113 protein-coding genes and 2 tRNA genes are annotated in these 111,324 nt (G+C 60.0%); 66 read left to right on the plus strand and 49 right to left on the minus strand.

Features of this window, described 5'->3' with window-relative positions:
• Positions 1-8: 8 nt before the first annotated feature.
• The 9 genes from hflK to CPH57_RS22645 all read left to right on the plus strand — a co-directional run bounded on the left by hflK (position 9) and on the right by CPH57_RS22645 (position 10,124).
• Positions 9-1,259, plus strand: coding sequence for an FtsH protease activity modulator HflK (hflK, locus tag CPH57_RS22605; RefSeq protein ID WP_033641626.1), 1,251 nt, complete (start codon positions 9-11; stop codon positions 1,257-1,259).
• A gap of 3 nt (positions 1,260-1,262) precedes the next feature.
• Positions 1,263-2,267: a protease modulator HflC gene (gene hflC / locus CPH57_RS22610; protein WP_004933669.1), complete on the plus strand. Its 1,005-nt coding sequence runs from the start codon at positions 1,263-1,265 to the stop codon at positions 2,265-2,267.
• A 63-nt stretch (positions 2,268-2,330) separates the two neighbouring features.
• Positions 2,331-2,531 carry a DUF2065 domain-containing protein gene (locus tag CPH57_RS22615; RefSeq protein ID WP_004933666.1) on the plus strand — a complete coding sequence of 67 codons (201 nt, stop codon included), beginning with the start codon at positions 2,331-2,333 and terminating at the stop codon, positions 2,529-2,531.
• A 98-nt stretch (positions 2,532-2,629) separates the two neighbouring features.
• Entirely contained in the window at positions 2,630-3,928 is a 1,299-nt protein-coding gene (locus CPH57_RS22620; protein ID WP_025159583.1) for an adenylosuccinate synthase, read from the plus strand.
• Positions 3,929-4,161: 233 nt separating this feature from the next.
• On the plus strand, positions 4,162-4,587 hold the full coding sequence (gene nsrR / locus CPH57_RS22625; protein ID WP_015376391.1) for a nitric oxide-sensing transcriptional repressor NsrR: 426 nt from the start codon (positions 4,162-4,164) through the stop codon (positions 4,585-4,587).
• 59 nt (positions 4,588-4,646) lie between these two features.
• Positions 4,647-7,121: a ribonuclease R gene (gene rnr / locus CPH57_RS22630; RefSeq protein WP_033651494.1), complete on the plus strand. Its 2,475-nt coding sequence runs from the start codon at positions 4,647-4,649 to the stop codon at positions 7,119-7,121.
• Positions 7,122-7,182: 61 nt separating this feature from the next.
• Complete coding sequence (gene rlmB / locus CPH57_RS22635; RefSeq protein WP_004933653.1) at positions 7,183-7,914, plus strand: 23S rRNA (guanosine(2251)-2'-O)-methyltransferase RlmB; 732 nt, start codon at positions 7,183-7,185, stop codon at positions 7,912-7,914.
• Between the two features lie 116 nt (positions 7,915-8,030).
• Positions 8,031-9,659, plus strand: a complete 1,629-nt coding sequence (locus CPH57_RS22640) for an isovaleryl-CoA dehydrogenase (RefSeq protein WP_096242732.1) — start codon at positions 8,031-8,033, stop codon at positions 9,657-9,659.
• A 66-nt stretch (positions 9,660-9,725) separates the two neighbouring features.
• Positions 9,726-10,124, plus strand: a complete 399-nt coding sequence (locus CPH57_RS22645) for a DUF350 domain-containing protein (RefSeq protein WP_015376394.1) — start codon at positions 9,726-9,728, stop codon at positions 10,122-10,124.
• Here CPH57_RS22645 and CPH57_RS22650 read toward each other — a convergent pair.
• Complete coding sequence (locus tag CPH57_RS22650; RefSeq protein WP_025305027.1) at positions 10,121-10,396, minus strand: DUF1471 domain-containing protein; 276 nt, start codon at positions 10,394-10,396, stop codon at positions 10,121-10,123. The genes CPH57_RS22645 and CPH57_RS22650 overlap by 4 nt on opposite strands.
• Positions 10,397-10,519: 123 nt before the next feature.
• The gene (gene bsmA, locus CPH57_RS22655) at positions 10,520-10,828 is read right to left on the minus strand and encodes a biofilm peroxide resistance protein BsmA (protein ID WP_033651492.1); all 309 of its coding nucleotides are present in this window, start codon (positions 10,826-10,828) and stop codon (positions 10,520-10,522) included.
• A 127-nt stretch (positions 10,829-10,955) separates the two neighbouring features.
• On the opposite strand from bsmA, the gene yjfP reads away from it, so the two are divergent.
• Positions 10,956-11,708: an esterase gene (yjfP, locus tag CPH57_RS22660; RefSeq protein WP_096242733.1), complete on the plus strand. Its 753-nt coding sequence runs from the start codon at positions 10,956-10,958 to the stop codon at positions 11,706-11,708.
• 124 nt (positions 11,709-11,832) lie between these two features.
• Positions 11,833-12,207: a hypothetical protein gene (locus CPH57_RS22665; protein ID WP_033641632.1), complete on the plus strand. Its 375-nt coding sequence runs from the start codon at positions 11,833-11,835 to the stop codon at positions 12,205-12,207.
• A 99-nt stretch (positions 12,208-12,306) separates the two neighbouring features.
• On the opposite strand, the gene CPH57_RS22670 is transcribed toward CPH57_RS22665, so the two are convergent.
• Together CPH57_RS22670 and CPH57_RS24485 are read right to left on the minus strand one after the other, a co-directional pair.
• Positions 12,307-12,573, minus strand: a complete 267-nt coding sequence (locus tag CPH57_RS22670) for a DUF1471 domain-containing protein (protein WP_033638913.1) — start codon at positions 12,571-12,573, stop codon at positions 12,307-12,309.
• Positions 12,574-12,583: 10 nt separating this feature from the next.
• Positions 12,584-12,790: a hypothetical protein gene (locus tag CPH57_RS24485; protein ID WP_129993662.1), complete on the minus strand. Its 207-nt coding sequence runs from the start codon at positions 12,788-12,790 to the stop codon at positions 12,584-12,586.
• A gap of 236 nt (positions 12,791-13,026) precedes the next feature.
• Here CPH57_RS24485 and rpsF point away from each other — a divergent pair, with 236 nt between their 5' ends.
• The 5 genes from rpsF (at position 13,027) to CPH57_RS22695 (ending at position 14,941) form a co-directional block, all read left to right on the plus strand.
• Positions 13,027-13,425 (plus strand): 30S ribosomal protein S6, encoded by a 399-nt coding sequence (rpsF, locus tag CPH57_RS22675; protein WP_004933634.1) that lies wholly within the window; start codon positions 13,027-13,029, stop codon positions 13,423-13,425.
• 8 nt (positions 13,426-13,433) lie between these two features.
• Positions 13,434-13,751, plus strand: a complete 318-nt coding sequence (priB, locus tag CPH57_RS22680; RefSeq protein WP_049233092.1) for a primosomal replication protein N — start codon at positions 13,434-13,436, stop codon at positions 13,749-13,751.
• 4 nt (positions 13,752-13,755) lie between these two features.
• Positions 13,756-13,983 carry a 30S ribosomal protein S18 gene (gene rpsR / locus CPH57_RS22685; RefSeq protein ID WP_000135199.1) on the plus strand — a complete coding sequence of 76 codons (228 nt, stop codon included), beginning with the start codon at positions 13,756-13,758 and terminating at the stop codon, positions 13,981-13,983.
• 39 nt (positions 13,984-14,022) lie between these two features.
• Complete coding sequence (rplI, locus tag CPH57_RS22690; RefSeq protein ID WP_004933629.1) at positions 14,023-14,475, plus strand: 50S ribosomal protein L9; 453 nt, start codon at positions 14,023-14,025, stop codon at positions 14,473-14,475.
• A gap of 112 nt (positions 14,476-14,587) precedes the next feature.
• A complete protein-coding gene (locus CPH57_RS22695) occupies positions 14,588-14,941 on the plus strand; it encodes a DUF488 domain-containing protein (protein ID WP_033641634.1) in 354 nt (117 codons plus the stop codon).
• A 3-nt stretch (positions 14,942-14,944) separates the two neighbouring features.
• Here CPH57_RS22695 and CPH57_RS22700 read toward each other — a convergent pair whose 3' ends face one another.
• Entirely contained in the window at positions 14,945-15,619 is a 675-nt protein-coding gene (locus tag CPH57_RS22700) for an OapA family protein (protein ID WP_046688104.1), read from the minus strand.
• Between the two features lie 267 nt (positions 15,620-15,886).
• Between CPH57_RS22700 and fklB the strand changes: the two genes are divergently transcribed.
• A complete protein-coding gene (gene fklB, locus CPH57_RS22705; RefSeq protein WP_004933618.1) occupies positions 15,887-16,507 on the plus strand; it encodes an FKBP-type peptidyl-prolyl cis-trans isomerase in 621 nt (206 codons plus the stop codon).
• Positions 16,508-16,550: 43 nt separating this feature from the next.
• Here the strand turns inward: fklB and ytfE are convergent, their stop codons facing one another.
• Both ytfE and CPH57_RS22715 read right to left on the minus strand, forming a co-directional pair.
• A complete protein-coding gene (gene ytfE, locus CPH57_RS22710; RefSeq protein WP_033641636.1) occupies positions 16,551-17,216 on the minus strand; it encodes an iron-sulfur cluster repair protein YtfE in 666 nt (221 codons plus the stop codon).
• 113 nt (positions 17,217-17,329) lie between these two features.
• Entirely contained in the window at positions 17,330-19,282 is a 1,953-nt protein-coding gene (locus CPH57_RS22715; protein ID WP_096242734.1) for a bifunctional 2',3'-cyclic-nucleotide 2'-phosphodiesterase/3'-nucleotidase, read from the minus strand.
• 255 nt (positions 19,283-19,537) lie between these two features.
• On the opposite strand from CPH57_RS22715, the gene cysQ reads away from it, so the two are divergent.
• Positions 19,538-20,278, plus strand: coding sequence for a 3'(2'),5'-bisphosphate nucleotidase CysQ (cysQ, locus tag CPH57_RS22720; protein ID WP_168177224.1), 741 nt, complete (start codon positions 19,538-19,540; stop codon positions 20,276-20,278).
• Between the two features lies 1 nt (position 20,279).
• Here cysQ and CPH57_RS22725 read toward each other — a convergent pair whose 3' ends face one another.
• On the minus strand, positions 20,280-20,837 hold the full coding sequence (locus CPH57_RS22725; RefSeq protein WP_025159587.1) for a YtfJ family protein: 558 nt from the start codon (positions 20,835-20,837) through the stop codon (positions 20,280-20,282).
• Between the two features lie 330 nt (positions 20,838-21,167).
• Here CPH57_RS22725 and CPH57_RS22730 point away from each other — a divergent pair, with 330 nt between their 5' ends.
• Positions 21,168-21,374, plus strand: a complete 207-nt coding sequence (locus tag CPH57_RS22730; protein ID WP_033641639.1) for a DUF1107 domain-containing protein — start codon at positions 21,168-21,170, stop codon at positions 21,372-21,374.
• Positions 21,375-21,443: 69 nt separating this feature from the next.
• Here CPH57_RS22730 and CPH57_RS22735 read toward each other — a convergent pair whose 3' ends face one another.
• Both CPH57_RS22735 and msrA read right to left on the minus strand, forming a co-directional pair.
• The gene (locus tag CPH57_RS22735; protein WP_033641641.1) at positions 21,444-22,775 is read right to left on the minus strand and encodes a hemolysin family protein; all 1,332 of its coding nucleotides are present in this window, start codon (positions 22,773-22,775) and stop codon (positions 21,444-21,446) included.
• Between the two features lie 180 nt (positions 22,776-22,955).
• Entirely contained in the window at positions 22,956-23,594 is a 639-nt protein-coding gene (msrA, locus tag CPH57_RS22740; protein ID WP_089195519.1) for a peptide-methionine (S)-S-oxide reductase MsrA, read from the minus strand.
• A 304-nt stretch (positions 23,595-23,898) separates the two neighbouring features.
• Between msrA and CPH57_RS22745 the strand changes: the two genes are divergently transcribed.
• From CPH57_RS22745 to CPH57_RS22755, 3 genes are read left to right on the plus strand one after another with little or no spacing between them, the layout of a single operon-like run.
• Positions 23,899-25,617 carry an autotransporter assembly complex family protein gene (locus CPH57_RS22745; RefSeq protein WP_169539905.1) on the plus strand — a complete coding sequence of 573 codons (1,719 nt, stop codon included), beginning with the start codon at positions 23,899-23,901 and terminating at the stop codon, positions 25,615-25,617.
• Positions 25,614-29,432 (plus strand): translocation/assembly module TamB domain-containing protein, encoded by a 3,819-nt coding sequence (locus CPH57_RS22750; protein ID WP_033641644.1) that lies wholly within the window; start codon positions 25,614-25,616, stop codon positions 29,430-29,432. The genes CPH57_RS22745 and CPH57_RS22750 overlap by 4 nt, the downstream gene beginning before the upstream one ends.
• A gap of 2 nt (positions 29,433-29,434) precedes the next feature.
• Positions 29,435-29,782: a gamma-glutamylcyclotransferase gene (locus CPH57_RS22755; protein ID WP_025159589.1), complete on the plus strand. Its 348-nt coding sequence runs from the start codon at positions 29,435-29,437 to the stop codon at positions 29,780-29,782.
• Between the two features lie 53 nt (positions 29,783-29,835).
• Here CPH57_RS22755 and ppa read toward each other — a convergent pair whose 3' ends face one another.
• Positions 29,836-30,366: an inorganic diphosphatase gene (gene ppa / locus CPH57_RS22760; RefSeq protein ID WP_004933594.1), complete on the minus strand. Its 531-nt coding sequence runs from the start codon at positions 30,364-30,366 to the stop codon at positions 29,836-29,838.
• Positions 30,367-30,626: 260 nt separating this feature from the next.
• Here ppa and CPH57_RS22765 point away from each other — a divergent pair, with 260 nt between their 5' ends.
• Positions 30,627-32,180 (plus strand): methyl-accepting chemotaxis protein, encoded by a 1,554-nt coding sequence (locus tag CPH57_RS22765; protein WP_096242736.1) that lies wholly within the window; start codon positions 30,627-30,629, stop codon positions 32,178-32,180.
• A gap of 45 nt (positions 32,181-32,225) precedes the next feature.
• On the opposite strand, the gene fbp is transcribed toward CPH57_RS22765, so the two are convergent.
• Complete coding sequence (gene fbp / locus CPH57_RS22770; protein ID WP_004933587.1) at positions 32,226-33,230, minus strand: class 1 fructose-bisphosphatase; 1,005 nt, start codon at positions 33,228-33,230, stop codon at positions 32,226-32,228.
• A 169-nt stretch (positions 33,231-33,399) separates the two neighbouring features.
• Between fbp and mpl the strand changes: the two genes are divergently transcribed.
• Complete coding sequence (mpl, locus tag CPH57_RS22775; RefSeq protein ID WP_033651482.1) at positions 33,400-34,779, plus strand: UDP-N-acetylmuramate:L-alanyl-gamma-D-glutamyl-meso-diaminopimelate ligase; 1,380 nt, start codon at positions 33,400-33,402, stop codon at positions 34,777-34,779.
• Positions 34,780-34,976: 197 nt separating this feature from the next.
• On the opposite strand, the gene yhcN (CPH57_RS22780) is transcribed toward mpl, so the two are convergent.
• The 3 genes from yhcN (CPH57_RS22780) to argR all read right to left on the minus strand — a co-directional run bounded on the left by yhcN (CPH57_RS22780) (position 34,977) and on the right by argR (position 36,498).
• Positions 34,977-35,240 carry a peroxide/acid stress response protein YhcN gene (gene yhcN / locus CPH57_RS22780; protein ID WP_025305042.1) on the minus strand — a complete coding sequence of 88 codons (264 nt, stop codon included), beginning with the start codon at positions 35,238-35,240 and terminating at the stop codon, positions 34,977-34,979.
• Between the two features lie 120 nt (positions 35,241-35,360).
• Positions 35,361-35,624: a peroxide/acid stress response protein YhcN gene (gene yhcN, locus CPH57_RS22785; RefSeq protein ID WP_004933574.1), complete on the minus strand. Its 264-nt coding sequence runs from the start codon at positions 35,622-35,624 to the stop codon at positions 35,361-35,363.
• Between the two features lie 403 nt (positions 35,625-36,027).
• On the minus strand, positions 36,028-36,498 hold the full coding sequence (argR, locus tag CPH57_RS22790) for a transcriptional regulator ArgR (RefSeq protein WP_016929335.1): 471 nt from the start codon (positions 36,496-36,498) through the stop codon (positions 36,028-36,030).
• Positions 36,499-36,962: 464 nt separating this feature from the next.
• Here argR and mdh point away from each other — a divergent pair, with 464 nt between their 5' ends.
• A complete protein-coding gene (gene mdh, locus CPH57_RS22795) occupies positions 36,963-37,901 on the plus strand; it encodes a malate dehydrogenase (RefSeq protein ID WP_033636811.1) in 939 nt (312 codons plus the stop codon).
• A gap of 66 nt (positions 37,902-37,967) precedes the next feature.
• Here mdh and CPH57_RS22800 read toward each other — a convergent pair whose 3' ends face one another.
• Complete coding sequence (locus CPH57_RS22800) at positions 37,968-38,228, minus strand: helix-turn-helix transcriptional regulator (protein ID WP_004933567.1); 261 nt, start codon at positions 38,226-38,228, stop codon at positions 37,968-37,970.
• Positions 38,229-38,408: 180 nt separating this feature from the next.
• Between CPH57_RS22800 and CPH57_RS22805 the strand changes: the two genes are divergently transcribed.
• Positions 38,409-38,765 carry a DNA-binding protein gene (locus CPH57_RS22805; RefSeq protein ID WP_033651481.1) on the plus strand — a complete coding sequence of 119 codons (357 nt, stop codon included), beginning with the start codon at positions 38,409-38,411 and terminating at the stop codon, positions 38,763-38,765.
• Between the two features lie 50 nt (positions 38,766-38,815).
• Here the strand turns inward: CPH57_RS22805 and ispB are convergent, their stop codons facing one another.
• Entirely contained in the window at positions 38,816-39,787 is a 972-nt protein-coding gene (ispB, locus tag CPH57_RS22810) for an octaprenyl diphosphate synthase (RefSeq protein ID WP_033641648.1), read from the minus strand.
• A 270-nt stretch (positions 39,788-40,057) separates the two neighbouring features.
• Here ispB and rplU point away from each other — a divergent pair, with 270 nt between their 5' ends.
• From rplU to cgtA, 4 genes are all read left to right on the plus strand, one after another.
• Positions 40,058-40,369, plus strand: a complete 312-nt coding sequence (gene rplU / locus CPH57_RS22815; protein ID WP_004933561.1) for a 50S ribosomal protein L21 — start codon at positions 40,058-40,060, stop codon at positions 40,367-40,369.
• 17 nt (positions 40,370-40,386) lie between these two features.
• A complete protein-coding gene (gene rpmA / locus CPH57_RS22820) occupies positions 40,387-40,644 on the plus strand; it encodes a 50S ribosomal protein L27 (protein WP_004933559.1) in 258 nt (85 codons plus the stop codon).
• Positions 40,645-40,749: 105 nt separating this feature from the next.
• The gene (locus CPH57_RS22825) at positions 40,750-41,721 is read left to right on the plus strand and encodes a DMT family transporter (protein WP_033641649.1); all 972 of its coding nucleotides are present in this window, start codon (positions 40,750-40,752) and stop codon (positions 41,719-41,721) included.
• A 16-nt stretch (positions 41,722-41,737) separates the two neighbouring features.
• Positions 41,738-42,910: an Obg family GTPase CgtA gene (gene cgtA, locus CPH57_RS22830; protein WP_033641651.1), complete on the plus strand. Its 1,173-nt coding sequence runs from the start codon at positions 41,738-41,740 to the stop codon at positions 42,908-42,910.
• A gap of 36 nt (positions 42,911-42,946) precedes the next feature.
• On the opposite strand, the gene pmrB is transcribed toward cgtA, so the two are convergent.
• The 3 genes from pmrB to dacB are packed head-to-tail and all read right to left on the minus strand — an operon-like array spanning position 42,947 to position 46,109.
• A complete protein-coding gene (gene pmrB / locus CPH57_RS22835) occupies positions 42,947-44,008 on the minus strand; it encodes a two-component system sensor histidine kinase PmrB (protein ID WP_033641653.1) in 1,062 nt (353 codons plus the stop codon).
• On the minus strand, positions 44,005-44,667 hold the full coding sequence (gene pmrA / locus CPH57_RS22840; RefSeq protein ID WP_033641655.1) for a two-component system response regulator PmrA: 663 nt from the start codon (positions 44,665-44,667) through the stop codon (positions 44,005-44,007). Before pmrA ends, pmrB begins: the two co-directional genes overlap by 4 nt.
• An 8-nt stretch (positions 44,668-44,675) precedes the next feature.
• Positions 44,676-46,109, minus strand: coding sequence for a serine-type D-Ala-D-Ala carboxypeptidase (gene dacB / locus CPH57_RS22845; protein WP_096242737.1), 1,434 nt, complete (start codon positions 46,107-46,109; stop codon positions 44,676-44,678).
• 256 nt (positions 46,110-46,365) lie between these two features.
• On the opposite strand from dacB, the gene greA reads away from it, so the two are divergent.
• On the plus strand, positions 46,366-46,842 hold the full coding sequence (gene greA / locus CPH57_RS22850; protein ID WP_004933539.1) for a transcription elongation factor GreA: 477 nt from the start codon (positions 46,366-46,368) through the stop codon (positions 46,840-46,842).
• Between the two features lie 112 nt (positions 46,843-46,954).
• On the opposite strand, the gene yhbY is transcribed toward greA, so the two are convergent.
• Positions 46,955-47,248, minus strand: a complete 294-nt coding sequence (yhbY, locus tag CPH57_RS22855) for a ribosome assembly RNA-binding protein YhbY (RefSeq protein ID WP_004933536.1) — start codon at positions 47,246-47,248, stop codon at positions 46,955-46,957.
• Between the two features lie 143 nt (positions 47,249-47,391).
• On the opposite strand from yhbY, the gene rlmE reads away from it, so the two are divergent.
• The 19 genes from rlmE (at position 47,392) to yedF (ending at position 66,954) form a co-directional block, all read left to right on the plus strand.
• Positions 47,392-48,021, plus strand: coding sequence for a 23S rRNA (uridine(2552)-2'-O)-methyltransferase RlmE (gene rlmE / locus CPH57_RS22860; RefSeq protein WP_004933533.1), 630 nt, complete (start codon positions 47,392-47,394; stop codon positions 48,019-48,021).
• Between the two features lie 56 nt (positions 48,022-48,077).
• Positions 48,078-50,009 carry an ATP-dependent zinc metalloprotease FtsH gene (ftsH, locus tag CPH57_RS22865; RefSeq protein ID WP_004933529.1) on the plus strand — a complete coding sequence of 644 codons (1,932 nt, stop codon included), beginning with the start codon at positions 48,078-48,080 and terminating at the stop codon, positions 50,007-50,009.
• Between the two features lie 91 nt (positions 50,010-50,100).
• The gene (folP, locus tag CPH57_RS22870) at positions 50,101-50,937 is read left to right on the plus strand and encodes a dihydropteroate synthase (protein ID WP_096242738.1); all 837 of its coding nucleotides are present in this window, start codon (positions 50,101-50,103) and stop codon (positions 50,935-50,937) included.
• A 4-nt stretch (positions 50,938-50,941) separates the two neighbouring features.
• Positions 50,942-52,279: a phosphoglucosamine mutase gene (gene glmM, locus CPH57_RS22875; RefSeq protein WP_033648671.1), complete on the plus strand. Its 1,338-nt coding sequence runs from the start codon at positions 50,942-50,944 to the stop codon at positions 52,277-52,279.
• 220 nt (positions 52,280-52,499) lie between these two features.
• Positions 52,500-52,835 (plus strand): preprotein translocase subunit SecG, encoded by a 336-nt coding sequence (gene secG, locus CPH57_RS22880; RefSeq protein WP_004933519.1) that lies wholly within the window; start codon positions 52,500-52,502, stop codon positions 52,833-52,835.
• 70 nt (positions 52,836-52,905) lie between these two features.
• Positions 52,906-52,992 (plus strand) — tRNA-Leu (locus tag CPH57_RS22885).
• A 60-nt stretch (positions 52,993-53,052) separates the two neighbouring features.
• Positions 53,053-53,129, plus strand: a tRNA-Met gene (locus tag CPH57_RS22890).
• Positions 53,130-53,346: 217 nt separating this feature from the next.
• Complete coding sequence (gene rimP / locus CPH57_RS22895) at positions 53,347-53,799, plus strand: ribosome maturation factor RimP (RefSeq protein WP_033644179.1); 453 nt, start codon at positions 53,347-53,349, stop codon at positions 53,797-53,799.
• A gap of 21 nt (positions 53,800-53,820) precedes the next feature.
• A complete protein-coding gene (nusA, locus tag CPH57_RS22900; protein ID WP_004933514.1) occupies positions 53,821-55,329 on the plus strand; it encodes a transcription termination factor NusA in 1,509 nt (502 codons plus the stop codon).
• Positions 55,330-55,352: 23 nt separating this feature from the next.
• Positions 55,353-58,043 carry a translation initiation factor IF-2 gene (gene infB, locus CPH57_RS22905; protein ID WP_019453339.1) on the plus strand — a complete coding sequence of 897 codons (2,691 nt, stop codon included), beginning with the start codon at positions 55,353-55,355 and terminating at the stop codon, positions 58,041-58,043.
• 70 nt (positions 58,044-58,113) lie between these two features.
• On the plus strand, positions 58,114-58,524 hold the full coding sequence (gene rbfA / locus CPH57_RS22910; RefSeq protein ID WP_004933508.1) for a 30S ribosome-binding factor RbfA: 411 nt from the start codon (positions 58,114-58,116) through the stop codon (positions 58,522-58,524).
• Positions 58,524-59,468 (plus strand): tRNA pseudouridine(55) synthase TruB, encoded by a 945-nt coding sequence (truB, locus tag CPH57_RS22915; protein ID WP_033641660.1) that lies wholly within the window; start codon positions 58,524-58,526, stop codon positions 59,466-59,468. Before rbfA ends, truB begins: the two co-directional genes overlap by 1 nt.
• Before the next feature lie 124 nt (positions 59,469-59,592).
• Complete coding sequence (gene rpsO / locus CPH57_RS22920) at positions 59,593-59,862, plus strand: 30S ribosomal protein S15 (protein WP_004933502.1); 270 nt, start codon at positions 59,593-59,595, stop codon at positions 59,860-59,862.
• Between the two features lie 256 nt (positions 59,863-60,118).
• Positions 60,119-62,236, plus strand: coding sequence for a polyribonucleotide nucleotidyltransferase (gene pnp, locus CPH57_RS22925; protein WP_016929321.1), 2,118 nt, complete (start codon positions 60,119-60,121; stop codon positions 62,234-62,236).
• Between the two features lie 128 nt (positions 62,237-62,364).
• The gene (gene nlpI / locus CPH57_RS22930) at positions 62,365-63,249 is read left to right on the plus strand and encodes a lipoprotein NlpI (RefSeq protein ID WP_004933495.1); all 885 of its coding nucleotides are present in this window, start codon (positions 62,365-62,367) and stop codon (positions 63,247-63,249) included.
• Positions 63,250-63,371: 122 nt separating this feature from the next.
• A complete protein-coding gene (yrbN, locus tag CPH57_RS24870) occupies positions 63,372-63,446 on the plus strand; it encodes a protein YrbN (RefSeq protein WP_223182019.1) in 75 nt (24 codons plus the stop codon).
• Entirely contained in the window at positions 63,436-65,358 is a 1,923-nt protein-coding gene (locus tag CPH57_RS22935) for a DEAD/DEAH family ATP-dependent RNA helicase (RefSeq protein WP_033641661.1), read from the plus strand. The genes yrbN and CPH57_RS22935 overlap by 11 nt, the downstream gene beginning before the upstream one ends.
• Before the next feature lie 145 nt (positions 65,359-65,503).
• Positions 65,504-66,718: a selenium metabolism membrane protein YedE/FdhT gene (yedE, locus tag CPH57_RS22940; protein ID WP_016929320.1), complete on the plus strand. Its 1,215-nt coding sequence runs from the start codon at positions 65,504-65,506 to the stop codon at positions 66,716-66,718.
• A complete protein-coding gene (gene yedF, locus CPH57_RS22945; protein WP_033641662.1) occupies positions 66,715-66,954 on the plus strand; it encodes a sulfurtransferase-like selenium metabolism protein YedF in 240 nt (79 codons plus the stop codon). The genes yedE and yedF overlap by 4 nt, the downstream gene beginning before the upstream one ends.
• A gap of 37 nt (positions 66,955-66,991) precedes the next feature.
• Here the strand turns inward: yedF and CPH57_RS22950 are convergent, their stop codons facing one another.
• Positions 66,992-68,005, minus strand: a complete 1,014-nt coding sequence (locus CPH57_RS22950; protein WP_033633542.1) for an LLM class flavin-dependent oxidoreductase — start codon at positions 68,003-68,005, stop codon at positions 66,992-66,994.
• Between the two features lie 232 nt (positions 68,006-68,237).
• On the opposite strand from CPH57_RS22950, the gene CPH57_RS22955 reads away from it, so the two are divergent.
• The 5 genes from CPH57_RS22955 (at position 68,238) to CPH57_RS22975 (ending at position 73,395) form a co-directional block, all read left to right on the plus strand.
• Entirely contained in the window at positions 68,238-69,209 is a 972-nt protein-coding gene (locus CPH57_RS22955) for an HlyD family secretion protein (RefSeq protein ID WP_033638900.1), read from the plus strand.
• Complete coding sequence (locus CPH57_RS22960) at positions 69,191-70,345, plus strand: ABC transporter permease (RefSeq protein ID WP_028127576.1); 1,155 nt, start codon at positions 69,191-69,193, stop codon at positions 70,343-70,345. The genes CPH57_RS22955 and CPH57_RS22960 overlap by 19 nt, the downstream gene beginning before the upstream one ends.
• The gene (locus CPH57_RS22965; protein WP_016929316.1) at positions 70,342-71,481 is read left to right on the plus strand and encodes an ABC transporter permease; all 1,140 of its coding nucleotides are present in this window, start codon (positions 70,342-70,344) and stop codon (positions 71,479-71,481) included. The genes CPH57_RS22960 and CPH57_RS22965 overlap by 4 nt, the downstream gene beginning before the upstream one ends.
• Positions 71,482-72,050: 569 nt before the next feature.
• The gene (locus CPH57_RS22970; protein WP_047572968.1) at positions 72,051-72,839 is read left to right on the plus strand and encodes an alpha/beta hydrolase; all 789 of its coding nucleotides are present in this window, start codon (positions 72,051-72,053) and stop codon (positions 72,837-72,839) included.
• A 13-nt stretch (positions 72,840-72,852) separates the two neighbouring features.
• Positions 72,853-73,395: a chorismate mutase gene (locus CPH57_RS22975; RefSeq protein ID WP_033641664.1), complete on the plus strand. Its 543-nt coding sequence runs from the start codon at positions 72,853-72,855 to the stop codon at positions 73,393-73,395.
• A 128-nt stretch (positions 73,396-73,523) separates the two neighbouring features.
• Here the strand turns inward: CPH57_RS22975 and CPH57_RS22980 are convergent, their stop codons facing one another.
• Complete coding sequence (locus tag CPH57_RS22980) at positions 73,524-74,402, minus strand: U32 family peptidase (RefSeq protein WP_033641665.1); 879 nt, start codon at positions 74,400-74,402, stop codon at positions 73,524-73,526.
• An 11-nt stretch (positions 74,403-74,413) separates the two neighbouring features.
• Positions 74,414-75,409 carry a peptidase U32 family protein gene (locus CPH57_RS22985; RefSeq protein ID WP_033641666.1) on the minus strand — a complete coding sequence of 332 codons (996 nt, stop codon included), beginning with the start codon at positions 75,407-75,409 and terminating at the stop codon, positions 74,414-74,416.
• 252 nt (positions 75,410-75,661) lie between these two features.
• Between CPH57_RS22985 and CPH57_RS22990 the strand changes: the two genes are divergently transcribed.
• Complete coding sequence (locus tag CPH57_RS22990) at positions 75,662-76,189, plus strand: SCP2 domain-containing protein (protein ID WP_169539846.1); 528 nt, start codon at positions 75,662-75,664, stop codon at positions 76,187-76,189.
• Complete coding sequence (locus CPH57_RS22995; protein WP_021504238.1) at positions 76,183-76,686, plus strand: GNAT family N-acetyltransferase; 504 nt, start codon at positions 76,183-76,185, stop codon at positions 76,684-76,686. The genes CPH57_RS22990 and CPH57_RS22995 overlap by 7 nt, the downstream gene beginning before the upstream one ends.
• On the opposite strand, the gene CPH57_RS23000 is transcribed toward CPH57_RS22995, so the two are convergent.
• The 4 genes from CPH57_RS23000 to speFL all read right to left on the minus strand — a co-directional run bounded on the left by CPH57_RS23000 (position 76,673) and on the right by speFL (position 80,986).
• A complete protein-coding gene (locus CPH57_RS23000; protein ID WP_139120340.1) occupies positions 76,673-76,978 on the minus strand; it encodes a GIY-YIG nuclease family protein in 306 nt (101 codons plus the stop codon). The genes CPH57_RS22995 and CPH57_RS23000 overlap by 14 nt on opposite strands.
• An 86-nt stretch (positions 76,979-77,064) precedes the next feature.
• A complete protein-coding gene (gene potE, locus CPH57_RS23005) occupies positions 77,065-78,381 on the minus strand; it encodes a putrescine-ornithine antiporter (protein ID WP_096242864.1) in 1,317 nt (438 codons plus the stop codon).
• A gap of 62 nt (positions 78,382-78,443) precedes the next feature.
• Entirely contained in the window at positions 78,444-80,606 is a 2,163-nt protein-coding gene (gene speF / locus CPH57_RS23010) for an ornithine decarboxylase SpeF (protein ID WP_033651471.1), read from the minus strand.
• A 275-nt stretch (positions 80,607-80,881) separates the two neighbouring features.
• The gene (gene speFL / locus CPH57_RS23015) at positions 80,882-80,986 is read right to left on the minus strand and encodes a leader peptide SpeFL (protein ID WP_004933443.1); all 105 of its coding nucleotides are present in this window, start codon (positions 80,984-80,986) and stop codon (positions 80,882-80,884) included.
• A 433-nt stretch (positions 80,987-81,419) separates the two neighbouring features.
• Here speFL and CPH57_RS23020 point away from each other — a divergent pair, with 433 nt between their 5' ends.
• Together CPH57_RS23020 and CPH57_RS23025 are read left to right on the plus strand one after the other, a co-directional pair.
• Entirely contained in the window at positions 81,420-81,860 is a 441-nt protein-coding gene (locus tag CPH57_RS23020; RefSeq protein ID WP_015376428.1) for a YhbP family protein, read from the plus strand.
• Positions 81,861-81,890: 30 nt separating this feature from the next.
• Positions 81,891-82,523, plus strand: a complete 633-nt coding sequence (locus CPH57_RS23025) for an NAD(P)H-binding protein (RefSeq protein WP_033641670.1) — start codon at positions 81,891-81,893, stop codon at positions 82,521-82,523.
• On the opposite strand, the gene phnP is transcribed toward CPH57_RS23025, so the two are convergent.
• Genes phnP through phnF form a run of 11 tightly spaced genes read right to left on the minus strand, consistent with a single transcriptional unit; the run spans position 82,480 to position 90,784 of the window.
• The gene (phnP, locus tag CPH57_RS23030) at positions 82,480-83,262 is read right to left on the minus strand and encodes a phosphonate metabolism protein PhnP (protein WP_089195396.1); all 783 of its coding nucleotides are present in this window, start codon (positions 83,260-83,262) and stop codon (positions 82,480-82,482) included. The genes CPH57_RS23025 and phnP overlap by 44 nt on opposite strands.
• Positions 83,263-83,275: 13 nt before the next feature.
• Positions 83,276-83,878, minus strand: a complete 603-nt coding sequence (locus CPH57_RS23035) for a DapH/DapD/GlmU-related protein (RefSeq protein ID WP_015376431.1) — start codon at positions 83,876-83,878, stop codon at positions 83,276-83,278.
• Positions 83,875-84,444: a ribose 1,5-bisphosphokinase gene (phnN, locus tag CPH57_RS23040; protein ID WP_033641672.1), complete on the minus strand. Its 570-nt coding sequence runs from the start codon at positions 84,442-84,444 to the stop codon at positions 83,875-83,877. Before phnN ends, CPH57_RS23035 begins: the two co-directional genes overlap by 4 nt.
• Positions 84,444-85,580 (minus strand): alpha-D-ribose 1-methylphosphonate 5-triphosphate diphosphatase, encoded by a 1,137-nt coding sequence (phnM, locus tag CPH57_RS23045; RefSeq protein WP_060660027.1) that lies wholly within the window; start codon positions 85,578-85,580, stop codon positions 84,444-84,446. The genes phnN and phnM overlap by 1 nt, the downstream gene beginning before the upstream one ends.
• A complete protein-coding gene (phnL, locus tag CPH57_RS23050) occupies positions 85,580-86,284 on the minus strand; it encodes a phosphonate C-P lyase system protein PhnL (RefSeq protein WP_033641673.1) in 705 nt (234 codons plus the stop codon). The genes phnM and phnL overlap by 1 nt, the downstream gene beginning before the upstream one ends.
• A gap of 16 nt (positions 86,285-86,300) precedes the next feature.
• The gene (gene phnK, locus CPH57_RS23055; RefSeq protein ID WP_033641674.1) at positions 86,301-87,089 is read right to left on the minus strand and encodes a phosphonate C-P lyase system protein PhnK; all 789 of its coding nucleotides are present in this window, start codon (positions 87,087-87,089) and stop codon (positions 86,301-86,303) included.
• The gene (locus CPH57_RS23060; protein WP_004933420.1) at positions 87,089-87,949 is read right to left on the minus strand and encodes an alpha-D-ribose 1-methylphosphonate 5-phosphate C-P-lyase PhnJ; all 861 of its coding nucleotides are present in this window, start codon (positions 87,947-87,949) and stop codon (positions 87,089-87,091) included. The genes phnK and CPH57_RS23060 overlap by 1 nt, the downstream gene beginning before the upstream one ends.
• Positions 87,942-89,027 carry a carbon-phosphorus lyase complex subunit PhnI gene (locus tag CPH57_RS23065; protein WP_033641675.1) on the minus strand — a complete coding sequence of 362 codons (1,086 nt, stop codon included), beginning with the start codon at positions 89,025-89,027 and terminating at the stop codon, positions 87,942-87,944. The genes CPH57_RS23060 and CPH57_RS23065 overlap by 8 nt, the downstream gene beginning before the upstream one ends.
• Positions 89,027-89,608, minus strand: a complete 582-nt coding sequence (phnH, locus tag CPH57_RS23070) for a phosphonate C-P lyase system protein PhnH (RefSeq protein ID WP_096242739.1) — start codon at positions 89,606-89,608, stop codon at positions 89,027-89,029. The genes CPH57_RS23065 and phnH overlap by 1 nt, the downstream gene beginning before the upstream one ends.
• A 3-nt stretch (positions 89,609-89,611) precedes the next feature.
• The gene (gene phnG / locus CPH57_RS23075) at positions 89,612-90,055 is read right to left on the minus strand and encodes a phosphonate C-P lyase system protein PhnG (RefSeq protein ID WP_019453314.1); all 444 of its coding nucleotides are present in this window, start codon (positions 90,053-90,055) and stop codon (positions 89,612-89,614) included.
• Entirely contained in the window at positions 90,056-90,784 is a 729-nt protein-coding gene (gene phnF / locus CPH57_RS23080) for a phosphonate metabolism transcriptional regulator PhnF (RefSeq protein WP_015376439.1), read from the minus strand.
• Positions 90,785-91,011: 227 nt separating this feature from the next.
• Here phnF and CPH57_RS23085 point away from each other — a divergent pair, with 227 nt between their 5' ends.
• Positions 91,012-92,067, plus strand: a complete 1,056-nt coding sequence (locus tag CPH57_RS23085) for a permease (protein ID WP_096242740.1) — start codon at positions 91,012-91,014, stop codon at positions 92,065-92,067.
• 231 nt (positions 92,068-92,298) lie between these two features.
• Positions 92,299-92,742 (plus strand): acetyltransferase, encoded by a 444-nt coding sequence (locus CPH57_RS23090; RefSeq protein ID WP_096242741.1) that lies wholly within the window; start codon positions 92,299-92,301, stop codon positions 92,740-92,742.
• Positions 92,743-92,761: 19 nt separating this feature from the next.
• On the opposite strand, the gene CPH57_RS23095 is transcribed toward CPH57_RS23090, so the two are convergent.
• The 4 genes from CPH57_RS23095 to CPH57_RS23110 all read right to left on the minus strand — a co-directional run bounded on the left by CPH57_RS23095 (position 92,762) and on the right by CPH57_RS23110 (position 97,527).
• Complete coding sequence (locus tag CPH57_RS23095; protein ID WP_043139204.1) at positions 92,762-93,346, minus strand: helix-turn-helix domain-containing protein; 585 nt, start codon at positions 93,344-93,346, stop codon at positions 92,762-92,764.
• Positions 93,347-93,597: 251 nt separating this feature from the next.
• Positions 93,598-94,062 carry an anaerobic ribonucleoside-triphosphate reductase-activating protein gene (gene nrdG, locus CPH57_RS23100; protein WP_096242742.1) on the minus strand — a complete coding sequence of 155 codons (465 nt, stop codon included), beginning with the start codon at positions 94,060-94,062 and terminating at the stop codon, positions 93,598-93,600.
• 167 nt (positions 94,063-94,229) lie between these two features.
• On the minus strand, positions 94,230-96,368 hold the full coding sequence (gene nrdD / locus CPH57_RS23105; RefSeq protein ID WP_096242743.1) for an anaerobic ribonucleoside-triphosphate reductase: 2,139 nt from the start codon (positions 96,366-96,368) through the stop codon (positions 94,230-94,232).
• A 244-nt stretch (positions 96,369-96,612) separates the two neighbouring features.
• Positions 96,613-97,527, minus strand: a complete 915-nt coding sequence (locus tag CPH57_RS23110) for a LysR family transcriptional regulator (RefSeq protein WP_033651455.1) — start codon at positions 97,525-97,527, stop codon at positions 96,613-96,615.
• A gap of 104 nt (positions 97,528-97,631) precedes the next feature.
• Between CPH57_RS23110 and CPH57_RS23115 the strand changes: the two genes are divergently transcribed.
• On the plus strand, positions 97,632-98,156 hold the full coding sequence (locus tag CPH57_RS23115) for an NAD(P)H-dependent oxidoreductase (protein WP_042783555.1): 525 nt from the start codon (positions 97,632-97,634) through the stop codon (positions 98,154-98,156).
• 28 nt (positions 98,157-98,184) lie between these two features.
• On the opposite strand, the gene treC is transcribed toward CPH57_RS23115, so the two are convergent.
• The 3 genes from treC to treR all read right to left on the minus strand — a co-directional run bounded on the left by treC (position 98,185) and on the right by treR (position 102,409).
• Positions 98,185-99,849 (minus strand): alpha,alpha-phosphotrehalase, encoded by a 1,665-nt coding sequence (gene treC, locus CPH57_RS23120; protein ID WP_096242744.1) that lies wholly within the window; start codon positions 99,847-99,849, stop codon positions 98,185-98,187.
• A 67-nt stretch (positions 99,850-99,916) separates the two neighbouring features.
• Positions 99,917-101,332 (minus strand): PTS trehalose transporter subunit IIBC, encoded by a 1,416-nt coding sequence (treB, locus tag CPH57_RS23125; RefSeq protein ID WP_033651452.1) that lies wholly within the window; start codon positions 101,330-101,332, stop codon positions 99,917-99,919.
• Between the two features lie 129 nt (positions 101,333-101,461).
• The gene (gene treR / locus CPH57_RS23130; protein ID WP_042783558.1) at positions 101,462-102,409 is read right to left on the minus strand and encodes a trehalose operon repressor TreR; all 948 of its coding nucleotides are present in this window, start codon (positions 102,407-102,409) and stop codon (positions 101,462-101,464) included.
• A 424-nt stretch (positions 102,410-102,833) separates the two neighbouring features.
• Here treR and mgtA point away from each other — a divergent pair, with 424 nt between their 5' ends.
• From mgtA to CPH57_RS23150, 4 genes are all read left to right on the plus strand, one after another.
• Entirely contained in the window at positions 102,834-105,542 is a 2,709-nt protein-coding gene (mgtA, locus tag CPH57_RS23135) for a magnesium-translocating P-type ATPase (RefSeq protein ID WP_096242745.1), read from the plus strand.
• A 211-nt stretch (positions 105,543-105,753) separates the two neighbouring features.
• Positions 105,754-108,147, plus strand: coding sequence for a beta-N-acetylhexosaminidase (locus CPH57_RS23140; protein WP_096242746.1), 2,394 nt, complete (start codon positions 105,754-105,756; stop codon positions 108,145-108,147).
• A gap of 141 nt (positions 108,148-108,288) precedes the next feature.
• Positions 108,289-108,867 carry a hypothetical protein gene (locus tag CPH57_RS23145; RefSeq protein ID WP_047025118.1) on the plus strand — a complete coding sequence of 193 codons (579 nt, stop codon included), beginning with the start codon at positions 108,289-108,291 and terminating at the stop codon, positions 108,865-108,867.
• Between the two features lie 62 nt (positions 108,868-108,929).
• Entirely contained in the window at positions 108,930-109,196 is a 267-nt protein-coding gene (locus tag CPH57_RS23150) for a hypothetical protein (protein ID WP_096242747.1), read from the plus strand.
• Positions 109,197-109,243: 47 nt separating this feature from the next.
• Here the strand turns inward: CPH57_RS23150 and ridA are convergent, their stop codons facing one another.
• From ridA to pyrB, 3 genes are all read right to left on the minus strand, one after another.
• Positions 109,244-109,630, minus strand: a complete 387-nt coding sequence (gene ridA, locus CPH57_RS23155) for a 2-iminobutanoate/2-iminopropanoate deaminase (RefSeq protein WP_004933379.1) — start codon at positions 109,628-109,630, stop codon at positions 109,244-109,246.
• Positions 109,631-109,789: 159 nt separating this feature from the next.
• The gene (gene pyrI, locus CPH57_RS23160; protein WP_033641690.1) at positions 109,790-110,254 is read right to left on the minus strand and encodes an aspartate carbamoyltransferase regulatory subunit; all 465 of its coding nucleotides are present in this window, start codon (positions 110,252-110,254) and stop codon (positions 109,790-109,792) included.
• A gap of 12 nt (positions 110,255-110,266) precedes the next feature.
• On the minus strand, positions 110,267-111,202 hold the full coding sequence (pyrB, locus tag CPH57_RS23165) for an aspartate carbamoyltransferase (RefSeq protein WP_033641691.1): 936 nt from the start codon (positions 111,200-111,202) through the stop codon (positions 110,267-110,269).
• Positions 111,203-111,324: the final 122 nt, after the last annotated feature.

Raw genomic sequence — 111,324 nt, forward strand, 5'->3', positions numbered from 1 at the left:
GCTAAAACATGGCGTGGAATCAGCCCGGTAATAACGGACAGGACCGCGACCCGTGGGGGAGCAGCAATAACAATGGCGGCAACTCTGGCGGTAACAACAAAGGCGGTCGTGATCAAGGGCCACCTGATTTGGATGATATCTTCCGCAAACTGAGCAAGAAATTGAGCGGTTTTGGCGGAGGCAAAGGCTCCAACAGCAATAGCGGCGGCACCGGGGCCTCCGGCCCGGGCTTCAGCGGCCGCATTATCGGTATCGCGGCGGTTGCCGTGGTGGTGATCTGGGCCGCCAGCGGCTTCTACACCATCAAGGAAGCCGAGCGCGGCGTCGTGACGCGTTTCGGTAAGTTCAGCCACCTGGTGCAGCCGGGCCTGAACTGGAAGCCGACCTTCATCGACGACGTGCGTCCGGTGAACGTGGAATCCGTGCGTGAGCTGGCGGCGTCCGGCGTGATGCTGACCTCCGATGAAAACGTGGTGCGCGTGGAAATGAACGTGCAGTACCGCGTGACCAATCCGGAAGCGTACCTGTTCAGCGTCGTCAATGCCGACGACAGCCTGAGCCAGGCGACCGATAGCGCCCTGCGCGGCGTGATCGGCAAATACTCGATGGATCGCATCCTGACCGAAGGCCGTACCGTGGTGCGTAACGATACGCAGCGCATGCTGGAAGAGACCATTCGTCCTTACAACATGGGCATCACGCTGCTGGACGTCAACTTCCAGGCGGCGCGTCCGCCGGAAGAGGTGAAGGCGTCGTTCGACGATGCGATCGCCGCGCGTGAGAACGAGCAGCAATACATCCGTGAAGCGGAAGCTTACGCCAACGAAGTTCAGCCGCGTGCGAACGGCCAGGCGCAGCGTCTGCTGGAAGACTCCAAGGCTTATAAAGACCGCACCGTCCTGGAAGCTCAGGGTGAGGTGGCGCGCTTTGCCAAGCTGTTGCCGGAATACAAGTCCGCCCCGCAGATCACCCGCGAGCGTCTGTATATCGAAACCATGGAAAAAGTGCTGGGCCATACCCGTAAGGTGTTGGTGAGCGACAAAGGCAACAACCTGATGGTGCTGCCGCTGGATCAGATGCTGCGCGGCCAAGGCGCGGCGACGGAGAGCGGCAACAAGGATACCAGCCTGATTCGCCTCAATCCGAATCCAGCACCGGCTGCCAACAGCAGCACCCCGCGCACCAGCAGCGGATCGGTTATGGATCAGCGCCGGGCGAATGCGCAGCGTGACGACACCACTCGCGTAGGGAGAGAGTAATCAATGCGTAAGTCTTTTGTAGTTATTGTCCTCGCGGTGCTGGTGGTGCTGTACGCTTCGCTGTTCGTGGTGCAGGAAGGCCAGCGCGGCATTGTGCTGCGCTTCGGCAAAGTGCTGCGCGACGGCGAAAACAAGCCGCTGGTGTATGCGCCGGGTCTGCACCTCAAGATCCCGTTCATTGAGACCGTGAAGAACCTGGATGCGCGTATCCAGACCATGGACAACCAGGCCGATCGCTTCGTGACCAGCGAGAAGAAAGACCTGATCGTTGACTCCTATCTGAAGTGGCGCATCAGCGACTTCAGCCGCTACTATCTGGCGACCGGCGGCGGCGACGTCTCCCAGGCCGAAGTGCTGCTGAAGCGTAAGTTCAGCGACCGTCTGCGTTCCGAAATCGGCCGCCTGGACGTGAAAGACATCGTGACCGACTCGCGCGGCAAGTTGATGTCTGACGTGCGTGACGCGCTGAACACCGGCACCGTGGGTGACGGCGAAGAAGTGGCGACCACCGAAGCCGATGACGCTATCGCCTCTGCGGCGGCGCGCGTTGAGCGGGAAACCACCGGCAAACAGCCGCAGGTGAACCCGAACAGCATGGCGGCGTTGGGCATCGAAGTGATCGACGTGCGTATCAAGCAGATCAACCTGCCGGCCGAAGTCTCCGACGCCATCTACCAGCGTATGCGCGCCGAGCGTGAAGCGGTAGCCCGTCGCCTGCGCTCGCAGGGCCAGGAAGAAGCCGAGAAACTGCGCGCCAGCGCGGACTACGAAGTGACCCGTACCCTGGCGGAAGCCGAGCGTCAGGCGCGTATCACCCGTGGTGAAGGCGATGCTGAAGCAGCCAAGCTGTTCGCCAACGCGTTCAGCCAGGATCCGGACTTCTATGCCTTTATCCGCAGCCTGCGTGCCTATGAAGCCAGCTTCAAGGACAACCAGGACGTGCTGGTACTGAGCCCGGACAGTGATTTCTTCCGCTACATGAAGTCGCCTGATACCCTGCGCAAATAAGCGCGGCAGGCAATCTGATCGAGGGCCCGTTTTCGCGGGCCCTTTCTCGTTTTTGGGGGATGCATGAACTCAACGATTTGGCTGGCGCTCGGGCTGGTCCTGGTGCTGGAAGGACTGGGGCCGATGCTGTTTCCGCAGGCCTGGCGCAAAATGATTGTGGCGATGTCGCAATTGCCGGACGCGACGCTGCGGCGATTTGGCGGTGGAATAGTGGTTGCGGGCTGCGTGATCTACTACATGTTGAGCGGCCGCACGGGTCTTTAAAGTCTAGCCCAAAATTTATGCAATCGTATGCTAAAAGTGCTGAAAATCGAAAATTACGGTGGTAGAATCCATTTTTAAGCAATCGGTGATTTTGAAAAATGGGTAAGAACGTCGTCGTACTGGGCACCCAATGGGGTGACGAAGGTAAAGGCAAGGTTGTAGACCTGCTGACTGAACGGGCTCAATATGTTGTGCGCTACCAAGGTGGCCATAACGCTGGCCACACTCTGGTAATCAACGGTGAAAAAACCGTTCTTCATTTAATTCCTTCAGGCATTCTGCGTGAAAACGTCACCAGCATCATCGGCAACGGTGTTGTTCTGGCGCCGGACGCGTTGATGAAAGAAATGGGTGAACTCGAAGCGCGTGGCATCCCGGTACGCGAACGTCTGTTACTCTCTGAAGCTTGCCCGTTGATCCTGCCTTACCACGTTGCGTTGGATAACGCGCGTGAGAAAGCGCGCGGCGCGAAAGCGATCGGCACCACCGGTCGCGGCATCGGCCCGGCTTACGAAGATAAAGTGGCTCGTCGCGGTCTGCGCGTCGGCGATCTGTTCAACAAAGAAACCTTCGCCGTTAAGCTGAAAGAGATCGTCGATTACCACAACTTCCAACTGGTCAACTACTACAAAGTTGAAGCCGTCGATTATCAGGCGACGCTGGACTACGTGCTGTCTATCGCCGATATCCTGACCGCGATGGTGGTTGACGTTTCCGAACTGCTGGACGGCGCGCGCAAGCGTGGCGATCTGATCATGTTCGAAGGCGCTCAGGGCACCCTGCTGGATATCGACCACGGTACTTACCCGTACGTGACCTCTTCCAACACCACCGCCGGCGGCGTGGCTACCGGTTCCGGCATCGGCCCGCGTTATGTGGACTACGTGCTGGGCATCGTGAAAGCCTACTCCACTCGCGTGGGTGCAGGCCCGTTCCCAACCGAACTGTTCGATGAAACCGGCGAGTACCTGTGCAAGCAGGGTAACGAGTTCGGCGCCACCACCGGCCGTCGTCGTCGTACCGGCTGGCTGGACGCGGTAGCGGTGCGTCGCGCGGTGCAGATCAACTCCCTGTCCGGCTTCTGCCTGACCAAACTGGACGTCCTGGACGGCCTGAAAGAAGTGAAGATCTGCGTGGGTTACCGCATGCCGGACGGCCGTGAAGTGGACACCACTCCGCTGGCGGCTGAAGGCTGGGAAGGCATTGAGCCTATCTACGAAACCATGCCGGGCTGGAGCGAAACCACCTTTGGCGTGAAAGAGCACAGCAAGCTGCCTCAGGCTGCGCTGAACTACATCAAGCGCATCGAAGAAGTGACCGGCGTACCGGTAGACATCATCTCTACCGGCCCGGATCGCAGCGAAACCATGATCCTGCGCGACCCGTTCGACGCATAATCAGGCTTTGCGGCATTAAACAAACCGGGCGCGTCCCGGTTTGTTTTTATCCTGACTCCCTCCGATTGCGGTTTCACGTCAAAAAATCCTTTCATAAACCCGCCTTAGGGCGCGGGATTCGCTAAATAATTAGCGACGAACTCTCCGGCTGGTTTATTATCCAATGAGTAATCTTTTGAATAGCGCCGAAAAGCGGCGTATCAGACGGGTAAAGTCATACCCAGAGGTAAGATGTGCAGTTAACAAGTTTTACTGATTATGGTCTGCGGGCGTTGATCTACATGGCCTCGTTGCCGCAGGACAAGATGACCAGTATCTCGGAAGTGACCGAGGTGTATGGCGTGTCTCGCAACCATATGGTGAAGATCATCAATCAGTTGAGCCGGGTCGGTTTTGTCACGGCGGTGCGCGGCAAGCATGGCGGCATCCGTTTGGGCAAACCGGCCGAGAGCATTCGCCTCGGCGATGTCGTGCGGGCGCTGGAGCCGCTTGCGCTGGTTAACTGCAGCAGCGAGTTTTGCCACATCACCCCTGCCTGCCGATTGAAGCAGGTGCTCCAACAGGGCGTACAGAATTTCCTTGAAGAGCTGGATAAGCATACGTTGGCCGACATGGTCGAAGACAATCCGCCGCTCTACAAGCTATTGCTTGTCGAATAAAACGACGTTGAGAAGACAAGGCTCAACGTCATCCTGCTGATGACAACGGAGGAACCGCAATGTCACAAGATCCATTCCTGGAACGAGAAGCAGAAAAATACGAATCTCCCATCCCCAGCCGTGAATATATCCTGGCCCATTTGGCGAAACGAGAAACGCCGGCCAGCCGCGAAGAACTGGGCAACGAATTGGGCCTCAGCGGTGAAGAGCAGCTGGAAGCGCTGCGCCGCCGCCTGCGCGCCATGGAGCGCGATGGCCAGTTAGTGTTTACCCGCCGCCAGTGCTACGCGCTGCCGGAACGTTTGGACCTGCTGCGCGGCACGGTGATTGGCCACCGCGACGGCTACGGCTTCCTGCGCGTTGAAGGCAGCAAAGACGATCTGTACCTGTCCGCCGAACAGATGAAAATGGCGATCCACGGTGACGTGGTGCTGGCGCAGGCGCTGGGCGCGGATCGCAAAGGGCGTCGCGAAGCGCGCATTGTGCGCGTGCTGGTGCCGAAAACCAGCCAGATCGTCGGCCGCTTCTTCATGGATGCCGGTACCGGCTTCGTAGTACCGGACGACAGCCGTCTGAGCTTCGATATTCTGATCCCGGCGGACAGCGTCAGCGGTGCGCGCATGGGCTACATGGTGGTGGTGGAGCTGACTCAGCGCCCAACCCGCCGCACCAAAGCGGTCGGCAAGATCGTCGAGATCCTCGGCGACAAAATGGGCACCAGCATGGCGGTGGATATCGCGCTGCGCACCCATGAGATCCCGCATACCTGGCCACCGCAGGTGGAAAAGCAGGTGGCCGATCTCAGCGAACAGGTGCCGGAAGCGGCCAAGAAGGGCCGCGTCGATCTGCGCAAGCTGCCGTTGGTCACCATCGACGGTGAAGACGCGCGCGACTTCGATGATGCCGTGTACTGCGAGAAAAAACGCGGCGGCGGCTGGCGCCTGTGGGTCGCGATCGCCGACGTCAGCTACTATGTGCGTCCACGCACCGCGCTGGACGACGAAGCGCGCAGCCGCGGCAACTCGGTGTATTTCCCGTCGCAGGTGATCCCGATGCTGCCGGAAGTGCTGTCCAACGGGCTGTGCTCCCTGAACCCGCAGGTCGATCGCCTGTGCATGGTGTGCGAGATGACCATCTCCGCCCAAGGGCGCCTGTCCACGGCCAAGTTCTACGAGGCGGTGATGAGCTCCCACGCCCGCCTGACCTACAACAAGGTGTGGCACATTCTGCAGGGCGATCAGGAGCTGCGCGAGCATTACCACCCGCTGGTCAAGCACCTGGAAGAGCTGCACGCCATGTACAAGGTGCTGGATAAGGCGCGCGCCGAGCGCGGCGGCATCGCGTTTGAAACCGAAGAAGCCAAATTCATCTTCAACGCCGAACGCCGCATCGAGCGCGTGGAGCCGACGGTGCGCAACGACGCCCACAAGCTGATCGAAGAGTGCATGATCATGGCCAACGTGGCGGCCGCGCGCTTCGTCGAGAAACGCAACGAGCCGGCGCTGTACCGCGTGCACGATCGTCCGAGCGATGACCACATCTCCGCGCTGCGCAGCGTGCTGAGCGAGCTGGGGCTGACGCTGGGCGGCGGCAACAAGCCGCAGCCGAAGGACTATGCGGTGCTGATGGATGAAGTGTCCGAGCGCCCTGACCACGAAATGCTGCAAACCATGTTGCTGCGCTCGATGAAGCAGGCGATTTACGATCCGGAAAACCGCGGCCACTTCGGCCTGGCGCTGGCCTCTTACGGCCACTTCACCTCGCCGATCCGCCGTTATCCGGATCTGGCGTTGCACCGCGCGATCAAATACCAGTTGGCCAAAGAGCATGGCGAGCCGAAAGAGCGCTGGACGCCGACCGGCGGCTGGCACAGCGAATTCGAAGAGATGCTGCAGCTGGGCGAACACTGTTCGATGACCGAGCGCCGCGCGGACGAAGCGACGCGCAACGTCGCCGACTGGCTGAAGTGCGACTTCATGCAGGATCACGTCGGTGAAGTGTTCAGCGGCATCATCTCCAGCGTGACCGGCTTCGGCTTCTTCGTGCGCCTGAACGATCTGTTCATCGACGGGCTGGTGCACGTATCAACGCTGGATAATGATTACTATCGCTACGATAATATCGGCCAGCGCCTGATCGGCGAGTCTTCCGGCACGGTCTATCGCCTGGGGGATACGGTGGAGATCCGCGTGGATGCGGTGCATATGGACGAGCGCAAGATCGACTTCGCGCTGGTGTCCAGCACCCGCAAAGCGCGCGGTGAAGGCAAAACCGAGCGCGATCGCGCCAAGAAGGGCGGCCAGCGCACGCTGCGCGACAGCGGCAATGCGGGGCGCGGCAAGCGCCGCGGCGGCAAACCGCCGGCCAACTTCGAGCCGGACAGCGCCTTCCGTAAGCAGGATGACGCCAAGCCCGCGGACAACGTGAAGAAGGCGAAAAAGAAAGCCAAGAAAGCGTCCGACAAAACGCGGAAAATCGCGGCGGCGACCAAAGCCAAACGCGCAGCCAAGAAGAAAGGTGCCGAGCAGGCTTAACCTGCCGCACATCGTTACCATCGGCCGGTTATCGCCGGCCGCACGAATTTAAAAGAGCATCATGAGCGAAATTATTTACGGCATCCACGCCGTCAAAGCCCTGTTAGAGCGCGATCCGCAACGCTTCCTGGAAGTGTTTATCCTGAAAGGCCGCGAAGATCGCCGCCTGCAGCCGCTGATCGCCGAGCTGGAAGCGACCGGCATCGTGATCCAGGTGGCGAACCGCCAATGGCTGGATGACAAGGTTGAAGGCGCGGTGCACCAGGGGATCATCGCCCGGGTGCGCGAAGGGCGTCAGTATCAGGAGAACGATCTGCCGGGCTTGTTGGAGAGCGTGGAAACGCCATTCCTGCTGGTGCTGGACGGCGTGACCGACCCGCATAACCTCGGCGCCTGCCTGCGCAGCGCCGATGCGGCCGGCGTGCACGCGGTGATCGTGCCCCGCGATCGTTCCGCCCAGTTGAACGCCACTGCCAAGAAAGTGGCCTGCGGCGCCGCCGAAAACGTGCCGTTGATCCGCGTGACCAATCTGGCGCGCACGCTGCGTCTGCTGCAAGAGATGAATGTCTGGGTCGTCGGCACCGCCGGCGAAGCCGACCATACGCTGTATCAAAGCAAAATGACCGGCCCGATGGCGCTGGTGATGGGCGCGGAAGGCGAAGGCATGCGCCGCCTGACCCGCGAACACTGCGATGAGCTGATCAGCATCCCGATGGCCGGTACCGTCTCTTCACTGAACGTGTCGGTCGCCACCGGCATCTGCCTGTTCGAAGCGGTGCGCCAGCGCGGCTGATTCTTCTGACGGGGGCGCCGTGCTCCCGTTAATTCCCCCTCTTGTGATCCCGCCTGCGGCAGAAATCTCTGCGCCGACCATACTTACCCCTGACGCTTTTTTCAGGGAGCACTCTCATGGTCTGGACTACGCACACCGTTTTTAACCAACCCAAGCCGCTGGGCAACAGCAACCTGTTTCTCTCCGATACGCCGCTGCGCGAAGCGTTGCAGCGCGAGCAAGGCGGTTGGGACGCCGAGGTATTGGCTTCGCTGGGCCAGCAGCTCGGCACGCAGGAGTCGCTGGAACTGGGGCGGCTGGCCAACGCCAACCCGCCGGAGCTGCTGCGCTACGACGCCACCGGCCAGCGGCTGGACGACGTTCGCTTTCACCCGGCCTGGCATATCCTGATGCAGGGGCTGATCGCCAACCGGGTGCACAACCTGCCCTGGCAGGAGGATGCGCGCATCGGTTCCTTCGTGGCGCGCGCCGCGCGTTTTATGCTGCATGCGCAGGTCGAGGCCGGCACGCTCTGCCCGGTGACCATGACCTTCGGCGCCACGCCGCTGCTGCTGCAGGCGTTACCGGCCGAGTTTCGCGCCTGGCTGACGCCGCTGCTGTCGGATCGTTATGACGCTCATCTGCTGCCGGGCGGGCAAAAGCGCGGCCTGCTGATCGGCATGGGCATGACGGAGAAGCAGGGCGGCTCCGATGTCTTGAGCAATACCACCACCGCCACGCCGCTCGGCGCGCGCGGGCCGGGCGAAGCCTACCGGCTGATGGGGCACAAGTGGTTCTTCTCGGTGCCGCAAAGCGATGCGCACCTGGTGCTGGCGCAGGCCGAAGGCGGGCTGTCCTGTTTCTTCCTGCCGCGCATTTTGCCGGACGGCAGCCGCAACGCCATTCGCCTTGAGCGGTTGAAAGACAAGCTGGGCAACCGCTCCAACGCCAGCAGCGAGGTGGAGTTTCAGGACGCCACTGCCTGGCTGCTGGGCGATGAGGGCGACGGGGTGCGGCATATCCTGAAGATGGGCGGCCTGACCCGTTTCGACTGTTCGCTGGGCAGCCACGGCCTGATGCGCCGCGGGCTGTCGGTGGCGCTGTATCATGCGCTGCAGCGGCAGGTGTTCGGCAAGTTGTTGATAGAACAACCGCTGATGCGCCAGGTCTTGGCGCGCATGGCGCTGCGGCTGGAAGGGCATACCGCGTTGCTGTTCCGGCTGGCCCGCGCCTGGGAGAGCCGCAGCAATGAAGGCGAACTGATCTACAGCCGGCTGCTGACCCCGGCGGCCAAATACAGCATTTGCCGTCAGGGCATGCCGTTCATCGCCGAGGCGATGGAGGTGCTGGGCGGCATCGGTTACTGCGAGGAGAGCGAGCTGCCGCGCCTGTACCGTGAAATGCCGGTGAACAGCATCTGGGAGGGCTCTGGCAACATCATGTGTCTGGACGTGTTGCGCAGTCTGCATAAACTGCCGGGCGCGCTCGAGATGTTGCAGTTCGAGCTGCAGCCGGTGCGCGGCCAGAATCGGTTGTTCGATCACGCCTGGCGGCAGTGGCAGCAGCGTGCCCGGCAACCGAGCGAGGAGATGGGGCGGCTGCTGACTCAACAGCTGTTCGACCTGTGCTGCGCCGCGCAGCTGCTGCAGCACGCCAGCCCGCAGATCGCCGACGCCTGGTGTCATCTGACGCTGGATCACCGCGGCGATAGCCTGCTGTCGGCCGAGGCGTGCGAACTGCTGCTGAACCGCGCCATCGGCGGTTAGGGAAAAGGGTGGCGCCCGGCGGCGAAAACCTTTTTAATTCAGCCTCACTCTGACAGGAAAATGCACATGGATATTCTCAGCGCGTTGGCGGCGTTCGCCTCTTACTTCTTCAGCGGCTTCGCCATGATTTTGGTGTTTCTGTTCGTCTATACCCGCATCACCCCGCACGACGAATGGGCGCTGATCAAGGCCGATAATCAATCCGCCGCCTTCGCTTTTATCGGCGCTTGCCTGGGATATGTGATCCCGCTGGCCAGCGCGGCGATCAACTCGATCAGCCTGCTGGATTACCTGCTGTGGGGCGTGGTGGCGCTGGTGGTGCAACTGCTGCTGTTCGCCGCCGTGAAGATCTACATGCCGCGCATCAGCGACAAGATAGAAGCGAATCACCTGGCCGCCGGGATTTTCCTGGGGGGCGTCTCCGTCAGCGGCGGGGTGTTGAATGCGGCTTGCATGAGCTACTAAAGGTATAAGATGGCCGAGGCGCGCCAGCCAAGCGGGTGCGCCTGCTCTTCCATCCGCAGGATGCGGTAATAGCTGGCGCCGTGTTGGTCGGCGGTGCGGGCGATGGCCAGTTCCGCCTCCTGCGGTGAGCCGGGCAAATCGTTGAAGGTGATCTCGGCGATTTCACTGAGCGGCGTCACGCGATCGGCGGGCGCCAGCTCGGCGGACTGTGCGCCGGTGCTGAGCAATCCCATGGAAAGCAAGAGGGAGGTGAGTGCGGTGGAGCGTTTCATGGCGTTCCCCTTCGTCAGATCCTGAATCGACACCCGCAACATGCGGCATGCTGTCCCTCAGTGTGCAACACCCTTCTTCAGCCAGTGCAAAGCCAGTGTAAAGCTGCTTAAAAAATCCCCGCCTTAACGATACAGGATCGCCTGGGAATACCATTGGCCCGGCACGACGGTTTCGCTGTTCATGATGATCACGTAATAACGGGCGCCGGCGGCGGTGGCCTTGCGTTGGATCTCCGCTTCCACGTCCATCGGGCTGCCGCGCACCACGGCGGTGACGGTGCCCATTTTCACCAGCTCGGCGGTCTGCGCGCGGACGATCTCCTGCGCCTGAGCGGTGGGGGGCGGCGGCGGTTTCGGCGTGGTGGTCATGATGCCGCAGGCGGAAAGCTGTGCGGCCAGCGTCAGGGTAATGAGTGTGCGGGCAATCGTCATGGTGACCTCGTAAGCGCCGGTGCGATGGCTTCAGTGTAACGCAATATAAGCTGTAACAGATTGAGCTAACGCTGCTTCGCGCAAGTTTGTCATGATGAATGCCAACAGGTGAGTTGAGGATGAACGGATGATCGAAATTCATGACGAGCGGGTTGGCGATATCGCGGTGATCCATGCGGTGCCGGCGGGGCAGTATCATCGGCCGCTGCCGACGGTGTTCTTCTGCCATGGCTATACCTCGTCGAAAGAGGTGTACGCTTATTTCGCCTATGCGCTGGCGCGCGCCGGTTTTCGGGTGGTGTTGCCGGATGCCGATCGGCACGGCGAGCGATTCGACGGCGATGAGGCGCGGCGCCTGGCGTCATTCTGGGAGATCCTGCGCAGCAATATCGATGAACTGCCGCAGATCAACGCGCATTTTGAGCGGCTTGGCCTGATCGCCGACGGCCGCATCGGCGTCGCCGGCGTCTCAATGGGCGGCATGACCGCGCTTGGCGCCTTCGCGCGCTTTCCGTGGATCCGTGCGGCCGCCAGCCTGATGGGTTCCGGCTATTACCGTGCGCTGGCGCAAACGCTGTATCCGCCGTTGGGCGAGACGGGCGAGGCGCTCTCGCCGACGGCGTTTGCGGCGCGCACCGCCGTGCTGGCGGAGTATGAGCTGGAAGGACGTTTGGCGCAGATTGCAGGGCGGCCGCTGCTGCTGTGGCACGGCGAGACGGACGACGTGGTGCCGGCGGCGGACAGCCTGCGTTTGGCGGCTGAACTGCGGCAGCAAGGTGCGGACGGCCGTTTGACATCGCTCGTCGAGCCGGGCGTGAAGCATCGCATCACGCCGCTGGCGCTGTCCGCCACCACCGATTTCTTTCGCCGCGAATTGTAATGTGCCTCCGGGCGCGATGCGTGGAATTGCGGTGCTCTCTGCAGGCTGTTTCGGTCATTGTTTGACGCATGGCGGAGGAGAATGTCAGCGTGAATTCTTTCAGGGGCGGCAAGGAGCGGAGAGCATGATAAAGGGTATCAGCAATACGGCCGAGACAGCGCGCGGGCTGGCGGGAACGATGAAAGCGCGCGCCGATCTTAACTCAATGGCCTTCAGTGAGATGCTGGGGGCAGCCGACGGCAAGGCGCGGCAAAACAAGGCGAATCCGCTGTCGCGCATCACCGCGCATACGGTGCAAAACATGACGGCGCTGTTCGCCTCCGCGCCGAAAGCGGCGGCCGCGCAAACCGCGAAGGCCGGCTCGCTCTCCTTCGAGCAGCGGGCGACGCTGGAGGAAAGCGCCGAACTGCTGCAGGCACGGACAAACTATCTGCGGATGGCGCTGCAATTGCACAATCCGGGCAAGGCGTTCAGCGCGCCGACGTTGCTCAAACTGTGATGGGTGAGGAAGTGGAGCGCCCGACAGGCGGCGCTCCGGTGCGGACTGAACGGGCTTTCTGATGAAGCCCTGGGGATTTCCCTGGCGTGGCGCGTCTTTTTAACGGTACAGCTCGGCGCTGACGTGCATCGTGCTGTTGTCGCCCGGTTCGTGCAGGGCGATGATGCGATAAGAGCTTGCACCGCGTTGATCGGCGATTTTACTGACCTGGCTGCTGGCGTCATCCGGCGAGACCACGTTCTGGTTCAGGGTGACGAAGCCAACGCTCTGGCGTTGATCGGCCTGGTGCGAGGAGATCTCCGTCGCGGCCATCACGTTGGCGGAGAACAGGGCGGCAAGCGCCGTCGCGAGAATGATGCGTTTCATAGTGCCTCTCTTACTTTTTGCCGTTACGGCCTGACAGCGAGTGTCGCTGCGGCAAAAAGTCATTTATCTGCATTGAATAACCTGGAATCTTTTTCGTCGCGCTGTCTGCGGCGGATAAGGTTAATTTTAGTCGGTTGCGGCGGATTAAAAAGCGGGGCGTTTTGATGGCCTTTTTCAAAAAAAATGAAATAGATTTGTGACTCAGCGCTGATTTCATTGAAAGATTTTTGAAACTGATGGATTGGCGTACATAGGTTTCCCCGCCAGCAAATCGTGCTATTTCCCATACCCCCTCTCAATAACGCGAATAAAACCCACGCAGTCCTTGAGTTTCCCGCCCTGCGTCAGTATGATTACGCGTCATTTTTCAGCCGCACACTAAACACGTTCCTTGCTTCCATGGGCCGCGGTTGACCCTGACAGGAGGCTGAATAATCCGTAAGGAGCAATTCGATGCGTCATTACGAAATCGTTTTTATGGTCCATCCTGACCAAAGCGAACAGGTTCCGGGCATGATCGAGCGTTACAGTGCTACCATCACTAACGCGCAAGGTCAGATTCACCGTCTGGAAGACTGGGGCCGCCGTCAGCTGGCTTATCCGATCAACAAACTGCACAAGGCTCACTACGTTCTGCTGAACGTTGAAGCGCCGCAGGAAGCGATCGATGAGCTGGAAACTAACTTCCGCTTCAACGACGCCGTTATCCGCAGCATGGTTATGCGCGTTAAGCACGCGGTAACTGAAGCATCTCCGATGGTTAAAGCGAAAGACGAACGTCGTGGCGATCGCCGCGAAGACTTCGCTAACGAAACCGCAGATGATGCAGATGCTGGGGATTCTGAAGAGTAATTGCCGCCGTGACGGCTAATCGTCTGGTTTTGTCGGGCACTGTGTGCAAGGCGCCGGTTCGAAAAGTGAGTCCTTCCGGGATACCGCACTGCCAATTTGTGCTAGAGCACCGTTCGCAGCAGATGGAAGCCGGATTCAGCAGACAAGCATGGTGCCGAATGCCCGTGGTTGTCAGCGGACAACAGTCACAAGCACTAACTCAAAGATTAACGGTCGGCAGTCAGATTACCGTGCAAGGCTTTGTAAGCTGCCATCAAGGGCGCAACGGGCTGAGCAAATTGGTTCTGCATGCCGAGCAGATTGAATTGATAGATTCTGGAGACTAGCCAAATGGCACGTTATTTCCGTCGTCGCAAGTTCTGCCGTTTCACCGCGGAAGGCGTTCAAGAGATTGACTATAAAGACATCGCTACGCTGAAAAACTACATCACCGAAAGTGGTAAAATTGTACCGAGCCGTATCACCGGTACTCGTGCAAAATATCAGCGCCAGCTGGCCCGTGCTATCAAGCGCGCGCGCTACCTGTCTTTGTTGCCGTACACTGATCGTCATCAGTAATCGGCCACTGTCCATTAACGACTTTGAGAGGATAAGGTAATGCAAGTTATTCTGCTTGATAAAGTAGCAAACCTGGGCAGCCTGGGTGATCAAGTTAACGTTAAAGCGGGCTACGCTCGTAACTTCCTGGTACCACAGGGCAAAGCTGTTCCTGCTACCAAGAAAAACGTTGAGTTCTTCGAAGCACGCCGTGCTGAACTGGAAGCCAAACTGGCTGACGTTCTGGCTGCTGCTGAAGCTCGCGCAACCAAGATCAACGAACTGGGTTCAGTGACCATCGCTTCCAAATCTGGCGACGAAGGTAAACTGTTCGGCTCTATCGGCACCCGCGACATCGCTGACGCAGTGACTGCGGCAGGCGTTGAAGTTGCCAAGAGCGAAGTTCGTCTGCCGAACGGCGTTCTGCGTACCACTGGCGAGCACGAAGTGCACTTCCAGGTACACAGCGACGTGTTCGCACAGCTGAATGTAGTTGTGGTTGCAGAAGCGTAATTTACGCTGCTGTTAACCCGGTTAAAACGCCAGCCTCGCGCTGGCGTTTTGCTTTTCTGCGCCCGGCAAAACGCGCTACGCTTGAAGACGGGATGAAAAGGGAGAGCGTGCGATGGCAACGATTACGCTACAGCGGGTTTACGACTTCAGCGCGCCGGCGCCGGCGCATTGCTATCTGATAGACAGGCTATGGCCGCGCGGCATCAGCAAGGAGAGGCTGGCGGGCGTGCAGTGGTTGAAACAGGTGGCGCCGGATGACGAGCTGCGCAAGTGGTTCCATCAGCATACCGACCAGTGGGAAGCCTTCGAGGCGCGTTACCGCCAACAGCTGGCGGCCAACGACGCCTGGCAGCCGCTGGTGGCGCTGTTGCGGCAGGGGGAGGCGCTGACGCTGCTGTATGGCAGCAAAGATACCGCGCACAACCAGGGCGTAGTGCTGCGCGAGTTTCTGCTGGCGCAGCTTTAGCGATTAACGTTCCCGGCGGTAGCTGCCGTCGGCCTGGCGGCGGAACAGCGCCTGGCTGTTGTCCACGGTGGTGACCGACAGCGCGTTAATCACGCCGTTGGCGTCGCGTTCGATGCGCACTTCCTGACCGGCTTTCATGTTGCTCAGCGGCTTGTCACCGCCTTCCACCTGCGCCATGGCGAACACCTCATTCACCGGCAGATTGTTGTCGCGAAACAGCTGGGCCAGCGTCTGGCCGGGCTGGATCTGATAACGCTGCCAGTTGCCCGCCGGCGTCGGTTCGTTGGCCGGCGTGGCGGCGCCACCGCCGTTTTGCAGCTCAGCCTGCAGCGGCACGCTGGTTTCCTGCTGAGAGACCGGGAACGGCTGTCTTTCGGGCGAGTAGGGCCACAGCAACGCCAGCAGCAGAATGATGCCGAAGATCAGCACCCAGCGGCGGTGAAAGTAGGGCAGTGGTTCCATCCAATGGAAACCGTCCGGCAGATGCCAGACTTTGGCCAGCAGCGCTTTGACCCGCTGCATCTTGTCGTTGGCCGACGGCGGTTCCGATGGCGACTCCGCGTCTTCCTGCGTGGGTGCGGCGCCGGGTTTCAGGCGCTGGCTGATGTTCAGCCAGGTGCGCAGCAGCGGCTGGTAGATGCGGGTGGTTTTCCTTTTCCTGGGCGCGATTCTGCCCATGGTGACCTCTCTTCGACGGCGTAATAATAAGCGCGGCGCGGCAAGCGCGTCGCCTGCCCGATATCCTGCTTTCAGTATAGTCCGCTAACTGATTGAAGTGAAAGGCGGCTGAGCGGCAGGGCCGGGGTTTGCGGCTGCGGGCGTTAACAGAAGGTTATTGTTTCTTTTTCTACGACAAAAGTCATCATTCTCCACACAAGATTTTACCCGGCATTGACGCGCTGTTATGCTGCGCTTTCGACTTTTTACAGACTTAAGGAAAACCCCATGACAACCCCTTCTTTTGACAGCGTTGAAGCGCAAGCAAGTTACGGGATTGGTTTACAGGTCGGCCAGCAGCTGCAAGAGTCCGGGCTGGAAGGTTTGCAACCGGAAGCTTTGCTGGCGGGTCTGCGCGACGCGCTGGAAGGGAATGCCCCGGCGGTTCCGGTAGACGTGGTGCACCGTGCGCTGCGTGAAATCCACGAGCGTGCGGATGCGGTGCGCCGCGAGCGCCAGCAGGCGATGGCCGTTGAAGGCCAGAAATTCCTGGACGACAACGCCAAGCGCGACGACGTGACGCTGACCGAGTCAGGCCTGCAGTTCTCCGTACTGGAGCAGGGCAACGGCCCAATCCCGTCCCGTCAGGATCGCGTTCGTGTGCACTACACCGGTCGTCTGATCAACGGTGACGTGTTCGACAGCTCGGTCGAGCGCGGCCAGCCGGCAGAATTCCCGGTCAGCGGCGTGATCCCAGGCTGGATCGAAGCGCTGACCCTGATGCCGGTCGGTTCCAAATGGCAGCTGTATATCCCGCACAACCTGGCCTACGGCGAACGTGGCGCAGGCGCGTCCATCCCGCCGTTCAGCGCGCTGGTGTTCGACGTCGAGCTGCTGGAAATCCTGTAATCCTACCGAGGATTGCTCTGGGCGCCTTTATGGCGCCCTTGTTTTATGCGCCGCTCAGCGCGCGCGGGAACAGCAGATTGTTTTCCAGGCTGATGTGCTCCATCAGATCGCCGATGAACTCATCGATGCCGTTATACAGCGCTCGCCAGGTGGTACAGGCGCCCTCCGGCGGCGTCACGTTATCGGTGAGGAATTTCACCACCTCCAATTGCTCACCCGCCTCGTCATGCTCGTGTTCCATCACCGAGATCGGTCCGGCGGCCTGCGGCCCCATGCCCTGTTTGATCAGCGGGAACAGGATCTGCTCCTCTTTCATCATGTGATCCTCCAGATCCAGACGGATCAGGTTCAGCTGCTTCGCCAGTCCGCGCGGGCAGGTGGGTTTGTCGCCATGCACGCGTTCGACTTTTTCCGCCATTAGCACCAGTTCGGACAACTGCTCGCGGTGCCGCTGATGAAAGCGCGGCAGAATGTAATCGATCACCTCACCGAGCGGCGCCGTGCGCCAGTCCCGACTGTGCGCCGGCGTGGCGGCCAGGGCGGCCAGTTCGTTTTCCAGTCTGTCGATATCCAGCCCTTTGCGCTCGGCGGCGCGTGCCAGCGATTGCCTGCCGCCGCAGCAGAAATCCAGCTGATGCTGGCGAAACAGGCGGGATGCCCGGGGAATGGCGATAGCGAGCGCGCCAAGGGATTGATTGCGGTAATCCATGGTAGTGCCTCTTTAAACGAAGGAATTTTATAACATGCATTTTAAATGCAATTTAATGGGCGCGCCAGCGGGAAAATAGAGGAGATGGCCGGGGGATTGCCCCGGCCTGGCGATTATTTCGCGCTTAAATCGATGCGATAAACCGCGAAGCCGATGCTGTCGCTGTCTGCGGCGCTCATCGGGTATTGGGCGTGCTCCTTGATAAACGCCGTCGCTTTGTCCGATGGCGAGGTCTCGAAGCGGATATCCAGCGGCTGCTTGCTGCTGAAGTTAGCCAAACGCCAATTGTTGTCCGCCTGCGGGCGCACCGCGCCATGCCGCTGGGTTTCGGCGGTGATGTAGGCCGCCAGCACCGAGCGGTTTTCATCCGGCGAAGCGAAGGCGATATGTTTGTCGCCGGTGCCGGCAAACTTGCCGCCGTAGGCGCGGTAGTTGTTGGTGGCAACCAGGAAGGTGGCGTTCGGATCGATCGGCTTGCCGTTGAAGGTCAGCTGCTTGATGCGCTCCGCCTTAGCGTTGATCAGCTGGCATTCGCCGTCGTAGCGCGCCGGTTGGCTGACGTCGATCTGGTAGTTGACGCCGTCGATCACGTCGAAGTTATAGGTGCGGAAGCCGTCCCAGTTGATCAAGCCTTGCGGCTTGGCGCTGTTGACGTCGATCTGGTTGAACTGGCCGGCGGAGCACTCCAGCCACTCTTTCACCTCTTTGCCGCTGGCCTTCACCACTACCAGCGTATTGGGATAGAGATAGAGATCGGCGGCGTTGCGGAAGGTGAGCTGGCCTTTTTCCACTTCGACGAAGCTGGCGGGGTCGTTCTTGCGGCCGCCGACCTTGAACGGGGCCGCCGCGGACAGCACCGGCAGATCGGCCAGGTCCGGGTCGCCCTGGATGTAATGTTCGACGTAGGCCTTCTGCGCATTGTTGACGATCTGCACCGTCGGATCGTCCTGCACCAGCGCCAGGTAGCTGTACATGTTGCCGTCGGATTTACCGATCGGCTGGCTGACGAACTCGCGCGTGCCTTTGTGATCGTCCGCCAACACCTTCACCAGCGCGGCATCTTCCGCCGCCAGCGATTTCTTGTTCTCTTTGTCGTAGATCGGCCGCGCTTCCGCTTTGGCGGCGGTCACTTTCCAGCTACCGCCATCGTTGTTGAGCTGCAGATCGACCACGCCGAGATGGTCGCCCCATTGGCCCGGCATCACCGCCGGTACGCCATTCAGCAGGCCTTTGTCGATATCCGCGCCTTTGATGTTGGCGAAGTCCTTGCTCGGGAACACCGCGTGGGCGTGGCCGAACATGATGGCGTCGATGCCGGGCACCTGGCTGAGGTAATAGACCGAGTTTTCCGCCATCGCCTTGTAAGGCTCGCTGGACAACCCGGAATGCGGGATTGCCACCACCAGATCGGCGCCCTGTTTACGCATCTGCGGCACGTAGCGCTTGGCGGTGGCGGTGATGTCGTCCACCGTCACTTTGCCCTGCAGGTTGGCTTTGTCCCACACCAGGATCTGCGGCGGCACGAAGCCGATGTAGCCGATGCGCAGCGTATGCGCCTTGCCATCGCGATCCTTCACCGGGGTATCGACGATGATGTATGGCGTGAACAGCGGTTTTTGCGTTTTGGCGTCGATGACGTTGGCGTTGATGTACGGGAATTTGGCGCCGGCGATGGCGTTCTTCAGGTAGTCCAGCCCGTAGTTGAACTCATGGTTGCCGATGTTGCCGACCACATAGTCCAGCGTGTTCATCGCCTTATAGACCGGGTGCACGTCGCCCGGTTTCAGCCCCTTGGCCGCCATGTAATCGCCGAGCGGGCTGCCCTGAATGATGTCGCCGTTATCCACCAACACCGCGTTGGCGGCCTGCTGGCGCGCCTGTTGGATCAGGCTGGCGGTGCGCACCAGGCCGAACTTGTCGGTCGGCGTGTCCTTGTAGTAATCGAAGTCCATCATGTTGCTGTGCAGATCGGTGGTTTCCAGCACGCGCAGATCGACGGTGGCCGCCTGCGCCGAGGCGCATACCAGCAGCGCAAGCGCGGACAGCGTTAGTGGATGCTTCATCATTTGGGGTTCTCTCCATTCCATTATTCGAGTGTTATCGCAGAGGGAAATGTAATTAACACTGCTTGCCACAGTAAACTGTGAAGTGTGGCAGAAAACGGCGGCGGGTAACGCGGGGAAGTTCACAGTTGTGCCCAACAAGATCTGAGGAATTCCCGTAGCTTAGCCGGTTGAGATGGATATTCGGCGTAAAAAAAACTAGTCTGCTAGCAGAGACAGAGGGAAATTTCCCACGGAGATGCAGAGTTGAGGTGCATGATGTTAGAGCGAATTTGCCAACTGTCCCGCGAGGCGGGGGCGGCGATCATGGCGGTGTACGACGGTGAACAACCGCTTGATGTCGCAAAGAAAAAAGATGACTCACCGGTGACGGCGGCCGATCTGGCGGCGCATCACATCATCAAGCGCGGCCTGGCGGCGTTGACGCCGGAGGTGCCGCTGCTGTCGGAAGAGGATCCGCCGGCGTGGGAAGAGCGCCGCAACTGGACGCGCTACTGGCTGGTCGATCCGCTGGACGGCACCAAAGAGTTCTTGCATCGCAATGGCGAGTTCACGGTCAATATCGCCCTGATTGAAGACGGGCAGGCGGTGATGGGCGTGGTGTACGCCCCGGCGATCGACGTGTTGTATCTGGCGGAGCGCGGCAAGGCCTGGAAAGAAGAGAAGGGCGTGCGGCAGGCGATCGGCGTCAGCAACGCGCATCCGCCGCTGGTGGTGGTGAGCCGCTCGCATATCGACGACGAATTGAAAGACTATCTGCAGCAGCTGGGCGAGCACCAGACCGTGTCCGTCGGTTCCTCACTGAAGTTCTGCCTGGTGGCGGAAGGCAAGGCGCAGCTCTATCCGCGCTTCGGGCCAACCAATATTTGGGATACCGCCGCAGGACACGCGGTGGCGGTGGCCGCCGGGGCGCAAATTCACGATTGGCAGGGCAAGCCGTTGCTCTATACCCCGCGTGAATCTTTCCTCAACCCCGGCTTCCGGGTTTCGCTGTTCTGAGTCAGTTCGCCAACAGCTGGTGCAGCTTGGACATCACCTGCTGCACCTCTTCCGGCGTCAGCGCGCCGTCTTTGGCGAACTGAATGCGCCCTTGCTTATCCAGCACCACGATGGCGGAACCTTTCGGCTGCAGATCCCAGGCTTTGCGCACGTTGCCGTCGCTGTCGACGATAAACTGCGACCACGGGAACTCTTTCTTGCTGTCTTCGATGCTGCTGCGCACGAACATGGCGGTGCCCATCAGGGCATCGTCGGTGTTGACGATTGTCGTCGTTTGGTAACGATCGTGTGGTAGTTTCGCCTTCTTAATCGCTTCAATCAGTGGGTCGTTCATGTCTTTGGCGGAGCTGCGACCGGCAATGTGCTGTATCACCCGCACTTTTCCACTGAGCTGCGCGCTGTTCCAATTCTGGTAGCTAAAATTACCGTCAGCGTAATTGAGCTCTCCTTTATCGCTGACGCCAACCGGCGCCACGCGCTGCTGGAGCTGGAAGTTGTGCGCGGAAGCGAAAAGCGGGGCGAGCAGCAGGGATACCATCAGCATGCGACTTGTTTTCATGCTTTCTCCTTGTAAATGGGGGAATTTGTGCGACAGCACTTCGACAGCCTAAAGCATAGGATGTGATAAGAGGTCTGTCCTGTTAACCGGATCGCAGTTTTTCCCTTGGTTCGCTAATCATCAGATTTTGAAGGGATATCCTGAAAACGTTATAAATCATCATATACAATTCTGTCAAAAAGTGTAAATCCAGTGCAGATCACCGGGCGGAAGTGAACGATCTGGTCTTTACTGGGTCTACTACATGCAATCAAGTTGCGTTCTGAATTTCGAGGCTGCCACCTTTGGCGGCTCGCTGAGCGCATGGATCAACGGGAGGAGCGTAAAAGAATGAGAATCTTCCAGCGTTATAACCCTTTGAAAGTGGCGAAGTACGTTAAGACCCTGTTTCGCGGAAGGCTGTATATCAAGGACGTGGGCGCATTTGAATTCGACGAGGGGAAAATCCTGCCGCCGAAGATTCGCGACAAGCGCCATTTCAGCGTGATGTCCGAAGTGAACCGCCAGGTGCTGCTGCTGCAGGCCGAGGTCGGCTGAACACGGCGCTGACAGCGGTAAAAAAATGCGGCCCCGATGGGGCCGCTGATGTTTTTGTCCTTCGCGCCGTCAGGCCGCAGGCGTGTCGTCCGGCGCTTTCGGCAGCACCGCCGCCGGTTTGTCGCTCAGTCGGGTGACCAGCAGCTGATCTATCTTGTAGCTGTCGATATCCACCACTTCGAACTTGTAGCCGGCGTATTTGACGAAGTCGGTGCGTTTCGGGATCTTGCGCAGCATGTACATCATAAAGCCGCCAATGGTTTCGTAGTTGCCCGCCTGCGGGAACTCGTCGATATCCAGCACGCGCATCACGTCGTCGATCGGCGTGCCGCCTTCAATCAGCCATGAGCTTTCGTCGCGCGCCACGATCTGCTCTTCCTGGCCCTGGCCGACCAGATCGCCCATCAGCGTGGTCATCACGTCGTTAAGGGTGATGATGCCCACCACCAACGCATATTCATTGAGGATCACCGCGAAGTCTTCGCCGGCAGTTTTGAAGCTTTCCAGCGCTTCGGACAGCGTCAACGTGTCCGGCACGATCAGCGCCGAGCGGATCTGCACGCCGCTGCTCAGCACCAGGCTCTGGTTGCCCAGCACGCGGTTCAGCAGGTCTTTGGAATCGACGTAACCCACCACCTGATCGATATGGCCGTCGCACACCAGGAACTTGGAGTGCGGATGGGTCGAGACCTTTTCCTTGATGCTCTCTTCGCTTTCGCGCAGATCGAAGTACACCACGCTTTCGCGCGAGGTCATCGAAGACGGCACGGTGCGCGACTCCAGTTCGAACACGTTTTCAATCAGCTCGTGCTCCTGCTTGCGCAGCACGCCCGCCAGGGCGCCGGCTTCCACCACCGCGTAGATGTCATCGGAGGTGATGTCGTCTTTACGCACCATCGGCAGCTTGAACATGCGGAAGATCAGGTTGGCCATGCCGTTGAAGAACCACACCAGCGGGCGGAAGATCATGATGGAGAAACGCATCGGGTTGATGATCCGGACGGCGACCGTCTCTGGTGCAATCATACCGATGCGCTTCGGGGTCAAATCGGCGAACAGGATAAACAGGCTGGTCACCAGCACGAAGGAGCAGATGAAGCTGACCTGTTCCGCCAGTTCGGGCGACAGGAAGCGAATAAAGAACTGTTGGAAGGTGCCGGAAAACGCCGCGTCGCCGACGATACCGCCGAGGATGGCCACGGCGTTCAGGCCGATCTGCACCACGGTGAAGAAGATGCCAGGGGTTTCTTGCAGTTTAAGCACTCTGGCGGCGTTGATGTTGCCTTCGTCCGCCATCAGCTTCAGTTTGATCTTGCGCGAGGCGGCCAGAGAGATTTCCGACAGTGAGAAAAACGCACTCACCGCGATCAGAAAAAGAATCAGTAAAATACTGTTTAACATAATCTATCCATACGTGCCGACGGGATGCCGGCGCTCTTGAGGAAGGGTAGTACATAGTAAAAAAAGCAGCGATAACAACCAGAAGGGAAGCTATCGGGCCGCAGAAGCGGCCCCTACAGTATAGCAGTTGCCCCACAGGGGCCGCCAGCGGTTAAAAAAGTGCCGCCGGCCGGCATCGGATCAGCCCTGCGGCGGCAGGCAAACGCCGATGCCGCCCAGCCCGCAGTAACCTTCCGGGTTTTTGAACAGGTACTGCTGGTGATCGTCTTCCGCATAATAGAACGGCAGCGCCGGCGCGATCTCGGTGGTGATGACGCGCTTGTCGCCCGCCGCCGCCATCGCCTGCTGGAAGCGTTGCAGGCTGCTTTCCGCCTCGGCCTGCTGCTCTGGGCTCAGCGTGTAAATCGCCGAGCGGTACTGCGTGCCGACGTCGCCGCCCTGGCGCATGCCCTGCGCCGGATCGTGATTTTCCCAGAACACCTGCAGCAGCTGCTTGTAGCTGACGACCTGCGGATCGAACACCACGCGCACCACTTCGGCGTGGCCGGTCTGGCCGCTGCACACTTCGCGGTAGGTCGGGTTCGGCGTGTAGCCGCCGCTGTAGCCGGCGGCGGTGCTGTAGACGCCCGGCTGTTGCCAGAACAGACGCTCAACGCCCCAGAAACAGCCCATGGCGAAGATCGCCACTTCCATGCCGGCCGGCACCTGAGTCATCGAGTGTTCGGTGACGACGTTGAGCGTTGCGACAGGCATTGGCGTGGTGCGGCCAGGCAGCGCGCTTGCCTTATCGACGGTTTGTGATTTATCAAAAAATGGCACCACGGTTGACTCCTGTTGTCACAGTAAGAATTGACCCTACATGGCGGCGGTTCGGTTGTATCTCACCGCGTCTTTGCCCACAATAAGCGGCAAGTGGGATTTTGTATAAGCTTAACGCAGTATTTTGAGCGCCAAAAGTGAAGAATTCGCCTGTTGCGCGGCGGCAAAGCGCAGCGGGCGGCGTCCGGAAGAAGGTTGAAGAGGGCTGCCGTCATGATAGCGCGGAGTCTGCCCTGGCCCCGGAGCGAACACCATAACAGGAAAGTAAAATCAATAAGGAGAACACGTGCCAAAGTACCCGGTCATGTGCTTGATATCTGTGTTGCTTGCGGCACCTGCAGCCTATGCGGCCAACGTGCGGCTGCAGGTGGAGGGGTTAAGCGGAGAGTTGGAAAAAAACGTCCGGGTGCGGCTGTCGTCGATCACGCCTGAAGAGGTCGGCACCGACGGTCGCTTCCGCGCACGGGTGGATGAGGCGGTGCGCCAGGGGCTGCGCGCGCTCGGTTATTACCAGCCGACCATCGAGTTTACGCTGGACGATCGGCCGGGGATGTCGCGTCCGGTGCTGCATGCCAAGGTCAATCCGGGCGAACCGGTGCGCATCGCCGGCGCCAACATCGTGCTGGAAGGCGGCGCGAAGACCGATGAGGACTACCTGGCGCTGGTAAAGAAGGATCGGCCGACCATCGGCGAGATCCTCAACCACGGCAAGTATGACAGTTTCAAAGGCTCGCTGACCGGCCTGGCGCTGCGCAAAGGCTACTTCGACGCCGACATGACCAAAAGCCAACTCGGCGTGGCAGAAGATCTGCACAAGGCGTTTTGGGATATCGATTTCAACAGCGGCGAACGTTACCGCTTCGGCAAGGTGAAATTCACCGGTTCGCAAATCCGCGAAGACTATCTGCAAAATCTGGTGCCCTTTCATCAGGGGGATTACTACAGTTCGGAGGATTTGGCCGAGCTGAACCGCCGTTTGTCCGCCACCAACTGGTTCAACTCGGTGGTGGTGTCCCCTGATTTCAACGATGCCAAAGAGAACAAGATTTTGCCGTTGGACGCGCTGGTAACGCCGCGTACGCGCAATACCATCGAAACCGGTATCGGTTACTCCACCGACGTCGGCCCGCGGGTGAAAGGCACCTGGAAAAAGCCCTGGCTCAACGATCGCGGCCACAGCCTGGAAACCAGTGCCAGCGTGTCGGCGCCGGAGCAGCAGCTGGATCTGACCTATAAGATCCCGCTGTTGAAGAATCCGCTGGAGCAGTATTACCTGCTGCAGGGCGGGCTCAAGAACGTCGACCTTAACGACACCAAATCCGTGACCTCCAAAGTGGTGGCTTCGCGCAACTGGGATCTCTCCAGCGGCTGGCAGCGGGCGATCAACCTGACCTGGCGCTGGGATAACTTTACCCAGGGCAACGTCAGCAACACCACCATGCTGCTGTACCCCGGCGTCAGCTTCAACCGCACCCGCTCGCGCGGCGGCCTGATGCCGACCTGGGGCGACAGCCAGCGCTACTCCATCGACGTATCCGACACCACCTGGGGCTCGGGCGTGGACTTCGCGCTGATGCAGGCGCAGAACGTCTGGATCCGCACGCTCGCCGACAAGCATCGTTTCGTGGCGCGCGGGCAGGTGGGATGGATAGAAACCAACGACTTCGACAAGGTGCCGCCGGATTTGCGCTTCTTCGCCGGCGGTGACCGCAGCATTCGCGGCTACAAGTACAAAGACATTTCTCCGCGCGGCGACGACGGCAAGCTGACCGGCGCCTCCAAGATGCTGACCGGCTCGCTGGAGTATCAATACAACGTGACCGGCAAATGGTGGGGGGCGATGTTCGTCGATTCCGGTGAAGCGGTGAACGATATCAAGCAGAGCAACTTCAAGACCGGCGCCGGCGTAGGCGTGCGCTGGCAGTCGCCGGTGGGGCCGGTGAAGCTGGATATCGCCGCGCCCGTGGGAGACAAGGACACTCACGGGATGCAGTTCTACATCGGTTTGGGGCCTGAACTATGAGCCTGGTTAAAAAGATTTGTCTCGGATTTCTGGTCGTTCTGCTGCTGCTGATCGGCGGACTGGCCTTTCTGGTGGGGACCACCACCGGTTTGCACATGGTCATCAACGGCGCGGCGCGCTGGGTGCCGGGGCTGGAGATCGCCGGCGTCAGCGGCGGCTGGCGCGATCTGACGCTGAAGGGCGTGAAGTATCAGATGCCGGGCGTGACGGTCAACGCCGGGCAATTCCATCTGTCCCTCGATCTCTCCTGCTTTAAACGCAGCTCGCTGTGCGTCAACGCCTTGACTGCTCAGGACGTGGACGTGGCGGTGAACACCAAAGAGATGGCGCCCTCCGCGCCGGTGGAGGAGAGCAGCGAGCCGACCACCAATCTCAGTACGCCTTATCCGATCACCCTGCGCCTGTTGGCGCTGAACAACGTCAAGGTCACCGTCGACGACACCGCCATTTCTCTGGCCGAGTTCCGCACCGGCGCACAGTGGCAAGAGCGTGCGCTGACGCTGATGCCGACCAAGATCGGCTCGTTGCTGATCGCCTTGCCGAAAACGCCGCAAAATCCGTTGCCGGAAGCGGTGCAACCGGCGGTCGAGGTGGCGAAAAAGGTCGGTGAGCAGGTTACCGACGCGGCGAAACCGGCGCCGCAGCCGGAAGAGAAGCCGCTTGGCGAAACGCTGAAGGAACTGTTCGCCAAACCGCTGTTGCCGGATCTGCCGGACATCCGCCTGCCGCTGGATATCACCGTGAAAGAGATCAGCGGTGAACAGCTGCGCTTGACCGGCGATACCGACGTGCTGATCACGAGTCTGTTGCTGCAGGCCAGCACGCAGGATCAGCATATCCAGCTGGACAACTTCGACGTGAAGTCGCCGCAGGGTACGCTGTCGGTGCAGGGGCAGGCGACCCTGACCGGCGATTGGCCGGTGGCCCTGACCGCCAACAGCGCGTTGAACATCGACCCGTTGAAGGGCGAGAAGGTGAAGCTGAACATCGGCGGCGGGTTGCGTGATGAGCTGAAGGTGGCGCTGAACCTGTCCGGCCCGGTCGGCGCCCAGCTCGATGTGCAAACCCGGCTGGCCGAAGCCGGCCTGCCGCTGGCGCTGACGCTGCAGAGCAAACAGCTGAAATGGCCGCTGAGCGGCGAGGCGCAGTACCAGGTTAACGATTTCCGCCTGCGCTTTAACGGCAAGGCGACCGACTATGCGTTGTCGACGCGCGCTAATCTGAAAGGTCAGGATCTGCCGCCGGCGGTGCTGACGCTGGACGGCAAAGGCAACGTCGAGCAGTTCAAGCTGGAGCGCCTGCGGCTGGCGGCGCTGCAGGGTAATACCGATCTCACCGCGCTGGTGGACTGGAGCAAGGCCATCAGCTGGAACTCGCAATTGACGCTGAGCGGCATCAATACCGCCAAGCAGTGGCCGGAATGGCCGGCGAAGCTGGATGGCAAGATCACCACGCGCGGCAGCCTGCACGGCGGCAGCTGGCAGTTGCAGGTGCCGGTGCTGCAGCTGGACGGCAACGTGAAGCAGAATAAGGTCACGGCGCGCGGCACGCTGAGCGGTAACGCCGCCGGGCAGTGGAAAATCCCCGGCATCGATCTGACGTTGGGGCGCAACCAGCTGAACGTCAAAGGGCAGCTGGACGAGAAGAGCTGGAATCTGGACGCCAACATCGACGCGCCGCGTCTGGACGGCGCGCTGCCGGGCCTCGGCGGCACCGCCAAAGGGCTGTTGAAACTGCGCGGCAATCTGCAGGCGCCGCAGCTGCTGGCGGATTTGACCGCTTCCGGCTTGCAGTGGCAGGCGCTGCGCATCAACCGGGTGAAGATCGACGGTGACGTGCGCTCCACGGATCAGATCCAGGGGCAGTTGGCGGTTCGCGTCGAGCAACTGAAGCAGGACGCGCTGGAAGTCAGCCTGCTGACCCTCGACGCCAAAGGCAGCGAGAAGCAGCATCAGCTGCAGTTGAAGATCGACGGTAAGCCGGTCTCCGGCCAGCTGGCGCTGCAGGGCAGCTTCGATCGTCAGCAGCAGCGCTGGCGCGGCAATCTGAACAATACCCGCTTCGATACGCCGGTGGGGGAGTGGCGCCTGACGCGCGCCATCGCGCTGGACTACCTGAACACCGCGCAGAAAATCAGCATCGGGCCGCACTGTTGGCAGAACCCGAACGCCGAGCTGTGCGTGCCGAAGACCATCGAAGCCGGCCAGAGCGGCCAGGCCAGCGTGGTGCTCAACCGGTTCGATCTGGCGATGATCAAGCCGTTCCTCGGCCCGGAGACCGCCCTGAGCGGCGTGTTCACCGGCCGGGCCGACGTCAGCTGGAAACCGGGCGGCGCGCTGCCGGAGGCGAAGGTCACGTTGGCCGGCAACGGCGTCAAGGTGGTGCAGCAGGTGCAGGGCAACGCGCTGCCGATCGCCTTCGATACGCTGACCCTCAACGCCGGTCTGAACAACGGCCGCGCGCAGGCCGACTGGCGGATCAAACTGACCAACAACGGCCAGTTCGACGGCAATATCCAGGTGGCGGATCCGCAGGTGCGGCGCACCATCAGCGGCAACGTCAATATCACCAACATTTCGTTGGCGCTGATTAACCCGGCGCTGATGAAGGGCGAAAGCGCGGCGGGCATGCTGAACGCCAACCTGCGTCTGGGCGGCAGCGCGCAGAAGCCGCTGGTGTTCGGGCGTCTGGCGTTGGATCGGGCGAAGGTGCAGGGCCACTGGATGCCGTTCGATATGACCGACGCGCGGCTGGCGGTGAATTTCAATGGCATGACCTCGACGCTGGAAGGGCTGCTCAGCACCACGCGCGGCCAGCTGAATCTGGCGGGCGATGCCGACTGGCGTGACATCAACGCCTGGCGTGCGCGCATTGCCGCCAAGGGCGACAAACTGCGGGTGACGGTGCCGCCGATGATCCGCATCGACGTGTCGCCGGATCTGGTGTTCGAAGCCACGCCGCAGCTGTTCTCGCTCAACGGCAAGGTCGACATCCCTTGGGCGCGCATCACGGTGCAGGAGCTGCCGGAAAGCGCGGTGGGCGTCTCTTCCGACGAAGTGATGCTGGACGACCAGCTGAAGCCGATTCAACCGAAGACCGCCTCGATTCCGATCAACAGCAACCTGATGATCCACGTCGGCAATGACGTGCGGCTGGACGCCTTCGGCCTCAAAGCCCGCCTGAAGGGTGATTTGAAAGTGGTGCAGGACAAGAAAGGGCTGGGCCTCAATGGCCAGATTGACATCCCTTCCGGTCGCTTCCATGCTTATGGTCAGGATTTGATCGTGCGTAAAGGGCAGCTGATGTTCTCCGGCCCGCCGGATCAGCCGCTGCTCAATATCGAAGCGATCCGCAACCCGGAATCCACCGAGGACGACGTGACCGCCGGCGTGCGCGTGACCGGCCTGGCGGATGCGCCGAAGCTGGAAGTGTTCTCCGATCCGGCCAAATCGCAACAGGAAGCCCTGTCTTATCTGCTGCGCGGCCAGGGCTTGAACAGCTCAGGCGCCGACGGCAACGCCATGACGTCGATGTTAATCGGCATGGGGGTTGCACAAAGTGGTCAACTTGTGGGTAAAATCGGCGAGGCATTCGGCGTGAGTAATTTGGCTCTGGACACTCAAGGGGTTGGCGACAATTCCCAGGTTGTCGTGAGCGGCTATGTCCTCCCAGGCTTACAAGTAAAATATGGGGTGGGCATTTTCGACTCGCTGGCCACGCTGACGTTGCGTTATCGCCTGATGCCTAAGTTGTATCTTGAAGCGGTGTCTGGTCTCGACCAGGCATTAGATTTGCTCTATCAGTTTGAGTTTTAGCGATGCGAATAATTGTCTACGGCAGTTTACGACGCAAACAGGGAAACAGCCATTGGATGACCAACGCCCAATGGCTCGGCGAGCACGAGCTCGAAGGCTATCAGATTTACAATCTGGGCCATTACCCGGCGGCGATCCCTGGAGAGGGCACGATACATTGCGAGGTGTATCGTATTAACTCATCGATTCTGGCAGAGCTGGACGAACTGAAAAGCAACACCAAGGACTATAAGCGCGAGCTGATTCAGACGCCTTATGGGAGTGCGTGGATCTACCTGTACAAACACAGCGTGGACGGTTACCCGCGAATTACCAGCGGTGACTGGCTGAAGCGTCTCGAAGAACAGTAAGAAAAAAAACACCGCTCAATGAGCGGTGTTTTTTCATCGGACGGCGGCTGGAATTACTTCTTGGCAGCGCGTTCGAAGGAGGCGATGATTTCCGCTTTAGCCGCGGCAGCGTCTGCCCAGCCTTCCACTTTCACCCATTTGCCTTTTTCCAGATCTTTGTAGTGCTCGAAGAAGTGAGCGATCTGGGCTTTCAGCAGTTCCGGCAGGTCGTTCACGTCTTTCACGTGATCGTACTCTTTGGTCAGCTTGCTGTGCGGCACCGCAACCAGCTTGGCGTCTTCACCGGCTTCGTCGGTCATTTTCAGCACGCCAACCGGACGGCAGCGGATCACGGAGCCCGGCTGCAGCGGGTATGGGGTTGGAACCAGCACGTCAACCGGGTCACCGTCCAGAGAGAGGGTGTGGTTGATGTAGCCGTAGTTGCACGGGTAGAACATCGCGGTGGACATGAAACGGTCAACGAACAGCGCGCCGGTTTCTTTGTCGATTTCGTATTTGATTGGATCGGCGTTGGCCGGGATTTCGATTACTACGTAGATGTCTTCCGGCAGGTCTTTGCCAGCAGGGACCAGATTCAAGCTCATGTCGGTTTCCTTTAATCATCAAACCAGAAATGGAGTGGCGGCTATTATAGCGGACTCTTTTGCGATTTCCTGCCCTTTTCATCGTCGAAAACCCCGCGCGCCGACGCAGGGATAATTTCCAGATTAATCCCGCCACGGCATGAAGTTTTGCCTCCGCCTGCCGATAACTTCAACAAACAATAATGAGCCGGCAAAGCTGGCTCCGCGTTTTGCCACCCCTACTACGTCTGATCTCACTATTCTGAAGCCGGGAAGAACTCATGCTAAAAAAGATTACGGTGAAGGCTGGGCTGATCGCCCTGCTGAGCCTGATGACCATGCTGCTGATCATGGTCAGCGTTATTGGCGTCAACGCGATTAACGAAGGATCGCGCTCGATCCATACCTTAAACCAGATCCTCGGCGAAGAGCTGGGCTCGCTGGCCAACAGCTCCAACCTGACGCTGCGCGCCCGAACCGCCGCCTCGCTGGCGGTGCGCCAACGGGAGATCGGCCAGACTGATGTCTCCGACGCCACCGTGGGCCGCATCTACGGCTACCTCGAGCAGTCGAACAAGGAAATGGCGCGCTTTGTCGGCGTCGGCACCGTGACCGAGCGCGGCCGCGAACTCTCCAGCCGCCTGCAAAACAGCTATCGCGCCTATCTGGAGCAGGGCGTGAAGCCGATGGCCGCCGCCATCAAGGCCGGCAAGATCGATGAGTATTACCATATCCAGGAGACGCGCATTTCCGCCTTGAGCATCGCGTTTGAAAAGGATCTCACCGATTTCCGCAGCTTCGCCATGAAGCTCGGCGAGAAGCAGGTGTATGAGGCGGAAAGCAACGCCAGCACCAAGATCTCGCTGATCGTGGTGGCGGGCCTGCTCAGCGTGCTGTTGGCGGTGCTGGCCTGGTTCGCGCTGCGCGTGATTATTCTGCGTCCGCTGGACGAGTCCATCGCGCAGTTGGAACACATCGCCGGCGGCGATCTGACCCACGAGATCCGTGGCGAGGGCGATACCGAGATGGGGCGCCTGGTGCGGGCGATGCTGCGCATGCAGCAGGCGCTGGCCAGTTCGGTCAGCAAAGTGCGTGACGCCAGCAGCCAGATCGACACCGGTTCGCGCGAACTGGCGGCCGGCAACCTGCATCTGGCGCAGCGCACCGAAGAATCGGCCGCGTCGCTGGAAGAGACCGCCGCCAGCATGGAACAGCTGACCTCGACGGTGAAAATGAACGCAGAGAACTGTGAACAGGCCAACCAGCTGGCGCTGAGCGTGTCCGATATCGCCAACCAGGGCAGTGAGGTGGTCAGCCAGGTGATGAGCAAGATGCAGGCGATCACCGACAGCTCGCGCCGCATCGCCGATATCATCAGCGTGATGGACGGCATCGCCTTCCAGACCAACATCCTGGCGCTGAACGCGGCGGTGGAAGCCGCGCGCGCCGGCGAACAGGGCCGCGGTTTCGCGGTGGTGGCCGGTGAAGTGCGCAACCTGGCGCAGCGCAGCGCCCAGTCGGCGAAAGAGATCAAAGGGCTGATCGAAGCGTCGCAAAACCGGGTGCAGGAAGGCGAACAGATGGTGGAGTCGGCGGCGCAGACCATGAGCGGCATCACCGGTGAAGTGGGCCGGGTGACGGCGTTGATGCGTGAGATCTCGGCGGCGACGCGCGAACAAAGCAGCGGTATCGAACAGGTGAACCTGGCGGTGGCGCAGATGGATCAGGTGGCGCAACAGAATGCGGCGCTGGTGGAGGAGTCTGCGGCGGCGACGCGCTCGCTGGAAGATCAGGCTCAGCTGCTGGCGCAGAGCATGGCGGCGTTCAAGCTGTAAGGCAATAAGGGTTCGGCAAGGCGCCGAACCCTGGCAAAGAACGCGTTACTCGTCCGGGTTTTCGGCGATGAAGCGTTCTGCGTCTTCCACCATCGACTTGGTGCCGACGAAGAATGGCGCGCGCTGGTGCAGTTTCACCGGCGTGATGTCCAGAATGCGGTTTTTGCCGTCGCTGGCCTTGCCGCCGGCCTGTTCGGCCAGGAACGCCATCGGGTTGCATTCGTACAGCAGGCGCAGCTTGCCTTGCGGGTGGCTGGCGGTGCTTGGGTAGATGTAGATGCCGCCTTTCAGCAGGTTGCGGTGGAAGTCCGCCACCAGAGAACCGATGTAGCGCGAGGTGTAAGGGCGCTGCGTCGCTTCATCCTGCTCCTGGCAGTACTTGATGTATTTCTTCACGCCGAGAGGGAACTTGATGTAGTTGCCTTCGTTGATGGAATACATGTTGCCGCTCGCCGGGAAACGCACTTTCTCGTGAGAGAGACAGAACACGCCCAGAGACGGATCGTACGTGAAGGCGTGGACGCCGTAACCGGTGGTGTACACCAGCATGGTGGACGAACCGTAAACCACGTAACCCGCTGCGACCTGGGCGCTGCCCGGCTGCAGGAAGTCTTCTTCGGTCACCGGCGTGCCGACCGGCGTGATGCGACGATAGATAGAGAAAATCGTACCGACCGAGACGTTGACATCAATGTTGGACGAACCGTCCAACGGATCCATCAATACGACATACTTGGCATTTTCAGCTCGCTCGCCGTCGAATATCACGATTTCATCTTCTTCTTCGGAAGCGATACCCGCAACTTCACCACGCGCTTTCAACGCCGCTTTCAGTTTTTCGTTCGCGTACAGGTCCAGTTTCATCTGAACTTCGCCCTGTACGTTGGACACCCCGCTGGTCCCCAGAATATCAACCAGGCCGGCCTTGTTGATGTCGCGGTGAATGATTTTGGCGCCCAGTTTAATGGCAGAAAGTAACGCGGTCAGCTCGCCGGTGGCGTGCGAGAAGTCGTGCTGTTTCTCGACGATAAATTCGCCTAACGTTTTCATGACACAATCCCTGAATCTACGGATGGATAGCGGCCTGTTAACAAACCGCCAACGTTTTCGCGAGCAGTGTAGCCCAAAGATGCGCGCCATTCATAGGCAAATCCATTTCTTCTGGACGATTCTGAGCGTTAGAATATGCCGACATTCGATGCACTCACATGAGAAACCTATGCGCATTCACATTCTTGGGATCTGTGGCACCTTTATGGGCGGGCTGGCGATGCTGGCGCGCTCACTGGGGCATGACGTCACCGGTTCGGACGCCAACGTCTATCCGCCGATGAGCACGCTGCTGGAGAACCAGGGGATCGATCTTATTCAGGGTTATGATCCGGCCCAGCTGGATCCGGCGCCGGATCTGGTGATCATCGGCAACGCCATGACGCGCGGCAACCCGTGCGTGGAGGCGGTGCTGGAGCGTGGTATCCCTTACGTTTCCGGCCCGCAGTGGCTGCACGACGCCGTGTTGCGCGATCGCTGGGTACTGGCGGTCGCCGGCACCCACGGCAAAACCACCACCGCTGGCATGGCGACCTGGATCCTCGAAGCCTGCGGCTACCAGCCGGGCTTCGTCATCGGCGGCGTGCCGGGCAACTTCGACGTCTCGGCTCGCCTCGGCGGCAGCCCGTTCTTCGTGATCGAGGCCGACGAGTATGACTGCGCGTTCTTCGACAAGCGCTCCAAGTTCGTGCACTACAGCCCGCGCACGCTGATCATGAACAACCTGGAGTTCGACCACGCCGATATCTTCGACGATCTGAAAGCCATTCAGAAACAATTCCACCACCTGGTGCGCCTGGTGCCGGGCAAAGGCAAGATCATCCTGCCGGACAACGACAGCCACCTGAAGCAGGTGATGGCGATGGGCTGCTGGAGCGAACAGGAGCTGGTGGGCGAAGAGGGCACCTGGCGCGCGCAGAAGCTGACGCCGGACGCCAGTCATTACGCGGTGTTCCTCGACGGCGAGCAGGTTGGCGAAGTGAACTGGGCGCTGGTGGGCGAGCACAACATGCATAACGGCCTGATGGCCATCGCGGCGACCCGTCACGTTGGCGTGCAGCCGGCGGACGCCTGCCGCGCCTTGGGCGACTTCATCAACGCCCGTCGCCGCCTGGAGCTGCGTGGCGAAGCCAACGGCGTCACGGTCTACGACGATTTCGCGCACCACCCGACGGCGATCCTGGCCACTCTGGCCGCGCTGCGCGGCAAGGTAGGCGGCACGGCGCGCATTCTGGCGGTGCTGGAGCCGCGATCCAACACCATGAAAATGGGCATCAGCAAAAACGATCTGGCGCCTTCGCTCGGCCGTGCCGATGAAGTGTTCCTGTTCCAGCCGCATCATATTCCGTGGCAGGTTGCGGAAGTGGCGGATGCCTGCGTGCAGCCGGCGCACTGGAGCGCGGATCTCGACACGTTGGTGGAGATGGTGGTGAAAACTGCACAGCCGGGCGACCACATTCTGGTGATGAGCAACGGCGGTTTCGGCGGCATTCACGATCGCCTGTTGGACGCGTTGGCGAAAAAGCAGGAACCGAAGGTGACCTACTGATTGTTCAGCCGCATAAGCCAACCTAAGGGCCGCATTCGCGGCCTTTTTTACGCCCATAAAAAAGCCCTCGCGAGCGAGGGCAACGGGGTTCGTCGGATAGGACGACGAGAGGGTCTCTGGGAAATCGGCGTTTGCGTCAGAACTCGGCAGTGGCAGTGACGAGGGTAATCAGCTCTGCAAAGCCGTTCCCAGAGTTGTTATTTGTAAATCTCGGCGGTGGCGTGGTAGTTGCCTTCGTTACGCGCTTCGATCACGCGGTAGGCGGTCGCGCCTTTAGCATCGGCTTTCTCCGACAGCGCCTGGCGAATGTCGGTCGGTGCGCCGTCGATACCGCTGACGGTAATGGTGCCGATAGATTGCAGATTGGCGGTCTGATCGTTAGTCACCAACTGGGCGGCAGACGCGCCAAAGGAGATGACAGACAGCAAACCGAGTGCAGCGAGAGTAGTTTTCATGTTCATGATAGCGATCCTTGGTCATAACAGCCTGGAAGGGCTTGGCAGCGATTTTTATTCTTGAAGGCCGTTATGACAGCGTTTGATTCCAGAGATGTATTGCCCGTTGCCGGGTAATGCCGGTACTTATTTGTAGATTTCAGCGGTCGCGTGGAAGTTGCCGTCGTTGCGCGCTTCGATCACGCGGTAAGCGGTTGCCCCTTTGGCGTCGGCTTTATCGGACAGCGCCTGACGAATGTCGGAAGGCGCAGCGGCGACGCCGCTCACGGTGATCACACCGGCGGGCTGCAGTTTTGCGGCCTGGGTTGCGTCAACAGATTGTGCTGCGAATGCGCCAAAGGAAAGCATGGACAGAACGCTCAGGGTTGCAACGGTAGCTTTAATTTTCATCATCTCACCTCATCGTATTCTTTTATCAGTTCCAACGAACTGTGATTCAGTTCACGGAAATGAGTATACAGCTAGTAACGTGAAAAATTAATAGTTCGCTAACAGTTGCTAGTGAAACTTTAAACCGATGAACCTTATTTTTTATAACTACAAGGAATAAAAAACGCTCATAAAACGATCTTTCGATGTTAAATTTATGTAATTTCAATAAGGTAAGTGCTTTTGACCAAAAGTGCGGAAGATCACAGTGGGTACTGCTGGTTACATGGATATGTCATGGAAATGTGTTGTTGCGGGATAAAAAAGCAGTGTTAAACGCGGTTGAAGGCCGGAAAGGTAACGCGAGGGTTAAAGAAGCGCTAACAAAATGCGGGCGGTAGCCGCACTTTGTTAGCGCCAGGTTTCACAGCTCTTGCTCGAACACGCCCAAGATCGCTTCATGCAGCTTCTGAGCGGTAAAGCCGCTGGACGGCGTGACGAAAATCGTGTCGTCGCCGGCGATAGTGCCGAGGATGCCCTGGGATTTGCCCAAGGAGTCAAGCAGGCGGGCGATCAGCTGTGCGGCGCCCGGACTGGTGTGGATCACCACGACGGCGTCGTTATGGTCGACGTCCAGCACCAGGTTCTTCAGCGGGCTGGTGGTGGTCGGCACGCCGAGTTCGGCAGGAAGGCAATACACCATTTCCATTTTGGCATTGCGCGTACGTACCGCACCGAACTTGGTCAGCATGCGCGATACTTTGGATTGGTTAATGTTTTCGAAGCCTTCTTCTTGCAGCGCCAAAACGATCTCGCCTTGAGAACTGAATTTTTCTTCTTTCAATAACGCTTTGAACGTCTTGATCAGATCTTCCTGTTTTGCGGGATTACGCATTTTGCACCGTGGAATGTTGATAATGGAAGTCATGATTATGCATATAGATGAATTTTTATGCAACAAAGGCCGACCCAAAGAAAATAAACATGACCGGGCGGCGAGGAAAGGGCGGCATTTTAACAAAATCCGGCCGTGATGAATATGCCCTTTTGACGTCGGAAAATCGGCCTGCGCTGGTAAATAAAATGTTATTAAAATGATGTTGTTCTGATGTTGCGTAAGGGTGTAATGTAACGGCCGGTTAACTTGCTCGTGAATAACCTCGCACTATTTTTGATTAGTGTGCGCTATGCCCTTCATGCGTAAGCGATTTAATCTAAAATGGGCGCGACAGCGGTCATTTTATTGCACCTGCAGGCAACAATTAGCTAATTTATTGTTTTTAAAGGTGTAATAATTTAAGGTCCGTCACCAACACATTCACGGCGCTTTATATATTTAAGACAATAAAGGAGTATAGGATGAAAGTTGCAGTTCTCGGTGCTGCTGGCGGTATCGGCCAGGCCCTCGCCCTTCTACTCAAAACCCAGCTTCCTTCAGGTTCTGAACTCTCTCTCTACGACATTGCCCCCGTTACCCCAGGCGTTGCCGTCGACTTAAGCCACATCCCAACCGCAGTTAAAATCAAAGGCTTCAGCGGCGAAGACGCGACCCCGGCTCTGCAGGGTGCGGACGTGGTGCTGATTTCCGCCGGCGTGGCCCGTAAGCCAGGCATGGATCGCTCTGACCTGTTCAACGTTAACGCCGGCATCGTGCGTAACCTGATTGAGCAAGTGGCGAAAACCTGCCCGAAAGCCTGCATCGGCATCATCACCAACCCGGTTAACACCACGGTCGCCATCGCGGCGGAAGTGCTGAAAAAAGCCGGCGTTTACGACAAGAACAAACTGTTCGGCGTGACTTCGCTGGATATCATCCGTTCCAACACCTTCGTGGCCGAGCTGAAAGGCAAGCAGCCGGAAGAGTTGAACGTGCCGGTCATCGGCGGCCACTCTGGTGTGACTATCCTGCCTCTGCTGTCGCAGATCCCTGGCGTGAGCTTCACCGATCAGGAAGTGGCGGATCTGACCAAACGCATTCAGAACGCCGGCACCGAAGTGGTGGAAGCCAAAGCCGGTGGCGGGTCTGCTACGCTGTCCATGGGCCAGGCGGCCGCGCGTTTCGGTCTGTCTCTGGTGCGCGCACTGCAGGGCGAGAAAGGCGTTGTGGAATGCGCTTACGTTGAAGGCGACGGCAAATACGCTCGCTTCTTCGCACAGCCGCTGGTGCTGGGTAAAAACGGTGTTGAAGAACGCAAGGATATCGGCACGCTGAGCGCCTTCGAACAGAAAGCGCTGAATGAGATGCTGGACGTGCTGCACAAAGATATCGAACTGGGCGAGAAGTTCATCAATAACTGATCGTCGCCGATAGTCAGCCGATAAACGCCGCCGGACGCTGTTCCGGCGGTTTTTTTTGCCCCGCGTTCACGATTTGATGCGGGCTTTTCGATCCAGCAGGCAATCGCTGTGCGGATCATAATAGCGGCTTGGCCAGATCTCCGATGGATGGATGCCGATTGCTTCGGCGATCAGCCATTCCCCCTTCGGCCAGGGACGCGATAGCGCGTTGGCCAGCGTTGATGAGCTTAATCCGGCCTTGCGCGACACCGCCGCCAGCGTGGTGCCCTGTTTGCGTAACGCCGCGATGATATCTGCCGGATGCCAATCTGGGTTCCTTGAATTCATGTTTACATTCCTTTTCTGATTAGCCAAAGTTGCGTTAGTGGTATAACTAACGGATCAGGGTTAGGCGTTTGAACAACGTGAAACGCTTATTCGGAAACAAGAATACCATTAAATTTCCTAAAAAATACCCAAGTAATTTCCAAAAATGACTTTGCCCACTATTGCCCAGAGATGATGGCTATGAAAAACGAGTGGTTTGCCGCCAAGGAACTGACAGGCATCGCAGGATTACCTTCCTCACCACAGGGAATCAATCTGATGGCCCGGCGCGAAGGCTGGATAAGCCGCAGGCGTAAAGGCGTGCAGGGAAAAGCGTTGGAGTATCATATCGACAGCCTGCCGCCTGGCGCGCGCAACCTGCTGATGCTGAAAGAAGATGGGGCGGCGTATGACGTAGAACGCCAGGATCCGTTAGCGGTATGGATCGAGTATTACTACCATTTGACGGAGAGCGAGCGCGAGAAAATGGTGGCTTTCCTGATGCGGGAAGGGATAGGCGGCCTGCTGGCGCGCATTGACGAAGAGAACAATACCTAGACAGGCCCGCCTCAGCGGGCCTGATAAGAACGTTAAGAAACTTTTGTTTCTTAAAAGTCGCGTTGCACTGCCAGATGCGCCAGGCCTTCCAGCGCCGTGCGGTGCTCCGAGGCCGGCAAGACCTGCAGCGCGGCGATCGCCTTGTCGGCTTCTTCCTCGGCGCGTTGGCGAGTGTATTCCAGCGAACCGCATTGTTGCATCGCCTGCAATACCGGCTCCAGCAGATGACGACCGTTGCCTTGCTCAATCGCGCCACGGATCATCTCACGCTGTGCGTCGTCGCCGTTGTGCATCGCGTGCAGCAGCGGCAGGGTCGGTTTCCCTTCATTCAGATCGTCACCGGTGTTTTTGCCCAGGGTGCTGCCGTCGGCGCTGTAGTCGAGCAGATCGTCGATCAGCTGGAAAGCGGTGCCGAGGTATCGGCCATAATCTTGCAGCGCCTTCTCTTGCTCGGCGTTGGCGCCGGACAGGATCGCCGACGATTGCGCCGCCGCCTCAAACAGACGGGCGGTTTTGCTGTAGATCACCCGCATATAGCTTTCTTCGCTGATGTCAGGATCGTGCACATTCATCAACTGCAGCACTTCGCCTTCGGCGATGACGTTGACCGCCTCCGACATCAGCGCCAGCACGCGCAGCGATTCCAGGCTGGTCATCATCTGGAAGGCGCGGGTATAGATAAAGTCGCCGACCAGCACGCTGGCGGCGTTGCCGAACGCAGCGTTGGCGGTGGCTTTGCCGCGGCGCATGTCCGATTCGTCGACGACGTCATCATGCAGCAGCGTGGCGGTATGGATGAATTCGATCAGGGCGGCGACGGTGACGTGCTTGTTGCCTTCATAGCCCAACGCGCGCGCCGCCAGGACGGCGATCATCGGCCGGATGCGTTTACCGCCACCGCTGATAATGTAATAGCCAAGCTGATTGATGAGCGTGACATCGGAATTCAGCTGTTCGAGAATTGTTGCGTTCACGGCCGCCATATCTTGCGCGGTTAACTCGGTAATTTGCTCTAGGTTCATTGTGTTTTTTTCAGCTGTGTTTCTCTTCACCGCGTTGAGATCGCTGCTCACATCGGTACATGGCGGTAACTGTCCCTATGATTGTACTTGAAAAACGGTTCAGATAAACGCCACGAAAGAAACTGTGTTTTTTTTCTTCTTTTTTGTACATCTGGTCTTATTCTGCTCTTGTCATGCGCCGCTTTTTTGCGTAGAATTCGCGCCCTATTGTGAATATTTATAGCGCGCTCTGAACTAACACAGTCGGGCACGCGGAAAGCGGAGTTTTATATGTACGCGGTTTTCCAAAGTGGTGGTAAACAACACCGAGTAAGCGAAGGTCAGACCGTTCGCTTGGAAAAGCTGGACATCGCAACTGGTGAAGCGGTTGAGTTTGACCAGATTCTGATGATCGCTAATGGCGAAGATATCAAAATCGGCGTTCCTTTCGTCGATGGCGGCAAGATCAAAGCTGAAGTCGTTGCTCACGGTCGTGGCGAGAAAATTAAAATTGTTAAGTTTCGTCGTCGTAAACACCACCGTAAGCAGCAGGGCCACCGTCAGTGGTTCACTGACGTTAAAATCACCGGCATCAGCGCTTAAGTTAGGAGAGCGGATTAATGGCACACAAAAAGGCTGGCGGCTCGACTCGTAACGGTCGCGATTCAGAAGCTAAACGTCTGGGCGTAAAACGCTTTGGCGGCGAAGCAGTACTGGCAGGCAGCATCATCGTTCGTCAGCGCGGCACCAAATTCCACGCTGGTACCAACGTGGGTTGCGGCAAAGACCACACTCTGTTTGCTTTGAAAGACGGTAAAGTCAAATTCGAAGTTAAAGGCCCGAGCAATCGTAAATTCATCAGCATCGAAGCTGAATAATTTTTCGAGCCTTACGAAATAGATGTAAGCCCCGCAATTCGTTGCGGGGCTTTTTACATTTATGGGTTGCCTGCGGGCAGCCCCGTCAGCGTTGGCGAAGGTAATATGGATACGAAGCAGCAGGTCGGCGTGGGTATTTCCCTGGCGTTAACCACGGCGGTTTGCTGGGGCGCGTTGCCGATCGCGATGAAAGAAGTGTTGGCGGTGATGGAGCCGTTTACCGTCGTTTGGTATCGCTTTACCATGGCCGCCATCGGTTTGGGCGTGATCCTCGCGGTGCGCGGCAAGCTGCCGCCGCTGAAGATGTTCCGTCAACCGCGTTGGCTGCTGCTGTTGGCGATCGCCACGGCGGGGCTGTTGGGCAACTTTGTGTTCTTCAGTTCCTCGCTGCAATACCTGAGCCCGACGGCGTCGCAGGTGATTGGCCAGCTGTCGCCGGTGGGCATGATGTTCGCCAGCGTGCTGATTTTAAAAGAGCGCATGCGCATCACCCAGGTCATTGGCGCCTTGATGCTGATTTGTGGACTGATGTTGTTTTTCAACGTCAGTCTGATAGAGATCTTTACCCGGCTGACGGACTACACGCTGGGCGTCATGCTGGGCGTGTGTGCGGCGATGGTCTGGGTGAGCTACGGCGTGGCGCAGAAGGTATTGCTGCGACGGCTGGCTTCGCCGCAGATCCTGGTTATGTTGTACACTTTATGTGCGATGGCGTTGTTCCCTCTGGCCAAACCCGAGGTGATTTTCCAGCTTAGCGGCTGGCAATTGGCGTGCCTGCTGTTTTGCGGCGCCAACACGTTGATCGGCTATGGCGCGCTGGCGGAAGCGATGGCGCGCTGGCAGGCGGCGCAGGTGAGTGCGTTGGTGACGCTGACCCCGCTGTTTACCCTGCTGTTTTCTGATTTATTGGCGCTGGCCTGGCCCCAGGCGTTCGCCGCGCCGACGTTAAATCTCGTCGGCTATGTTGGCGCGTTTGTGGTCGTGGCGGGCGCTATGTTTTCCGCAATTGGTCACCGGTGGTGGCCGCGACGGGCAGAACCCCCCCAGGTTGCTCCTTTGAAGCAGCCCGGTGAATGATTTACGGAGACGGTAAATGAAGTTTGTAGATGAAGCAGCGATTCTGGTCGTTGCAGGCGATGGCGGCAACGGATGCGTCAGCTTCCGCCGCGAAAAATATATCCCTAACGGTGGGCCTGACGGCGGCGACGGCGGCGACGGCGGTGACGTCTACCTGCTGGCGGACGAGAACCTCAATACCCTGATCGACTACCGTTTTGAGAAGTCTTTCCGCGCCGAGCGCGGTCAGAATGGCCAGAGCCGCGACTGTACCGGTAAACGCGGTAAAGACGTCATCATCAAGGTGCCGGTCGGCACGCGCGTGAAGGATCAGGGCACCGGCGAGATCCTCGGCGACATGACCCGTCACGAGCAGAAACTGATGGTCGCCAAAGGCGGCTGGCACGGTCTGGGTAACACCCGTTTCAAATCGTCGGTCAACCGTGCGCCGCGTCAGAAGACGCTGGGCACCGCCGGCGAAGCGCGCGATCTGTTGCTGGAGCTGTTGCTGCTGGCCGATGTGGGCATGCTGGGGCTGCCGAACGCCGGCAAATCGACCTTCATCCGCGCGGTGTCCGCCGCCAAGCCGAAGGTGGCCGATTATCCGTTTACCACGCTGGTGCCAAGCCTGGGCGTGGTGCGCATGGACCACGAGCAGAGCTTTGTGGTCGCCGACATTCCGGGGCTGATCGAGGGCGCCTCCGAAGGCGCTGGCCTGGGCATTCGCTTCCTGAAACACCTGGAGCGTTGCCGCGTGCTGTTGCACCTGGTGGACATTGCGCCGATCGACGAATCCGATCCGGTGGAAAACGCCAAAGTCATCATCAACGAGTTGAACCAATACAGCGAAAATCTGGCGCAGAAGCCACGCTGGCTGGTGTTCAACAAAATTGATGTGATTGGTGAGGAAGAAGCTGCCGAACGCGCCAAGGCGATTGTGGAAGGCATGGGCTGGGAAGGAAAGTACTACATGATCTCCGCCGCCAACCGCGAAGGCGTCAACGCGCTGTGCTGGGACGTGATGAACTTCATCAACACCCAGCCGAAAGCGATGGCGATCGAAGAAAGCGCGCCGGAAAAAGTCGAATTCATGTGGGACGACTATCACCGCGAACAGCTGGCGGAGATGGAATCGGAAGCGGATGACGACTGGGATGACGACTGGGACGAAGACGACGACGAAGGCGTCGAAATCATTTACCAGAAGTAATTCGATGATAAAGGGCTCAGCAACGCTGGGCCCTTGTTATTTGAGCGCCTTTTCCGGCAGCCAACACTGGGCATTCAGGCCGCGCGCATCGCGGCGGTTTTCCAGCGTCAAGCGCCCCTGGTGCAGCTGCACGATGCGGATCACGATATTCAAGCCCAGTCCGCTGCCGCCGTAGCGTTGATCCATGCGGCGAAACGCCTGCGTCAGCTCCCCGACCATCTCTTCCTTGATCCCCGGGCCATCGTCGATGACCTGCAGCAGATAACCGCGGTCCTGCGGCGTTAACCGCACCTGTATCGCGCCACCTTCCGGGCCGTATCGGTGGGCGTTTTCGACCAGGTTGCGCAGCAGCAGCCGCAGCAGCACCGGATCGCCGTTCACCGCGGCGGCGGCCGGCAATTGCCAGGCCAGCGTTTGCCCGCGTTGGGCGGTCATTTCGTCGAGCTCTTCACGCAGCGGCTGGATCACATCGGCTACCCAATCGAAATGCTGGTAATGGCCGCTGGCAAAGTCTTGCCCGGCGCGCGACAGCATCAGCAGTTGCTCGACGGTGTGCATCAGTTGATCGATGCGGGCGATCAGCGCCTGGCTGCCCTTGACGCCCTGTTTTTCCATCAGTTCCAGATGCAGGCGGATGCCGGCCAGCGGCGTGCGCAGCTCGTGGGCGGCGTCGGCGGTGAACAGGCGTTCCTGCTGAATGGTGTTGTCCAGCCGCGAGAATAGCTGATTGAGCGCATTGGTGACCGCCACCATTTCCTGGCTGTCGCTGGTGATGGGCAGCGGCGTCAGGTTATCGGCAGAGCGCTTTTCCAGCCGCTGCTGCAATTGGTTGAGCGGGCGGGTGATCCAGCTGATGGCCCAGAAAGACGCCAGCAGGGTCACGATCATCATGATCAGCGAAGGCGCCAACAGCGAGGCGATGGCTTCGGCGATCTCGGTATCGACGCGCTCGCTGCGCACTTTGGCGGACAGGGTTTCGTCCACCAGGAAGCTGATCTGTTCCTGGCTTTCGTGCCACAGCCAGAAGGCGCTGATGAGCTGCGTGACCAACAGGATCAGCGCCAACATCAGCAGCAGGCGGCGGCGCATGCTGATCATGAGGAAGGTTCCAGGCGGTAGCCGATGCCGCGCACGGTGCGGATGCGATCCTTGCCCAGTTTACGGCGCAGGTTGTGGATGTGCACTTCCAGCGTGTTGGAGCCCAGGTCGTCTTGCCAGGTGTAGAGATCTTGTTGCAGGAGCTCACGGTTGACCGTCTGCCCGGCACGCATGATCAGGCGCGACAGAATGGCGAACTCTTTTGGCGTGACTTCCACCGGCTGTTGCTGCAGGTAGACCTGCTGGCTGGAGAGGTTCAACTGCAGGTCATCCACCTGCATCAGATTGTCGCTGTGGCCCTGGTAGCGCCGCAGGAGGGCGCGCACGCGCGCCTGCAGCTCAACCAGCGCGAAGGGTTTGACCAGGTAGTCGTCGGCGCCGGCGTCCAGCCCGTCGACGCGATCTTCCAGGGCGTCGCGGGCGGTCAGGATCAGCACCGGCAGATCGATCTGCTGGCGGCGCCACTGCCGCAGCAGCGCCGCGCCGTCCATATCCGGCAGGCCGAGATCCAGGATCACCATGCTGTATTGGCTGGTGATGAGCAGGCTGTTGGCCTCCGCCGCCGTGGCGGCGCAGTCGCAGACGTAACCCTCGCCGGTCAGCGCCAACGCCAGCCCCTGTTGCAGCAGTTCATCATCTTCAACGACCAGCAGCTTCATGATGACCCTCAGTTGTTTTGGTAAATATCCCGATACAGGCGGCTTTCGAAGCGCACCAGCGGCGCGCGGCGCTGTTTCTGATCTTCCGGCGGCACGGCGTAGCCGGAGAGATACTGCACGAAGGCCATGCGCTGGCCGCTGGCGGTCGTGATGAAGCCCGCCAGGTTGTAGACGCCCTGCAGCGCGCCGGTCTTGGCCGACACCTTGCCGTCGACGCCGGCTTCATGCAGGCCGCCGCGGTAGCGCAGGGTGCCGTCATAGCCGGACAGCGGCAGCATCGAGATAAAGTTCAGCTCGTTGTCGTGCTGCGCGATGTACTGCAGCGCCTGCATCATGGTCGCCGGGGCCAGCAGGTTGTGGCGCGACAGGCCGGAACCGTCGGCGATGATGGTATTGCCCAGATCGATGCCGGCCTTTTGGCGCAGCACCTGGCGCACCGCATCGGAGCCCGCTCGCCAGGTGCCCGGCACGCCGAAGCGCTCATGGCCGATGGTGCGGAAGACGGTATCGGCAATCATGTTGTCCGACTTTTTCAGCATGATCTTCAACAGATCGTGCAGCGGTGCCGACTGGGTTTGCGCGATCACCGTGCCGGTAATGCCGGGACGCGTCTGGCGTTTCAAATGTCCGTCGAGCTGGATGCCGGCCTGCGTCAGCTCGTCTTTCAAGATGGCGCCCGCATAGCTGGCGCCGTCCTGGATGGCGAAGGCCAGCGGCAACGGCTCGCTGCGCTGCGTCAGGCAGCCGGTCAGGGTAAAGCGGTTCAGCTCGCCCGGCACCACGTCCAGCTCGCAGTACTGCGCGTCTGCCGAGCCGCGCGCCAGGGTGCGCACCTGGCTAAACATATTAACCGGATAATAGGAGGCGACGCGGATAAACGCCATGTCGCCCGGATTCGGCGCGCTGTACAGCGAGACCGAGAAACAGTTGCGATCGACGATGGCGGCGGCCGGCGGCGCGCTGAAGCACTGCGTCAGATCGTTCCACGGCCAGCCGGGCGCTTTGTCATGGCTGGCGAAGACCGAGGTATCGACCAGCACATCGCCGCTGATTTGGCGCACGCCTTGCTTTTTCAGGACGGCCACCATATTGCGCAGGCTCTGGCGTTTGAAGGTCGGATCGCCGCTGAAGCGAGCGATCAGGTTGCCGCGCAGCACGCCGTCGCGGATATCGCCCTGGCTCTCCAGCGTGGTGGTGAAACGGTAATCGGGCCCGAGTTGCAGCAATGCCGCCAGCGCCGTCAGCACTTTTTGGGTACTGGCCGGCAGCGCCATTTGCTGAGAGTGGTAATCGATCGTCGGCGAGCCGGCGCCGATCTTCTGAACGACCAGGGCAAGGTTGGCCCCATCAGGCAGATATTGTGTGTACTCTTCAACCGGGGCCGCATTCGCATTCAGAACAAATGCGCAAGCCAATGCACTGACAATTCGTGAAAAACGCATAATCTCGGGATAACAGCTGGATAACGTGCCGTCATACTACGGTGCAATCAGGGAAAAAGTAAACGATGACCCTCAAGGAACTCTAGGCTAAAATGCGTATCAAAATGCAAAACCGATCTTGGCTTGGGCTCCGTTCCGAGTCAGGTTTCTTTTGTTTGTCGCCTGGAGGCGGGTGGCGGTATGCCAACCGTGTTTTCATACGAATACGTCAGGATGACGGTTATTTGAACAGGAAAGATTTAGAGGTATTTATACGATGAACCAAATTCCGATGACCTTGTTTGGCGCTGAAAAACTGCGCGAAGAGCTCGAATATCTGAAAAGCGTGCGCCGCCCGAAAATCATTGCGGATATCGCTGAAGCGCGTGAACACGGCGACTTGAAAGAAAATGCCGAGTACCATGCCGCCCGTGAACAGCAGGGTTTCTGTGAAGGCCGCATTCAGGAAATCGAAGCCAAGCTGTCCAATGCTCAGGTGATCGACATCACCAAGATGCCGAACACCGGTCGGGTGATCTTCGGCGCCACCGTATCGGTGATGAATCTGGACAGCGAAGAAGAAGTGACTTACCGCATCGTTGGCGACGATGAGGCCGATTTCAAGAAAAATCTGATTTCGGTAAACTCGCCGATGGCGCGCGGCCTGATCGGCAAAGAGCAAGACGATGTGGTGGTGATCAAAACCCCAGGCGGCGACGTGGAATACGAGATCCTGAAGGTCGAGTATCTCTGATCGGGACCGTTGGTCATTAATGCGCCAACGTTTTGTAAAGATAGGAAAAAGGCCGCAAGCGGCCTTTTATCTTGGTCAGGCGCATGGCACCTTTTCGTTAACCTGATGGTTATTAACGCGGTAGACTGATCTTGCGCTCTTTCGACGGGCGGTAAAGAATAAGCGTACTGCCGATAACTTGCACATTGCAGGCGCCCGTTTCACGCACGATAGCGTCGGCGATCAGGGTCTTGGTTTCGCGATCTTCAGCGGCGATTTTTACCTTGATCAGCTCATGATGCTCCAGAGCCTGTTCAATTTCAGCCAGCACCCCTTCGGTAAGACCGTTATTGCCCAGCATCACCACCGGTTTTAACGGATGCGCCAGGCCTTTCAGGTGCTGTTTTTGTTTATTATTCAGATTCATTGTCTTTTTTGCTTAAGTTGGGATTGAAAACGGTACATTCTACCGCCATCTCATGTATATCACCAAATCGGTCTTCACCGGTGTGAGTCTACGTGAGCAGCGACCCTGACATAAGACTCTTTTTATGATAGTTGGAAAACGAGATGGCTAATAAAAAGCGTTCGGCTAGCTCCAGTCGCTGGTTACAAGAACACTTTAGCGATAAATATGTACAGCAGGCGCAGAAAAAGGGACTGCGTTCCCGTGCCTGGTTTAAACTTGATGAAATACAGCAGAGCGACAAACTGTTCAAACCGGGCATGACCGTGGTTGATCTGGGCGCCGCACCGGGCGGCTGGTCGCAGTATGTGGTCACCCAAATCGGCGGTACCGGGCGCATCATCGCCTGTGATATTTTGCCAATGGATCCTATCGTTGGCGTCGATTTCCTTCAGGGCGATTTTCGTGATGAACTGGTGCTGAAGGCACTGTTGGAACGAGTAGGCGAGAGTAAGGTTCAGGTGGTCATGTCCGATATGGCCCCGAATATGAGTGGCACCCCGGCGGTCGATATTCCAAGGTCGATGTATCTGGTGGAGTTGGCGCTGGATATGTGTCGTGATGTCCTCGCACCAGGCGGAAGTTTCCTGGTGAAGGTGTTCCAGGGAGATGGCTTTGACGAGTACCTACGGGAAATTCGCTCCCTGTTTACGAAGGTTAAGATTCGTAAGCCAGACGCTTCCCGCGCCCGTTCGCGCGAAGTGTACATTGTAGCGACAGGGCGCAAACTGTAGTACCCTAACGCTGTTTGTTAACACAGTTGTAAGATGAGGTTAATCCCTTGAGTGACATGGCGAAAAACCTAATTCTCTGGTTAGTCATCGCGGTAGTGTTGATGTCTGTATTCCAGAGCTTTGGGCCCAGCGAGTCGAATGGCCGTAGGGTGGATTACTCTACCTTCATGTCCGAACTGACCCAGGACCAGGTTCGCGAAGCGCGAATCAACGGACGTGAAATTAACGTTACCAAGAAAGACAGTAACAAATACACGACCTACATCCCTGTCAACGATCCTAAGTTGCTGGATACGTTGTTAACGAAGAATGTGAAAGTTGTCGGCGAGCCGCCTGAAGAGCCGAGCCTGCTGGCTTCTATCTTTATCTCTTGGTTCCCGATGCTGTTGCTGATCGGGGTCTGGATCTTCTTTATGCGGCAAATGCAGGGCGGCGGCGGCAAGGGCGCGATGTCCTTCGGCAAGAGCAAGGCCCGCATGCTGACGGAAGACCAGATCAAGACCACTTTCGCCGATGTCGCCGGGTGTGACGAAGCGAAAGAAGAGGTGAGCGAACTGGTGGAATACCTGCGCGAACCGAGCCGTTTCCAGAAGCTGGGCGGCAAGATCCCGAAAGGCGTGCTGATGGTTGGCCCGCCGGGGACCGGTAAAACGCTGTTGGCGAAAGCGATCGCCGGCGAAGCGAAGGTACCGTTCTTCACCATTTCCGGTTCCGACTTCGTCGAAATGTTCGTCGGCGTGGGTGCATCCCGCGTGCGCGACATGTTCGAACAAGCGAAGAAAGCCGCGCCGTGCATCATCTTCATCGATGAAATCGACGCCGTCGGTCGCCAGCGTGGCGCCGGCCTGGGTGGCGGTCACGATGAGCGCGAGCAGACCCTGAACCAGATGCTGGTTGAGATGGACGGTTTCGAAGGCAACGAGGGCATCATCGTCATCGCGGCGACCAACCGTCCGGACGTGCTTGACCCCGCGCTGCTGCGCCCGGGCCGTTTCGACCGTCAGGTCGTGGTCGGGCTGCCGGATGTGCGTGGCCGTGAGCAGATCCTGAAGGTGCACATGCGCCGCGTGCCGTTGGCGGCCGACATCGACGCCTCCGTCATTGCGCGCGGTACGCCGGGCTTCTCCGGTGCCGATCTGGCCAACCTGGTCAACGAAGCGGCGCTGTTCGCCGCCCGCGGCAACAAGCGCGTGGTGTCGATGGTGGAGTTCGAGAAAGCCAAAGACAAGATCATGATGGGTGCGGAACGCCGCTCCATGGTGATGACTGAAGCGCAGAAAGAGTCGACCGCGTATCACGAAGCGGGCCATGCCATCATTGGCCGCCTGGTTCCTGAACACGATCCGGTGCACAAGGTCACCATCATTCCTCGTGGCCGGGCGCTCGGCGTGACCTTCTTCCTGCCGGAAGGGGATGCGATCAGCGCCAGCCGTCAGAAGCTGGAGAGCCAAATCTCCACCCTGTACGGCGGTCGTCTGGCGGAAGAGATCATCTACGGGCCGGAAAAAGTCTCTACCGGTGCGTCGAACGATATCAAAGTGGCGACCTCCATCGCCCGCAACATGGTGACCCAATGGGGCTTCTCCGAGAAGCTGGGGCCGCTGCTGTATGCGGAAGAAGAGGGCGAAGTGTTCCTGGGCCGTTCCGTGGCCAAGGCGAAGCACATGTCGGATGAAACCGCGCGTATCATCGACCAGGAAGTGAAGTCGCTGATCGAACGCAACTACACGCGTGCTCGCTCGCTGCTGATGGAAAACATGGACATCCTGCACTCGATGAAGGATGCGTTGATGAAGTATGAAACCATCGATGCGCCGCAGATCGACGATCTGATGAATCGCAAAGACGTGCGTCCGCCGGCGGGCTGGGACGATGCGAACAAAGGCAACAGCTCCGACAACGGTGGAACCCCGAAAGCCCCGACGCCGGTAGATGAGCCGCGCACCCCAACGCCGGGCAACACCATGTCCGAACAGCTCGACAAGTAACAGCAGCTGTGTAATAACATCAAACCCCGGCATGCCGGGGTTTTTTTTGCCCGGCGGGCAGTGAACCAGGCAACAGTAAGGTGGACCAACCATGCAGTTAACCGTGCGCGACATGACGCTCAATCTCTCCCATCCTCAGGTGATGGGCATCCTCAACGTGACGCCGGATTCGTTTTCCGACGGCGGCCGCCACAACACCCTGAACCAGGCGCTGGTGCATGCGCACGCGCTGATTTCGGCCGGCGCCACGATGATTGATATCGGCGGCGAATCGACAAGACCGGGGGCGGCGGAAGTGAGCGAAGAGGAGGAGCTTGAGCGGGTCGTGCCGGTGGTGGAAGCGCTGGCGCAGCGTTTTGAAGTCTTTATCTCGGTCGATACCTCGAAAGCGGATGTGATCCGCGAATCGGCGCACGCCGGCGCACATTTGATCAACGACATCCGTTCGCTGCAGGAGCCGGGCGCCCTGGCGGCGGCGGCGGAAAGCGGTTTGCCGGTCTGCCTGATGCACATGCAGGGGCAGCCGCGCACCATGCAGCAGGCGCCCCACTACGACGATCTGATCGCCGACGTTCAGACGTTTTTCGAGCACCATATCCGGCGCTGTAACGAGGCGGGGATAACAAATCAGAAATTGCTGCTCGACCCAGGCTTCGGTTTCGGTAAAAATTTGGCGCACAACTATCAGCTTCTGGCCCGGTTGTCGGAATTTCATCGTTTCGGTTTGCCGCTGTTGGTCGGCATGTCGCGCAAATCGATGATTGGACAACTGCTGAACGTGCCGCCGGATCAACGGGTTATCGGCAGCGTGGCCTGCGCGGTGATCGCGGCGATGCAGGGGGCGCAGATTGTCAGAGTGCATGACGTTAAAGAAACCGTCGAGGCGATGCGTGTCGTCGAGGCAACACTTTCAGCTAAAGGACAGTAGAGACATGAGCGAGCGCAAATATTTTGGCACCGACGGCATCCGAGGCAAGGTCGGGGACAGCCCCATCACGCCGGACTTCGTGCTGAAACTGGGCTGGGCGGCCGGTAAAGTGCTGGCGCGTCACGGTTCCCGCAAGATCATCATCGGTAAGGATACGCGCATCTCCGGTTATATGCTGGAGTCCGCTCTGGAAGCCGGCCTGGCGGCCGCCGGATTATCCGCCTCCTTCACTGGGCCGATGCCTACGCCGGCGGTGGCCTACCTGACGCGCACCTTCCGCGCGGAAGCGGGCATTGTCATCTCCGCTTCGCACAACCCGTTCTATGACAACGGCATCAAGTTCTTCTCGATCGACGGCGCCAAATTGCCGGACAACGTCGAAGAGGCGATCGAAGCCGAGATGGAAAAACCGCTGACCTGCGTAGAGTCCGCCGAGCTGGGTAAAGCCAGCCGTATCATCGACGCCGCCGGCCGCTATATCGAATTCTGCAAAGGCACTTTCCCGAGCGAGCTGAGCCTGAAGGGGCTGAAAATCGTGGTTGACTGCGCCAACGGCGCGACTTATCACATCGCGCCGAGCGTGCTGCGCGAGCTGGGCGCCACGGTGATAGCCATCGGCGTTGAGCCGGACGGGATGAACATCAACGAAAAATGCGGCGCTACCGATGTGCGTCAGCTGCAGGAGCGCGTGTTGCAGGAAAAAGCGCACGTCGGCCTGGCGTTCGACGGCGACGGTGACCGCGTGATGATGGTGGATCACCTGGGCAACAAGGTGGACGGCGACCAGATCCTGTACATCATCGCCCGTGAAGGCCTGCGTCAGGGCCAGCTGCGCGGCGGCGCGGTCGGCACCCTGATGAGCAATATGGGGCTGGAGCTGGCGCTGAAACAGCTGGGCATTCCGTTCGCTCGCGCCAAAGTGGGCGACCGCTACGTGCTGGAGAAGCTGCAGGAGTTGGGCTGGCGCATCGGCGCGGAAAACTCCGGCCATGTGATCCTGCTGGACAAAACCACCACCGGCGACGGCATCGTGGCCGGGCTGCAGGTGCTGACCGCCATGGTGCGCAACCACATGAGCCTGCATGACCTGTGCAGCGGCATGAAGCTGCTGCCGCAGATCCTGGTCAACGTGCGCTTCGCCGGCGAGCACAATCCGCTGGAGTCCGACGCGGTGCGCAAAGTCACCGAGCAAGTGGAGGCCGAGCTGGCCGGCCGCGGCCGGGTGCTGCTGCGCAAATCGGGCACCGAGCCGCTGATCCGCGTGATGGTGGAAGGCGAAGACGAGCAGCAGGTGACCGCGCTGGCGCATCGCATCGCCGACGCGGTGAAATCCGCAGGTTAAAACAGACAGTTAGCCGCCGGGCTTGGCATCGCTGAGCCCGAACAGGCGATTGTTGGCGTTTTTTTCCGCAAACGCGCCGGCGGCTGCAAATTGCCCTTGCGCGGGTTGGCGGCTTTGGTTAGTATTCACACCCGCTTCAGTAGGCAGTTTATAAAAACGCCTGCTTGATGAGTGTGAAGCATTTGGCATGCGGTAAGGCCGCAAGGATACGGGTACTACTATGTACGAAGCTCTTCTGGTAATTTTCCTGCTGATCTCAATCGGGCTGGTTGCTCTGATTATGTTGCAGCAAGGTAAAGGCGCTGATATGGGAGCCTCTTTCGGAGCAGGTGCATCAGGCACATTGTTCGGTTCGAGTGGTTCCGGTAACTTTATGACCCGCATGACTGCTGTGCTGGCGACGCTGTTCTTCGTCATCAGCCTGATTCTGGGCAACCTCAGCAGCAACCAGAGCAAGAAAGGCAGCGAGTGGGAAAACCTGGGTCAGCCAGTGAAAACTGAGCAGACGACCGCGCCGGCGGCACCAGCCAAGCCGAGCAGCGATATCCCGCAGTAAGCCGTAACAAAGTTTGAAAGCGGTGGTTGTGAACTCGAAAGAACAACGGCCGTTAGCAGTAAGAATCAGTACCGAGGTGGTGGAATTGGTAGACACGCTACCTTGAGGTGGTAGTGCCCTAACGGGCTTGTGGGTTCGAGTCCCATCCTCGGTACCAAATCCCAGAGATAACTTGCAATTTTGCGATTATCGGCGTAGTATTTGCCACGTTTTCGGACGCGGGGTGGAGCAGCCTGGTAGCTCGTCGGGCTCATAACCCGAAGGTCGTCGGTTCAAATCCGGCCCCCGCAACCACTTTCCTTTAAGTGTTTATTTTCAAATACACTTTTCGATTGAAACCCGCTTTTCTCGATCAACATTTGAAAATGACACTTGCTCGAAAGTTGTACCGAGGCCGCCTAGCGGCAAACAGGGTCCAGTTGCATAAAGCCCCGATTTTTCGGGGTTTTTTGTTATTTGGCAACAGAATCACTGGGCTATTTAGCCCTTTTTTTATGTCTTGGGGGTGGGCTTGTCCACATTAGAGCAAAAGTTAACAGAGATGCTTTCGGCACCGGTAGAAGCGTTGGGCTTTGAGCTTGTAGGCATCGAATTCATTCGTGCGCGCCAATCGACGCTCCGCATCTATATTGATAGTGATAACGGCATCAATGTTGATGATTGCGCTGATGTCAGCCACCAGGTCAGCGCTGTATTGGACGTCGAAGATCCAATCACGGTCGCTTACAACTTGGAAGTCTCCTCTCCTGGCCTTGATCGCCCGATGTTCACCGCAGAACACTATACGCGTTACCTCGGTGAAGAAGTCAGCCTGGTCCTGCGCATGGCGGTACAGAACCGTCGCAAGTGGCAGGGTATTATCAAGTCTGTCGAAGGCGAGATGATCACGGTTACTGTGGAAGGGAAAGATGAAGTGTTCGCGCTGAGCAACATCCAGAAAGCGAACCTGGTACCCCACTTTTAAAGTTTGGAAGAGGCAACTAGGATGAACAAAGAGATTCTGGCTGTTGTTGAAGCAGTTTCCAATGAAAAATCCCTTCCGCGCGAGAAGATTTTCGAAGCGCTGGAAACTGCATTAGCCACCGCAACCAAGAAAAAATACGAGCAGGAAATCGACGTGCGCGTCAGCATTGACCGCAGAACCGGCGATTTCGATACCTTCCGCCGTTGGGTCGCCGTAGACGAAGTGACTCAGCCGACGCGTGAAATCACGCTGGAAGCCGCTCAGTTTGAAGATCCGAGCATCGAGCTCGGCGGATACGTCGAAGATCAGATCGAATCCGTGACCTTCGACCGCATTACCACCCAAACCGCCAAGCAGGTTATCGTGCAGAAAGTGCGCGAGGCCGAGCGTGCGATGGTGGTCGACGCTTTCCGTGAACACGAAGGTGAGATCGTCACCGGCGTGGTGAAGAAAGTGAACCGTGACAGCATCGCGCTGGATCTGGGCAACAACGCCGAAGCGGTCATTGGCCGTGAAGACATGCTGCCGCGCGAAAACTTCCGTCCGGGCGACCGCATTCGCGGCGTATTGTATGCCGTACGTCCCGAAGCTCGCGGCGCGCAGCTGTTCGTCAGCCGTTCCAGCCCGGAAATGCTGAAAGAGCTGTTCCGCATCGAAGTGCCGGAAATCGGCGAAGAAGTGATCGAGATTAAAGCGGCAGCCCGCGATCCAGGCTCCCGTGCGAAAATTGCAGTGAAAACCAACGACAAGCGCATCGATCCCGTCGGCGCCTGCGTAGGTATGCGCGGTGCGCGCGTTCAGGCCGTGTCGAGCGAGCTCGGCGGCGAACGCATCGATATCATCCTGTGGGATGATAACCCAGCGCAATTCGTCATCAACGCCATGGCGCCGGCCGACGTCGCGTCGATCGTGGTAGACGAAGATAACTGCACCATGGATATCGCCGTTGAAGCCAGCAACCTGGCGCAGGCGATCGGCCGTAACGGCCAAAACGTGCGTTTGGCTTCCCAGCTGCTGAAACAACACCGCGGCGACGATCGTTGGGAACTGAACGTGATGACGGCGGACGACCTGCAGGCCAAGCACCAGGCCGAGGCTCATGCCGCTATTGATACCTTCACCAAGTATCTTGATATCGACGAAGATTTCGCCACCGTACTGGTTGAAGAAGGCTTCTCCACGCTGGAAGAGCTGGCCTACGTGCCGATCAAAGAGCTGTTGGAAATCGACGGTCTGGATGAAGATACGGTTGAAGCATTGCGCGAACGCGCCAAAGCTGCATTGACCACGCTGGCCCTGGCACAAGAAGAAAGCCTGGGCGACAACAAACCGGCCGACGATTTGCTCAACCTGCCGGGTCTTGAGCGCAGCATGGCCTTTAAACTGGCCGCGCGTGGGGTTTGTACGCTGGAAGATCTTGCCGAGCAGGGTGTTGACGATCTGGCTGATATTGAAGGGCTTAGCGATGAGCAAGCCGGCGAGCTGATCATGGCTGCACGCAATATCTGTTGGTTTGGCGACAACGCGTAATAACTGTAGCAGGAAGGAACAGCATGACGACAGATGTAACCGTAAAATCGCTGGCAGCAGAGATTCAGACTCCGGTTGATCGCCTGGTACAGCAGTTTGCTGATGCAGGGATCAACAAGTCCGAGTCGGACTCTGTTACCCAGCAAGAAAAAGAAACATTACTGGCGCACCTGAACCGTGAACACGGCAGCGCGCCGGGTAAACTCACTTTGCAGCGCAAAACGCGCAGCACCTTGAATATCCCGAGCACCGGCGGTAAAAGTAAATCGGTGCAAATTGAGGTCCGCAAGAAACGCACTTATGTAAATCGCGATACGCAGGAAGCCCAGTTGGCTGAAGCGGCAGAGCAGGCACAGCGTGAAGCGGAAGAGCAGGCACGGCGCGAAGCGGAAGAGCTCGCAAAACGCGAAGCGGAAGCGAAGCGCGCAGCCGAAGAGCAAGCCAAACGTGAGGCCGCGGAGATTGCTAAGCGTAATTCAGCGGAAAAAGAAAAAGTGACCAATCAACATACCGACGAAATGACCAAGCCAGCTCAGGCGGAAAAAGCACGCCGTGAAGCCGAAGCCGCTGAACTGAAACGTAAAGCGGAAGAGGAAGTGCGCCGCAAGGTTGAAGAGGAAGCCAAGCGCGTGGCGGAAGAAGCCCGTCGCATGGCCGAAGAGAACGGCGAGAAGTGGGCCCAGGCCGACGCGGCTAGCGCTGCGGTTGAAAGCGCCGACTATCACGTGACCACCTCTCAGCACGCCCGTGCCGCTGAAGATGAAAACGACGCCAAAGTTGAAGGCGATCGTCGCAGCCGCACCCGCGGCGGCAAAGCCACCAAGCAGAAGAAAGGCAACAAGCTGTCCGAATCCAAAGCGGATCGCGAAGAAGCGCGTGCCGTTACCCGTGGCGGCAAAGGCGGCAAACGCAAGCCTAGCGCTCTGCAGCAGGGCTTCAACAAGCCGGCGCAGGTGGTTAACCGTGACGTGGTGATCGGTGAAACCATCACCGTGGCCGAGCTGGCCAACAAGATGGCGGTCAAAGGTTCTCAGGTCATCAAAGTGATGATGAAACTGGGCGCCATGGCCACCATCAACCAGGTTATCGACCAGGAAACCGCACAGCTGGTTGCCGAAGAGATGGGCCACAAAGTTATCCTGCGTCGTGAAAACGAGCTGGAAGAAGCGCTGATGAGCGACCGTGATACGGGCGCTGCGGCCGAGCCGCGCGCGCCGGTCGTGACCATCATGGGCCACGTTGACCACGGTAAAACCTCTCTGCTGGACTACATCCGCTCCACCAAAGTGGCGGCGGGCGAAGCCGGCGGCATTACCCAGCACATCGGTGCCTACCACGTAGAAACCGAGAACGGCATGATCACCTTCCTGGACACCCCGGGCCACGCCGCGTTTACCTCGATGCGTGCTCGCGGTGCTCAGGCGACTGACATCGTGGTTCTGGTGGTGGCGGCCGACGACGGCGTGATGCCACAAACCATCGAAGCTATCCAGCACGCGAAAGCGGCGCAGGTGCCATTGGTGGTTGCGGTGAACAAAATCGACAAACCGGAAGCCGATCCGGATCGCGTTAAGCAGGAACTGTCTCAGTACGGCGTTATGCCGGAAGAGTGGGGCGGCGAAGCGCAGTTCGTTCACGTGTCCGCGAAAGCCGGTACCGGTATCGACGAGCTGCTGCAGGCCATCCTGCTGCAGGCCGAAGTGCTGGAGCTGAAAGCGGTTCGCAGCGGCATGGCGAGCGGCGTAGTGATCGAGTCCTTCCTGGATAAAGGCCGTGGCCCGGTGGCTACCGTGCTGGTTCAGGAAGGTACGCTGAACAAGGGCGATATCGTCCTGTGCGGCTTCGAATACGGCCGCGTGCGTGCGATGCGTGACGAGCTGGGTCGTGAAGTGACCTCCGCCGGTCCGTCTATCCCTGTGGAAATCCTCGGCCTGTCCAGCGTGCCTGCAGCGGGTGACGAAGCGACCGTGGTGCGTGACGAGAAGAAAGCGCGTGAAGTGGCGCTGTACCGTCAAGGCAAGTTCCGCGAAGTCAAACTGGCGCGTCAGCAGAAGTCCAAGCTGGAAAACATGTTCGCCAACATGACCGACGGCGAAGTGTCCGAGCTGAACATCGTACTGAAATCCGACGTACAGGGTTCTTGCGAAGCGATCAGCGACTCGCTGCTGAAACTCTCCACCGACGAAGTGAAGGTGAAGATTGTCGGCTCCGGCGTAGGTGGGATCACCGAAACCGACGCGACGCTGGCTGCGGCTTCCAACGCCATCATCCTGGGCTTCAACGTGCGTGCCGACGCTTCTGCGCGCCGCGTGATCGAAGCGGAAAGCCTGGATCTGCGTTACTACTCCGTGATCTATAACCTGATCGACGAAGTGAAGCAGGCGATGAGCGGTATGCTGGCGCCGGAATACAAGCAGCAGATCATCGGCCTGGCCGAAGTGCGCGACGTGTTCAAATCGCCTAAGTTCGGCGCTATCGCCGGCTGTATGGTTACCGAAGGGACCATCAAGCGTCACAACCCAATCCGCGTACTGCGCGACAACGTGGTTATCTATGAAGGCGAGCTGGAATCCCTGCGTCGCTTCAAAGATGACGTTAACGAAGTCCGTAACGGCATGGAATGTGGTATCGGCGTTAAGAACTATAACGACGTGCGCGTCGGCGACATGATCGAAGTGTTCGAAATCATTGAGATCCAACGCACCATCGCTTAACGATTGCACATCTGCTTATATCTGTTTACGGGGGGCCTTTGTGCCCCCCGATTTGTCTGGAGAATCCAAAATGGCAAAAGAATTCAGCCGCGGTCAACGCGTGGCGCAAGAGATGCAGAAAGAGATTGCGATCATTCTGCAGCGTGAAGTGAAAGATCCGCGCGTCGGCATGGCGACCGTTTCCGGCGTGGAAGTGTCCCGCGACCTGGCGTATGCCAAGGTTTACGTCACCTTCCTGAACGTGCTGACCGAGAACCACGATCCGGATCTGGTCACCAACGGCATCAAAGCGTTGCAGGACGCTTCCGGCTATATCCGCACCCTGCTGGGCAAAGCGATGCGCCTGCGCGTGGTGCCGGAGCTGACCTTCGCTTACGACAACTCCTTGGTGGAAGGCATGCGCATGTCCAACCTGGTGACCAACGTGGTGAAGAACGACGCAGAGCGCCGTTCCGCCTCAGGCGATGACAAGGAGGATTAATGAGTCGCCCTCGTCGCCGCGGCCGTGACATCCACGGCGTGCTGTTGCTGGACAAGCCGCAGGGGTTGTCGTCCAACGATGCGCTGCAAAAAGTAAAACGTCTGTACAACGCCAACCGAGCGGGCCATACCGGCGCGCTCGATCCGTTGGCGACCGGCATGTTGCCTATCTGCCTGGGCGAAGCGACCAAGTTTTCGCAATACCTGCTCGATTCCGACAAGCGCTATCGGGTGATCGCCAAGCTGGGGCAGCGTACCGATACCTCCGACGCCGACGGGCAGATCGTGCAGGAACGCCCGGTGAACTTCACCCAGGCGCAGCTCGACGCGGCGCTGGACACCTTCCGCGGCGACATCCAGCAGGTGCCGTCGATGTATTCGGCTCTGAAATACCAGGGCAAGAAACTCTACGAGTATGCGCGCCAGGGCATCGAAGTGCCGCGCGAAGCGCGCAGCATTACGGTGTACGAGCTGCAGTTTATCCGCTGGGAAGGGGATGAACTCGAGCTGGAGATTCACTGCTCGAAAGGCACCTACATCCGCACCATCACCGACGATCTCGGCGAGCTGCTGGGCTGCGGCGCGCACGTGATCTATCTGCGCCGCCTGCAGGTGGCGACTTATCCCATCGCGCGCATGGTGACGCTGGAACAGCTGAACGCCTTGGTGGCGCAGGCGCAGGAACAAGCGATCGCGCCCGGTGAGCTGCTCGATCCGCTGCTGATGCCGATGGACAGCCCGGTTGAGAACTATCCGGAAGTGAATTTGCTGCCGGTGGTGGCGGGTTACGTCAAGCAGGGGCAACCGGTGCAAGTGGCCGGCGCGCCGGCATCCGGCCTGGTGCGCATCACCGAGGGTGAAGAGCGGAAATTCATCGGCGTTGGCGACATCGCCGAGGATGGTCGCGTGGCGCCGCGCCGCCTGGTGGTCGAGCATTTCGACTGACGGCGGGGCACTGCGTCGCCTTGCGATCGCACTGCGCTAAGAGTAGAATGGCGCAGCTTATGCATTGGGTTGCTGAATTAGAGATCGGCGCCTGTTTTTATTATCTATAATCTGGAGTATTACAATGTCTCTAAGTGTTGAAGCTAAAGCTCAAATCGTAGCTGATTTCGGTCGTGGTACTAACGACAGCGGTTCTACCGAAGTTCAGGTTGCCCTGCTGACTGCGCAGATCAACCATCTGCAAGGCCACTTCTCCGAGCACAAAAAAGATCACCACAGCCGTCGTGGTCTGCTGCGTATGGTTTCTCAGCGTCGTAAGCTGCTGGACTACCTGAAGCGTAAAGATGTAGCACGTTACACCAGCCTGATCGAGCGTCTGGGTCTGCGTCGCTAATCTAGCAAGTTTCAGTGGAAAGGGGCCTATTTTGGCCCCTTTCTTCTAGGAAGCATAAGCAAATCAGGTTAATGTATTACTGATGTTTCCAAACAGGTTCTTCCGTTACAGAGGTTCGCGCGGCTAATGAGAGGCTTTATCTCCCGCCTGAGATAAGGATTGTCATTAGTCGCGAGGATGTAGTGAGAAGGCAAATCGAGTCACAGGCGTGTCGAGTCGTCAATGCGATTGCGCGCCGTTAATCAAGGATATAATTTTGCTGACACCGATCATTCGCAAATTCCAGTATGGCCAGCATACCGTCACCATCGAAACCGGTATGATGGCGCGTCAGGCCACCGCCGCCGTTATGGTGAGCATGGATGACACCGCCGTATTCGTTACCGTCGTTGGCCAGAAAAAAGCCAAGCCGGGCCAGAGCTTCTTCCCGCTGACGGTGAACTACCAAGAGCGTACCTACGCCGCCGGCCGTATCCCGGGCAGCTTCTTCCGCCGCGAAGGCCGTCCGAGCGAAGGCGAGACCCTGACTTCCCGTCTGATCGACCGCCCGATCCGTCCACTGTTCCCGGACAGCTTCCTGAACGAAGTTCAGGTGATCGCGACCGTGGTTTCCGTTAACCCGCAGGTGAACCCGGACATCGTTGCGATGATCGGCGCCTCTGCCGCCCTGAGCCTGTCCGGTATTCCGTTCAACGGCCCAATCGGCGCCGCGCGCGTAGGTTACATCAACGATCAGTACGTACTGAACCCAACGACCGACGAACTGAAAGAAAGCCGTCTGGATCTGGTGGTTGCCGGTACCGCCGGCGCGGTGCTGATGGTGGAATCCGAAGCTGACGTGCTGAGCGAAGATCAGATGCTGGGCGCCGTGGTGTTCGGCCATGACCAGCAGCAAGTGGTTATCGAAAACATCAACGCGCTGGTTGCCGAAGCCGGCAAGCCGAAGTGGGATTGGCAGGCGCCTGCGGTCAACGAAGCGCTGCACGCGCGCGTGGCTGAACTGGCTGAAGCTCGCCTGGGCGACGCTTACCACATTACCGAAAAACAAGAGCGTTACGCTCAGGTTGACGCGATCAAAGACAGCGTGGTTGAAACCCTGCTGGCGCAGGACGAAACGCTGGACGCCGGCGAAATCCAGGACATCCTGGGCACCGTCGAGAAGAACGTGGTGCGCAGCCGCGTATTGCGTGGCGAGCCGCGTATCGACGGCCGTGAAAAAGACATGATCCGTGGCCTGGATGTGCGCACCGGCGTACTGCCGCGCACCCACGGTTCCGCGCTGTTCACCCGTGGCGAAACTCAGGCGCTGGTTACCGCGACCCTGGGCACCGCGCGCGACGCACAGAACCTGGACGAGCTGATGGGCGAGAAGACCGACAGCTTCCTGTTCCACTACAACTTCCCTCCGTACTCCGTAGGCGAAACCGGCATGGTCGGTTCTCCTAAGCGTCGTGAAATCGGTCACGGTCGCCTGGCGAAACGCGGCGTATTGGCTATGATGCCTAAACCGGAAGATTTCCCGTACACGGTTCGCGTGGTGTCTGAAATCACCGAATCCAACGGTTCTTCTTCCATGGCTTCCGTGTGCGGCGCGTCTCTGGCGCTGATGGACGCCGGCGTGCCAATCAAGGCTGCCGTTGCGGGTATCGCGATGGGCCTGGTGAAAGAAGCCGACAACTATGTGGTTCTGTCCGACATTCTGGGTGACGAAGATCACCTGGGCGACATGGACTTCAAAGTGGCCGGTAGCCGCGACGGTATCACCGCGCTGCAGATGGACATCAAAATCGAAGGCATCACCCGCGAAATCATGCAGGTGGCTCTGAACCAGGCCAAGGGCGCGCGTCTGCACATCCTGGGCGTAATGGAACAGGCTATCAGCACTCCGCGCGGCGATATCTCCGAATTCGCACCGCGTATTCATACTATCCGCATCAACCCGGATAAAATCAAAGACGTGATCGGTAAGGGCGGTTCCGTTATCCGCGCGCTGACCGAAGAGACTGGCACTACCATCGAAATTGAAGATGATGGTACAGTTAAAATCGCTGCGACCGACGGTGAGAAAGCGAAATTCGCTATCCGTCGCATCGAAGAGATCACGGCAGAGATCGAAGTGGGCCGTATCTACCAGGGTAAAGTGACCCGTATCGTTGATTTCGGCGCATTCGTCGCTATCGGCGGTGGTAAAGAAGGCCTGGTGCACATTTCTCAGATCGCCGACAAGCGCGTTGAGAAAGTGACCGACTATCTGCAGATGGGTCAGGAAGTGCCGGTTAAGGTACTGGAAGTTGACCGTCAGGGCCGCGTGCGTCTGAGCATCAAAGAAGCGATGGCGCCGGAAGCAGGTTCACCTGCGCCTGAAGCAGAATAACTGTATAGATAGTTTTACAGCTCCCCGCCACGGGGTTGGGAGCTGTTCGTATCGCGCGGGTAGGATGCCCGCGTTTTAGCAAACGGAGGACAGGACGTTCATCCAATGTTTGTCTTCGGGAGTGGGAAATGAAGCCTTTCTTGCGCTGGTGTTACGTTGCGACAGCACTCATGCTGGCAGGATGCAGCAACCATGATTGGCGTAAAGACGAAGTTTTGGCAATCCCGTTGCAGCCTACGTTGCAGCAGGAAGTGATCCTGGCGCGCATGGAACAAATTCTTGCCAGCCGGGCACTGACGGATGACGAACGCGCACAGCTTTTATATGAGCGCGGTGTGCTGTATGATAGCCTCGGGTTACGTGCATTAGCGCGCAATGATTTCTCGCAGGCGCTGGCGATACGTCCCGACATGCCGGAAGTTTTCAACTACCTGGGCATTTACTTAACGCAGGCAGGCAATTTTGATGCTGCCTATGAAGCGTTTGATTCTGTACTAGAGCTTGATCCAACTTACAATTACGCGCGTTTAAACCGGGGCATCGCACTGTATTATGGCGGCCGCTTCCCGTTGGCGCAGGATGATCTGCAGGCGTTTTATCAAGACGACCCAAACGATCCCTTCCGTTCGTTATGGCTGTATCTGGTGGAGCGAGAAATCGATCCCAAGAAGGCCGAGGTAGCGCTTCAGCAGCGCTATGACAAAGCGGACAGAGGGCAATGGGGATGGAATATTGTCGAATTCTACCTGGGCAAGATCAGCGAAAAAACGCTGATGGAACGCCTCAAGGCAGATGCAACGGATAACACTTCGCTCGCTGAGCATCTCAGTGAAACTGACTTCTATTTGGGTAAACACTACCTGAGTCTGGGGGACAAGGACACCGCTTCGGCGCTGTTCAAACTGACGGTGTCTAACAACGTTCACAACTTCGTTGAGCACCGCTATGCATTGTTGGAATTGGCGCTTTTGGGCCAAGAGCAAGACGACCTATCGGAATCGGACCAGCAATAGCTGACGAACACCTATCAGCCTGATGAACATTGGTTTTTAACCAAAGTTATCGCCTTAACGGGCGAGGGCTTTTTTGTTCGTTTTATAATCTAATTTGAGCCGGTTCACACTTTTCAATGAAAATGACTGAAAATTTTCTCGACGAGTTATGTAGACTGGCTGCCATTATTAATGAGGCACGTGTACATGACGACTGAGTTTGAAACCTCTTTTGCTGATCTGGGGCTGTCTGCTCCAATCATTTCCGCCCTGAACGATCTGGGCTATGAAAAACCATCTCCGATCCAGGCTGAGTGTATTCCTCACCTGTTGAACGGCCGCGACGTGCTGGGCATGGCACAGACCGGTAGTGGTAAAACTGCAGCGTTCTCGCTGCCGCTGCTGCACAACCTGCAGGCAGACCTGAAAGCACCTCAGATCCTGGTGCTGGCACCGACCCGCGAACTGGCGGTTCAGGTTGCTGAAGCGATGACCGATTTCTCCAAACACATGAACGGCGTTAACGTGGTAGCCCTGTACGGCGGCCAGCGTTACGACGTGCAGCTGCGCGCTCTGCGCCAGGGCCCGCAAATCGTTGTGGGTACCCCAGGCCGCCTGCTGGACCACCTGAAGCGCGGCACCCTGAACCTCTCCAACCTGAGCGGTCTGGTGCTGGATGAAGCCGACGAAATGCTGCGCATGGGCTTTATCGAAGACGTAGAAACCATCATGGCTGAGATCCCGGCTGAACATCAGACCGCGCTGTTCTCCGCCACCATGCCGGAAGCGATCCGTCGCATTACCCGCCGCTTCATGAAAGAGCCGCAGGAAGTGCGCATCCAGTCCAGCGTCACCACCCGTCCGGACATCAGCCAGAGCTACTGGTCGGTCTACGGCATGCGTAAAAACGAAGCGCTGGTGCGTTTCCTGGAAGCCGAAGACTTTGACGCGGCGATCATCTTCGTTCGTACCAAGAACGCGACCCTGGAAGTGGCCGAAGCGCTGGAGCGCAGCGGTTACAGCAGCGCCGCGCTGAACGGCGACATGAACCAGGCGCTGCGTGAGCAGACCCTGGAGCGCCTGAAAGACGGTCGTCTGGATATCCTGATTGCCACCGACGTTGCGGCCCGTGGCCTGGACGTTGAGCGCATCAGCCTGGTTGTCAACTATGACATCCCGATGGACTCCGAGTCTTACGTTCACCGTATCGGCCGTACCGGTCGTGCGGGCCGCGCCGGCCGCGCGCTGCTGTTCGTGGAAAACCGCGAACGCCGCCTGCTGCGCAACATCGAACGCACCATGAAGCTGACCATCCCGGAAGTGGAGCTGCCGAACGCAGAACTGCTGGGCGAGCGTCGTCTGGCCAAGTTCGCCGCGAAAGTTCAGCAGCAGCTGGAAAGCAGCGATCTGGATCTGTACCGCGCGCTGCTGACCAAACTGCAGCCGGAAGAAGAGCTGGATATGGAAACCCTGGCCGCAGCGCTGCTGAAAATGGCTCAGGGCGAACGTCCGCTGATCCTGCCACCGGATCCGGTCTTCAAGCCGCGTCAGCGTCGTGAGTTCAACGACCGTGACGATCGCCGCGGCGACCGTCGTGACAGCCGCGACAGCCGTGACGGCGATCGTCCGCGTCGCGAACGTCGTGACGTTGGCGAAATGCAGCTGTACCGCATCGAAGTGGGCCGTGACGATGGCGTAGAAGTCCGTCATATCGTTGGCGCTATCGCTAACGAAGGCGACATCAGCAGCCGTTACATCGGCAACATCAAGCTGTTCGCTTCCCACTCCACCATCGAGCTGCCAAAAGGCATGCCGGGCGAGATCCTGAATCACTTCACTCGCACTCGCATCCTGAACAAGCCGATGAACATGCAGCTGCTGGGCGATGCGCAGCCGTTCGAACGTCGCGAGCGTCGTGACGGCGGCAACGGCGGCGAGCGTCGCGGCAACGGTCGTCCGTTCAACGGCGAACGTCGCGAAGGCGGCCCACGTCGTTCCTTCGGCGAACGTCGTGAAGGCGGTAACGGCGGCGAGCGTCGTGGCGGTAACTACAACCGTGACGGCAAGCCGGCGCCACGCCGTGATGACGGCGCACCGGCGGCACCACGTCGTCGTTTCGGCGACGCGTAATCGCCGATTCTCCGTTCGCGGTGAGCGCTCTGAAAAACCAGCCTGCGGGCTGGTTTTTTTATGCCTGAAAATTGCCGTCAAACGCCCCTGAATGGCGTATCATTCATAAGGTTTTTTCTTACGGATGATATGCACGGGAGATGCCATGAGTTGGCAGCAGTTCAAATCTCAATACCTGGTGCGCTTTTGGGCGCCGCTGCCGGCGGTGATCGCCGCCGGGATCCTCTCTACCTACTACTTCGGCATGACCGGCACCTTCTGGGCGGTGACCGGCGAATTCACGCGCTGGGGTGGCCATGTGCTGCAGTGGTTCGGTCTGCACCCTGAGCAGTGGGGCTATTTCAAGGTGATCGGTTTGCAGGGCACGCCGCTGGAGCGCATCGACGGGCGCATGATCATCGGCATGTTCGCCGGCTGTATCGCCGCCGCGCTGTGGGCCAACAACATCAAGCTGCGTCAACCGCAGCATCGTATTCGCATCGTGCAGGCGCTGCTGGGCGGCATCATCGCCGGTTTCGGCGCGCGCCTGGCGATGGGGTGTAACCTGGCGGCATTCTTCACCGGCATTCCTCAGTTCTCGTTGCACGCCTGGTTTTTCGCGCTGGCGACCGCCGCCGGTTCTTACTTCGGCGCCAAATTCACGCTGCTGCCGATGTTCCGCATCCCGGTCAAATTGCAAAAGGTGAAGGCCGCCGCGCCGCTGACGCAGAAGCCTGAGCAGGCGCGCCGCCGCTTCCGGCTGGGCATGGCCGTCTTCGGCCTGGCGGTGGCCTGGTCGCTGTGGACGCTGTTCGATGCGCCGAAGCTCGGCATCGCCATGCTGTTCGGCATCGGCTTTGGCCTGCTGATCGAACGCGCGCAGATCTGCTTCACTTCGGCGTTCCGCGATCTGTGGATCACCGGCCGCACTCACATGGCGAAAGCCATCATCATCGGCATGGCGGTGAGCGCCATCGGCATCTTCAGCTACGTGCAGCTCGGCGTGGCGCCGAAGATCATGTGGGCCGGCCCGAATGCGGTGCTGGGCGGTTTGCTGTTCGGCTTCGGCATCGTGCTGGCCGGCGGCTGCGAGACCGGTTGGATGTACCGCGCCGTGGAAGGGCAGGTGCACTACTGGTGGGTGGGGTTGGGCAACATCATCGGCGCTACGCTGCTGGCCTATTACTGGGACGACCTGGCGCCGGCGCTGGCAACCGACTACGACAAGATCAACCTGCTCGATACCTTCGGCCCGATCGGCGGCCTGCTGGTGACTTACCTGCTGCTGGCGCTGGCCTTCGCCGCCATGCTGTGGTGGGAGAAACGCTTTTTCCGCGCCCGGCCTGAGGCGCAGGTGGTGAATTTGAGGAGCATGCCATGAAAGCAACAACGATAGTGCCGGACTACCGGCTGGACATGCTGGGCGAGCCTTGCCCGTACCCGGCGGTGGCGACGCTGGAGGCGATGCCGCAGCTGAAGCCGGGGGAGATCCTGGAGGTGATCAGCGATTGCCCGCAGTCGATCAACAACATCCCGCTCGATGCGCGCAACCACGGCTACAAGGTGCTGGATATCCAGCAGGACGGGCCGACCATTCGCTACCTGATCCAGCGTTAACGCCAAGGCGGTGGGGATCCCACCGCCTCTTCGCTTTTTAGCCCTTCACGATGTCGCCCTTCACGCCGGCGACGATCTCGAACGAACGCAGCCGCGCCTGATGATCGAAAATCTGGCCGTTGACCATGATCTCGTCGGCATCGGTTTCACGCAGCAGTGTTTGCAGCCCGTGGCGCACCGTTTTTTCATCGCCGACGATCGACATCCGCAGCGCCTGCTCGACGCCGTATTGCTCGCCGGCGGTCCACAACGCGTGAATGTTATCCACCGGCGGCGGCAGCGGGCCGGGCGAACCGCGGCGCAGATTGATGAACTGCTGCTGCATCGAGCTGAACAGGAAGCGCGCATCGCGGTCGCTGTCGGCGGCGATCACGTTGACGCACACCATGGCGTGTGGCTGCGCCAGCTGTTTGGACGGTTTGAAGTTCTCGCGGTACAGCTGCAGCGCCTGGAACAGCATATCCGGGGCGAAGTGTGAAGCGAAGGCGAACGGCAGGCCAAGCTGCGCCGCCAGCTGTGCGCTGTAGAGGCTGGAACCGAGCAGCCAGAGCGGCACATGCAGCCCCTGGCCCGGCACCGCCTGCACCGGTTGCCCGGGCTGCGCATCGCAGAAGTAGTTTTGCAGTTCCTGCACGTCGCGCGGGAAGGTATCCACGTCGCCGGACAGGTGGCGGCGCAGCGCCATCATGGTGCGCTGATCGGTGCCGGGCGCGCGGCCCAACCCCAAATCGATGCGCCCCGGGTAGAGCGACTCCAGCGTGCCGAATTGTTCGGCGATCACCAGCGGCGCATGGTTCGGCAGCATCACGCCGCCGGAGCCGAGGCGAATGCTCTGGGTGCCGGCGGCCAGATAGCCCAGCAGCACCGAGGTGGCGGCGCTGCCGATGCCGGTCATGTTGTGGTGCTCGGCCAGCCAGTAGCGCTGGTAGCCCCAGCGTTCGGCGTGCTGCGCCAAATCCAGCGAACAGTGGAAAGCGTCGCGCGCCTTGGCCCCTTGCGGGATTGGCGATAAATCCAGTACCGAAAGCGGTACGGCAGTGTGTTCAGTCATGACATCGTCCATCAGAGAGTGGATCGCTTAAAGGGCGATTGCAGGAGTCTGCATACTAAAAGGCCGAAAAAAAGATGCTTTTTAGTGTTAAAAGCATAATCCAATTTATAGTTATAAAAGAGGAGATATGTGCTTGTGATATCCTCATGAGTGCAATGGTGTTTTTTGGAGCAATTTGAGACATGGAAATAATTATCCCCGCCCGCCGCTTACCGTTCCGGGAGCTGACATAATGAAAAAAAAGACGCTGTTTACCCTGTTGCTGATGTTGGCGGCGATCGCATTGGCGATCCTGTTCCGCGCGCACAATCAGGATCTGTTGCTGCAGGGTGAAGTGGATGCCCCCGAAGTGATCGTCGCATCCAAAGCGAAAGGCCGGGTCGTTGAACGCCTGATCGAACGCGGCGACGACGTGAAAAGCGGCCAGCTGATCATTCAACTCGATAGCCCCGAACTGATGGCGCAACTGCGTTCCGCACAGGCGACGCGCGACGAGGCCAAGGCGCAGCTCGAGCTGTCGCTGCACGGCACCCGTGAAGAGAGCATCCGCAACCTGCGCGCCAACCTGGCGCAGGCCGAGGCGCAGTACCGCAATGCGCAAAACGACTACAACCGGAACCTGAGCGTGGCCGGCAAGGGCTATATCTCGAAGTCCGAGCTGGACGCTTCGCGCCGGTCGCGCGACACCGCCTTCCAACAGGTGCAGGCCGCCAAGGCCAATCTGGATGAAGGCATCAACGGCGACCGCGTCGAGCAGCGGCAGCAATATGCGGCGGCGCTGCGGGCGGCGGAAGAGAACCTGCTGCAGATCCAGGCGCAGAGCGACGATCTGCAGGTGAAAGCGCCGGTAGACGGCGAAGTGGGGCCGATCCCGGCCGAAGTGGGCGAATTGCTGAACGCCGGCAGCCCGCTGGTGACGTTGATCCGGGTGCCGGACGCCTACTTCGTGTTTAACCTGCGTGAAGACATCCTGGCCCACGTGCGCAAAGGCGACAAGGTCAAGCTGAGGGTGCCGGCGCTGAAGGACAAAATGATCGACACCGAGGTGCGCTACATCGCGCCGCTGGGGGATTACGCCACCAAACGCGCCACCCGCGCCACCGGCGACTTCGACCTGAAAACCTTCGAAGTGCGCCTGTATCCGTCACAGCCGGTGGACGGCCTGCGTCCGGGGATGAGCACCTTATGGCAATGGAAAGAGTAAGGGCCGGCTGGCGCTGCTTCAGTCACGCGTTCGACAAAGAGTGTCGCGTCGCCTTTCGCAGCCCGGTGGTGCACTGGCTGAGCTGGATCTTTCCGCTGATCCTGTTTGCGCTGATCAGCAGCAACTTCTCCGAAGGCACGCTGCTCGATCTGCCGGTCTCAGTGGTGGACAGCGATCACAGCCCGCTGTCCAAATCGCTGACGCGGCGGCTGGACGCCGGTTCGCACGCCCACGTCGAGGCTTACGGCGGCGGGTTGCCGGAGTCGCTGAGCCGCCTGCGCAGCGCGCAGGATTACGCGTTGCTGTATATCCCGCCGGATCTTGAGGCCAACGCGCTGTCGGGCAAACAGCCGAGCGTGGTGATGTACTACAATGCGTTGTTCTACGGCGCCGGGCTGTACTCCACCCAGGACTTTGGCGGCCTGATGAACGAAATCAACGCCAGCACCCGCAGCATCATCGCCACCGAGATGGGCAAGACGCTGCCGCCGTTGGCGGACGTGACGCTCTCCTACGGCAGCCTGTTCAACGCCAGCGGCAGCTATATCTATTACCAGCAGTTCGCCGCCACCATCCATCTGCTGCAGCTGTTCGCGGTGACCTGCATGATCTACGTGCTGGCGCGCAGCAAGTCGCTGCTGCAGGCCAAGCCGTTCAGCCTGGCGCTACTCGGCAAGCTGGCGCCGTACACGCTGTGTTTCACCACCCTGCTGATGGTCGAGATCGCGGCGCTGGTGGGCATCTTTGACGCCCGCGTCAGCGGCAACCCGCTGTTTATGCTGATGATTGGCCTGTTCTACGTGATGGCGGCGCAGAGTATCGGCCTGCTGCTGTACACCTTTACCGGCAGCACCATCACCGCCTACAGCCTGATCGGTATTTTGGTCAGTATCGCGATGACCTTCTCCGGCATGGCGGTGCCTGAGCTGTCGATGCCGCTGCCGGCGCGCATCATTTCCAACATCGAACCGCTGACCCACGCGCTGTACGCGATGTTCGACGTGTTCCTGCGGCAGGTGCACGCCAGCGCCATCTTCAGCGTGTGCGCGCTGCTGGCGGTCTATCCGCTGGTGGCCGCGCTGCTGGTGCGCAATCGCCTGCCGGCGCGGTTGGCAAAAGAGGGGAACGCCGGATGAAGCTCTATTGGCAAACCTTCGTTAAGGTGCTGCTCGGCATGCTGGAGCGGCCGGTGTGGCTGATGCTGATCCTGTCGCTGTGCATCATGAGCCTGGTGTACGCCAACCGCACGGTGTGGGATCTGCCGGTGGGGGTGGTCGATCAGGATCACAGCACCGCCAGCCGCCAGCTGATCCGCCAACTGGACGCCACCTCCAAGATCGCGATTGAAACCTACGACAGCCTGGAACAGGCGCAGCGCGATCTCAGCTGGCGCAAGCTGTTTGCGGTGATCATCATGCCGGTGGATCTGGAGAAGAAAATTCTCAGCGGGCAAAACATCGTGGTGCCGGTCTACGGCGACGCCACCAACCGCCTGGCCAACGGCCAGATCCAACAAGACGTGGTGGCGGCCTATCAGCAACTGCTGACGGAGTACAACAACGGGCTGCTGCTGCGCAGCGGCTTCAGCGAACGGCAGGCGCAGATACTGCTGACGCCGATACTGGGACAAACGCTGGACGTGTTCAACCCCGGCATCAGCTTTGCGGCGATCATCTTCCCCGGGCTGTTGGTGATGCTGTTGCAGCACTCGTTGCTGATCGCCTGTATCCGCGTCAATATCGCCATGAAAAGCATGCCCGGCGGCAAAGCGCCGCTGGCGGCGCACCTCGGCGGGCTGACGGCGCTGCTGCCGATCTGGCTGTTCCTGTCGATCGTGCTGTTCGTGCTGTGGCCGTGGGTATTGGGCTATAGGCAGACGGCGAACATCGCCGAACTGCTGCTGCTGACCTTCCCGTTCCTGCTGGCGGTATTGGGGCTGGGCAAGCTGGTGACCGAGTGCCTGCGCAGCGTCGAGATGATCTACCTGACGCTGGCGTTCATCACTACGCCGGTCTTCTACCTGTCCGGCACCATCTGGCCGCTGCAGTCGATGCCGGCCTGGGTGCGCGCCATCTCGTACAGCATTCCCTCCACCTGGGGCACCAAGGCGATCGCCGGCGTCAACCAGATGGGGCTGTCGCTGAATGAAGTGTGGGGCGACGTGGTGATGATGCTGATACTCGGCGTGGTCTACACCCTGCTGGGCTTCGGCGTGGCCTTCTTGCGCAACAGCGTGGCGCTGCGCGGGATGTTCAGGAAGCGGCGGGCGTAAGGGGGAGGCATTGATGCCTTTCCCGGTGACGTCAAAAGATAATTAATCCAATGGGTTATTGCGTTATTCCCGCGGCCGGCGGGGATAACGCAAAGCGACCACAACCCGGCAATCGGGTTTCGGCCGCGCATAAACTCTCCTCGCTAACGACACGCAGCAACCCCTTCTTGAAATTCGGTCTGGCCCGCCGACAATCACGCACGCCTTCAATCACGCCTGTTTGTGTTGCAGTGTTATGTTCTCTTTTTGATAAGGCTATTCCTAATTCTTTCAACCTTATCATCCCTAAAAAATAACCCTTCGACTATTTAGCCAAAAGTGATATTTGCCGGGATAGAACATTGCTTATCCAATTTTAATTGTTATATTTCTATTTCGCTCAAAATGATTAGATCTTATTAATTGTTGATGTGTGTGATGAACTCCTCGGGATTTACGATCTTAGCGTGCGGAAATCATTAATTGTAGGGTAATTAAATGGATTGCTCGCTCATAGTCATGAGATTGGTCTGTAAACGGGATGTTTCAGATAGGTGCCGTTATGTAATAAATATGAAGGAGCATGATGTATGACGGGTAAGTTAAGCGTTCAAACGGTTCTGTTTGAATATCATGGACAAAAATATAAGGTCTTCCTGGCATGCGATAAACGGCATGTTGGGTGCAACGAATTAAATCCGTTGTATTTTTTAGATGCCAACAGACACTTTGAGACCCTAATTAAGGCGGGTTATCACGGTGATGATGTATCCCCTGTGCTTTATATTGGAATCGGTTATCAGGAGGGGGTCGATATTAAGGCGGCTCGCACATTCGACTATACGGTGAGCGATGGCAGCGAGCGCTTTAAAGACGGGGGCGGAGCGGAGCAATTTTATCGATTTATTCAGGATGTCGTCAAACCGTGGGTCGAATGTCGTTTTAAGGTCAATAAGCAAATGCAAACGCTGGCGGGGCATTCGTTTGGCGGGCATTTCACCTTATACGTGGCGTTTCATCATCAAACGGCTTTTCAGCGCTATGTTGCCGCCAGTCCCGCGCTCTGGTGGGCGAATGGCGCAGTGCTGCCCGAAGGCGACGCTAAGCTTGCCGCAAGCATTGATTGGTTATCGCTGCTCTTAGGCAGCCGCGAGGAGCGGGCGGAGCCGGACAGTACCGATCTTGAGAAAGAGATCTTCCAGCGCATAGGGGATAACCCAAGGTTGAAGGTCAGGAATCTGGCGTCGCAGTTAGTGAAAGACGGCGAGCGCTGCAGCTTCGAGTTTCTTCCCGGGCGCAAACATCCGGCGGTGGCAAAAGATTATGCACGCATAGCGAATTTCGTTGCGAGCCAAAAACCACTGCCAACAGGGCTGTGACAGGAGAGGTTAAATGGATTTTAAAGTGACGAGAGGGTTGCTGCTTTTGGCTGGATTATTTTTCTCTATCACGGCGGTGGCAAAGCCTATTCAAACCGACGAGACCGCCTCATTGATTAACCAGCGATTGTCTTACATGAAAGACGTTGCCGGGTATAAGGCAAACAACCATCTGGCCATTGAGGATTTGCCTCAGGAGGCCAACGTATTGGCCAACTCAGTCCGCGAGGCGGAAGCATTGGGATTGGATGGCAAGTCGGTGGCTCCTTTTATACAGGCGCAAATGGATGCGGCCAAAGCGATTCAGTATCGCTACCGGGCAGACTGGCTGTCGGCGCCGGAAAACGGCTGGCAGCCTGAATCGCTGGACAGTGTGAGAGCGAAAATCAGCCGGCTGAATACCCAGATTTTGACCAGCGTCAGCAATAAATTGAAGAAAGGCGAGCGCTTTAATGACAGGTTTGTTTTTATGAAATCCCTGGAACAAACCCACCTGAAAGTTGGCGATAAAGAACGCCTGTGGCAGTCATTAAAGCGAATTGCGTTGAAAGGGTAATCGCCTGCCGTTGTTCTGGCTGAATGCGCCCGATGTGTGGTTTCGGGCGCATTCTCCTCGCGGGCGGCCAGCCGAATAATGGCGTTGAAAGGGCCCTCAGGCGAGGGAAAGCCCGGCGCCGGCCTCCATCATCCCACCAACGCCAACCCGGCCACGCGGCGCCAGTAGCCGTTGCAGTCGGCGTGGTCGGTCAAGGCCAGCGGCTGCTCGCCGCGCTCGTTGGCGCGGAAGGCATCGATCTGCGCCAGCGTCTCGGCGCCCTGCGGCGACAGCCGCACGATGTCCACCAGCCCTTGCATGTTCGGCAGCTCGTTACCGAGGTTATAGCAGTAACCGCTCATCGTCTGGATGCCGTTGAGTACGAACACCTGCTGTTGTTCCTGCGAACGCATCATGCGGCCCTGCGGGTACTTGATGCAGCAGGTTTCGCACTCGTCCTTGCCGCGGTTCTCCGAGCGGGCGGTGAAGCAGCGCGCGGAATAGGCCAGCGGCAGATGGCCGTAGCTCAGCACCTCCACCTCGAAGTCGTGGCGGAAGCCCAGCTCGTCGCACTGCGTCAGCAGATTGGCCAGCCAGTCGCGCGACAGCTCGACCGGCATGCACCAGCGGATCATGCCCTGGCGGCGCAGCAGGCGCAGGGTATAGGCGTTGTAGCAGTTCAGCGCATGGCCGGCGACGAACGGCAGGCCGCGCTCCGCCGCCATGTTCACCGCGCCCAGATCGTTGGCTTCAAACAGGAACTCGCCGTTTTCCACATAGCGTTTCAGCTCATTCAGTTCGGACGGCGCCTGCAGCAGCGCCAGCGTGGAGATCACCACCTGTTTACCGCTGCGGGCGATTTCGCGCGCCAGCGCCAGCCAGTCACCGACCTTCATCTCGCGGCGCTTGGCGCAGACGCTCTCGCCGAGATAAATGATGTCGGCGCTGCTGTCCGCCGCCTGTTGATAGAACGTTGCGATGTCGTTTTTCGGCCAGTAGTAGAGTACCGGCCCTAGTGCGTATTTCATGTTTCCTCCGGCTACTGCCATTTGCGGTGATAGGCGCCCAGCGTGGTTTGGGTGCCTTCGGACATCGCGCCCAGCGTCTCCATCCAGGCTGCGTCGGCGCGGTAGGCGGCCGGATCGGCCTGGCAACGGTCGATCGCCTGGCGCCAGACGCGCGCCACCTGGCTGACGTAAGCCGGGCTGCGCTGGCGGCCTTCGATCTTCACCGAAGCGATGTTGGCGGCCAGCAGCTCCGGCAGCAGCTCCAGGGTATTGAGGCTGGTGGGCTCTTCCAGCGCGTGGTAGCGCACGTCGTCCACCAGATAGCGGCCCTTGCACAGCGTCGGGTAACCGGCGTTTTCGTGGTCCTGATAGCGGTCGATCAGCACGTCGTTCAGGCGCGACTCCATGCCCTGTGCGGTTTGCTGCCAGCGCACGAAACGCGCCGGCGAACAGGCGCCGACGGTGTTCGGCGACTCGCCGGTCAGGTAGGAGGAGAGGTAGCAGCGCCCCTCGGCCATGATGCACAGGCTGCCGAAGGCGAACACTTCCAGCGGCACCGGGCTGGTGCGCGCCAGCTGTTTCACCTGGTGCATCGACAGCACCCGCGGCAGCACCACCCGGCCGACCTCGAAGTTGCGCTGGTAGAAACGGATCGCCTCCTCATTGGTGGCGGAAGCCTGCACCGAAACGTGGCGTTCCAGCTGCGGGTAGCGCTGGGCGGCGTATTCCAGCATCGCCAGATCCGCCAGAATCAACGCGTCGGCGCCCAGTTGGGCGGCCATATCCACCGCGCGCTGCCAGCGGGCGTAGCCGTCGGGATGGGCGAAGGTGTTGATGGCGATATGCAGTTTGCGGCCGTGGCGATGCACGTAATCGACCGCTTCCTGCAGCTTTTTCTCGGTGAAGTTGAGGCCGGCGAAGTGGCGCGCGTTGGTATCGTCTTTCAGCCCGATGTAAACGGCATCGGCGCCGTTATCCACCGCGGCCTTCAGGGCCGGCAGGTTGCCGGCGGGACAAAGCAGCTCCATAGATTTATCCTGGCTTAGCCGTACGCCCGGCCGGGCGCACGCTGTCTTTAAAGGTTGCCGACGACGGTGTTCCGCCGGCAAACGCGAATCGGGGAGGCCATTTTAGGCAAAGGGGCGCGCACGGGTTTTGATTTGAGGCAGCTTATGGCGTATTGATAAACATGGCGGTGAAATGCACTATTTGTTGATATAGACCGCTGAAGCCGCGCGTCAGTGTGGCAAAATAGCGGTAGTCCGTATTGAAAGGAGTGGATGACCGTGTTGGAACAACTACGAGCACGTCTTGTGCGCCAGGGGCCGTCGCTGCTGCGCATCCCGCTGAAATTCACGCCGTTCGCTCTGCAGCGCCAACTGCTGCAACAGGTGCTGAGCTGGCAGTTCCGCCAGGCGTTGGCGGATGGCGATCTGGAATTTCTCGAATCGCGCTGGTTAAAGATCGAAGTTCGCGATCTGGCGCTACAATGGTTTATGACGGTAGAAAACGACAAACTGGTGGTCAGCCAGCACGCCGAAGCGGACGTCAGCTTCAGCGGCGACGCCAACGATCTGATCCTGATCGCGGCGCGTAAGCAAGATCCGGATACGCTGTTCTTTCAGCGTCGGCTGCAGATTGAAGGGGATACCGAATTGGGCCTGTATGTGAAAAATTTGATGGACGCCATTGAGCTGGAAAGCATGCCTGCGCCGCTGCGCATGGGGCTGTTGCAGTTGGCTGATTTTGTCGAAGCAGGGCTGCAGGAGGGCACGGCGTCGGCTTCCCGTGTGGCGGCATCATGCTGATCCGCGTAGAGATACCGGTAGACGCGGCGGGTATCGATGCCTTGCTGCGCCGCGCCTTTGGCCGCGACGATGAAGCCGACCTGGTGCAGCAGCTGCGCGAAGACGGCCTGCTGACGCTGGGCGTGGTCGCCACTGACGACGAAGGCGGCGTAGTGGGTTATGCCGCGTTCAGCCCGGTGGATGTGGCCGGCGAAGATCGCCAATGGGTGGCGCTGGCGCCGCTGGCGGTAGATGAAAGCCTGCGCCGTCAGGGGCTGGCTGAAAAGCTGGTGTACGAGGGGTTGGATTCGCTGAACGAATTCAGCTACGCCGCGGTGGTGGTGCTGGGCGATCCGGCCTATTACGGCCGCTTCGGTTTCAAACCGGCCGCCGCCTATGGTCTGAATTGTCGCTGGCCGGACACGGAAAGCGCATTCCAGGTGTATCCGCTGGCGCAAGACGCTCTGAATGGCGTCAGCGGCGAAGTGGCTTTTTCTGCGCCGTTTAATCGCTTTTAACGACCGGCAATAGAGACTCCAACGACAGCGGCGGGTGATTCACCAGCCGCTCTTTTTGTATTTTGCTCAGCTGTTTGACGCGGTATTCCAGCTTCAGCGCCGTTGAGCGATCCCCCACCTGGCAGTGAAACGCCAGCGTCAGCTCCCCTTTACCACGCAGCGCCTTGGCGCCTTTGCCGGCTTGATGTTGCGCCAGGCGGCGCGCCACGTCGGTGGTGATGCCGGTATACAGCATGCCGCTCGGTAAACGCAGCATGTAGAGGTGCCAGGGAGTGGGGGTAGTGTCGGTCATCGTGCGCCGTTTCGGTGGCCAGGGTCGGCGTATGATGGCATGTTCGCCGTCACAATCCCATCCCCGGCCGCCGGAGCCTTACCGCTTTACCCCTTTTTTCCCGCCAGCTCGAAGCGCGGCGAGACGATGCCGTACAGCGTCCAGCCGAGGAAGGTGGCGATGGCGCCCCACATCATCGCTTCCTCACCGGAGCTGTAAAGCGCATAGAAGCTGTACAGCGCGCCGATGCCGGCGATGATATTGGCGATGCGCGCCTTGTTGTCTGGCACCTTCGCCACTTTCTGAATAATGACCAGCGCCGCCATCGACAGGATGTAAGGGATGATGTTGGTCACCACCGCCAGGTTCACCAGCACGTTGAACTGCTTGTTCAGCGACGGGCTGATGGTCATCAGAGACAAACCGCTCTGGATGACGACGATGGTCAGCATGCCTTTGACCGGCGCGTCGGCCTTGCTCAGCTTGGAGAAGATTTTCGGGAAGAAGCCGCTGTCGGCGGAGGATTTGAACACCTGGGCGATGGTGAACTGCCAACCGAGCAGCGAGCCGACGCAGGACATCACCATCAACGCCATGATGATCTTGCCGACCGTCGGATTGAACATGTGGGAGAACGCCAGCCCGAACGGGGCGGTGGAGTTGGCCAGATCCATGTTCGGCACGATGCCGGCGATCACGTTGGTCGAAACGATATAGATCACCGCCGCGCTGAGTGTGCCGCCCAGTACGGCGATCGGCACGTTGCGCTCCGGATTTTCCACCACGTCGGTGTTGGCGCAAGCGGATTCCAGCCCCAGGAACGCCCACAGGGTCATTGAGATCGAGGCGCCAATGGCTTCGAAGGTCGGCACCTGATGCGGATTCCAGGCGGCGACGTAGGCGCTGCCGCTGAACCAGTACCAGCCGATGACCGAGATGCCCACCACTGGAATGATCACGCCCCAGACGGTGATGCCGCTGATTTTGCCGGTGATGCGCGCGCCGCCGAAGTTAGCGACGGTCGCCAGCCACAGCACGCCGATGGTGGCGATACAGATCCCGAGCGGGCTGAGCGTGGTGTCGAACAGCTCGGTGCCGTAGCCGACGGCGGAAATGGCGATGGCGATATTGGCGATCAGCAGCGAAACGCCGTAGGTGTAGTTCGCCATGAAGTTGCCTGATTTACCGAAGGCGTATTCGGCGTAGCCGCCCATGCCGCCGGATTTACGGCTGTACATGCCGCATTTGGCGAACGCGTAGGCCAGCGCCATCGAGCCGACGGCGGTCACCAGCCAGGAAACGATCGAAATCGTGCCCACTTCGGCCAGCTTGGTCGGCAGCATAATTATGCCGGAACCCATCATATTCACGGCGGTCAGGATCGTTAATTGCACGACCCCCATTTTATTGTTGGACTTACTCATGATCATTTTCTCTTTTAGGATGCGATCCGGGCGGCGAGAATAATCGCCGCCCCGTAAGGTGATTAATTTTTCATGACGTAGCCGTAAGCGCGGTTCCAGCCGTCCTCATCCTGTTGGATATAAACGCCCTGCAATTCCGGCGCGAATCCCGGCAATAAGTTGATGCCTTCTTCCAATGCCAGGAAATAACGCTGCGCGGCGCCGCCCCAAATTTCACCGGGCACGACGCACAGCACGCCAGGCGGGTAAGGCAGGGCGCCTTCGGCGGCGATGCGCCCCTCGGCCTTGGCCAGCGAGACCAATTCCACGTTGCCGCGTACAAACTCGGTATTGGCGTCCTGCGGATTCATCACCACGCGCGGGAAATAACTTTTGCGGAACATCTCTTTTTGCAGTTCTTTAACGTCGTAGCTGACGTAAAGGTCGTGCATTTCCTGGCACAGCTGGCGAATGGTGTAGTTTTTGTAGCGCTGCTGGTGGTTTTTATAGACCGCAGGCAGCACCTCGCTGAGCAGGGAGTTTTGCTCGATGTGCTTCTCGAAGCGGGCGATCAGGGCCACCAGGTGTTGCATCTTGGCGATGTCTTCCGCCGGCGTCAGCAGGAACAGGATCGAGTTGAGATCGCATTTTTCCGGCACGATGCCGTTTTCGCGCAGGTAGTTGGCCAGAATGGTCGCCGGGATGCCGAACTCACTGTAGCTGCCGGTCGCGGTATCGATGCCCGGCGTGGTGAGCAGCAGTTTGCACGGATCGACGAAGTACTGCGATTCGGCATAGCCCTCAAAAGCGTGCCATTTTTCGCCGGGCACGAAGTTGAAGAAGCGCAGATCGTTGGCCATCGCCGCGGTGTCATAGGCTTGCCACGGCTTGCCGTCGATCTGATCCGGCACGAACGGTTTGATCATCGTGCAGGTATCCAGCAGCATTTTGCGCGCTTCGATGCCCACGCGCACACATTCTTGCCACAGGCGCTGGCCGCTCTTGCCCTCGTGCATCTTGGCGTTGACGTCCAGCGCGGCGAACAGCGGATAGAACGGGCTGGTGGAGGCGTGCAGCATAAAGGCGTTGTTGAAGCGCTTGTGGTTGCAGTAGCGGCTCTGCCCCTTGATATGCTTATCTTTTTTGTGGATCTGCGAGGTTTGCGAGAAGCCGGCCTGCTGCTTGTGCACCGACTGGGTGACGATGATGCCGGGATCGTTCTCGTTCAGCTCCAGCAGCAGCGGCGAGCAGTCTTTCATCATCGGAATGAACTGCTCATAGCCCACCCAGGCGGAGTCGAACAGGATGTAATCGCACAGGTGGCCAATCTTGTCGACCACCTGACGGGCGTTGTAGATAGTGCCGTCGTAGGTGCCGAGCTGGATGATCGCGAGGCGGAACGGGCGGGCTTCGTTGGCGCGTTCCGGCGCCACTTCGCGGATCTGCTGGCGTAGGTAGCGCTCGTCGAAGCAGTGCGCGTCGATGCCGCCGATAAAGCCGAACGGGTTGCGCGCGGTTTCCAGATAAACCGGCGTGGCGCCGGCCTGGATCAATGCGCCGTGGTGGTTGGATTTATGGTTGTTGCGGTCAAACAGCACCAGATCGCCGCGCGTCAGCAGGGCGTTGGTCGCCACCTTGTTCGAGGCCGAGGTGCCGTTGAGCACGAAGTAGGTCTTGTCGGCGTTGAACACCTTGGCGGCGTGCTGCTGCGCCGCGCAAGGCGCGCCTTCGTGGATCAACAGATCGCCCAGTTTGACGTCGGCGTTGCACATGTCGGAGCGGAAAAGCGTTTCGCCGTAGAAGTCGAAGAACTGGCGGCCCGCCGGATGTTTGCGGAAGAACTCGCCGCCCTGGTGGCCGGGGCAGGCGAAGGTGGCGTTGCCCATTTCTACGTATTGCGTCAGCGTGTTGAAGAACGGCGGCAGCAGCTCGCTTTCATACTTGGCGGCGGCGGCCTCCAGCTGTTTGCCGTAGAACTGGGTATTCTTGCCGCACAGCTCAAACACACCGTGCAGCGCCGGCAATACGGCGTTATCCAGCTCTTCTTCGCAGCAGACGGCGACGAACAGCGGAATGTTCAGGCCGTGCTCTTCGATGCGCGCCACCATGCCTTGCGCAACGTCTTCTACCGACAGCACGATGGCGGCGACGTCATTGAAATCGCTGTGATGCACATCGACGATGTCGCGTTCGGTTTCAAAGCAGCCGAGGGTGTGGGTGTTGGCGGCAATTTTTAATTTTTTCATTTTTCTCATTCTTCAGGCAAAGGCATTACGCCGGCAAATAATTCCATTTGCCGCTAACGCCTTCACGAAAATAAAGGTGTACGAGAACCCAGTGATGCCTTAAGGCATTAACTGTGTTCTTTGTTTTATTTTTCTTGGAGGCTCTTTGACGGTATTAAAAATGTATTGCGCGCCCTTCCCGGTTTGCGGGGGAAAGACATTATCACCGGAGTGCGGAGAATAAAGTGAAACGCAAAGACACTCTTAACAACGGCGTAAGAGCGAGGGGGTGAGGGTTATCTGTAGTTGAAGAATGCGAAACTAAAGCAGCTGCGATGAGCCATCATCATAATATGGGTTGTGCGCCTGATGTGCGCCATTTTTCGGTTATTGTTTTCCATTTTCTAATCCACCTTGCTGAGTGAAAAGATGGCGCTATTTTAACGCAAGATGGGCAGAAAATCGTGATTTCCATCACATAAATGCCGGTGTTTATAAATAACTATTCATTGATTATGCAGTGAGTTGCATAAACCGCGGCCAGGCAGACAAATGAGCATGTAAATAAATTGCTAATCGGCGCCGGGCAGACGCGCTAAATTTGCGTGCCGTCAGGATGGGAATAAAAGAATGGCGCAATTAATCGGTTGCCTAACGATCAAATAAATCCGGTTTGTTTTTTTTATGTTATAAACCCGCCTGATGCTGAAATGAGTAAAAATACAGATATTGTGATTTTATATTCGCATGGGATTTTTGGTGATTATCGTTATTTGTGACTCGCTTCAACAACGCAGGGTAAGATGAAGTGAGTGAACCGGGAGGTGAGTAACCTTGAATACCCCAGAACAACGGCAACAGATTGCGGATTTCATCGGCAAGCAACATGTCCTAACGCTGTGCGCCGGCGACGGTCTCGACATGTGGTGCGCCAACTGTTTTTACGTGTTCGACGCCGCGACGATGGCGCTGTGGCTGATGACCGAACCGCACACCCGCCACGGTGGGCTGATGCTGAACAACGGCCGGGTGGTCGGCACCATCGCGCCGAAACCGAAAAGCATCGCGCTGATCCGCGGCGTGCAGTATCGCGCCGAGGCGGTGCTGCTGAGCGGCGAAGAGGCCGAGGCGGCGCGCGCGCGTTACTGCAAGCGCTTCCCGATCGCCAGGGCGATGAAGGCCTCGGTATGGCGGCTGGATCTGCACGAGGTGAAGATGACCGACAACACCCTCGGCTTCGGCAAGAAGCTGCATTGGGCGCGGTCTATACTTTAAGTCGACGTATTGATTACAACGGGAGATTGCATGGCGCGAGCACTGTTAGTCGGCGCAACCGGGCTGGTGGGGCGCGAGTTGCTGCAGCTGTTGCAAAGCGATCCGCAGGTAACGGCCATCGTGGCGCCGACGCGCACGCCGCTGCCGCCGCACGGCAAGCTGACCAACCCGGTCGGCGATGCGCTGTTCGAACTGCTGAGCGGCCTGCAGCAGCCGGTCGATCTGGTGTTCTGCTGCCTGGGCACCACCCGCCAGGCGGCGGGCAGCGCCGATGCCTTCCGCTACGTCGATTACCAACTGGTGGTGGAGAGCGCGCTGACCGGCCGCCGGTTGGGGGCGCAGCACTGTCTGGTGGTGAGTGCGTTGGGCGCCAACGCGCATTCCACCTTCCTGTATAACCGCACCAAAGGCGAGATGGAGCAGGCGCTGCGCGAACAGCGCTGGCCGCGCCTGACGCTGGTGCGGCCTTCCATGCTGGTGGGGGATCGCCCTGCGCCGCGCCTGATGGAGCGCCTCTCGCTGCCGTTGTTCAGGCTGCTGCCCGGCAAATGGCGCGCCGTCTCCGCCAAAGACGTGGCGCAAACGCTGCTGCAGCAGGCGTTCACGCCGGGCGAAGGGGTCAGGGTGCTGGAGTCGGATCGGCTGCACTGCTACCGAGGCTGACGCTGAGGTGGTCGAACGCCAGCTCCAGCCCGGCGGGCAGTTCATTGTCCAGCAGCCACAGATCGAGATGATGGCTGATGTGCGTCAGCAGCGTGCGTTTGGGCTGCAGCAACCGCTGCGTCTCCTGCGCGCGGGTCAGATCGTTGTGGTTGCGCGGCGCCTGCGGCTGAGGCGGCAGGCTGCAATCGAGCACCAGCAGATCCAGCGCCACGTTCTGCAAATAGTCGGCGGTGGCCGGCGGCAGGCCGACGGTGTCGGTCAGGTAGGCCAGCGCAGCGCTCGCCGCCTGGATCAGATAGCCGTGGGTCAGTTTGGAGTGTTGCAGCGGCAGCGGGGTGATGCGCATGCCGCCCAGTTCGACGGTGGCGAAGGGCGCCAGCGGCGGCTGAAACGCCAGAATGCCCGGGTGTTTGAACAGGTCGTCGCAGCCCTGTTCATCCGGTGGGCCATACACCGGAATGGAATTTCCGCACCCCCAACGCAAAGGAAATAACCCCTGAACGTGATCCATGTGGTAATGTGTCAGTAAAAAACGTTGAATTTGCCCCGCCGAAAATCGCCGCTCCAAAGCCGGTAATCCCGCATCCAATAAGGTCGTTTCCCCCTGATAGTTGAGCATGGCGCTGCACGCGCGCCGCCGAAATGCCGGTTCGCGCCGCGCCCGTTGGCAGATAGGGCAGTCGCAGCCGAACACCGGCACCTGCTGCGCGCCGCCGGTGCCGAGAAAGGTCAGTTGCATCGCTCCCCCTCCGTTAAAGGTACTTCTGGGCAAAGCGGTTGATGTCGCGAAAATCCGCCAGCCGCGCCTGCAGCGTGGCGTGATCCCAGTGCCACCACTGGCTGCGTTCGATACGCTCTATCAGCGCATCGTCGAAGCGCATGCCGATCTTCTTGGCCGCCACGCCGGCGACGATGCTGTAAGGCTCCACGTCCTTGGTGACCACCGCTGCGCTGCCGATCACCGCGCCGTTGCCGACGCTGACGCCCGGCATCAGGATGGCGTTATGGCCGATCCACACGTCGTGGCCGACGGTGACGTGGTGCTCGCGCCGCCAGTCGAAGAACGCCGCGTCGTCTTCCCCCAGCCCGTATTCGGAAGCGCGATAGGTGAAGTGGTGCTGCGCGATGCGCTGGTAGGTCGGGTGGTTGCCGGGATTGATGCGCGCATAGGAGGCGATGGAAACGAACTTGCCGATAGTGGCGTAAAAGATCTGGTTGTGCCCGGCGGTGTAGGAGTAGTCCCCCATCTCCACCTCTTCCAGGATCGCATCGTCGGCCAGATGCACATACTGGCCGAGCCGGGTGCGGTTAAGGGTCACGTTGTCGCCGATTTTCGGCTGGGCAAAGTCGTTCATGGCATCGCATCCTGAGCTTGTCGGGTGGCGGTAGGCAGCAGCGCCAGCAGCGCCGCCAGGGTATCGTCGAGTGGGCCGTCGTTGTGCAGCACCCGGCAGCCGGCGGGCAGACTCTGCTGATATTCCGCCGCCCGCGCCAGCCGCTGCTCGATCTGTTCAGCGCTTTCCCGTCCGCGATCCTGCAGGCGCCGGCGCAGGATCGCGGCGTTGACCTGCAGGCATACCGGCAGCAGCTGCGCACCGTAGCGCTGCTGCGCCTGCGGCAGGTGGGCGCGTGAACCGTTGACCGCCACGTCGATCCCCTGCAGCAGCCAAAGATCCACTTCGATCCCGAACGCGTAGCGCTGCTGATGGGCCTGCCAGTCGAGCGCGAACAGCCCCTTGGCGCGGCGGCGCAGAAATTCGGGTTCGCTCAGCGCGATGTGATTCTCGCAGCCGGCGTCTGCCGGCCGGGTGATGTAACGGTGCGCCACCAGCGGCGCGCGGTCGGCGTCGGCCCGCAGCGCAGCCAGCAGGCTGTCCTTGCCTGCGCCGGAAGGCCCCATCAGATAGATGAGCCGCGCCATCAGAACACCTGCCTGCCCTGGCGCCACACGTTCTGCACGTAAACGTGCTCGCCGTGCGGCCGCGCCAGCACCAGATCCGCCCGCAATCCTTCGGCGATGGCGCCGCGATCCTGCAGATCCAGCGCCCGCGCCGGGTTGCGTGTGATCATGCGCACCGCCTGGGGCAGATCGTAGGCGTTGCGTTCGTCCGCCGCGAGGCGAAACGCCGCGTCCAGCAGGCTGGCCGGGTAATAATCGGAAGAGAGAATATCCAGCACCCCCAGCGCCGCCAGGTGGTGCGCCGCCACGTTACCGGAGTGGGAGCCGCCGCGCACGATGTTCGGCGCGCCCATCAGCACCTGCAGGCCCTGCTGGTGCGAAGCGCGGGCGGCCGCCTCGGTGGTGGGGAACTCGGCAATGGCGCTGCCGAGCGCGCAGGATTCGGCCACGTGCGCGGCTGTGGCGTCGTCATGGCTGGCCAGCGAGATGCGGCGCGCGCGGCAGTGGGCGGCGATCGCCTCGCGGTTTGGCGCGGCCCAGCGGGCGGACAGGGCGACCTGCTCTTCCTCGTACTCGCTCATCTGCTGATCGTTGAGGTGGTATTTGCCCTGATAATATTCGCGGTACTTTTCGCGCGAGGCGAACTGGCGCTGGCCCGGCGAATGGTCCATCAGCGACACCAGCGACACGCCCGGCTTGTCCATCAGCTGTTCGAACAGCGGCAGGGTGCTCTCGTGCGGCAGCTCGCAGCGCAGGTGCAGCCGGTGCTCGGCGCGGTTCACCCCGGCGCGCTGGCTGTGGATCACCGCGTCGATCATCTTCTGCAGGTTTTCCAGCCGGTGGCCGCCGTCGCGCACGTCGCCGATCGCCACCGCGTCCAGCACCGTGGTGATGCCGTTGGCCACCATCAGCGCATCGTGGCTGCTCATCGCCGAATGGGCCGGCCAGTCGACGTTCGGGCGCGGGGTGAAGAACTTGTCCAGGTTGTCGGTATGCAGCTCGATCAGCCCCGGCAGCAGCCAGCCGCCGTCGCCGTCCAGCGCCTGCGGCAGCCGGCTCGGGCCGTCGGCGAAGCTGCGGATCACGCCGTCCTGCATCTCCAGCGAGCCTTGCACCACCTGGTCATCCAGCACCAGCTTAACGTTATTGACGATCATCAGAGGGCCTCCAGCGCCTGTGGCGCCTGCATGTCATAAAGCCGGTCGGCGACCTGTCGGCGGACGCCTTCATCATGGAAAATGCCGACGATCGCCGCGCCGCGCGCCTTGGCGCGTTCGATAAGCTGTACCACCGCCGCGCTGTTGCGGCTGTCGAGCGAGGCGGTCGGTTCGTCCAGCAACAGAATGGGGTAATCGACGATAAAGCCGCGCGCGATGTTCACCCGTTGCTGTTCGCCGCCGGAGAAGGTGGACGGCGCCAGCGGCCACAGGCGATGCGGCACGTTGAGCGCGGCGAGCAGCGCTTCGGCGCGGTCGCGGCATTCGGCGCGCTCGACGCCCTGTTCCAGCAGCGGCTGCATCACCACCTCCAGCGCGCTGATGCGCGGGATCACCCGCAGGAATTGGCTGACCCAGCCCAGCGTATGGCGGCGCACCGCCAGAATCTGGCGCGCGTCGGCGCTGACCATGTCCAGCCAGTCGCCCTGGTGGTTGATCCAGATATGGCCGCTGTCCGGCAGGTAGTTGGCGTACAGCGAGCGCAGCAGGGTGGACTTGCCGCTGCCGGAGTGGCCGTGCAGCACCACGCATTCGCCGCCGTGGACCGTCAGGTTGGCGTCGTGCAGCACCGGCAGGCGGGTGCCGTACTGCTGATGCAGCACAAAGGTTTTACTGAGATGTTCAACTCGGATTTGCATAGTCATCTGTTATCGCCTTGGGTTACGACAGCACCGAAGAAACCAGCAGCTGGGTGTAAGGATGGTGTGGATCGTCCAGCACCCGATCGGTCAGGCCGCTCTCCACCACTTCGCCCTGTTTCATCACCAGCAGACGGTGGGCCAGCAGCCGCGCCACGCCGAGATCGTGGGTGACGATCACCGCCGCCAGCTGCATCTCCACCACCAGGTTGCGCAGCAGATCGAGCAGGCGCGCCTGCACCGACACGTCCAGCCCGCCGGTCGGCTCATCCATAAACACCAGCTTGGGGTGGGTCACCAGATTGCGGGCGATCTGCAGCCGCTGCTGCATGCCGCCGGAGAAGGTGGTCGGCAGATCGTCGAGGCGCGACAGCGGGATTTCGACGTCTTCCAGCCACTGGCCGGCCTGGCGGCGAATGTCGCCATAGTGGCGCTGGCCGATGGCCATCAGCCGCTCGCCGATGTTGCCGCCGGCGGAGACCTGCGGCCGCAGCCCGTCGAGCGGGTGCTGGTGCACCACGCCCCAGTCGGTGCGCAGCAGGCGGCGGCGATCGCTCTCCGCCATGGCATACAGATCGTGTTCCTTGCCCGCCTGCGGGCGGTAAAGGATCTGCCCGTGCTGCGGCGCCAGCCGCGCCGAGATCGACTTCAGCAGCGTGGTTTTGCCGGAGCCGGATTCGCCGACGATGCCCAGCACTTCACCGGGGTAAATGTCGAACGACACGTCGCTGAACCCCTTGCCGGGGGCGTACAGGTGGGTGAGCCGGTTCACCGACAGCAGCGGGGTGGTGCTCAAAGGGGTGGAAGTCATCAGTGCTGCGCCTCTTGCGAAGATTGCGCCAGCTGCTGCCGGCAGTAGTCGGTGTCCGAACAGACGAACATGCGGTTGCCCCGATCGTCGAGCACCACCTCGTCCAGATAGCTGTGGCGCGAGCCGCACAGCGCGCAGGGTTCGTCCCACTGCTGCACGCTGAACGGATGGTCGTCGAAGTCCAGGCTCTCCACCTTGGTGAACGGCGGCAGGGCGTAGATGCGTTTCTCGCGCCCGGCGCCGAACAGCTGCAGCGCCGGCATCATGTGCATTTTCGGGTTGTCGAATTTTGGGATCGGCGACGGATCCATCACGTAGCGATCGTTGACCTTCACCGGGTAGGCGTAGGTGGTGGCGATATGGCCGTAGCGCGCGATGTCTTCATACAGCTTCACCTGCATCACGCCGTACTCCTCCAGGGCGTGCATCTTGCGGGTCTCGGTTTCGCGCGGTTCGATAAAGCGCAGCGGCTCCGGGATCGGCACCTGATAGATCAGGATCTGGTCTTCGCGCAGCGCGGTTTCCGGAATGCGGTGACGGGTTTGAATCAGCGTGGCCTCCGGCGTGCGTTCGGTGGTTTCCACCCCGGCGACGCGCTGGAAGAAGCGGCGGATCGACACCGCATTGGTGGTGTCGTCGGCGCCCTGGTCGATCACCTTCAGCACGTCGGCGCGGCCGATAACGCTGGCGGTGAGCTGAATGCCGCCGGTGCCCCAGCCGTAGGGCATCGGCATCTCGCGGCCGCCGAACGGCACCTGATAGCCGGGGATCGCCACCGCCTTCAGGATGGCGCGGCGGATCATGCGCTTGGTCTGCTCGTCCAGATAACCGAGGTTATAGCCGGTCAATACTTCACTCATCGCGGGCCTCCTGACGCTCGCTGTATTCCTGTCGCAGCCGCTTGAGCAGTTCCAGTTCAGCCTGGAAGTCGACGTAGTGCGGCAGCTTGAGATGGGAGACGAAGCCGGCGGCCTCGACGTTGTCGGCGTGGGCCAGCACGAACTCTTCGTCCTGCGCCGGGCCGGCGACGCCTTCGCCGTAGTCGGGGCTTTGCAATGCGCGGTCCACCAACGCCATCGCCATCGCCTTGCGTTCGGCGCGGCCGAACACCAGCCCGTAACCGCGGGTGAAGTGCGGCGGATGGTCCTTGGGATCGACGAAGCCGTTGACCATTTCGCACTCGGTCAGCAGGATTTCGCCGATATCGATGGCGAAACCGAGCTCTTCAGGCACGATCTCCACCGAAACGTGGCCGGTGCGGATCTCGCCGGCGAACGGGTGGTTGCGGCCGTAGCCGCGCTGGGTGGCGTAGCCGAGCGCCAGCAGAAAACCTTCGTCGCCGCGCACCAGCTGCTGCAGGCGCGCCGAGCGCGAGCAGGGGTAGACCGGCGGGTTGCGGGTGATGTCGTCCGGCGCGCTGCCGTCGTCCTGTTCCTCCCGCGCCAGCTGCTGGCGACACAGCAGATCGAACACGTGGCTGCAGTTGTCCGGCAGCGGTTCGTCGGCCTGCGGCGCGCGCGGCGCCTCGCCTTCCGCCAGCAGCGCGAAATCCAGCAGCCGGTGGGTGTAGTCATAGGTCGGCCCCAGCACCTGCCCGCCGGGCAAGTCCTTGTAAACCGCCGAGATGCGCCGCTCCAGCCGCATGTTTTCGCTGGCCAGCGGCTCGCTGACCGCCAGGCGCGGCAGGGTGGTGCGATAGGCGCGCAGCAGGAAGATCGCCTCCACCAGATCGCCGCTGGCCTGTTTGATGGCCAGCGCCGCCAGCTCGCGATCGTAGATGCCGCCTTCGGTCATCACCCGATCCACCGCCAGCCCCAGCTGCTGTTCGATGTGTTCCGCGCCGATCGCCGGCAGCGCCTCGTCGCCGCGCCGCAGCTGTTCCTGCAGCTGATGGGCGGCCTCAATGGCTTTTTCGCCCCCTTTTACCGCTACGTACATCAGCACACCTCCACGCGGGTGGTCCGCGGGATCGCCAGCAGGCGATCGCCGCAGGTCAGCAAGATATCCAGCCCCAGCGGGAAGCGCTGCGGGCGGTTGACCAGGTAATCCAGCAGTGCCGGCGGCAGGCGCGGCGCTATCAGGCGTTGGCTCTCGATGCCGGGGCCGGTCAGGCGCAGCGCGGCGCCGTTCTCCAGTTCAGCGAGCTGCACCACCACCGTGGCGCCGCATTCCGGCGAGATTTCAGTGCCGTGCGGCAACGCCAGCAGATCGGCGGCCTGCAGCTGCTCATCGAACAGGGCAAAACAGACCTCCTGCACCGTGGCAGCCAGCGGCGCGCCGCTGTGAAAACGAATGTTTGTTAGCACTCGCTCACCTTTAAGCGCAGCGCACAGCTGCAGCGGCGTTTCCTGATCGGCCAGCGTCAGCAGCGCGGCGGTGCTGGCGGCGTTCAGCGGCGCCCAGGCCGGGCCGGCCGGCAGCGTCACCCGGTGGCCCGGTTCGCTCAAGGCTTTAAGAATCAAACGGAAAGCGTGCTGCGATTGGTCTATCGGTTGTTCAAAACCGGTCAATAAACTCATGGCTTAATCCCCTCGCACCAGCGTAAAGAAGTCCACCCGGCTGGCGGCGATCGCCCGGGCGCGCAGCTGGCGCTGTTCGTGCTGCAGCGCGGCCAGCGGCGCGATCAGCTGTTGTTGCAGGCGTTCGCCGTGTTCCGGCTGTTGCAGCAGCGCATCGGCCAGCGCGCACAGCTCGGCGTGCGCCTTGTCGCGCCCGGCGATATAGCTGTAGCCGTAGCCGCCGTTGTCCAGCTGCACCACCGCGCGGGTGACCGTCATGTCCCCCAGCACGAAGCGGCGGCCGGTAGCGCCCATGCGCCCCTGCAGCTGGGCCAGGCCGATCTCCGGCGCGCGGATGCTGCGGTAACCCGGGCTGAGGTTCAGCGCCTGCCAGTGGCTGCGCAGCTGCTCGGGCCGGCTGTGCGCCAGCACCGACATCCAGCGTTGTCTCGACTCTAAGGCTTGCATTCAGTGCTCCATCGTCAGTTCAATCATGTCGGCACGGGCCAGGCTGACGGAGTATTCCGCCACGTCTTCGCCGCCGCTGCGGACGTTAAGGGTGCGCACGCACAGCAGCGGCGCGTGGGTGGCGATCTCCAGCAGCCGGCTCTCTTTGGCCTGCGCGCGGCGCGCGCTGATGCGCGTCTGGCGGCGGGTCAGCGGCTGCTGCAGGTGCTGTTCGATAAACTGGTGCAGCGAACCGCTGTGGAACTGCTGCAGCGCCGGCCACCAGTCCAGATCGGGCAGATAATGGTCGATCACGCTCATCGGCACGCCGTTGACCCGGCGCAGGGTGCGCAGGTGGATCACCATTTCGCCTTCTTCACGCGAGAGTGCGCTGGCAACATGCCCGTTGCACGGGCGCAAGACAGCGAGTAAGCGCTCACTGGTGGGGTGGCTGCCCTGCTCGAACAGGTTCTGGCTGAAGCGGGTATTGGCGTGCAGCGGGTAGTCGTAAGGCCGCATCAGCACCAGAATGCCGACGCCGTGGCGGCGCTGCAGCCAGCCGCGCTCCACCAGCTGATCCACCGCGCGGCGCAGGGTGTGGCGATTGACCTGATAACGCTCGGCCAGCTGCTGTTCCGAAGGCAGGTAGTCGCCGCAGCGGTATTGCGTGCGCAGCTCCTGTTCCAGCTGTGCGGCGATCTGCTGATAGCGCGTGGGGTAAGTGGTCGGATGTCTAGATAACTCCATCATAATAAAAACCTCGTCATACCGATGGCTGTGCGATGAAGGCGGAAGCGGTGCGTTTCATCGTGCGTCTACCCTGTGGTTTTCAAGTTGGCATCATGGTGCCGGGCGCAGATGACAATCGCGTTACGCGTCGGTGGCGAACAGATGAACTATTTAGGACAGCCCGGGCGTGCACGGGCGGCGACGGCGCGCTATGCTGGCGCCTCTGTTGACTGACTCTGGCCGCTACTATGCCGCAACCTCTGAACGCCCCTGAACCCGCCCCACGCGCCTGGCCGCTGTGGAAACCGATCCTGTTTCTGCTGGTGGTGGCCGTCGGCCTCTACTACGTCAAATGGCAGCCTTACTACGGCAAGGCGTTCGTGGCGGCGGACAGCCACTCGATCGGCAAATCTATCCTGGCCGACGGCGCCGCGAGCCCCTGGCTGGCAGCCTGGCAGTATGCGCTGGTCTACTTCACCGCGGTATGGAAGGCGGCGCTGCTCGGGGTGCTGTTAGGTTCGCTGGTGCAGGTGCTGATCCCGCGCGACTGGCTGGCGCGCACGCTCGGCCACCGGCGTTTTTCCGGCACCGTGCTGGGGGCGCTGATCGCGCTGCCGGGCATGATGTGCACCTGCTGCGCCGCGCCGGTTGCCGCCGGCATGCGCCGCCAGTCGGTGTCCAGCGGCGCCGCGCTGGCCTTTTGGCTCGCCAACCCGGTATTGAACCCGGCGACGCTGGTGTTCATGGGGTTTGTGCTCGGTTGGCCGTTCGCCGCCATCCGCCTGGTGGCGGGCGTGGTGATGGTGCTGGGCATCGCCTGGCTGGTGCAGCGCGTGACCGCCAACGATCCGCAACCCGCCGCGCCGCAGCCGCCGCTGATGATGGCGCAGAGCGATGAGCAGCCGTTCCTCGCCCGCTGGGGCAAAGCGCTGTGGGCGCTGTTTTGGTCGACCATCCCGATCTACGTGCTGGCGGTGCTGGCGCTGGGCGCGGCGCGGGTCTGGCTGTTCCCGCACGCCGACGGCGCCGTCGACAATAGCCTGCTGTGGATCATCGGCCTGGCGATCGTCGGCTGCCTGTTTGTTATCCCCACCGCGGCGGAAATCCCGATCGTACAGACCATGATGCTGGCGGGCATGGGCGCAGGCCCGGCGCTGGCACTGCTGATGACCCTACCTGCGGTCAGCCTGCCTTCGCTGTTGATGCTCAACAAAGCCTTCTCCGCCCGGGCGCTGTGCCTGACGGCGGCGCTGGTGGCGCTGTGCGGCGCACTGACCGGTGTGGTGGGGATGGGGTTGGTGTAACTTACCGCTGCTGATGAGTGGCCCGATGCTGTCTCAAGGAGGAAACGGCAATGGCCACGTTTAACAACCGGTAAAACGGATCAATGGCGTCAGTGAGTTAACGCTTCTCCTGTCGGGTATCATGACATCACATTGAATTCACTATTGTGAATTTAAATTCACTATAGTAAATTCGCGTGGACTAATTTTGTGTGTAAATACACCCAGTAATGACCACGGTAAGGTAGAAGAATGTTAAAAATCAGAATGTCACGTCCATCTGAAGCGCCAGAAATTATACGAATCTGGAAAAATTCTGTAGATGCTACGCACGACTTTCTCACTGCGCACGATCGACAAGAGATCGAAAAAGAGGTTGTCGGTTTTTTTTCTGAAACCCCCGTGTGGGTTGCCGCCGATCGGGAAGACCATCCGCTGGGATTTATGTTTTTACATGATGGTCATCTGGAGGCGCTTTTTGTCGATGCTGCAGCTCGCGGACGTGGCGTCGGCAAGCAGTTGATATCACATGCACTGGCGCTTCATCCTGATTTAAGTGTCGATGTGAATGAACAAAACCAACAGGCCGTCGGGTTTTATCAACATATGGGCTTTGAAGTTTCAGGGCGTTCCGAGTTGGATAATCAAGGCAGGGCCTATCCCCTATTGCACCTAAGCCGATCGGCGGGAATGTAGCCGTTGTGGCAGTGGCGCCTCATGGATTTTTTTGGCTAAAAGCAACGACGTACGCACAACCCTGCTCACTGTCGGGGTTGCTCATTTGGTACTCGCTGGCAAAGGTCAGGGCAAAACAGTCACCGGCGCGTAAATGATGGGTTTGATTATTGACCCGAAAATCAAGGCTGCCACTCAACACCCACAGCGTTTGGCCGGAAAGATGCTCACTGGCGGAAGCGGGTATCGTAAGTTGACCCAGAGCAGGAATTTCAACTTTGATAAGTTCGGGACATGCGCCCGCTGGGGACAGAGACCAGCGGGTAATGCCCGACTTTTCATCTGTCCAATGCTGCTGCTGATGAGCAAAGAGCACCAGTGAGTTCTGGTGTTGCTCAAGCTCTGCGAAAAGTTTTGATAGCGTAATATTCATGGCATTGGCTAAACGGCCGAGGATCGTGGCGCTGGGACTGGAAGCCCCCCGTTCAACCTTGCTGATCATGGCCTGACTGACGCCCGACCGTTGGGCAAGCTCTGCTACCGTCCAGTTGCGTGCCTTTCTATGTTTAAGCAATAAACGCGCAATATCGCTGTCTACTATCTGATTTTTAGATGTTTTATCCATTCTCACCCTCACTTTCGCCAGCCTGATTATGCCATTACCGCAATGAGGCTGAAATCACTGATTTTACAAGTTTAAAAAATCAGTCGCCCTCTCAGTCAATCATAACCTCTGTAGAACCTACGGCATCATTAGAGCAAGGTTTGCAACCCTAACATCCGCTCTTGGCACAGAGCCACCTGTCAGATGACTCTATGCTGCCGATGCGTTAGGTCGAGTTTGGATGAATACCCATTGATATGTGTGTTGCTGGCTCATCGCAACCTATGCACCACCTGGTTGCTGCTGCCGCGCCAAATCAGCGCCGGGTCTTTCAAATCCTGCACGAACTTGCCGTCGATCAGCACGTTGATCCTGTCCACCACCTGCATTTGCTGCGCGTCCAGCTCCGCCAGCCGGTAGCCGGTCCACAGCCAGATATCTTTGCCGGGGCACTCGGCGCGCACCCGTTTCACCAGCTTTAGGATGCTCGGCACGTTGGCCGGATGCAGCGGATCGCCGCCGGAGAGCGACAGCCCCTGGCGCGGCACGCGCGTATCGTTCAGATCGGTGATGATGCGGTCTTCCAGCGCCGGGGTAAACGGCTGGCCGGAGTTGAGCCGCCAGGTGCTTTTGTTGTAGCAGCCGGGGCACTGGTGCACGCAGCCGGCGACAAACAGCGTGCAGCGGGTGCCGGGGCCGTTGACGACGTCGATCGGGTAATACTGGTGATAATTCATGTGAGGCCTGCCCATCAGGCTATTTTACTGGCCATTTTGCCTCCGGCAGGGCTCCCAATCCTCACGTACTGCGTGTACGCTGCGGTTGGTGCGCGCTGGCCGAAGGCAAACCGGCTGCGACAATCACGCCTGATGAACAGGCTTTTGCCTAGGTTGCACGGCGTTTCTCAGCCGAGCTGCCCGTTGCCGAGGTGTTTCACCCGGCGTTTCACTTCTTCCTGCTTGCCGGCGTTGAACGGCCGGGCATCGGGGCTGCCGAGATAGCCGCACACCCGGCGGGTGACCGAGACCTTGGCCGAGTCGTGATTGCCGCATTTCGGGCAGGTGAAGCCTTTGCTGGTGCAGGAGAATTCACCGGTGAAGCCGCATTCGTAGCACTCGTCGATCGGCGTGTTGGTGCCGTAGTAAGGCACCCGGGTGTAGCTGTAGTCCCACACGTCTTCCAGCGCCTTCAGGTTGTGCTGCAGGTTCGGGTACTCGCCGTAGCAGATGAAGCCGCCGCTGGCCAACGGCGGGTAGGGCGCTTCGAAGTCCAGCTTGTCGTACGGATTGACCTTCTTCTCCACGTCGAGGTGGAAGCTGTTGGTGTAATAGCCCTTGTCGGTGACGCCCGGCACCACGCCGAAATCGGCGGTGTCCAGCCGGCAGAAGCGATCGCACAGGTTCTCGCTCGGCGTGCTGTAGAGGCTGAAGCCGTAGCCGGTCTCGTCTTTCCAGGCGTCGACGGCGGCGCGCAGCCGCGCGACGATCGCCACCGCTTTGGCGCGCAGCGCTTCGTCGTCATACACGTGGTTTTTGCCGCCGAACAGCGCGTTGATGGTCTCGTGCAGGCCGATGTAGCCCAGCGAAATCGAGGCGCGGCCGTTCTTGAAGATATCGGCGATGTTGTCGTCGGCCTTGAGCCGCACGCCGCAGGCGCCTTCCATGTACAAGATTGGCGCCACCCGCGCCTTGATGCCTTCCAGCCGGGCGATGCGCGTCATCAGGGCCTTTTTCGCCAGCTGCAGGCGCTGTTCCAGCAGCGCCCAGAAGCGCGACTCATCGCCCATCGCCTCCAGCGCGATGCGCGGCAGGTTGAGGCTGATGACGCCGATGTTGTTGCGGCCGTCGTGCACCAGTTCGCCGTCCTGCTCGTAGGTGCCGAGGAAGCTGCGGCAGCCCATCGGCGTTTTGAACGAGCCGGTGACTTTCACCACCTGATCGTAGTTGAGGATGTCCGGGTACATGCGCTTGCTGGCGCACTTCAGCGCCAGCTGCTTGATGTCGTAGTTCGGGTCGCCGTACTGGTGGTTGAGGCCGTCGCGGATGGCGAACACCAGTTTGGGGAACACGGCGGTCTTGCGGTTTTTGCCCAGCCCGGCGATGCGGTTTTTCAATATCGAGCGCTGGATCAGGCGCGATTCCCAGCTGGTGCCAAGGCCGAAGCCGAAGGTGACGAACGGCGTCTGGCCGTTGGCGGTGTGCAGGGTGTTGACCTCGTACTCCAGCGACTGGAAGGCGTCGTAACACTCTTTCTCGGTGCGCGCCATGGCATAGCCTTTGGCGTCCGGGATCTGCCATTCTTCCGCCACCTGCAGGTGTTTGCGGAAGCTCTCGTCGACGAACGGCGCCAGGATTTCATCGATGCGGTTGATGGTGGTGCCGCCATAGATATGGCTGGCGACCTGGGCGATGATCTGCGCGGTCACGGCGGTGGCGGTGGAGATCGACTTCGGCGGCTCAATCTCGGCGTTGCCCATCTTGAAACCGTTGGTCAGCATGCCTTTCAGATCGATCAGCATGCAGTTGAACATCGGGAAGAACGGCGAGTAGTCGAGATCGTGGTAGTGAATTTCGCCGCGTTCATGGGCCAGCACCACGTCGCGCGGCAGGATGTGCTGCTTGGCGTAGTGTTTGGCGACGATGCCCGCCAGCAGGTCGCGCTGGGTGGGGATCACTTTGCTGTCCTTGTTGGCGTTTTCGTTCAGCAGCGCGCGGTTGCTTTGCTCGACCAGGCCGCGAATTTCCTGATTCAGGCGGCCGCGCAGCTCGCGCGCCACGTCGCGATCGTGGCGGTATTCGATATAGGCGCGCGCCAGCTGTTTGTATTCGCCGGCCATCAGCTGGTTTTCCACCGCCTGCTGGATCTCGTGGATATCGACGCGCGGCTGCTGCTCCATGCGCTGAGCGACCACGCGGGCGACGGTGGCGCAGTAGTCGGCATCGACCACGCCCACCGCCAGCGCGGCGCGCTCGATGGCCTGCGCAATGCGCGCTTCGTCAAAAGGTACCTGGCAACCGTCCCGCTTAATCACTACTGGTTTCACGTTGTACTCCTTGTTCCCCGAGGGAGCGTTCATACCCGCCTGGCGTGGCGAGCAACCGTCAAATTTCGCTTATCCACAGGGCAAAGCCGCAGCGCGCAAGGGCTGTGGCGGCGTGTGGATGATTTTGTGGATAACTACTATATATAGGTGTTCGCAATTCTTAATGCACTATATATAGATATTGGCGCGATTCTTTTGATGTAGAACAAGGAAAACGGAAGAGCGTGCGCAAGCTGAACAGTCGTCAATCGCCCGCCGGCCGATCGCGAAAATGTTCCAGCAGAAAATCCACCCAGACGCGCACCCGCGGCGGCAGATCCGCCGAAGCGTAATAGAGCCACAGCTGCACCGGGCGCGGCCAGCATTCCGCCAGCACCGGCCGCAGCGTGCCCTGCTCGAAGTGTTTCTCGACGTACCAGCGCGCCAGGTTGACGATGCCCAGCCCGGCCAGCGCCGCATCCAGCAGCATCTCCGGGCGGCTGGCCACCAGCCGGCCGTTCAGATCCAGCGCCAGCGTTTCGCCCTGATGGCGCAGCTGCCATTTGACGTGGCGGCCGTTGGCCGGGTTGCGGTGCAGCAGGCAGTCGTGCCGCAGCAGATCGTGCGGCGTTTGCGGTTCACCGCGCCGCGCCAGATAGTCGGGTGACGCCGCCAGCACCATATGCATCGGGTAGAGCGGGCGGGCCACCAGCCGGCTGTCGGGATCGACCCGGCTGCCGATGCCGACGTCGAAACCTTCGCCCACCAGGTTCACCACCCGGGCGTCCAGCGACAGATCGAGATCGATCTGCGGGTAGCGCGCCAGAAATTGCGGGATCAACGGCATCAGCATCCGGCGGCCGAAGCCGGGGATCATCGTGACGCGCACCACGCCGGCAGGCGCCTGCCGTTCGCCGCCGGCGCTTTCCAGCGTCGCCGCCAATGCCTGCCACAGCGGCGCTACCTGCGCCAGCAGCGCTTTGCCCTCGTCGGTCAGCAGCACGTTGTGGGTGTTGCGCTGAAACAGCCGCAGCGCCAGCTTCTCTTCCAGCGCGCGGATGTTTTTGCTGACCGCCGCCGGCGTCACGCCCAGCTGGCGAGCGGCGGCGGAGAAATTTTGCGCCTGCGCGGCGGCGAGGAAGGCCGGCAACAGGCGATGCACGTCAAAGGGCAGCGACATAGTGGTTGATACTTTCAGTTGAAATTGAAGTGACCTCTAACAGCCTACACCCGCAGCGGCGGAAATGGAAAAATGCCTCATCTTCTTATGACCGAGGAATCGTTATGTCACGCATTTTAGTGTTAACCGCCCACCGCACCCCCGACGAGTCGCGCATTAATAAGGCGCTGATCGAGGCCGTACGCCCGCTGCCCAACGTAACCGTTCACGAACTGATCCGCGCGTACCCGGATTACCGCATCGACGTGGCGCGCGAACAGGCGCTGCTGCAGAGCCATGATGCGGTAGTGATGCTGTTCCCGTTTTACTGGTACAGCTCGCCGGCGATCCTCAGCGAATGGCAGGATGCGGTATTAACCTACGGTTTTGCCTACGGCAGCGAAGGCACCCAGCTGCACGGCAAGCCGCTGCAGCTGGTGGTGAGCACCGGCGGCGACGCGCAGGCTTATACGGCGCAAGGGTATAACCGTTATCCGGTGCAGGATCTGCTGCTGCCGTTCCACGCCATGGCCAACCTGACCGGCATGGATTATCTGCCGCCGCATCTGGTGCAGGGTGTGAGCGACATGAGCGATGAGCAGTTGGCGCAAGAGGCCGCCGGCGTGGCGGCACTGCTGGGGAAATGGTAGGGCGCAGCGTTCGCCGCGCCCTGCGGGGTTAGTCTTCGAGCAGCCACCACACCGCTTCGAACGGCCGTAGCGTCAGCGCCTGCGGCTGGTCTGCCGAATCGGCGTAGTTGCTCATCAGCGGGCGCCACTGCGCGGAAGCTTCCACGCCCTCCGCCGCCCAGGCCAGCGGCTCGCGGCTCAGGTTGGCCGCCACCAGCAGGCGCTGGCCGTTCCAGCTGCGCTGATAGCACCACAGCGCCGGGTGTTCCGGCGCCAGATCCTGATAGTCGCCGTGGGTCAGCAGCGGATACTGCTTGCGCAGGGTGATCAGCTGGCGATAGGCGTAAAACACCGAGTCGAGATCGGCCAGCGCCGCGTCGGCGTTGATCTGCGGGTAGTTCTCGGCGCAGCCGATCCACGGCGTGCCGGTGGTGAAACCGGCGTGGGGTGCGGCGCTCCACTGCATCGGCGTGCGGCCGTTGTCGCGCGATTTGTCGGCCAGGATCGCCAGCAGCTCGGCGTCGCCGCGGCCCTGGGCGCGCAGTTCGGCGTACATGTTCAGGCTTTCCACGTCGCGATACTGCTCGATGGCGCGGAAGCCGGGGTTGGTCATGCCGAGTTCTTCGCCCTGATAGATATAAGGCGTGCCCTGCATGCCGTGCAGCACCATCGCCAGCATTTTGGCGGCCGGCACCCGCAGTGCGCCTTCATCGCCGAAGCGCGACACGATGCGCGGCTGATCGTGGTTGCACCAGAACAGCGCGTTCCAGGCGCGGTTATGCATCCCTTGTTGCCAGTGGCGGAAGATCTGCTTCAGTTCCACGTAATCCGGCGCAGCCCGCGTCCATTTTTCGCCGCCGGCGTAGTCCACCTTCAGGTGATGGAAATTGAAGGTCATCGACAGCTCTTCGCCGCTCTGCGCCGCGTAGCGCTGGCAATGCTCAAGCGTGGTGGAGGACATCTCGCCCACCGTCATCAGGCCGCGCGGCTGAAACACCTCGCGGCTCATCTCCTGCAGGAACTCGTGGATGCGCGGGCCGTCGGTGTAGAAGCGGCGGCCGTCGCCCTGGCTGTCGGACGGGAAGTCCTGCTGTTTGGACACCAGGTTGATCACGTCGAGGCGCAGCCCGTCGACGCCTTTGTCCGCCCAGAACTGACACACTTTCTTCAGCTCTTCGCGCACCGGCGGGTGTTCCCAGTTGAGATCCGCCTGCTCGGCGGCGAACAGGTGCAGGTAGTACTGGCCGCTGTCGGCGTGCCACTGCCAGGCGTTGCCGCCGAACTTGGAGCGCCAGTTGTTCGGCGGCGTTTCACCTTCGCCGTCGCGCCAGACGTAGAACTGACGATACGGGCTGTGGCGATCCTGCGCGGCTTTGAACCACGGGTGCTCGGTCGAGGTGTGGTTGAACACCATGTCCATTACGATGCGGATACCGCGCTGGTGGGCGGCGGCGACCAACTGCTCGAAGTCTGCCATCGTGCCGTAAGCCGGATCGATGGCGCAGTAGTCCGCCACGTCATAGCCGTTGTCCACCTGCGGCGATACGTAGACCGGCGTCAGCCAGATCGCATCCACGCCCAGTTCCTGCAGATAGTCCAGCCGCCGGGTCACCCCGGCCAAATCGCCGTAGCCGTTGCCGGTGCTGTCCTGAAAACTCTTCGGATAAATTTGGTAGATGACGCCGTTCTGCCACCAGGGGGTTGGGTTGCTCATAGTTCAATACCTTTGAATCGTGACAACGAGCCTGCGCGAGCAGGCTCCTACATTCATATTGCGTCAATCAAACCGGCAGCTCGCCGCGGGCGGCCTTGCGTTTGTAGACCATGATGGTCAGCACCAGCGGGATGACGATCGCCACCAGAATCGCCAGCGAGTAAATCAGCCAGAACTGCGGCTTGATAGACAGAATGCCCGGCAGGCCACCGACGCCGATGCCGTTGGCCATCACGCCGTCCAGCCCGCAGATAAGGCCGGCGATCGCGGAGCCGATCATCGCGCACAGCATTGGGAAGCGGTATTTGAGGTTGATGCCGTACATCGCCGGTTCGGTCACGCCGAGGTAGGCGGAGATCGCCGCCGGCACCGAGATTTCACGCTCGTTGGCCTTGCGGCTGATGATGATGATGCCGAGCACCGCCGAGGCCTGAGCGATGTTGGACAGCGCAATCAGCGGCCACACCGGGGTGCCGCCCATGCTCTGGATCATCTGCATGTCGATAGCCAGCGTGGTCTGGTGCACGCCGGTGATCACCAGCGGCGCATACAGGAAGCCGAACAGCGCGGCGCCCACCGGCGCGAAGCTGCCGGTCATCACCGATTTCACCGCCCAGGCAACGCCGTCGCCGATCATGCGGCCGAACGGCCCGATCAGCGCGTGCGCCAGGAACACCGCCAGCAGCAGCGAGACCACCGGCACCACCACCAGATAGAGATAGTCGGGAACGATCTTTTTCAGCCGGGTTTCGATCCAGCCCAGCGCCATGCCCGCCAGGATCGACGGGATCACCTGCGCCTGATAGCCCACTTTCTGGATCACGAACCAGCCGAAGTTCCACACTTCCGGCGTTTGCTGGCCGAGCAGGTAGGAGTTCATCAGCTGCGGCGACACCAGGGTGACGCCCAGCACGATGCCGAGCACCGGGGTGCCGCCCATCTTTTTCACCGTCGACCAGCAGATGGCCACCGGCAGGAACATGAAGATCGCTTCACCGAGCAGCCACAGGAAGTCGTAAACGGTTTTCCACGCCGGGTGCATCTGCGCCAGCGTTTGGCCGCCGGACATCGGGATGTCGCCGATCACGTTGCGGAAGCCGAGGATCAGACCGCCGCTGATCAGCGCCGGCAGCAGCGGGAAGAAGATCTCGGCGAAGTGGGAGATGGTGCGCTCGGTCCAGGTCATGTTCTGGCGCGCGGCCACCTTGGCCTGCTCCTTGTCGGCCTCGTTGACGCCGGTGCTGGCGATCAGCGCCTGATAGTAGTCGCCGACGTCGGTGCCGATCACCACCTGGAACTGCCCGGCGTTGGTGAAGCACCCTTTGACCATAGGCAGCTCTTCGATCTCTTTCGGTTTCGCCTTATTGGGATCGTTGAGGACGAAACGCAGCCGGGTAATGCAATGGCTGACGGTGGCGATGTTCTCGCGGCCGCCGACCAAAACAATCAGGCGATCAATATCCTGCTGTTTTACTTTGCTCATTATGGGATACCTGCAGAGGTGTTGACTGAGTAATGATCAAAGCTTAGCCACTCGGCATTTTTAATGAAATGGGAACGTTCCCGGTTTGGGGCGAGGATCACAAAATGACGAAAAATGGTCAACTTCCGATCAGGAAAGTTTGCTGGGCACCACCAGGCGGCGGATCCCCTGCTCGCCGCTGAGCTGCGCCAGCAGCTGCTGCGCGGCCAGCAGGCCGGCGCTGCCGTAGCCGAACTCTACCGACAGGGTGTCGGGGAACAGGAAGCTGAGCAGCGGGGTGTTGCCGATGGCGCATACCTGGATGGCGCGCGTCGGCTGTTGTTGCAGGTATTTGATCGCCCCCAGGGCGATGCTGTCGGAGGCGCAAATCAGCGCGCTGGTGTGCGCGTCAATCACTTCGGCGGCGTGCTGGAAACCGCTCTGGTAGCTCAGTTCGCCCAGCGTGGCGCGCGGCGTGAGCGTGAGGCGTTCACAGGCGTCGAGATAGGCCTGATAGCGGCGCTGGCCGGTGGTGGCGTCGCTGAGCTGCACCCCCAGATAGCCGATATGCCGATGTCCTTGCTGATACAGGCGATCCATCAGCAGGTTCACCGCGCCGGCGTCGTCGTAGCAGACTGACGAGAAGCCGTCGTATTCGCGCACCATCACCACCATTTTTTCCTGCCACGGCTTGAGCATCGCCGCGGTCAGGCCGGTGAAGCCGAACAGGATCACGCCGTCGACGTTGCGCTGATGCAGTACGTGCAGATGCTCCTGCACCAGGCGGGTTTCGAACTGGCTCTCCATCACGATCGGATCGAAGCCTTGCTGATACAGCAGCGGCAGCATGGTGCGTACCGCCTGGTTTTCCGACGGCGAGTCGAGACGGGAAACGATGATGCCCACCACTTTGTCGCTTTGGCCGCGCATGGCGCGCGCCGACTTGGAGGGCGTAAACCCTTGCTGACGGATCACCGCTTCCACCCGTTCACGGGTTTGCGGGCTCACGCTGCCTTCATTGTTCAGCACGCGTGAGACGGTGGATTTGCCTACGCCGCTCAGGCGCGCGATGTCCTTGATGGTCAGCCGGTTTTGCATGGTTTACTTTTCGTTGAGGTGGACAGGCGTAACATAAAGGCCTGTAAAACAATGCCCGTCAGCATAGCTCATTTTCCGACGCGGATCTTGATGCAAAACGGGATTGTGACATTGCGATGAACGGCCGCTCCTGCCGCTCTGTTTTTCCCTTTACCGGAGGTTATTCCCCATATGGACCCCGACCCGACTGCTTTAGACACTCACTCGGTTCACCGGTAAAACCTCTCCGCCTGGCGCTGCTGTTTTACCGGTGAAGTACATCACGGTAACCGGTAGCGCGCGCTTCGTCGTTCGCTCCTGCTGCTGAAAAAAAGAATAAGGATCTGCGTTGGCAGAGGCTTTTTGGCGCACCCGCCATCCGCCCGGCCGATGACGATCCCCGTTTACCCGCTGCCGTGAGGCACCGGGCGACGAGGTGCGACCCATGAAACTGAAAAAACTCCCCCGTCAGCTGCTGGGCCTGTTCGCCCGCGGCCTCCCGCGCCGTTTGGTGCGCCGCGACAGCCTGCTGGACAGCGTCGGCGGCGCTGCGCGCGACATGCCGGCCGGCCTGGCGCAGCAGCGGCTGGAATGCGCCGCCGCAGAAACGATGCAGCTCTTTGAGCGTTTTCACAGCCACCCGGAAGGCATCACCGCCCATGAGGCGGAACAGGTGCGCCAGCGCTGCGGCGAGAACGTCATCGACGATCAGCAGAAAGAGGCCTGGTGGCAACACCTCTGGCACTGCTACCGCAACCCGTTCAACCTGCTGCTGACCGCGCTCGGCATGATCTCTTACGCCACCGAGGATCTGACCGGCGCCTTGGTGATCGCGCTGATGGTGCTGATCTCCACGCTGCTGAACTTCATCCAGGAGGCGCGATCCAACCGGGCGGCCGACGCGCTGAAGGCCATGGTGAGCAACACCGCCACGGTGATCCGCAGCGATGCGCTCACCGGCAGGAGCGAGCACGTGGAGCTGCCGATCGCGCAGCTGGTGCCGGGCGATATCATCAAACTGGCGGCCGGCGACATGATCCCGGCGGATCTGCGCGTGCTGTCGGCCAAGGATCTGTTCATCAGCCAGGCGGCGCTGACCGGCGAATCGCTGCCGGTGGAAAAATCCGCGGCGCCGCAGGCGTTGGCGGCCGATCCGCTCGACTGCCAGAACCTGTGCTTCATGGGCACCAACGTGGTCAGCGGCACCGCGCTGGCGATGGTGATCGGCACCGGCGGCGGCACCTATTTCGGCCAGCTGGCGCAGCGCGTCACCAGCCAGGATGAGCAGCCGAACGCCTTCCAGAGCGGCATCAGCAAGGTCAGCTGGCTGCTGATCCGTTTTATGCTGGTGATGACGCCGATCGTGCTGCTGATCAACGGCTACACCAAGGGCGACTGGTGGGAGGCGGCGCTGTTCGCGCTGTCGGTGGCGGTCGGGCTGACGCCGGAGATGCTGCCGATGATCGTCACCTCGACGCTGGCCAAAGGGGCGGTGAAGCTGTCGCGCCAGAAGGTGATCGTCAAACGGCTGGACGCCATCCAGAACTTCGGCGCGATGGACATTCTGTGCACCGACAAGACCGGCACTCTGACCCAGGACAAGATCGTGCTGGAGCGCCATACCGACGTGTTCGGCGCCAGCAGCGAGCGGGTGCTGCGCTACGCCTGGCTGAACAGCTTCTACCAGACCGGGCTGAAAAACCTGCTCGACGTGGCGGTGCTGAGCTGCGCGGAGCAAAATCAGCAGCCGCAGGCGCTGCAAAACTACCGCAAGGTGGATGAGATCCCGTTCGACTTCGTGCGCCGCCGCATGTCGGTGGTGGTGGCCAAAGACAACGAGTATCACGAGCTGGTGTGCAAGGGCGCGCTGGAAGAGATGCTGGCGATTTGCAGCCACGTGCGCCACGAAGACGAGGTGATCCCGCTGAGCGAGGCGCTGCTGGCGAGGATCCGTCGCATCACCGACGATCTCAACCAGCAGGGGCTGCGGGTGGTGGCGGTGGCCAACAAGATCCTGCCGGCGCAAACCCATGAATACGGCGTGGCGGACGAGTCTGATCTGATCCTCGAAGGCTACGTCGCCTTCCTCGATCCGCCGAAGGAAAGCACCGCACCGGCGCTGGCGGCGCTGAAACAGAACGGCGTCACGGTGAAGATCCTCACCGGCGACAACGAGCTGGTGGCCGCCAAAGTGTGCCGTGACGTCGGGCTGGAGGCCGATCATCTGCTGCGCGGCAGCGAGATCGAGCAAATGGACGACGAGCAGCTGGCGCAGGCGGCGGCGCGCACCACGGTGTTCGCCAAGCTGACGCCGCTGCACAAGGAGCGGATCGTCAAACTGCTGCGCCGCCAGGGGCACGTGGTGGGCTTTATGGGCGACGGCATCAATGACGCGCCGGCGCTGCGCGCGGCCGATATCGGCATCTCCGTCGATTCGGCGGTGGACATCGCCAAGGAAGCGGCGGACATCATCCTGCTGGAAAAAAGCCTGATGGTGCTGGAGCAGGGGGTGATCGAAGGGCGCCGCACCTTCGCCAACATGCTGAAATACATCAAGATGACCGCCAGCTCCAACTTCGGCAACGTGTTCAGCGTGCTGATCGCCAGCGCCTTCCTGCCGTTTCTGCCGATGCTGCCGCTGCACCTGTTGATTCAGAACCTGATGTACGACATCTCGCAGATCGCCATCCCGTTCGATAACGTCGACGACGATCAGATCACCCAGCCGCAGCGCTGGAACTCCGCCGATTTGGGGCGGTTTATGGTGTTCTTTGGGCCGATCAGTTCGATCTTCGACGTGCTGACCTTCAGCCTGATGTGGTGGGTATTCAAGGCCAACACGCCGGAAATGCAGACGCTGTTCCAGTCCGGCTGGTTCGTGGAAGGCCTGCTGTCACAGACGCTGATCGTGCACATGATCCGCACGCGCAAAATTCCGTTTATCCAGAGCCGCCCGTCCTGGCCGCTGTGCATCATGACGCTGGCGGTGATCGCCACCGGCATCGGCCTGGTGTTCTCGCCGCTGGCCGGCTTCCTGCAGCTGCAGGCGCTGCCGCTCGGTTACTTCCCGTGGCTGGTGCTGATCCTCGCCGGTTACATGGTGCTGACCCAATGCGTGAAAGGCTGGTTCGTGCGCCGCTACGGCTGGCAATAACCCGTTCGCCCCCTCCGGCCGGGAGGGGGCAACTGTGATCCCGTCCGCTTTTTCACCGCAACGGTTGGACATCTGTTCTGTGCTGAGTCTTTATCTATAGCGTTGGCTGTTTTCCCCTGCGCCTTTCAAGCCACCGCGTTGTTGTTTATCGCCTAGCGGTGGTTTGAAATTCATTGGGGATATTTTGTTTTTTTCCTCTGAGGAATTTCCGATGCACAGACCTTTCCGTTATACGCTACTGGCTTCATCGTTATGGTTTTCTTGCGGCGCGCTGGCGCAGCCGGCTGGCGATCTGCCGCTGATGCCCTGGCCGCAGCAGGTGGAAGTGACGCAACCGGCGGGCAAACTGATTTTGGATCACCGGCTGTCGTTAAGCCTCCAGGGCGATGATTTGGGCGACGCGCTGCCGCGCTGGCGCCAGCGCATCGAACTGCAGACCGGCTGGACGCTGGCGCCGAGGGAAGAAGCAAACGGCGCGGCGATCAAGGTGGTGATCAAGGATCGGGTGGCGGCGCAGCCGCTGCCGGGCAGCGATGAGAGTTACTGGCTGCTGGTCACGCCGCAGGGCGCCACGCTGACCGCCAACACCCGCTTCGGCGCGCTGCGCGGCATGGAGACCCTGCTGCAACTGCTGCAGACCGACGGGCAAAACACCTTCCTGCCGCTGGTGGATATTCGCGACGTGCCGCGTTTTCCGTGGCGCGGCGTGCTGTTGGATTCGGCGCGCCATTTCCTGCCGCTGCCGGACATTTTGCGCCAGCTCGACGGCATGGCGGCGGCCAAGCTCAACGTATTCCACTGGCACCTGACCGACGATCAGGGCTGGCGCTTCGCCTCCGAGCATTACCCCAAATTGCAGCAGCAGGCCAGCGACGGCCAGTTCTACACCCGCGAGCAAATGCGGCAGGTGGTGGCTTACGCCACGGCGCGCGGCATTCGCGTGGTGCCGGAGATCGACATGCCGGGGCACGCCTCCAGCATCGCGGTGGCCTATCCCGACCTGATGAGCGCGCCGGGGCCGTATCGCATGGAGCGCGAGTGGGGCGTGCATAAGCCGACGCTCGATCCGACCCGCGACGAGGTTTATCAGTTTGTCGATACGATCGTCGGCGAGCTGGCGGCGATCTTCCCCGATCCTTATCTGCACATCGGCGGCGACGAAGTGGACGCCAGCCAGTGGCGGGCGTCGCCGTCGATTCAGGCGTTTATGCAGCAGAACGGGCTGGCGGATACCCATGCGCTGCAGGCTTACTTCAACCAGAAGCTGGAAAAAGTCCTCGAGAAGCACCAGCGGCAGATGGTCGGCTGGGACGAGATCTATCATCCGTCGCTGCCGCGTTCGATCGTCATTCAGTCCTGGCAGGGGCAAGACTCGCTGGGCGCCAGCGCGCAGGATGGCTATCAGGGCATTCTCTCCACCGGTTTCTATCTCGATCAGCCGCAAAGCACCGCCTATCACTACCGCAATGAAATTCTGCCGCAGCCGCTGGGGGTCGAAACGGCGGTGCAAGCCGGCGAGCAGGCGCAAAGCTGGCGTTTCAGCATGCCGCGCCTGAAGGGCAGCGCGGTGGAGGGCAGCTTCACGCTGATCGAGGGCAAGCAGGGCTGGCGCGGCTTTATCGATTTCAACGGCAAGTCGCGCCGCGCGGTGCACGATATCGTCTGGCGCACGCCGCAGCAGGTGACGTTCCGCGTCGATACCTGGATGGGCGACACGCGACCGGTATATACGCTGCAACAGGACAAGCTCAGCGGCTATACGCTGGTCGGCAACGTGCGTTACCCCACCCAGGGCGAGAAACTGGCGGCGGCGCCGGCGGGCAAGATGCCGGTGGTGCCGGATGAGAAGGGGCAGGCCAAGATCCTCGGCGGGGAAGCGGCGCTGTGGGCGGAAAACGTGCGTGCGCCGCTGATCGATCTCAAGCTGTGGCCGCGCACCTTTGCGGTGGCGGAGCGGCTGTGGTCGGCGCAGGACGTCACCGACGAAAGCAACATGTACCAGCGGCTGGCGGCGATCGACGCCTGGTCGGTGGTGTCGGTCGGCCTGCAGCAGCACGCGGAAACGGCGCGCGAATTCACCCGGCTGAGCAACAGCGTGCAGATCGTGCCGCTGCAGATCCTGGCCGAGGCGGTGGAACCGGCGCAGTATTACACTCGCCAGCACCTGAAGTTCCAGGCCGGCAACTATCATCAGTTCGAACCGCTGAACCGCTTTGCCGATGCGCTGCCGCCGGAGAGCGAGGCGGTGCGCGACATGCATGCGCAGGTCGCGGCCTTGTTGAAGGATAAGCGCGATAAGGCGGCGGCGCAGGCGCTGCGCGAACGGCTGCAGCGCTGGCAGGCGAACGGCGCGGCGCTGCAGACGGCGATCGCGGGCAACCGCACGCTGCGGGAGCTGGCGCCGGTGGCGCAGGACGTCGATGCCCTGGCCGCATTGGGGTTAACGCTGCTGGAGCGGTATCAGCAGGACAAACCGCTGAGCCGAACCGAGGCCGAACAAGCGCAGCGCTGGCTGGATGCGGCGGCGCAGACGCGCGACGAAGTGGTGATTGCGGCGGTGTACCCGCTGGAGGCGTTGCTGCGGGGGTTGCAAACGGCTCCGTAAGGATAGGTGGCGAATAAACTGCGGGGCGTATTCCATATCTCGACATTGCGATGTGGTTGAAAGAGCAGAAACGACGGGCTGGTTGTAAAATCCAGCCCGATTTGTTCATTCAATACGGTTTACGCATTCAAAGGATTGATAATGCCGCAGGTTTTTAATGTCCGATTGATTGGAGAACGCGCACTGGCTGCAACCAATGACCTCTTTGCTGAGGCCGGGTATGGCGTCCGGGTGCAAATGATGAATGCTGAAGATTTTGAGTGGTGCATTGCGTTGGCTCGCCAACAACCTGAAGAGCGCCGTATTCCCTGGGCGTTGAATGGCGCCGCGTTGGACGATCCTGACGGTTTTATGTTTAGTTTTAAGATACAGGGCATCGATGACCGGCCGGCAGGCGCCTGTATCTGCCGATTTTGTCCGGCGGCTGGCGAGCAACTGGCGATGTTAAATATTGAGATGCTGCAAAACTTTCGGATTAGAGACTCGAGCCTTGATGGCAATACGCTGCGTTTTGCGCTCTATGTCGCCGTGCTCTTTATGGTGGATACGGCATGCGCAGGGTTGCGTTTAATATCGCCGATTAATACGGAGTTGGCTGATTATTATATAAATTATCATCAATTTGTTGACCTCACCGGGGGGCTCAAACAGATACTTTATCGAGATGCTGAGGCGCTTTTCCTGTGGTTCCAGGAAGGTTTTTTGCCGCCGGCCTCATAATTGAAGGTGGGTGAAATTTGCGCAATAATGACGAAATGCCGGTAGGGTCACAGGAGGTTCGCATGGTGATAAAGTCAACAAAACGTCAGGTAACACAACCTGCCTCTTATGAGCTGAAGGTGTATAAATTCGGCATGGAAGGTGCAGATGCCGTGAACACCTATACATCTGAACAGATTGACCGCATAACGCCTCGCGGTAAACCGATTACGGCTTCGCGAGAAGAGGTTATCGCCGTTTTAAAACAGGTGGTTAAAAAGGTTAACGCTTCATCCTCTCCAGCAGCGGAAACTTTGGGTTGTGTCCGTCGGCGCCCAGCATTCAAGTAATGTAAAAACGGCCAGTCTGCACTGGCCGTGATGCGTGTGGCCGTCGATTAACGACGCACGGCGATGGCTTCGATTTCGATCTTCACGTCTTTCGGCAGACGCGCCACTTCTACGCAGGAACGGGCCGGGAACGGCGCGCTGTGCTCGGTGAAGAAGGCTTCGTACGCGGCGTTGACGGTGGCGAAGTCGTTCAGGTCTTTCACGAACACGGTGGTTTTCACGATGTCGGCAACGATCAGGCCGGCGGCTTCGACGATCGCTTTGACGTTTTCCAGCGACTGGCGCGCTTGAGCGGCGACGTCGTCGGCGACGGCGCCGGTTTTCGGATCGACCGGGATCTGGCCGGAAGTGATGATCATGCTGCCCAGATCAACGCCCTGCACGTAAGGACCAATGGCTGCCGGGGCGAGTTCAGTGCTGATGTTACGTGACATGTTTTCTCCTGATAAACCCGTTGTCTTTCACGCCGCCGCGCGGTCGGCCGCAGCGTAAAATTCGGTGGGTAGCAACGTGGGTAGAGTGATTTTCAGAGAACCCATTATAGGGCGTCACCGGGAGAATAACAGCGCCATCTCCCGGCGCCCATGCCGGGATTAGTCCGCCTGCAGCACCACCTGATGCTCGAACTCTTTTTCACAGTAGCGGCACTTCAGGTGTACTTCACCGTCGCGCGATTTGACGCTGAAGCTCGACGCCACCGGCTCGCTGCGGCTGATGCAGTTGCCGTTCGGGCAGGTCAGCACGCCGTCGATGTGGTCCGGCAGGCTGAGGGTCAGCTTGCGCACCACTTCATAGTTGTCGATGCGATTCACCGTGGCCTTCGGCGCGTACATCGCCAACTGGTTGGCCTGCTGCTCGGTCAGGAAGGTGTTCTCGATCTTGATCAGATCCTTGCGGCCCAGCTCGTTGGAGGGCAGGTTCAGGCCGATGGTGATGCGCTGGTCGGTGGCGGTCAGCTTGAACAGCGTCAGCAGTTTGAAACCGATCTGCGCCGGAATGTGGTCGATCACCGTGCCGCATTTGATCGCTTCGACTTGCAGTTTGTTGTCGTGAGTCATGGCGGTTCCCCCTTAAAGAGCCAAATCTGCGTTGAGCACCAGCGCCAGCAGCGCCTGGCGGGCGAAGATGCCGTTGCCCGCCTGCTGGAAGTAGTAAGCGTGCGGCGTTTTATCCACGTCGGTGGCGATCTCGTCGATGCGCGGCAGCGGGTGCAGCACCTTGAGATTGGCGCGCGCGCCGGCCAGATCCGCGGCGCGCAGCACGAACTGCGCCTTCACGTTGGCGTACTCGGACGGATCGAGGCGCTCTTTCTGCACCCGGGTCATGTAGAGAATATCCAGCTCCGGCACCACTTCTTCAATGCTGCCGTGCAGGCTGTACTCGATGCCTTTCTCTTCCAGCATTTTCAGGATGTAGGCCGGCATCGCCAGCGCGTCCGGGGCGATGAAGTAGAAGCGGTTGCCTTCGAATTTGGCCAGCGCCTGGGTGAGCGAGTGCACGGTGCGGCCGTACTTCAGGTCGCCGACCATGGCGATGCTGAGGTTGTTCAGGCGGCCCTGGGTTTCCTGGATGGTGAACAGATCCAGCAGGGTCTGGGTCGGGTGCTGGTTGGCGCCGTCGCCGGCGTTGAGCACCGGCACGTTGCCGGAGAACTCCGAGGCCATGCGCGCCGCGCCTTCCTGCGGATGGCGCATCACGATGGCGTCCACGTAGGTGCTGATCACCGAGATGGTGTCGGCCAGGGTTTCGCCTTTTTTGCCGAGCGAGGTGTTGCTGCCGTCGGCGAAACCGACCACCGAGGCGCCGAGGCGGTGCATCGAGGTTTCGAACGACAGGCGGGTACGGGTCGAGGCTTCAAAGAAGCAGCTGGCGATCACCTTGTGTTTCAACAGTTCCGGCTGCGGGTTGGCTTTCAGACCGGCGGCGGTGCGCAGCACCAGCTCCAGATCCTCGCGGCTGAGATCGTTAATAGAGATGATGTGTTTGTGATACAGCGGGTTGGCCATTTTTCACTCCTCCTCGACGCGTGCCCGTGGCGCGGGACTTTTTAAGGCAAAAAAAAGCCCCTCAATGAGGGGCTTGAAACGATCGGTTTAGCAACAGGAGAAACAACGGCAGCTGGCCGCCG

The sequence above is a fragment of the Serratia sp. JKS000199 genome (assembly GCF_900215455.1).
In the GTDB taxonomy this organism is placed as follows: domain Bacteria; phylum Pseudomonadota; class Gammaproteobacteria; order Enterobacterales; family Enterobacteriaceae; genus Serratia; species Serratia ureilytica.

Excerpts from the sequence above, each read along its gene's own strand:
- hflK (WP_033641626.1), top strand. The coding sequence starts at position 9 with ATGGCGTGGAATCAGCCCGGTAATAACGGACAGGACCGCGACCCGTGG.
- hflC (WP_004933669.1), top strand. The coding sequence starts at position 1,263 with ATGCGTAAGTCTTTTGTAGTTATTGTCCTCGCGGTGCTGGTGGTGCTG.
- CPH57_RS22615 (WP_004933666.1), top strand. The coding sequence starts at position 2,331 with ATGAACTCAACGATTTGGCTGGCGCTCGGGCTGGTCCTGGTGCTGGAA.
- CPH57_RS22620 (WP_025159583.1), top strand. The coding sequence starts at position 2,630 with ATGGGTAAGAACGTCGTCGTACTGGGCACCCAATGGGGTGACGAAGGT.
- rnr (WP_033651494.1), top strand. The coding sequence starts at position 4,647 with ATGTCACAAGATCCATTCCTGGAACGAGAAGCAGAAAAATACGAATCT.
- rlmB (WP_004933653.1), top strand. The coding sequence starts at position 7,183 with ATGAGCGAAATTATTTACGGCATCCACGCCGTCAAAGCCCTGTTAGAG.
- CPH57_RS22640 (WP_096242732.1), top strand. The coding sequence starts at position 8,031 with ATGGTCTGGACTACGCACACCGTTTTTAACCAACCCAAGCCGCTGGGC.
- CPH57_RS22645 (WP_015376394.1), top strand. The coding sequence starts at position 9,726 with ATGGATATTCTCAGCGCGTTGGCGGCGTTCGCCTCTTACTTCTTCAGC.
- CPH57_RS22650 (WP_025305027.1), bottom strand. The coding sequence starts at position 10,396 with ATGAAACGCTCCACCGCACTCACCTCCCTCTTGCTTTCCATGGGATTG.
- bsmA (WP_033651492.1), bottom strand. The coding sequence starts at position 10,828 with ATGACGATTGCCCGCACACTCATTACCCTGACGCTGGCCGCACAGCTT.
- yjfP (WP_096242733.1), top strand. The coding sequence starts at position 10,956 with ATGATCGAAATTCATGACGAGCGGGTTGGCGATATCGCGGTGATCCAT.
- CPH57_RS22665 (WP_033641632.1), top strand. The coding sequence starts at position 11,833 with ATGATAAAGGGTATCAGCAATACGGCCGAGACAGCGCGCGGGCTGGCG.
- CPH57_RS22670 (WP_033638913.1), bottom strand. The coding sequence starts at position 12,573 with ATGAAACGCATCATTCTCGCGACGGCGCTTGCCGCCCTGTTCTCCGCC.
- CPH57_RS24485 (WP_129993662.1), bottom strand. The coding sequence starts at position 12,790 with ATGAAATCAGCGCTGAGTCACAAATCTATTTCATTTTTTTTGAAAAAG.
- rpsF (WP_004933634.1), top strand. The coding sequence starts at position 13,027 with ATGCGTCATTACGAAATCGTTTTTATGGTCCATCCTGACCAAAGCGAA.
- rpsR (WP_000135199.1), top strand. The coding sequence starts at position 13,756 with ATGGCACGTTATTTCCGTCGTCGCAAGTTCTGCCGTTTCACCGCGGAA.
- rplI (WP_004933629.1), top strand. The coding sequence starts at position 14,023 with ATGCAAGTTATTCTGCTTGATAAAGTAGCAAACCTGGGCAGCCTGGGT.
- CPH57_RS22695 (WP_033641634.1), top strand. The coding sequence starts at position 14,588 with ATGGCAACGATTACGCTACAGCGGGTTTACGACTTCAGCGCGCCGGCG.
- CPH57_RS22700 (WP_046688104.1), bottom strand. The coding sequence starts at position 15,619 with ATGGGCAGAATCGCGCCCAGGAAAAGGAAAACCACCCGCATCTACCAG.
- fklB (WP_004933618.1), top strand. The coding sequence starts at position 15,887 with ATGACAACCCCTTCTTTTGACAGCGTTGAAGCGCAAGCAAGTTACGGG.
- ytfE (WP_033641636.1), bottom strand. The coding sequence starts at position 17,216 with ATGGATTACCGCAATCAATCCCTTGGCGCGCTCGCTATCGCCATTCCC.
- CPH57_RS22715 (WP_096242734.1), bottom strand. The coding sequence starts at position 19,282 with ATGATGAAGCATCCACTAACGCTGTCCGCGCTTGCGCTGCTGGTATGC.
- cysQ (WP_168177224.1), top strand. The coding sequence starts at position 19,538 with ATGTTAGAGCGAATTTGCCAACTGTCCCGCGAGGCGGGGGCGGCGATC.
- CPH57_RS22725 (WP_025159587.1), bottom strand. The coding sequence starts at position 20,837 with ATGAAAACAAGTCGCATGCTGATGGTATCCCTGCTGCTCGCCCCGCTT.
- CPH57_RS22730 (WP_033641639.1), top strand. The coding sequence starts at position 21,168 with ATGAGAATCTTCCAGCGTTATAACCCTTTGAAAGTGGCGAAGTACGTT.
- CPH57_RS22735 (WP_033641641.1), bottom strand. The coding sequence starts at position 22,775 with ATGTTAAACAGTATTTTACTGATTCTTTTTCTGATCGCGGTGAGTGCG.
- CPH57_RS22745 (WP_169539905.1), top strand. The coding sequence starts at position 23,899 with ATGTGCTTGATATCTGTGTTGCTTGCGGCACCTGCAGCCTATGCGGCC.
- CPH57_RS22750 (WP_033641644.1), top strand. The coding sequence starts at position 25,614 with ATGAGCCTGGTTAAAAAGATTTGTCTCGGATTTCTGGTCGTTCTGCTG.
- CPH57_RS22755 (WP_025159589.1), top strand. The coding sequence starts at position 29,435 with ATGCGAATAATTGTCTACGGCAGTTTACGACGCAAACAGGGAAACAGC.
- ppa (WP_004933594.1), bottom strand. The coding sequence starts at position 30,366 with ATGAGCTTGAATCTGGTCCCTGCTGGCAAAGACCTGCCGGAAGACATC.
- CPH57_RS22765 (WP_096242736.1), top strand. The coding sequence starts at position 30,627 with ATGCTAAAAAAGATTACGGTGAAGGCTGGGCTGATCGCCCTGCTGAGC.
- fbp (WP_004933587.1), bottom strand. The coding sequence starts at position 33,230 with ATGAAAACGTTAGGCGAATTTATCGTCGAGAAACAGCACGACTTCTCG.
- mpl (WP_033651482.1), top strand. The coding sequence starts at position 33,400 with ATGCGCATTCACATTCTTGGGATCTGTGGCACCTTTATGGGCGGGCTG.
- yhcN (WP_025305042.1), bottom strand. The coding sequence starts at position 35,240 with ATGAACATGAAAACTACTCTCGCTGCACTCGGTTTGCTGTCTGTCATC.
- yhcN (WP_004933574.1), bottom strand. The coding sequence starts at position 35,624 with ATGAAAATTAAAGCTACCGTTGCAACCCTGAGCGTTCTGTCCATGCTT.
- argR (WP_016929335.1), bottom strand. The coding sequence starts at position 36,498 with ATGCGTAATCCCGCAAAACAGGAAGATCTGATCAAGACGTTCAAAGCG.
- mdh (WP_033636811.1), top strand. The coding sequence starts at position 36,963 with ATGAAAGTTGCAGTTCTCGGTGCTGCTGGCGGTATCGGCCAGGCCCTC.
- CPH57_RS22800 (WP_004933567.1), bottom strand. The coding sequence starts at position 38,228 with ATGAATTCAAGGAACCCAGATTGGCATCCGGCAGATATCATCGCGGCG.
- CPH57_RS22805 (WP_033651481.1), top strand. The coding sequence starts at position 38,409 with ATGAAAAACGAGTGGTTTGCCGCCAAGGAACTGACAGGCATCGCAGGA.
- ispB (WP_033641648.1), bottom strand. The coding sequence starts at position 39,787 with ATGAACCTAGAGCAAATTACCGAGTTAACCGCGCAAGATATGGCGGCC.
- rplU (WP_004933561.1), top strand. The coding sequence starts at position 40,058 with ATGTACGCGGTTTTCCAAAGTGGTGGTAAACAACACCGAGTAAGCGAA.
- rpmA (WP_004933559.1), top strand. The coding sequence starts at position 40,387 with ATGGCACACAAAAAGGCTGGCGGCTCGACTCGTAACGGTCGCGATTCA.
- CPH57_RS22825 (WP_033641649.1), top strand. The coding sequence starts at position 40,750 with ATGGATACGAAGCAGCAGGTCGGCGTGGGTATTTCCCTGGCGTTAACC.
- cgtA (WP_033641651.1), top strand. The coding sequence starts at position 41,738 with ATGAAGTTTGTAGATGAAGCAGCGATTCTGGTCGTTGCAGGCGATGGC.
- pmrB (WP_033641653.1), bottom strand. The coding sequence starts at position 44,008 with ATGATCAGCATGCGCCGCCGCCTGCTGCTGATGTTGGCGCTGATCCTG.
- pmrA (WP_033641655.1), bottom strand. The coding sequence starts at position 44,667 with ATGAAGCTGCTGGTCGTTGAAGATGATGAACTGCTGCAACAGGGGCTG.
- dacB (WP_096242737.1), bottom strand. The coding sequence starts at position 46,109 with ATGCGTTTTTCACGAATTGTCAGTGCATTGGCTTGCGCATTTGTTCTG.
- greA (WP_004933539.1), top strand. The coding sequence starts at position 46,366 with ATGAACCAAATTCCGATGACCTTGTTTGGCGCTGAAAAACTGCGCGAA.
- yhbY (WP_004933536.1), bottom strand. The coding sequence starts at position 47,248 with ATGAATCTGAATAATAAACAAAAACAGCACCTGAAAGGCCTGGCGCAT.
- rlmE (WP_004933533.1), top strand. The coding sequence starts at position 47,392 with ATGGCTAATAAAAAGCGTTCGGCTAGCTCCAGTCGCTGGTTACAAGAA.
- ftsH (WP_004933529.1), top strand. The coding sequence starts at position 48,078 with ATGGCGAAAAACCTAATTCTCTGGTTAGTCATCGCGGTAGTGTTGATG.
- folP (WP_096242738.1), top strand. The coding sequence starts at position 50,101 with ATGCAGTTAACCGTGCGCGACATGACGCTCAATCTCTCCCATCCTCAG.
- glmM (WP_033648671.1), top strand. The coding sequence starts at position 50,942 with ATGAGCGAGCGCAAATATTTTGGCACCGACGGCATCCGAGGCAAGGTC.
- secG (WP_004933519.1), top strand. The coding sequence starts at position 52,500 with ATGTACGAAGCTCTTCTGGTAATTTTCCTGCTGATCTCAATCGGGCTG.
- nusA (WP_004933514.1), top strand. The coding sequence starts at position 53,821 with ATGAACAAAGAGATTCTGGCTGTTGTTGAAGCAGTTTCCAATGAAAAA.
- infB (WP_019453339.1), top strand. The coding sequence starts at position 55,353 with ATGACGACAGATGTAACCGTAAAATCGCTGGCAGCAGAGATTCAGACT.
- rbfA (WP_004933508.1), top strand. The coding sequence starts at position 58,114 with ATGGCAAAAGAATTCAGCCGCGGTCAACGCGTGGCGCAAGAGATGCAG.
- truB (WP_033641660.1), top strand. The coding sequence starts at position 58,524 with ATGAGTCGCCCTCGTCGCCGCGGCCGTGACATCCACGGCGTGCTGTTG.
- rpsO (WP_004933502.1), top strand. The coding sequence starts at position 59,593 with ATGTCTCTAAGTGTTGAAGCTAAAGCTCAAATCGTAGCTGATTTCGGT.
- nlpI (WP_004933495.1), top strand. The coding sequence starts at position 62,365 with ATGAAGCCTTTCTTGCGCTGGTGTTACGTTGCGACAGCACTCATGCTG.
- CPH57_RS22935 (WP_033641661.1), top strand. The coding sequence starts at position 63,436 with ATGACGACTGAGTTTGAAACCTCTTTTGCTGATCTGGGGCTGTCTGCT.
- yedE (WP_016929320.1), top strand. The coding sequence starts at position 65,504 with ATGAGTTGGCAGCAGTTCAAATCTCAATACCTGGTGCGCTTTTGGGCG.
- yedF (WP_033641662.1), top strand. The coding sequence starts at position 66,715 with ATGAAAGCAACAACGATAGTGCCGGACTACCGGCTGGACATGCTGGGC.
- CPH57_RS22950 (WP_033633542.1), bottom strand. The coding sequence starts at position 68,005 with ATGACTGAACACACTGCCGTACCGCTTTCGGTACTGGATTTATCGCCA.
- CPH57_RS22955 (WP_033638900.1), top strand. The coding sequence starts at position 68,238 with ATGAAAAAAAAGACGCTGTTTACCCTGTTGCTGATGTTGGCGGCGATC.
- CPH57_RS22960 (WP_028127576.1), top strand. The coding sequence starts at position 69,191 with ATGGCAATGGAAAGAGTAAGGGCCGGCTGGCGCTGCTTCAGTCACGCG.
- CPH57_RS22965 (WP_016929316.1), top strand. The coding sequence starts at position 70,342 with ATGAAGCTCTATTGGCAAACCTTCGTTAAGGTGCTGCTCGGCATGCTG.
- CPH57_RS22970 (WP_047572968.1), top strand. The coding sequence starts at position 72,051 with ATGACGGGTAAGTTAAGCGTTCAAACGGTTCTGTTTGAATATCATGGA.
- CPH57_RS22975 (WP_033641664.1), top strand. The coding sequence starts at position 72,853 with ATGGATTTTAAAGTGACGAGAGGGTTGCTGCTTTTGGCTGGATTATTT.
- CPH57_RS22980 (WP_033641665.1), bottom strand. The coding sequence starts at position 74,402 with ATGAAATACGCACTAGGGCCGGTACTCTACTACTGGCCGAAAAACGAC.
- CPH57_RS22985 (WP_033641666.1), bottom strand. The coding sequence starts at position 75,409 with ATGGAGCTGCTTTGTCCCGCCGGCAACCTGCCGGCCCTGAAGGCCGCG.
- CPH57_RS22990 (WP_169539846.1), top strand. The coding sequence starts at position 75,662 with ATGACCGTGTTGGAACAACTACGAGCACGTCTTGTGCGCCAGGGGCCG.
- CPH57_RS22995 (WP_021504238.1), top strand. The coding sequence starts at position 76,183 with ATGCTGATCCGCGTAGAGATACCGGTAGACGCGGCGGGTATCGATGCC.
- CPH57_RS23000 (WP_139120340.1), bottom strand. The coding sequence starts at position 76,978 with ATGACCGACACTACCCCCACTCCCTGGCACCTCTACATGCTGCGTTTA.
- potE (WP_096242864.1), bottom strand. The coding sequence starts at position 78,381 with ATGAGTAAGTCCAACAATAAAATGGGGGTCGTGCAATTAACGATCCTG.
- speF (WP_033651471.1), bottom strand. The coding sequence starts at position 80,606 with ATGAAAAAATTAAAAATTGCCGCCAACACCCACACCCTCGGCTGCTTT.
- speFL (WP_004933443.1), bottom strand. The coding sequence starts at position 80,986 with ATGGAAAACAATAACCGAAAAATGGCGCACATCAGGCGCACAACCCAT.
- CPH57_RS23025 (WP_033641670.1), top strand. The coding sequence starts at position 81,891 with ATGGCGCGAGCACTGTTAGTCGGCGCAACCGGGCTGGTGGGGCGCGAG.
- phnP (WP_089195396.1), bottom strand. The coding sequence starts at position 83,262 with ATGCAACTGACCTTTCTCGGCACCGGCGGCGCGCAGCAGGTGCCGGTG.
- CPH57_RS23035 (WP_015376431.1), bottom strand. The coding sequence starts at position 83,878 with ATGAACGACTTTGCCCAGCCGAAAATCGGCGACAACGTGACCCTTAAC.
- phnN (WP_033641672.1), bottom strand. The coding sequence starts at position 84,444 with ATGGCGCGGCTCATCTATCTGATGGGGCCTTCCGGCGCAGGCAAGGAC.
- phnM (WP_060660027.1), bottom strand. The coding sequence starts at position 85,580 with ATGATCGTCAATAACGTTAAGCTGGTGCTGGATGACCAGGTGGTGCAA.
- phnL (WP_033641673.1), bottom strand. The coding sequence starts at position 86,284 with ATGACTATGCAAATCCGAGTTGAACATCTCAGTAAAACCTTTGTGCTG.
- phnK (WP_033641674.1), bottom strand. The coding sequence starts at position 87,089 with ATGACTTCCACCCCTTTGAGCACCACCCCGCTGCTGTCGGTGAACCGG.
- CPH57_RS23060 (WP_004933420.1), bottom strand. The coding sequence starts at position 87,949 with ATGAGTGAAGTATTGACCGGCTATAACCTCGGTTATCTGGACGAGCAG.
- CPH57_RS23065 (WP_033641675.1), bottom strand. The coding sequence starts at position 89,027 with ATGTACGTAGCGGTAAAAGGGGGCGAAAAAGCCATTGAGGCCGCCCAT.
- phnH (WP_096242739.1), bottom strand. The coding sequence starts at position 89,608 with ATGAGTTTATTGACCGGTTTTGAACAACCGATAGACCAATCGCAGCAC.
- phnG (WP_019453314.1), bottom strand. The coding sequence starts at position 90,055 with ATGCAAGCCTTAGAGTCGAGACAACGCTGGATGTCGGTGCTGGCGCAC.
- phnF (WP_015376439.1), bottom strand. The coding sequence starts at position 90,784 with ATGATGGAGTTATCTAGACATCCGACCACTTACCCCACGCGCTATCAG.
- CPH57_RS23085 (WP_096242740.1), top strand. The coding sequence starts at position 91,012 with ATGCCGCAACCTCTGAACGCCCCTGAACCCGCCCCACGCGCCTGGCCG.
- CPH57_RS23090 (WP_096242741.1), top strand. The coding sequence starts at position 92,299 with ATGTTAAAAATCAGAATGTCACGTCCATCTGAAGCGCCAGAAATTATA.
- CPH57_RS23095 (WP_043139204.1), bottom strand. The coding sequence starts at position 93,346 with ATGGATAAAACATCTAAAAATCAGATAGTAGACAGCGATATTGCGCGT.
- nrdG (WP_096242742.1), bottom strand. The coding sequence starts at position 94,062 with ATGAATTATCACCAGTATTACCCGATCGACGTCGTCAACGGCCCCGGC.
- CPH57_RS23110 (WP_033651455.1), bottom strand. The coding sequence starts at position 97,527 with ATGTCGCTGCCCTTTGACGTGCATCGCCTGTTGCCGGCCTTCCTCGCC.
- CPH57_RS23115 (WP_042783555.1), top strand. The coding sequence starts at position 97,632 with ATGTCACGCATTTTAGTGTTAACCGCCCACCGCACCCCCGACGAGTCG.
- treC (WP_096242744.1), bottom strand. The coding sequence starts at position 99,849 with ATGAGCAACCCAACCCCCTGGTGGCAGAACGGCGTCATCTACCAAATT.
- treB (WP_033651452.1), bottom strand. The coding sequence starts at position 101,332 with ATGAGCAAAGTAAAACAGCAGGATATTGATCGCCTGATTGTTTTGGTC.
- treR (WP_042783558.1), bottom strand. The coding sequence starts at position 102,409 with ATGCAAAACCGGCTGACCATCAAGGACATCGCGCGCCTGAGCGGCGTA.
- mgtA (WP_096242745.1), top strand. The coding sequence starts at position 102,834 with ATGAAACTGAAAAAACTCCCCCGTCAGCTGCTGGGCCTGTTCGCCCGC.
- CPH57_RS23140 (WP_096242746.1), top strand. The coding sequence starts at position 105,754 with ATGCACAGACCTTTCCGTTATACGCTACTGGCTTCATCGTTATGGTTT.
- CPH57_RS23145 (WP_047025118.1), top strand. The coding sequence starts at position 108,289 with ATGCCGCAGGTTTTTAATGTCCGATTGATTGGAGAACGCGCACTGGCT.
- CPH57_RS23150 (WP_096242747.1), top strand. The coding sequence starts at position 108,930 with ATGGTGATAAAGTCAACAAAACGTCAGGTAACACAACCTGCCTCTTAT.
- ridA (WP_004933379.1), bottom strand. The coding sequence starts at position 109,630 with ATGTCACGTAACATCAGCACTGAACTCGCCCCGGCAGCCATTGGTCCT.
- pyrI (WP_033641690.1), bottom strand. The coding sequence starts at position 110,254 with ATGACTCACGACAACAAACTGCAAGTCGAAGCGATCAAATGCGGCACG.
- pyrB (WP_033641691.1), bottom strand. The coding sequence starts at position 111,202 with ATGGCCAACCCGCTGTATCACAAACACATCATCTCTATTAACGATCTC.